The organism is Stenotrophomonas sp. YJH_SMC_130 (assembly GCF_059369035.1).
In genome coordinates this window covers 1-114041 of the sequence record NZ_JCAFSH010000006.1, presented here as the reverse complement: position 1 = coordinate 114041, position 114041 = coordinate 1, and the positions used below count along the sequence as shown (strand labels likewise).

The window sequence follows — 114041 nt, the reverse complement described above, 5'->3', positions numbered from 1 at the left end:
AGCCATGTGCCCGATTGCGCGATGCGCTCCTTGCTCCAGCCGTCGTTGGCGCCACCGGGCGCACCGCGCTCGGCATGGCCATCGCCGTCCTGGCCTGGCACGCGCACGCTGCCATCGGCATTGAACAGGCCATTGCCCTTGCCGGCACTGCTGGCCTGGCGGGCGCCACTGCTGGCACCGTCACGGTTACGGCTGGAGGAACCCCAGTCGTCGCCCTTGGCAGGCGTGGCCCAGTTGCCTGGATTGGGCGCCGGGCGCGCTCCGGCGTTTGCCGGTGTGCTGCCGGAGGCCGACGGACGCGTGCTGCTGCTCGTCTGCGCCGCGCTGCCTTGCGCCGCAGCCGCAGGCGTCACGGAGGCACTGCCACTGGAGGATGCCGGTGCCGCCGCCGGTGCCGGGGCCACTTCACGCTCCCGCACCTGTACATCACGACCGGTGGGCGCGCGTACGGCGGGCTCACGCCCGGCCACCGCCGCCATCCGCACCTGCGGATCGGCCACGGCCTGCACTTCACGTTCACGCACCTGCACGTCCTGCTGTGGCACGCGCACCTGCATTTCAGGGCTGCGCAGCGGTTTGGGCGCGACGGGCGCTTCGACGATGCTGACTTCGCGTTCGCGCACCTGGATGTCACGCACCTGCGGCGTGCGCACGGCCAGTTCCGGGCTGCGCATCTGGCTTGGCGTCGGCGGCGCCTGCACCGGCTGCACGCTGCGCTCGCGCACAGCGGGCGTGCTGTCACGTGGTACGACGCTGACTTCGGTTCGCGGCACGCTGACCGGCGGCACCACGAAATCCGTGCTGGCCTGCGCCACCTCGGTGGCCTGGACCGGTGAAGGCGGCGGCGCGGCAACCGGCGCCGGCTCGGCTTCGGCTGGCGGAGGAGGAGGAACACTGGCGGTCGGCGCGGATGCAGGGGAAGATGCGGCGGCTTCGGCAGCCGCCGGACGCGGGGCAGGAGCTGTGGCGGCGTCCGCCTGCTGCCCCGTCGCAACCCGACCTGCCGCAGCGGCCGCAGCGACTTCGGCGCCGGGCTGATCACCCCCGCCTTCCTGGGTCGCGCGGCCGACGAACTCCACCTGCACGCGCTCGCCCTCGGCGCCCTCTTCGTCTGGCGCAGTGGTGCGGATCACCGCCACCCACAGCAGGAGCATGAAGAACAGCAGGTGCAGCAGTGCGCTGATCAGCGCCGAGGTCCAGCGCATCCAGCGCTGGTCGCGCGGCGCAGCGTCCCAGTCCTGCCAGAACAGACGGCGCAACGCCTGACACGGTGACAACTGCGGCGATTGGCCTGGCCGGCCGGGCAGCGGACGCGGCAGCAATACCGCAATCACTTCGCTGGCATGCAACGGCCGCGGCAGCGGCCCCAGCGAGCGCAGCCACAACGCCCAGCCATAAGGCAGGCGCGTGGTCTTCTCAAGGACGGCGCGGGGCTGCTGGCGCGCCAGCAGCAGATCGATGAGTTGCTCGGCCCGGGTCAGAGGCACGCGTCAGCGATCAGGCGACGTTGTCGCGCGGGATGTACGGCGCGTGGCCGCTGTCGTGGTCGGTCGCGTCGCGCACGGCGGTCACGCCCGGCACGCGGCCCATCAGGGTCTTTTCGATGCCCTGCTTGAGCGTCACGTCGGCCATGCCGCAGCCCTGGCAGCCACCACCGAAGCGCAGCAGCACCACGCCGTCGGCCGAGACTTCCTGCACGGCCACCTTGCCGCCATGCGAGGCCAGCTGCGGATTGACTTCGTTCTCCACCACCCAGTGCACGCGCTCGACCAGCGAGGCCGCATCACCGGGCGCTTCACCCTTGATGCGCGGCGCCTTGATGGTCAGCTGCTGGGCACCGGCGGTGCCGGCGACGATGTCGATCTCGGCACCGTCGAGCCAGCCAACGCTGCCGGCATCGACATAGAGGGTGAAGCCATCGCAGTCCACCGCCCACTCGTCGCCCAGCAGGTCGGCGGGTTCGGCGAATTCCAGCCGGGCGTCGGCGCGCGGGGTACCGGGGTCGACCGCGCTCAGGCGCACGCCCATGCCAGGCACGCCCTCGCGTTCGATCAGCTTGCGGAAATGGGTCTGGGCAGTGTCGGAGATCTGGATCATCAGGCTATTCTAGCCAAGTAAGCGTCAGCCGCTCATTCGGTTTATACACCGTCCGGCGCATTGTTCAGTCAACACGAGGTGGAGATTCCCATGGCCGACCTGATTCCACTGGCCCAGGCCCGTTGCGTGCCACGCAAAGGCAGCGACCACAAGCTCGGCGAAGCCCGCCTGGCCGAACTGCTGCCGCAGGTTCCCGGCTGGGAACTGAGCGAGGGCGGGCAGGCCCTGACGCGCACCTTCCGCTTCAAGGATTACTACGCCACCATGGCCTTCGTGAACGCGCTGGCCTGGATTGCCCATCGCGAGGACCACCATCCGGACCTGGGCGTGCACTACGACCGCGCGGTCGTGCGCTTTTCTACCCACGACGTGGGCGGTCTGAGCGAGAACGACTTCATCTGCGCGGCAAAGACTTCGGCCCTGACGGAGCAACTGCCATGAACGTACGCTTGCTGAGCCTGTCCCTGATCGCTGCGACCGGCCTGGCCGGCTGCGGCTCGTCCGAACCGCCGGCACCACCGCCGCCACCGCCGACCGAAGTCGCAGCGGTGAAGACGCCGCCGCCGCAGTACCCGCTTGAACTGGCCTGCATGGGCGTGGGCGGCACCAGTACGTTCAAGGTGACCATCGGCACCGACGGCAAGCCGAGCGAGGTCGCCCTGCTGACTGGCGCGGGCAACCCGCAGCTGGACGAACTGGCCAAAACCGCCGTGCAGGGCTGGCAGTTCAAGGCCGCGACACGCAATGGCCAGCCGGTGCCGGCCACCATCCAGGTGCCGGTCAGCTTCAACCCGCCGCAGCCGAAGCCGGACCAATGCTTCGCCATTGAAGAGCGCCTGCGTCGCGGCGGCTGATCGCACGCACCCGACGAGGCCAGCCGGCGCCCGCCTCGCCCTCGCCGCCCCGGCCCTGTCCGGGGCGGTTGTCTGTTGACCAGGACTGCGTCGGTAGATGCTGCAGATTCCCCCCGAAAACATCTGGATTGCGCTGGCGGTCACCCTCGCGGCCGGCCTCGCCACTGCGATCGGCAGCCTGCTGGTGCTGTTCTCGCGCCGCCCCAGCCCGCGCCTGCTGGCGTTCGGCCTGGCCTTCGCCGGCGGCGCGATGGTCTATGTGTCGCTGTCGGAAATCCTCAACAAGTCCATTGCTTCGTTCGCACTGGCCCATGGCGAGCGCACCGGCTTCACCTACGGCACCCTGGCGTTCCTGCTGGGCGTGATCGTGATCGTGCTGATCGACCACTTCATTCCCAACCCGCATGACAGCCTGGACAAGCAGGATCCCGCGTTCCGCGAAAACAGCCGCGAGTACCTGAAGCGGGTCGCGCTGCTGACCTCGGTCGCGATCACCGCGCACAATTTCCCGGAAGGGCTGGCGACCTTCTTCGCCACGCTGGAAAGCCCGTCGGTGGGCATGCCACTGGCCTTTGCGATTGCCATCCACAACATCCCCGAGGGCATCGCGATCGCGGTGCCGGTGTACTTCGCCACCCAGAACAAGGCCTATGCGTTCAGCGCCAGCCTGCTGTCGGGCCTGGCCGAGCCGGTGGGCGCCGCGCTCGGCTACTGGTTGCTGTCCGGGTCGCTGTCGCACGCCACCTTCGGCTGGGTGTTCGGGCTGATTGCCGGCGTGATGGTGTTCCTGGCGCTGGATGAGCTGCTGCCGGCCGCCAAGCGCTATGCCAAGGGTCACGAGACCGTTTATGGGCTGGTGGCGGGCATGGGCACGCTGGCGATCAGCCTGGTGCTGTTCAAATGGTGAGGGGTTTGCGGCCGACGGGCTGAGCCCCCTCGCGGCTGGTACGTCCCACAGTATCGAGAGGTCACGGGCGGGTATGGGCCTACGCTGCGGATGTCCGGGTCCGCCTTGTAGCGAGCCGAGCACCGCAGGTCCGGCGAGGGCGAAGAGGCGCGGGTGTCTGAGCGCAGCGCGTTCCGCGCCGTCCCTCGGCGGACCGAGGAGCGCAGGGCACCGGCGCGCGGCGCCTGCTCGCGGATGGCGGCGTGTTTCTTTGGTTACTTTCTTTGCACGAGCAAAGAAAGTGACAAGCCCACTCTCCGTAGGGAAGCGACGGCGCCGACCGAGCACCCGGCGGCGCCGAACCGCCGTCAGCGCAGGCGGTCCAGCGCCTCGACCAGCTCATCCGCCAGCGGCGCGTTCAGCACATACGGGCTCTTGCCGTCGTCCAGTGCAAACTCCAGCGAGGCCGCGTGCAGGAACAGGCGCTTCAGCCCGATCTGCTCACGAAGCCGCTTGTTGACCGCAGGATCGCCGTATTTGTCGTCACCGGCCACCGGATGGCCCAGATGCTGGGCATGCACGCGGATCTGATGGGTGCGGCCGGTTTCGATGCGCACCTCGCAGTACGACTGGCCGCCGCGGCGCTCCAGCACCCGGAAGTGACTGATCGATTCCTTGCCGATGGCATTGACCTGTACATGGCGCTCGCCGCCCTGGCGCAGGCCCACGTGCAGCGGCGCGTCGACGGTCATCACGCCGTCCGGCATGCGGCCGGCCAGCAGGGTCAGGTAGCGCTTGCGGATGCCGGCGCCGTGGTCTTCACGCAACAGCGCCTGCAGTTCGCTCAGCGCCGAACGCTTCTTGGCCACGATCAGCAGGCCCGAGGTGTCGCGATCCAGCCGATGGACCAACTCCAGTGTCTGTCCCGGGCGCAACGCGCGCAGGGTCTCGATGGCACCGAAGCTGATGCCGCTGCCGCCATGGCTGGCCACGCCGGAGGGCTTGTTCAGGGCCAGCAGCCGGGCGTCCTCGAAGACGATGGCCTGCTCCAGGCGCCGCATGAACGCCTCTGGCGGGGCGGCCTTGTCTCCTTCCTCGCTGAGACGGACCGGCGGCACACGCACCTCATCGCCCGCCTCCAGCTTGCGCTCGGCCTTGGCGCGGCCGCCGTTCACCCGAACCTGCCCGCTGCGCACCAGCTTGTACACCAGGCTGCGCGGGGCTCCCTTCAGCTGGCCGAGCAGGAAGTTGTCCAGGCGCTGGCCGGCGCGGTCGGCGGGAACGGTGATCATGCGCACGGAAGGCTTGTCGCCAGCGGGTTTGGTCGGGTCTTGGGCGGTCATCAGGCTGTTTATTCTGTTACACTCGGGGGGCGAGATAAGGGATTGATTTCGTTGGAAGTTACTCAGGGCCAGAAGCCCAGCTTCCGACGAATCCGGCACAGTGCGCGACCACCGCCCGCGGGGCGGCCATGTTAGCGGCTCACCGGCCTTCCCGGCCATCGCCGGATGCCTGACACGCAACCGTGCTGAACATGTCCCGCGTGGCGCTCCAGCCTGGCTGACAGCTGCCTGCGGCCCTGCAACACCCAAAACCCATAAGAGTGAAGCGCTCCCGCGGCCTGCCGTGGTGTCGTAGCGCTGGAAACCCAAGCCGCCCTCCCCGCGCTTGCGCGAATGGGCGGCGAGCCGTGTCCAGAGGCGAAACCCCATGGCGTTCCGCGCGGTAGCCGCTTGCGAGGAACGCAACAATGAAGCGAATGCTGATCAACGCCACGCAGGCTGAAGAGCTGCGTGTTGCCATCGTGGATGGCCAGTCGTTGTATGACATCGACATCGAACAGCCGTCGAAGGAACAGAAGAAGTCCAACATCTACAAGGGCCGGATCTTCCGCATCGAGCCCTCGCTGGAAGCCGCCTTCGTCGAGTACGGCGGTGGCCGCCATGGCTTCCTGCCGCTGAAGGAAATCTCCCGCGACTACTTCCAGGCCGGTGTCGACCACAACAAGGCCGGCATCCGCGAGCTGCTGAAGGAAGGCCAGGAGATCGTTGTCCAGGTCGACAAGGAAGAGCGTGGCAACAAGGGCGCCGCCCTGACCACGTTCATCTCGCTGGCCGGCCGCTACATGGTGCTGATGCCGAACTCGCCCAGCGCCGGCGGCGTGTCCCGCCGCATCGAGGGCGAAGACCGTGCCGCGCTGAAGGAGGCCCTGGACAAGCTGAACATTCCCGACGACATGGGAGTGATCATCCGTACTGCCGGCGTCGGTCGCGATGCGGAAGAGCTGCAGTGGGACCTGGACTACCTGCTCAACGTCTGGCGCGCCATCGCCGAAGCCGCACTGAGCAAGCCGGCACCGTTCCTGATCTACCAGGAATCGCGCCTGATCGTGCGCGCCCTGCGTGACTACCTGCGCGCCGACATCGGCGAGATCCTGGTGGACACCGAGGAGATGTACGAGCACGCCCGCGAGTTCATGCAGCAGGTGATGCCGCAGACCCTGCGCAAGCTCAAGCACTACAAGGACGACATCCCGCTGTTCAACCGCTTCCAGATCGAGTCGCAGATCGAAGGTGCCTACGAGCGCAACGTGCGCCTGCCGTCGGGTGGCTCGATCGTGGTCGACCAGACCGAAGCACTGACCGCAGTCGACGTGAACTCCTCGCGCGCCACCAAGGGCAGCGACATCGAGGACACCGCGTTCCAGACCAACCTGGAAGCGGCCGAGGAAGTGGCCCGCCAGCTGCGCCTGCGCGACCTGGGCGGCCTGGTGGTGATCGACTTCATCGACATGGCCTCCAACAAGCACCAGCGCGAGGTCGAGAATCGCCTGGCCAACGCGCTGAAGTACGACCGTGCCCGCGTGCAGGTCGGCCGCATCTCGCGCTTCGGCCTGCTGGAAATGAGCCGCCAGCGCCTGCGCCCGAGCCTGGGCGAATCCAGCCAGATCGTCTGCCCGCGTTGCGACGGCCACGGCCGCATGCGCAGCGTCGAGTCGCTGTCGCTGTCGATCATCCGCGTCGCCGAAGAGCACGCGATGAAGGAGAACACCGGGCAGGTGCTGGTCCAGGCGCCGGTGGAGATCGCCAACTACCTGTTGAACGAGAAGCGCAGCGCCCTGCGCGAGATCGAGCAGCGCCACGAAGCGCCGATCGTGATCGTCGCCGACGAGCAGCTGCACACCCCGCACTATGCGGTCACCCGCCTGCGTGAGAACGAGCTCGGTGAAGAGAGCAGCAAGCCCAGCTACCAGCGCGGCACCCCGCGCAAGCTGCCGGTGCACGCCCTGACCAAGGGCCAGCTGAACATCCCGCCGCCGGCAGTGACCCAGGTCAAGCACACCTCTCCCGCCCCGGTGCGCGAGGAAGCGGCTCCGGCTGCAGCCGCTCCGGCTCCGGTCGTGGCAGCGCCCGTGGCGCCGGCTTCGAGCGGCGGCGTGATCGGTTGGCTCAAGCGCGTGTTCGGTGGCGAGCCGGCACCGGCGCCGGCTCCGGCCGCCCCGGCTCCGCGCCAGCAGCAGGACGGTGGTCGCAAGGACCGCAACAAGGATCGCAACAAGGATCGCAAGGACCGTCGCGACGAAAACCGTGGCAACGGTGGCAACGGCAACGCGCAGCAGCAGAAGGATGGCGGCAACCGCAAGGACCGTTCTGAGCAGCGCAACAAGGACGGCCGCAACGGCAACAACGGCAATGCCCAGCAGCAGCCGCAGCAGGGCAGGCAGAAAGAGCCGCAGCAGAAGGATGGCCAGCAGCAGCAGAACAAGCCGCGCAACGAGCAGCAGGGCCAGGGCCAGAACCAGCCGAAGCTGAAGCAGCCCAAGCAGCCGCGCCAGCAGCAGGATGGTGACAAGCCGGCCGAGAAGCCGCAGCGCAACGTCGCCGAAGCCCCGGTTGAAGGTGTGACCGCGGCAGCAGCTGTGGCCGCCAACGCCGTCGCCGCCAACGTGGTGACCGCGCAGGAAGCCACTGCACCGGTCGCCCCGGTTGCCCCGGTGGCCGCCGCTCCGGTGGACGCAGTACCGGTCGAGACCGCTGCCGGCGAGGCCGAGGTGGTTGCGGTTGCCGGTGAAGAGACTGCAGCCGACGCCCATGGCGAGCAGGCTGGCGAAGGTGCAACCCGCCGCCGTCGCGGCCGTCGTGGCGGCCGTCGTCGTCGTCGCGGTGGCGCCGAGAACGCTGCCGGTGGTGACGGCCTGGGCGATGACCAGGACGAGGGTGACGAGGGTGATGACGCCGAGGGCGTCGAGCCGAACGTCGACAGTGCCGCCCCGGCCACTCCGGTCGCCGCCGCACAGCCGACCCGTGCGCAGCCGGAATTCGATTTCGATGACGAAGCCGAACCGGTTGCTGTCGAAGCCGAGAAGCCGGTCCGTACTGCCGCCGCTGCTGTCGCCGCACCGGTGGCGGTGGTGAGCAGCGCCGTGGTCGAGACTGCCGCACCGATCACCGCCGAAGTGCCGGCGGCGGTTGAAGCCGCAGCCAAGGCAGAGCCGGTGTCCTCGCCGGTGCAGACCAGCATGCTCGATGCCATCGACGCAGCAACCCCGGCGCAACCGGTGGCTGTTGCCGCACCGGCGGTCGAAGCAAAGCCGGTCGCGGTGGAAGCAGCCCCGGTGGCTGAAGTCGCTCAGGCGATCGAAGCGAAGCCGGCGGCAGTCGAGGCTGCACCGGTGGCTGAAGCCAAGCCGGCCGCTACCGAAACCGCTCCGGTGGTAGAAGCCAAGCCGGAGATCGTTGACGCTGCTCCGGTGGTTGAAGCCAAGCCGGTCGTCGAGACCGCGCCGGTGGCCGAACAGCCGGTCGCTCCGGTGGCAGTTGAAGCTGCACCGGTGGAAGCCGCTGCCCCGGTCGCCGATGCAGTGGTGACACCGTCGATCGATCCGGTCGCCGATGGCCACGCCGATGCGGCAGCCCAGGCGGCCGAAGCCAAGGCCGACGAAGAAGACGAAGAAGGCGCCAAGCGCACGCCGCCGGCGAACTGATCGCGCTTTGATCGCGTGAAAAAACGGCGGGGATCGATGATCCCCGCCGTTTCTGTTTTTGCGCCGGGCGCGTGCAGCGCTCTGGTAGAGGCCAACCCTGGTCGGCGCCGTTGTTGGAGCGAACGCGGACACGTCCGTGCCAACCAAGGGTGGCACCTACCAGGACATCAGTGCGCCGGAGCGAATTGCAGGCGGGTCCACACGCCATAATGGTCCGAGGCCCAGCGACCGCTGTCATCGGGCTGGTCGAACAGGAGCTTGGCCTCACGTGCGACCATCGCGTCCTGCTGGAAGAAGATGTGGTCGATCCGCGAGGCCACCGGGTAGTAGCGCCTGTTCAGCGTACTGACCCCGGCCAGGTCGGTGTTGACGTGCACGCTGCCGTAGCTGTCACCGTAATGGCTGCGCAGCTCGCTCAGGTCACTGGCATCGACCAGCGCGTTGAAGTCGCCCGCGATCACCACCGGTGCGCCGGCCGAGGTGCTGGCGATGAAGCGCTGCAGGTCCTCGACCTGGGTGCGACGGATGCGCTGGCCATTTTCGTCGCTGCGCTCGTTGAAGTGGGTGGCATAGACGTTGACCGCCTTGCCGTCCACATCGATGCGCAGATGGGCGACCGTCCGGTAGTCGTCCAGCGGCTGTAGCAGGTGCTCACCCTGGGCGAGGATCGGCCGCCGGGTCAGCAGCGCATTGCCGTAACGTTTCGGCGCACCCACCGGATCGGTGGACACGAATACGTACTTGTAGCCGAGTTGGCTGGCCAGCCACTGCGCCTGGTTGCGCACGTTGCGGCGCTGGATCACCTCCTGCAGGGCAACCGCATCCGGCTGCAGGCGCTTGAGCTCGGCCAGGATGGTGCGGCGGCGGCTCGGCCAGTCCTCGCGGTCGTGATGCAGGTTGAAGGTCACCATGCTCATGCCTGGTGCGCTGGCGATGTCAGCCGCTGCCGCGGCGGTTGGCACGGCTGCCATCACGGCACCCGGCAATGCCAATGCAATGGCCAGTCCCAAGGCACGCACGGCCGTGCGCACCCTTCCCCCCTGCTGCTTCATCGTTACTGCCCCTTGCGTTCGGCGCGGCGCACCGCGCCCGGTACATCGATCTCGACCCGCGCCGGCAGCTGGTGCACGTGCAGTTCCCTGTCGGTCCATTCGGCCGCTTCGCCGTTGATGGTCGCCTCGCCCGGATCACCGGCGTACGGCCACGGCAAGACCACGCCACCGACCGGTGGCACCAGACCCGGCTGCACCTCCAGCACCAGCTGCTTGTCGCTGCGCTGCAGGCGGTAGTTGAGCTGGCCCTGCGGCGTGCGCAGGCCCTGCACAGCGATGCCCTCGCCCTGCAGCCAGGCGGTCGGAATGCCGGCGGCCAACACCAGCGCATCGTCCATGTCACGGCTGTAGGCGAACATGTCCAGGGCCGAGCGCACGAAGTCCGAGGCGACCCAGGCATGCGGCAGGTCACCGACGAAGAACGGCTTGCGCGGCGTGCGCGAGACCACTTCGGCCCACTGGTTCCAGGCCTGCGGCGCACGGTCCTTGAAGAAGAACTCAGTCGCCTGCCAGGCGCGATCGCGCCAGCCAAGGCGGACGAAGGCGGCCACGTTGCGCCACTCGTAGGGCGTGTAGTCCTTCCACTCGCGCTTGCCGTCCCGACGGGCCACGAATTCCTTCCAGTAGCGCTCGAAAGTGGCATCGAGCGCCTGCTGCGGAAGGCGCCCCTGTTCACCGCCCGGAGCCAGCGCAATGGTGGTCGAGGTCGCATCGAAATCGCCCAGCTCGGCCGAGCCCGGCAGGTAATCGATGTTGTGCTGCTGCATCGCCGACAGCAGCGAGGCCTGCAGGTCATCACGGAACTGGTCACGCGATTCGGCAATCTGCATGGCTTCGACCTTGCCCAGCTGGGCCGCCAGCGATGCCGCATCCTTGTAGCCGCGCAACGCCCAGAAATTGTCCCAATACGAATGCATCGGCTTGGCCGAATAGCCTTCGTGGCTGATCGAGGCCGGCATCATCCCGTAGAAGGCCGGGTTGCGCGCACGGTTCTCTTCGGTACGCTCGCTGGCACGCAGCTGCTCCATGTAGCTGTAAGCGCCCTGCACGTGCGGCCACATCAGCTCGGCAAAGGTGCTGTCGCCGGTGTAACGCCCGTACTCGGCGATGCTGTAGATCAGTTCGCCGTGGCTGTCATTCTCCGGCACCGGGTCGCTGCCGCGCGCATCGACACAGCACGGCACCTTGCCGTTCTCGAACTGGAACGGCGCATACCAGTTGATGTAGTCACGTACCGCGTCGCTGCGGCCCATGCGCAGCAGGCCTTCGGAAATCATCGCGCCATCGCGGATCCAGCTGCGTGCGTACGAGCGCGTGCCCGGCTGCAGGCGCGGGCCGACCCGCGAGATCAGCATGTGCGCCACGGCGGTGCGCAGGGTATCGACCAGTGCCTGGCCCGCAGCCGGTACCTGCAACGAGACCACCCCCAGCTTCTGCCGCCACTGCTCTGCGACCTGTGCCTGCGCCTTGGCCACATCCAGCGCCTGCGGCGCCCAGCCTCCGGTCTGTGGCAACACCACCGCCACTTCTCGGCTCTGGCCAGGCTCCAGCTTGATCGTATACAGCAGCGCACCGGACGCCATGCCGGTGCTGTCCTTCACCGCCGTGCTGGCCGGGTATTTCCCGGAGGCCAGATGCATCGCGTCGAGCTTGCCATCGAACGTGCTGGCGAAGCGCGCATCCGGCACCTGCAACGGATAGATGCGCGGCTCACCGTTGATGCGCACCAGCTGTTCGCCCACATCCAGCGCATCGATGCGACTGAAGCCGCCGACGGTATTGAGGAACTGGGTCGGCGGGTTCACCTGCCACGGCCGGATCGCCAGCGCCAGGGTGTACTCGTGCGCCACCTTGTCCGGATTGCTCAACCGGTAGCGGCCGATCAGCTGCGCGCGCTCCGGCGTGCCCTGCACGAAGCTGGTTACCGCCAGGCCGGCCTTCTCATGCACCCAGTCGACATTGGCGATGGGCAGGTAGCGATCCTGCAGCGACTGGGTGATGGCCACCGTCGACCAGTCCAGCAACTTGCCGTCCACGCGGATGAACGGCTCGATGCTGAAACTGCCCTTGGCCGGTTCCAGCGCACCGTCCTCGCTGATCAGTGCCTGCTCCTGGCCGCCATCGAGGCCGAGCAGCGTCCAGTACGGCTGTTCGCCCACATATGCACGCGGCAGCAAGCCGCGCGGCAGGTCGGCCGCCACCGAGGACAGGAATGCGTTCGGCGTGGCCGCGAACGCCAGCGGCTTGAGCGTGATGTCACGGATGCCATAGCGCCAGTTCGGGCCATCGTGCAGATCGAAGCGCACGTAGCGCGCGTCGGTATCCGGCAGCGCCAGCCAGTCGCGGCCGCCCGCACCGCCGGTCACCTCGCGCACGGTGCGCCAGTCCCGGCCATCCTCGGACGTACGCACGGTGTAGCGATTGGCTTCCAGGTTCGGCAGCCAGTCAATCACCGCACCGCCGATCTCGCGGCTCTTGTGCAGGTCCAGGCTGATGGTCTGCTGCTTGACCCCGCCACTGATCCAGAACGTATCGCTCTTTCCGTCAATCATCCGGTCCTGCAGCGCGGTGGCGGTGTCGGCGATCACCGATGGCACCAGCGCCGAATCATCCTGCGGCGGCAGGCCCTGCAGGGTCAGCTTGTCGAAGCACACCGTGCCGCGGCCGCCGACCTTGCTGTAGATCGTGAACTCGACCGCAGCGCTGCGCGCCATCTCCTTCTCCGGCGATGGCCCCCATGCCTTGTCGATCTGGCGACGGCGGTATTCGACCGGCGTCCACGCCTTGGGGAAGCTGTAGCCCGGACGGTTGACCCACCAGACATTATCGCCGCTGGCATCGATCAGCTTGAACTGCAGGTCGTTGCCCGGCGAATCTCCCCGCAGCTGGAAGCCGAAGCGGTAGTTGGCCGGGTACTCGATACCCAGCGCGCGGCGGATGCCGACGTAGCCCGACACCTTGTGGAAATCGTAGTCCAGGCACAGCGCGCGGCCGCCACCGGCACCGCTCACCGGCCGCAGCGAACCGCTGATCTGGTCTGACAGCACCAGCTTCCAGGCGCCGATGTCGTCGAAATCGTCCAGTACCTTCGGCGCCGGCAGTGCCGGTGGTGCGGCGATCGCCAGGGAAGTCCACAACAGGCCCAGTCCAACGGCGATCGCTCGCTTCATCCCTTGACGCTCCCCAGCAACAGACCTTGGATGTAGTACCGCTGCAGCACCAGGAACAGTGCCAGCACCGGAACCACGGTGACCACCGCGCCAGCCATCATCATTTCCACGTCCATGATGTGCTCGCGCGAGAGGGTGGCCAGCGCCACCGGCAAAGTGTAGTGCTCCTGGTCGGTCAACACGATCAGCGGCCACATGAAATCGTTCCATGCACCCATGAAGGTGAAGATCGCCAGGGTCACCAGTACCGGCTTGAGCATCGGCAGCACGATCTGGAAGAAGATGCGCAGCTCACCCGCGCCGTCTATGCGGGCCGCTTCAAGCAGCTCGTCCGGGATCGAACGCGCGTACTGGCGCACCAGGAAGATGCCGAACACGCTGGCCAGCGCTGGCACGATCACGCCGCCAAAGCTGTTGACCAGGCCCAGCTGCTTCATCAGCAGGAACAGCGGCAGCATCGCCACCTGCGCCGGGATCACCAGCGCTGCCATCAGCACCTGGAACAGGCGCTCGCGGCCAACGAAGTTGAGCTTGGCGAAGGCGTAGCCGGCCATGGTGTTGAGCAGCAGCGAACCCAGCGTGATAGCCAGCGACACCAGCAGGCTGTTGGCGAAGTTGCCGCCCATGCCGGTGCGCGCGAACAGCTCGTGGTAGTTGTGCGTGGTGATGCTCGAAGGCAGCAGTGGCGGCGGGAAATGACTGGCCTCGCCCTGCGGCATGAACGAGACCGAGAGCATCCACAGCAGCGGTGCAAGGCTGACCAGGGCCAGCACCAGCAACGCACCATTGATCATCCACGGATACCAGCGCGACTGGCCGATTTCACGACTCATACCAACTGCCTCTTGCGGCCGAAACGCAGCATCACGGTGGTCACCGCCAGGATGATCAGGAACAGCAGGAACGCCACCGCGGAGGCGCGCCCCAGGTTCCACCACTTGAAGCCTTCCTCGAACATGAAATACAGCACGCTGACGGTGCTCTGCAGCGGATCGCCGCGGGTCATGACATACGGCTCGGCGAACAGCTGGAAATAGCCGGACACGGTGATCACGCCGACCACCAGCAGTACCGGGCCGAGCATCGGCAGGGTGATGTGCAGGAACTGCTTCCAGCGCGAAGCGCCGTCGATGCGCGCGGCTTCGTACAGGTCATGCGGGATCGCCTGCAGGCCGGCGAGGAAGATCACCATGTTGTAGCCGAAGTTCTTCCACACCGCGAACAGCATGATGGTCGGCATCGCCCAGTTGGGATCACCCAGCCAGTCGATCGGACTGATGCCCAGGTGGCCCAGCCCGTAGTTCACCAGTCCATAGCTGGTATGGAACAGGTAGCGCCAGATCACCGCCACCGCCACCAGCGTGGTCACCACCGGCGCGAACAGTGCCGTACGGAACAGGGCCTTGAAGCGGGCGGCCGGTGCGTTGAGCAGCATGGCCGCGCCCAGCGACACACCGATCGACAACGGTACGCCGATCAGCACGAAGTAGGTGGTATTCCACAGCGACTTCCAGAACATCGGCGTCTGCAGCAGGTCGATGTAGTTGCCCAGGCCGACGAAGCGCAGGTTGCTGCTGTCGGCCAGTGCATAGAGGTCGAAGTCGGTCACGCTCAGCGCCAGCGCCGAGGCGACCGGCAGGCCGAAGAACACGCCCAGCACGATCAGCGAGGGGCCGGCGAAGATCCAGCCGGCCAGCGAAGTACGTTTCATTGCGCGCTCCCGGCGGCCACTGCGCTGCTCGATTGCGGCGACGGCGCGCGCTCCTGCAGGCGTTGTTGTTCATGCATCCAGCGGCGCTTGGCCAGCACCTTGTCCACGCGCTGGTCCAGTTCGGCCACGGCCTTGTCCTGCGGCAGGCCACCGCGCACCACCTTCTCGGTGACAATGCGCATTTCCTGCACGATGCGCTCCCATTCGAGCACCTTCGGCGTCGGCTTGACCCGCTCCAGCTGATCGCGGAACGCGGCGGCCAGCGGGTCGTTGGCCAGCGACGGCGCGTTCCAGGCGCTGCGGCGTGGCGGCAGGTCGCCGATGATCGAATGGAAGCGTGCCTGGATCTGCGGGCGCGACAGGAATTCGATCAGCTTCCAGGACGCCTCCTTCTGCTGCGACTTGCGGAAGATCACCAGGCTGGTGCCACCGGCGATGCCCGCGCCCGGACCGTCGGGCCCCGGCAGCGCAGCGGTGCCCCACTGTCCTTCCAGTTCCTTCGGCTGCAGTTTCTTGAACTCGCGGATGTTCCAGGGGCCGGAGATGTAGAACACGTTGAAGCCGCGGAAGAATTCATCCCAGACGTTGGAGATCTGCGTCTCGGACATCTTCGGCGCCCAGCCCTGCTCGAACATGTTGGCGTAGAAGGACAGCGTGCGGCGGAATCCCGGGCTGGCGAAATTGCCACGGGTATCGTCGTCGCGCAGCAGCGGGTCGGGCTGCTGCAGGGCCAGCGACAGCTGCTGCTCGAACTCGTTGATCGGCATCAGCACCGCGTAGCGGTTCGGACCCTGCATGCGCTTGATCGCCGCCATCTGCTCGTCCCACTCGGCCCAGGTACGCGGCGGGTGGTCGTAGCCGGCCTTGGCCAGCAGGTCCTTGCGGTAGTAGATCAGGCGCGTATCGACGTACCACGGCACGCCGACCAGCTCACCGTGGATCACGTTGGTATCCCAGATGCCCTGGAAGTAATCTTTCGGATCGACCACAGTGGAGCGCTGCACGAACGGCTGCAGCGGGGTCAATGCATCGAGTTCGGCGAACTCCGGCACCCAGGTGTTGCCGAGCTGGCACACGTCCGGCAGGCCATCGGCGGCGAACGCGGTCAGCAGCTTTTCGTGCGCGGCGGTCCACGGGATGTTCTGCACATCCACCTTGATGCCGGGATTCTCGGCCTCGAACTCGTGGATCAGCTCGCTGACCACCTCGGCTTCGCGGCCCATCGCCCAGAAGCGCACGGTGGTGGTGCCCGGTTCGGTGCGGGCGCAGCCGGCCACGGCCAGGGCGGCCAGGGCAGGCAGCGCCCAGCGGCGCAGGCGGTCGATCCAGTTCGGCATCGGGTTACTTGCCCTGGCCTGTGGTGCGGTTGGCATTGTTCTTCTGTTCCTGCGCGGCAGCCGCGCGTGATTCGGCGATACCCACCGCGCGTGCTGCCGCGGCCTTTTCGTCCTTCTGCAGTTCCAGCGGCTGGAACGACCCTTCCGGCGCCAGCCAGCCACCGCTGAATCCGGCCCGCTCCAGGCCCTTGCGGATGTACGGATTCTTCTTCATCACTTCCCAGACGAAGTCGTTGCGGTAGTTGGCGATCATGGTCAGGATCGGCCCCTGGTCGATGGCGATGTAGTCGCTGGCGACCCAGCCGCGATCCGGCACCAGGCGACCGGTCTTGATCGGGATGTCGTAGTTGAAGCTGGGATTGAACGAATCCAGGAAGCCGTAGCTGGAATAGATGTAGTCGCCGTAGCGTTTGTGCATTTCCAGCGTGGCCGGGATCACCTGCTCGGGCGCGAACACCACCGAGGCGATTGCCGCAGTCGGGGCAATGGTGCCGTCATCGAAGTTCTCGCGCAGGCCGGCGCCGCGCGAGGAGTAGTGGCGGAACTGGCGCTGTTCGCCGCGGTACTCCTGCGTGGTGTTCTGCGGGCCATCGCTGGCGGTCAGGCCCCACACGTTCTCGCCATAGTCCTTCCACTGCATCGGGTTGGCGATGGCGTACTCGCGCTGGGCCAGCGCGGCCGAGCGGCTGTTGAGGAAATAGGTGCTGCCGCGCTCGCGCATGTACGCGTCCTGGATATCGCGGAAATCGATCCAGACGTGGCTGTACTGGTGGCCGAACAGCGGGCCGAAGGACAGGTATTCCTGGCCCTGGTAGACACCCCAGTCGTTGTCATAGGTGCGCGTCCACACCGTCCACGCGTCCGGGCTGACCGGGTGCGTGGGCGAGCCCAGGGCGAGGATGTAGACCATCATCGCCTCGTTGTAGCCCATCCAGTCGTGGTCGATGAAGCCGCTCTCCGGGAACCAGCCCATCGAGATCAGCGGTGCACGCTGCTGCAGCCACGGCCAGTCGACCTTCTTGTACAAGGTATCGGCGATCTGGCGGATTTCCTTTTCGCGCGGATCGTCACCGTCGTAGTACGACTGCGCGAACAGCACGCCCATCATCAGCAGTGCGGTATCCACCGAGGACAGTTCGACCCAGCTGTCGTAGCGACGGCCTTCCTGCATGTCCAGGAAGTGATAGTAGAAACCCTTGTAGCCCGCCTTGCCGGTGCGCTGCTGGCCCATCGGCACGTCGCGGAAGAACTTCAGCGTGGTCAGGGTCCGGTCGATCGCCTGGTTGCGGCTGACCCAACCGTTCTCGATGCCGATCGGATACGCGGTCAGCGCGAAACCCACCGACGCGATGCTGGCGAATGGCCGCGACGGATAGCGATCCGGGGTCAGACCATTGATCTCGTTGGTGGTGTCCCAGAAGAACTGGAAGGTGCGGCGCTCGATGTCATCGAACAGCGGCGGCAACTCCGGCTTCATCGGCCGCGGCGGTGCATCGGCCTCGATCAGGATCACCGGCGGGCGCGGCTTGGCAGGTTCCTGCTGGGCCGGCTGGCAGGCGGCCACCGCCAAGCACAGCATTGCGGCGGACAACAGATGGCGTGCCTGCATGGCGCGGTTCCTCCGGTGGTCTGATCGATGGGAAAGCATACCGTCCAATGATCTGAAATCGTTTACAAGATGCGCTCTTAAAAAACCACGAAAAACGTGGTTTGACACCGCGATCATTGCCCACGCCGCTGCCCCCCCCCTGCCCGGCAGCGGCGTGGGCAATGGACCGGCACGGGGCCGGCCATTGCCGTTCTCACACAATCGATGCCGCCGGCGGACCGGCGGCATCGGATACAGCAGCAGGCGGCGCCGCTTAGAAGCGGAAGCCCACCTCGGCCTTCACCTGGCGCGGAGTGCCGATGATGTCGCCGGTCTCGTTGTAGCTGGCCTGCAGCTTGCCGTTGGTCTTGACGTAGTTGTAGGTGGAGAAGTTGTCGAAGTTGAACACGTTGATGATGTCCAGACGGGCGTACAGCTCGGTGTTGCCCGCCAGCTTGAACGTCTTCGTCGCCTGCAGGTCGACCGAACGGTAGCCGAAGATCTTGCCACCCACCAGGAACTTGCCGGTTGCGTTGGGCACGGCCGCCTGCGGGGTCGGCAGGGTGTAGCCGCTGGCCTGCATCACCGGGTACCAGTCGTTGACGGCGGTCGGGGTGGCCAGGGTGATCTTGCCGCCGAAGGTGATGCCCCAGAAGCCCGCGTACGAACCGGTCACCACCAGGCGGTGGCGCGGTGCGCCGTTGGAGCGGATGGTCGGGTAGTCACCGATCAGGCCGCGATCGAACGCATACTTCTCGTTGATGTCGCGGTTGTGGCGCGCGGTGGTCCAGGTGTAGGCGATCGAGGTGCCCCAGCCGCTTTCCTTGGTGAACGGCTTCTGTGCCGACAACAGGACCTGGGTGGCACGGGTCTTGATGCCCTGCTGGCCGATGATCAGGCTGCCGAAGCCCGGCACGTTGCAGCTCCAGGCCTGGCTCAGGCCCGGGGAGGTGCCACCACACAGGCGCGGATCATCGAAGAACTGGCCGGTCGGGTAGCGGTTGCCCAGGGTGAAGGCGAAGCCGTCGTAGCTCAGGGTGCGAGCAATGGTGGCGTCGGTCAGCCAGTCGCCGATCTGGTTGCTCATGCCCAGGCTGAACTGATCCGAGTACGGCGCCTTCAGCTTGTTGTTCAGCAGGTCCACTTCCAGGCCGGCATTGCTGGTCGCGCCGACCAGGGCCTGCAGGTTGCCGATCCCGTTGAGCAGGTTCGGGTTCCAGTCATAGCAGGCGGCCTGGCCGTTGATGCAGGCGCCGGTGGCCGGATTGCGGAAGTAGATGGTCGGCTGCGGCAGGGCCAGCTTGGTGGTTTCCAGCTGCAGGTTGTCGAACAGGTCACGGTCGTAGGAACGGCCGGCACCACCGTGGATCACGTGCTGCTCGTCGGCGTTGATGTCATACGAGAAGCCCAGGCGCGGCTGCCAGGCGTCCTTGAACGCCTTGCGGTTGTGGCCGTTGCTGATGTAGTCGCTGATGTCCAGGCCGCCCAGTGCCAGCGAATCGGCATAGGTCTGGCCAGCGGGGGCGCGCGGATCCTGCGAATAGATGGCGTCGACCACCTGCTGCGGGGTCACGAAGTCCAGATAGGACGGGGTCTTTTCGTAGTCCCAGCGCAGGCCGATGTTCAGCTGCAGGTGATCGTTGACCTGCCAGTCGTCCTGGATGAACACGCCGTACTGCTTGGACTTCGAACGCACTTCACCGGACACGCCGGTCACGCCGGTCACCGGCTTGACGAACTGCGCCTTGTACGGAATGGAATCGGGGAAGTCCGGATCGCCCAGCGAGTAGGTGAAGGTCGGATTGATCTGCGCCGCATCGGATGCGTACAGATCGATCGCCTTGTACTTCACGCCCATCTTGATGGTGTGGTCACCGGCCCACTGGATGCCATCCAGGGTCAGGTTGTCTTCGATCGACCAGCCCTTCTGGCCCTTCACCTGCGAATCCAGTGCCGAGGCGCCACCGATCTTCACGATCGTGCGGTCTTCGGGGCCGTCCGGTGCGGTGTAGGTGATGCCGTTGGCCAGCGTCAGCGGGGTCGGGTTGTTGAACGAGTCTTCGTGGGTGACCATCAACTCGTTGTAGTAGCGCTCACCACTGTGGTTCCAGCGCAGGGCATAACGACGGTCGGTGTTGACCACTTCACGGCCGGCTTCCGGCGAGGTCTGGCCACTGAACTGCGACTGGGTTTCGTCGCGGTCCTGGAAGGTCAGCTCGATGCGGTCGTTGTCGGTCGGCTCGAAGTCGATCTTGCCGAAGATCAGATCCTGCTGGAACGGCTGGCTGGCCGGGCCGAGGCCGGCGGCACCGGCCGGCGGCAGCAGGCCGGCAGCGCCGGTGACCGCGCCATCCGGCGCGATGGTGACCGGCAGGTCGAAGCGCTTGGCTTCGTAGGTCACGAAGAAGTGCGCCTTGTCCTGGATGATCGGGCCGCCCAGGGCGAAGCCGTATTCCTTCTCGGCCGAGACCATCTTCTCCTTGCCGCCCTGGCGCTCGGCCGGGGTCTTGGCACGCATGTCTTCATCGGTGTAGCGGTAGAACGCCTCACCCTTGAACTCATTGGTACCGGACTTGGTCGCAGCCGTCACTGCGGCGCTCGACACCTGGCCATACTCTGCCTTGTAATTGCCGCTGATGACCTTGTATTCGCCGATGGCCAGCTGCGGGAACGGGTTACCGGCGCTGCCGGACTGGCCGGCCACGCCGCCACCCTTGACGTAGCTCTTCTGGCCCACGCCGTCGATGTAGACGTTGGTGCCATCTGCATTGGTGGCGCCGCCGCGCAGCGAGGTGTTGCCCTTGGCATCGCGGGTGAAGATCAGGCCCGGCACCGCGTCAGCGAACTCCAGGGAGTTGCGCGACACCTGCGGGGTGGTCTGGATCTGCTGCAGGCTGACGGTCTTGCCAACTTCGGAGGTGCGCACTTCCTGCAGCAGGGTCGGCGCAACAACGTTGACGGTGTCCAGGTTGGTGGCCGCGGTCGAGCCCGGGGTGCTGCTGGCTGCGCCAGCGAAGTTCAGCGTCGCGGTCGAAGCCACGGTGACGGTGACCTTCTGGGTCTGGCCGTTGGCGACCACGTTGTACGTGCCCGGATCAAGGCCCATCAGCGAGTAGCTGCCGTCGGCGCGGATGGTGCCACGGCGGACGGTACCGGTGGCCACGTTGGTGGCGGTCACTTCGGTGCCGGCCTGGGCACCGGCAACCTGGCCGCGCAGGCTGGCGTTGGCCGACTGCGCCATGGCGTTCGGGGCGGCAGCCAGCATCAGGCAGCTGACCAGAGCGGTGCTCAGCAGCCGGCGCGCCGGCATGCGGAAGGTGGTATGCATCATCAACTCAATCTCCGGGTGGCGGTAACCGCTTGCGCGGTCCCTGCGATCAGTCAAAAAAAAGAAGAAACGCCTCTGGCTTCAACGGCCGGATGGCGGAGTGGTGGAATCGCGAACAATCAAGCGGGGAACCAGGGTCTGCTTGTCCCCTGCCCCATCCGTGGAGGTGCCGTCCATCAACTGCATCAGGCGCGTCATGGCCCGGTCGCCGAGCTCGGCGATGCTGACCTGCATGGTGGTCAGCGACGGGTGGACGAAACGCGCCAGTGGAATGTCATCGAAACCCGCCAGGGCCACATCGGCCGGCACACGGACCCCTGCCTGCGTGAACGCATACAGGCAGCCCAGGGCCATCATGTCGTTGGCGGCGAATACGGCATCGGGCAGCGCTCCGGCTGCCAGCAACTCCTGACCGGCACGATGGCCGGAAGCTTCGTCGAAATCACCGGGCAACTCGATGCCTTCGGCGCCACCGCCAGAAGCCGCCAGCGCGTCACGGAAGCCGCGCAGGCGCTCGCGCGCGTCGAAGTTGAGGTCCGGACCAGAAATGAAGGCAATGCGGCGGTGGCCGGCATCCAGCAGGTGGCGGGTCATCGCCATCGCGCCGGCGTGGTCGTCGATGCTCAGCACCGGGTGGTCCTGCCCGGGCAGATAGGTGTTGATCAACACCGTCGGCAACGACTGCGGCAGGTTGTCGGTCAGGAAGCCCGGACTCTCGGCATAGGGCGAAAGCACCAGCAGGCCGTCGACGCGGCCGCGCATGGCACGCAGGGCGGCGCCCTGCTGTTCCTGGTCACCGTGGTAGCTGGACACCAGCAGGTGCTGGCGGCGGTTGCGGGCCACCCCGTCAATGCCGCGCATCAGCTCGGAGAAGAACTCGCCGTACAGGTCAGGCAGCACCACGCCCACCGTATTGGTGCGGCGGCTGCTCAGGCTGCGGGCGGCGGCGTGCGGGGTGTAACGCAGCCGTGCGGCCACCTCCAGCACAAGCTGGCGGACCGGTTCGGCGACATTTTCATGCCCGTTGAGCGCGCGGGAAACCGTGGCCACGGAGACCCGGGCTTCGCGTGCGACGTCTTTGATTGTGATAGCTGCCTTGTTCACGAAGCCGCCCTCCACGGCTTGGACCTACCAGCATTGGCGCGGAATGTAAGCGTTTCCATCCAGGCTTGTAAACAGTCCGTTAGGCGAATGTCCCGAAATGGACATGAAAATCTGTCCGTGGCCAGGCCCGCAGGGACCGGCCAGGACAGTGCGGGACAAGGACTCAGCCCTGTTCTGACGGGGTCTGTGCGCGGATGGACAGCGCGTGGATATCGGTCTCCATCATCGACCCCAGCGCGGCATAGACCGCGCGATGTCGGGCCAATGGAGCCAGCCCTGCGAAGCGCTCACTGACCACATGCACGTTGAAATGGCCGCGCCCGTCGCGCGCACCGGCATGGCCGGCGTGACGATGGCTGTCGTCCTCGATCTCCAGCACGCTCGGCGCCAGCGCCTGCTGCAGCGCATCACGGATCCGCTCGATCCGTTCCGCGTTCACGGCAGCACCTTGCGGAACGGGCGGACCTGCACGCGGGTGTAGACGCCTGCAGCCACGTACGGGTCGGCATCGGCCCAGGCCTGGGCCTGCGGCAGCGACTCGAACTGCGCGATCACCACCGAACCGCTGAAACCGGCCGGGCCCGGGTCTTCACTGTCCACCGCCGGGCACGGCCCGGCCAGCAGCAAGCGTCCCGCGTCGCGCAGCGCATGCAGCCGCGCCAGATGCTCCGGCCGCGCCTGCAGCCGCTGCGCCAGCACATCCTGGCCGTCATACCCTTCGATCACATACCACACCGGCATTTCCTCGCTTGCGTTGTCGGGTCCGCCGATTCTAGCCAATGCAGCCCCTGCCCCGGTCCGGCTGGACACTGGCGCAGCAAAGGCTTACCCTAGACTCCATTGCACGTGGCTGGATGCAGCAGCCCGTCGGATTCTGCGGCCACGCAGCCCCCGGCGACAGATCCGCTGCTTCAAACCGGACCACCTGGCCGGGCCACGTAGACGACCTCCCCGTAGTTCTGTCGCTGCCGTTTACTGCGGCGCGTCCTGCTGTTTGATATGTGTGGAATCGCGCCGATCCCGGCGTGTCTGGTGCCCTGGGGCTCCGTGGCGTTGGCCCGGCGAACCCGGTGCCGCGACTGGTCCGTTGCAATCCTGATGTCCATTAGATGACTTCCGAACTCGCGCTCGACGCGAACCCGCCAACCCGGCCGCCCGCCCCCCAGCAGCAGGAAATGCCGCTGGCCGTGGTGCATGGGCAACCGGTCCTGCAGATCCCGCAGGACCTGTACATCCCGCCGGACGCGCTGGAAGTCATCCTGGACGCCTTCGAAGGCCCGCTGGACCTGCTGCTGTACCTGATCCGCCGCCAGAACCTGGATGTGCTGGACATTCCCGTGGCCGAAATCACCCGGCAGTACGTGGAATACATCACCGTGATGCGCGAGCTGCGCTTCGAGCTGGCGGCCGAGTACCTGGTGATGGCCGCGATCCTGGCCGAGGTGAAGTCGCGGATGCTGCTGCCGCGCCCGGTCAGCGAGGAAGGCGATGAGGCCGACCCGCGCGCCGAGCTGGTGCGCCGGCTGCAGGAGTACGAACGTTTCAAGCAGGCCGCCGAGGACATCGACGCCCTGCCCCGCCAGGACCGCGACACCACGGTGGCGCATGCCTTCATGCCCGAACGCGCCACGGTGAAGCTGCCGCCGCCGGTGGACCTGAAGGAAATGCTGCTGGCCCTGCACGACGTGCTCAAGCGCGCCGAGCTGTTCAGCGGCCACGCCATCAAGCGCGAAGCACTGAGCGTGCGGCAACGCATGGGCGAAGTACTGGGACGCCTGGAAGACGGCAAGTTCTATCGCTTTGAAGGGCTGTTCACCGCCGAAGAAGGCAAGCTGGGCGTGCTGGTCACGTTCCTGGCGGTGCTGGAACTGGCCAAGGAACAGTTGCTGGACATCGTCCAGGAAGAACCGCTGGCGCCGATCTACGTGAAGTCGCTGGCCGCTGGAAACACCAACGCGCCGCTGCAGTTCAGCAGCGAGTTCGACGACAACGACGCCGCCAATGCCAACGAGTGAGCGCTGACTGCCGATGGATCAATCGCTGATCGACCGCATTGTCGAGGGTGCCCTGCTGGCCTCCAGCCAGCCACTCACCCTGGCCCAGCTGAAGGACCTGTTCCCGGAAGAGGAACCGGCACCGCCGGGCAGCATCGAACGTGCGCTGGAGCGCCTGCGCGAGGCCTGCGAAGGTCGTGGCGTGGAACTGGTCGAGGTCGCCTCCGGCTTCCGCTACCAGGTCACCAGCGAAGTACATGGCTGGATCAGCCGGCTGTGGACCGAACGCAAGACCCGCTACACCCGTGCCACCCTGGAAACCCTGGCGCTGATCGCCTACCGGCAGCCGATCACCCGCGGCGAGATCGAGCAGGTGCGCGGCGTGGCGGTCAGCAGCAATATCATCCAGGCGCTGGAAGAACGCGAATGGATCCGCGTGGTCGGCCACCGCGACGTGCCCGGCAAGCCAGCGCTGTTCGGCACCACCAAGGGCTTCCTGGACTACTTCGGGCTGAAGCGGCTGGACGAACTGCCGCCGCTGTCGGAACTGAAGGACCTGGGTGAGCTGGAACCGCAGCTGGCCCTGGACCGTGATGCACCGGCCGTGGCCGGTGCCGAGGGCCCGGACATCTCGGCCGGCGCCGATGGCGTTGCCGCGAACGATGACGCCGGCCTGGCCGGCGGTGATACCCCCGATTCCGCCAATGCAGCCCCTGCATCGGCCTCCGATGAGCAAGCACCTTCGCCCCTCGATGATGGGCACCCCGATTCCGCGCCGGGCGAGCGCGCGGTGCCAGTGAACGAACGCGAAGACAACGCCGTCGCGATGACGACCGTGGCTGTTGACCAAGCCGATTCCGAACCAGAGGCCGACCTCGAAACCGTCGGCCGGAGCAAAACTGATGAGTGACACCCCCCGTAACAAGCTCTCGCTGAAGCGCGAAGCCACCTCCGAACAGTTCAAGCTGGAAGAGCGCCTGCACAAGGTGCTGGCCCAGGCCGGCCTCGGCTCGCGCCGCGCGCTGGAACAGCGCATCGCCGAAGGCCTGGTCAAGGTCAACGGTGAAGTCGCGCAGACCGGCATGTCGGTCAAGAGCGGCGACAGGATCGAACTGGATGGCCGTGGCTTCGTCGCCACTGCCCTGGCCGAGCCGTCGCGCGTGCTGGTCTACAACAAGCCGGAAGGCCAGGTGACCACCCGCGAAGATCCCGAAGGCCGCCCGACCGTGTTCGAGTCGCTGCCGCCGCTGAAGGGCGCGCGCTGGATCGCAATCGGCCGCCTGGACATCAACACCACCGGCCTGCTGCTGGCCACCACCGACGGTGAGCTGGCCAACGCCATGATGCACCCGTCGTTCGAGGTCGAGCGCGAGTACGTGGTGCGCGTGCGTGCACCGGAAGGCGAGGAAAAGGTCTCCGACGCCATCGTCGACCGCCTCAGCCGTGGCGTCGCACTGGAAGACGGTCCGGCCAAGTTTGATGAGATCGAACGCATCGGCGGCACCGATTCCCACGACTGGTTCCGCGTCGTGGTGAAGGAAGGCCGCAACCGCGAAGTGCGCCGCCTGTGGGAATCGCAGGGCTGCCAGGTCAGCCGCCTGAAGCGCACCCGCTATGGCAAGGTGAGCCTGCCGCGCGAACTGGCCCGTGGCCATTCGGTGGAACTGGGCACCGCTCAGGTGGAAGCGCTGCGCGCCCAGCTGAAGCTGGAAGAAGGCGCACCGTCGGCACTGACGCTGCAGCCGGTGATCGGCCAGCGCCGCGCCGCCAAGACCACCGTGCGCGTGCGCGAAGGTGGCCGTGGCAACGCCTACGTCAACGGCCACAACACCGCCGACGAAGGCCGCGAGCTGCGCCGTTTCGACAACGTCCGCGAAGACCGCGGCCGTGGTCGCGGCGGCAAGGGTGGCGGCTTCAAGGGCGGCCTGACGGTCAGCGGTGAAGCGGCGGCCAAGCAGTCGCAGAAGCCGTTCAAGCAGCGCCCGCCGAAGAATGATCGCTCGCTGCCGGAAGGCAACCCGGCCGCGTTCCGTACCTGGTACGTGCCGGACGGCGTGAGCACCGGCCCGAGCGGCCATCGCAACGCCGGTCCGGGCGCACGCCCGGGTGCCCGTGGTCCGGGTGCAGGCGGCCAGGGCCGTCCGTACGGCAAGCCGAAGGGCCCGGGCGCCGCCGGCGGCCAGGGCCGTGGCGGTTTCGGTGGTGAAGGCCGTGGCGGCGCAGGCGGCCAGGGTCGTCCGGCCGGTGCCGGCAACCGCTCGCAGGGCCAGGGCAACAAGCACCCGTACGGTCATCCGGGCAACGCCCCGAGCTTCCCGTCCGACCATGCAACCCCGGGTTTCAACCCGTATGGCAGCCCGAAGCCGGCACAGGGCGCCCGTCCGGGCGGTCGCGGCCCGGGCGGTGGCAACCGTGGGCCGGGTGGCAATCGCGGCCCCGGCGGTCCGGGTGGCAACCGTGGTCCCGGCGGCAACCGCGGCCCGGGCGGCCCGCGCCGTAGCGGCCCACGCGGCGGCTGATCACAGGCCACGCTGAAATGAGAAACCCCGGCCCAGGCCGGGGTTTTTCTTTAAAAAGGGGACGGAGGGGATTAAGTCGTTTTCGCCACGCCATGTCTCGAAGGGGCGAAAACGACTTAATCCCCTCCGTCCCCTTTTGCGTGGCGCCGGAAAGCGGCGGGCGTGGTGCCGGCCATGCTGCGGAAGAAGGCGATGAACGGGCTCTCGGCGGAGAAGCCAGTGTCCTGCGCCACATGCGCGACGCGATGCCCGAGCAGCAGCAGCTCCATGGCCCGCATCAGGCGCCATTGTTGGCGCCAGGCCTGATAGCCCATGCCGGTATCACGTTGCATCAGCCGGCCAATGGTGCGCACGCTCAGACCCGCGCGCTCGGCCAACTCGCCCAGTTCGGGCGGCAGCTGTTCGGCCAGCGGCAGGCAACGTGCAATGCGTGGATCACGCGGCAAAGGCAGGTCCATCGGCGCCACCGGTGCAGCGGCGATTTCCAGCACGCACAACGCCAGTTGATGGTGTGCGCGCGGCAATTGCCAGTCATGGTCGAATGGTGCCTGCGCGATCGGCTCCAGCAAGGCCTGCAGCAGCGGACCTACGCCGATGATCGCCGGTTGCCGGGGCAGCTGGGCCGACAGGGTGGCGTCGAAGTACAACGAACGGTAGTCGACCGCCTGGCGCATCTGCGCGCGATGGCGCAGCCCGCCCGGAATCCACGCCGCGCGCGCAGGCGGCAGCAGGCTGATGCGATCACCGTAGGTCAGGCGCGTACAGCCCTGCCGGGTGTAGAGCAGCTGCGCACGTGCATGCTGGTGCCAACCCGAATCGTGATCCGCCAGTGACGCCGCGATCCCCAGCACCGGAGCGCTCCAGGCATCAGCGTCGAAGGGCGTGTCCGGCTGCAACCAGGCCATGTCCGATTTCATATATCCAATGACAGGATGGAGAGAGTGCGCCATTGCAGGCGCGACCACAATGCGCGGCCCTGTTCGTGGAGCGCCCGCATGTCGCGTCGCCTGTTGTTGCTCACCATCGCGCTGCTGATGTTTCCCCAGCTGGCGCAGACCCTGTACAGCCCGGCCCTGGCCGATCTGGCCAAACGCTTCGCCCTGCCGCCGGGTACCGCCAGCCAGGCCATGAGCCTGTATCTGTTCGGCTTCGCTGCAGGCGTGCTGCTGTGGGGGCGCCTGGCTGATCGTATCGGTCGTCTCCCAGCCCTTCTCTGTGGCCTCGGCGTCTTTGCCGCGGCTGCACTGGGCGGCCTGCTGGCTGGCAGCTTCGGCCCGGTGTTGCTGGCCCAAGCGCTGGCCGCGGTCGGCGCCGCCGCCGCTTCGGTGGTCACCCAGACCGTGCTGCGCGACCATCTGCAGGGGCCGGCGTTGGCGCAGGCATTCTCCTGGATCGGCATGGCCCTGGCCCTGAGTCCGGCCATCGGCCTTGCACTGGGCACGCTGCTGGTCGCCGCCCATGGCTACGTCGGCGTACAGTCCGGCCTGCTGCTGATCGCTGCCCTGCTGGCAGTCGCATGCCTGGCGGGCCTGCGTGAAAGCCGCCCTGCACATATCCCGCACACACCCATGCTGCCGCTGCTGCGGCAACTGCTGCGCGATCGCTGGATCTGGTCACAGGCGCTGCTGGTGACGGCGTTCAACGTGGCGATGAACAGCTGGTATGTACTCGGCCCCTTCGTGTTTGCGCGTCTGCACTGGCCAGCCGTCTGGTTCGGCGCCAGCGGCGCAGTGCTGGCACTGGGCTCGGCACTGGGCGCATGGGGCAATGGCCGCCTGCTGCGTGCAGGCGTTGCCACAACCACGCGCATCCGCATCGCCGCACGACTGGTCCTGACGGGAGGCTTGCTGGCGGCACTGCTGCATGATCACCCTGCCCTGGTCGTGGCGATGGTGCCGGTAGTGACGGGTTTTGGCCTGGCCATTCCCAATGTGCTCGGCCAGGCCCTGCGCAGCTATCCACACTGTCTCGGCAGCGCAGGCGCGCTGTTCGGCCTGCTCTACTACCTGTTGATCGGTGCGGCAATGGCGCTGGTCGGTGCAGTGCAGATGCTGGCACCGACCGTTATCGTGTGTGGCCTGCTGGCCTTGTGGCTGCAACGGCGGCGTCCCGCTGCGACCTAGGAATTGCTGCAAATGGAGCGCACTGTGCGCGGCTTCCGGGAACGGCTTTGATTCGCTGGCTATCGTGCGCGCTGTCCTAACCAAGGCAGATGCCCATGATCACCATCACCGCCGAACAGGCCCGCGCCAATGCTGACGCCGCCAAGCGCCCGATCGAACTGTTCTACCGCGACCTCGACAACGCCATCCAGGCCGGCTCGGAAAATGGCCGTCGCTACATTGTGTTCGGCTTCAGCCATGTAATGGCCAGCAAGCAGCTCGTCGAAGACGCGGTCGCACAATTGCTGAAAAATGGTTTCGATGTCGAACGGCTGTTGAGCGACTCCGAACAGCACTACATCCGCATCAGCTGGGGAACTGCCGAGCCGGCGCGCCTCAGCGCCGGCTGATGGTGAAGGCGGCGCCGTCCACGCCCAGGTCCCAGCCCTTGCCGGTACCGGACAGGGCCAGCGAGATGTCACCCTTGGTCATCACCTGCGCGTTGCTGGACTTCACGGCACCCGCATGCGCGCCAACTGAGGCGTAGGTGCCCAGCAGTTCGTTGACACTGACGGCGCCAGTGAAGCTGCCACGACCATTGGTGATCTTCGACTTGCCCACGGTCAGGCCGCCGCCCTTCACTTCGATACGTACCGGCATGCTGGCGCCATTGCTGCAGGTGACGGTGCCGTTGCCGGAGGCGGTCTTGTAGATCAGCGACCAGCCGGACAGGTTGTAGCGCAGCTGGCAATCGAGATTGCCGGCAGCGTGCGCAGCCGGGGCCAGCGTTGCAGCAGACAGGGCCAGCAGCACGGCGAAAGGCTTGTTCATGGCAGGACTTCCAGTTCGGTCGGACTGACGGCGAATCTAGCAGCGCGCGCGTGCACGTTGGATGCAGGCGCGCGCGCTGGTGCGGCGTTGTTCAGGCCGTGGCTCAGGCCTGTTCGTCCAGGTGGAAAGCATCGGCATCGAGCATCGCCGGGAAGCGCGCGCGATGTGCGGCCAGGGCATCGGCCGAGATGGTGGTGGTCACCACCTGTTCGCGTTCGCGGATCTCCACCTGCGGCTGGCCGAGGAAGTCGATCACCGCGCTGTCGCCGGCGTAGTGCAGCTGGTTGCCGTCCACGCCGACGCGGTTTACCGCCGCCACGAAACACAGGTTCTCGATCGCGCGCGCGCGCAGCAGGGTCTTCCACGCATAGGCGCGCGCCGACGGCCAGTTGGCCACGAAGATCTGCAGATCGAAGTCCAGCTGCTGCGGACGCTCGACGTTGTAGCGGTTGCGGCAGAACACCGGGAAGCGCAGGTCGTAGCAGACCTGCGGATTGATCCGCCAGCCCTTCCATTCCACGCTCAGGCGCTCACGGCCGGCGGCATAACGCTCGTGCTCGCCGCCGTAACGGAACAGGTGGCGCTTGTCGTAGTACTCCAGCGTGCCATCGGGCGTGGCGAACAGCAGGCGGTTGTAGACGCCTTCGCCATCACGCAGCTGCACGCTGCCGATCACCGCCGCGTTCAAGGCCCTGGCCTGCTCGCGCACCCAGGCCACGGTCGGGCCGTCCATGCCTTCGGCCTGGGCAATGGCCTCGTTGGAGAAGCCACTGGTGAAGGTCTCCGGCAGGATCACCAGGTCGGTGGTGCCGGCCAGCGGTGCCAGCAGCGCGCCGTAGTACTCACGGTTGCCCGCCGGGTCATGCCAGCGGGTGTCGCCCTGGACGAGGGAAATGCGCAGGTCCTGCATGTCCATGCCTCCGCTCACAGCAGGCGCAGGCGTTCGATCGCCGCGTCCATGGTCGCTTCGTTCTTGGCGAAGCACAGGCGCACCAGGCGCTGGCCGGCCGGCGGAGTCTCATAGAACGGCGACAGCGGGATGGCGGTCACGCCCTTCTCGATGGTCAGCCACTTCACGAACTCATGGTCCGGCAGGTCACTGATGGCCGAGTAGTCGACCAGCTGGAAGTAGCCGCCCGGTACCGGCAGCGCCTTCAGGCGGGTGCTGGCCAGCTGCTCGCGGAAGCGGTCGCGCTTGGCCTGGTAGAACGCGCCCAGTTCCAGGTGGTGTTCCGGCTCATCGCGGATCATCGCGGCGAAACCGTACTGCGCCGGGCCGAAGCTGGTGAAGGTGTTGTACTGGTGCACCTTGCGGAACTCGGCGGTCAGCGCCGGCGGGGCGATCGCATAGCCGATCTTCCAGCCGGTGCAGTGGTAGGTCTTGCCGAAGCTGGAGATCACGAACGCGCGCTCGCGCAGTTCCGGGTAGCGCAGCGCTGACTCATGGCGACGGCCGTCGTAGATGATGTGCTCATACACTTCATCGGAAATCAGGTAGATCTGCGTGCCGCGCAGCAGTTCGGCCAGCGCCTGCATGTCCTGCGCCGACAGCATCGCGCCGGACGGATTGTGCGGGGTGTTGACGATCAACATGCGGGTGCGCGGGGAGATCGCTGCACGCACGCGATCCCAATCCACGGCGAAAGTCTGCGGATCGAGCGACACATGCACCGCCTTGGCGCCGGCCAGGTCGATCGCCGGCTCGTAGCAGTCGTAGGCCGGGTCGAGCACGATCACTTCCTCGCCCGCACGCACCACGGCGTGGATGGCGTTGAAGATGGCCTCGGTGCCGCCGCTGGTGACGGTGATCTCGCTGTCCGCATCCACCTGCGCGCCGTAGCAGTCCAGCGCCTTCTGGGCGATGGCCTGGCGCAGCGGGGCTACGCCGGTCATCGGCGGGTACTGGTTCAGCCCGGCGGCCATCGCCCTGGCCGTCTCATCGATCAGGCGCTGCGGCGCTGAAAAGTCCGGGAAACCCTGGCCCAGGTTGACCGCGCCGTGTTCGGCGGCGAGCTGGGACATCACGGTGAAGATCGTGGTACCGACCTTGGGCAGCTTGGTGTTGGGTTGCATCGGCCTGGACTGTGGGGAACAAGACCCAGAAGTGTACGAAATCCGCGCTGCGACTGTGGGTTCAGCCGGTAGCGCCGGGCCATGCCCGGCGGCTCTTTGCATATGCCTTGCGGCCGCCGGGCATGGCCCGGCGCTACCGGGACAGCATTCACCGCTACAATTGCGACCGCACTCCGGCATGAAGACCCCTGCCCCTTGAACACCCCTGCATTGCTGGCCGCCAGCGGCCTGAGCTTCTCCCGCAATGACGAGCCGGTGTTCGGCCCGCTGGACTTCCATGTGGACGCCGGCGAAGCCCTGCTGGTGCAGGGTGGCAACGGCGCCGGCAAGACCACCCTGCTGCGCGTTCTGGCCGGCCTGGCCCGGCCCGGCGCCGGCCAGGTGCGGATCGATGGCAAGCCCGCCAGCAACGCCGAGCGTGCGCGCTATGTCGCTTATCTCAGCCACCTGCCGGCGCTGAAGCCGGACCTCGGCACGCTGGAGAACCTGCACTTCCTGTGCGGCCTGCACGGCCGTCGTGCGCGGCAGATGCCCGGCAACGCGCTGGCCATCGTCGGCCTGGCCGGTTACGAGGACACTCTGGTACGCCACCTGTCGGCCGGGCAGAAGCGGCGGCTGGCACTGGCGCGCATCTGGCTGTCGCCGGCGCCACTGTGGCTGCTCGACGAACCCTACGCCAACCTCGACCTGGAGGGAATCACCCTGGTCAACCGGATGATTTCGGCGCACCTGCGCGCCGGCGGCGCTGCGCTGGTCACCACCCATGGCGCCTATGCCGCACCGCCGGTGCGCACCCGCCAGCTCGACCTCGGCGGTGCCGCATGATCGCGCCGGGTACCGAACCAGGCCTGTGGCAGACCGCAGGCGCCCTGCTCAAGCGCGACCTGCGCCTGCTCTGGCGCCGCCGCGGCGACGCGCTGCAACCGCTGCTGTTCGCGGTGCTGGTGGTGGTGCTGTTCGCGCTGGCCCAGGGTCGTGAGCCACAACTGCTGGCCGCTACCGCCGGCGCGGTGCTGTGGCTGGCCGTGCTGCTGGCGGGACAGCTGTCGCTGGATTCGCTGTTCCGTTCCGACGCCGAAGATGGCTCGCTGGAACAGTGGCTGCTGGCGCCGGTGCCGCTGGCCTGGCTGGTACTGGTGCGCGTACTGCTGCACTGGGCCACCACGGCACTGCCGTTGATCGTGGTCAGCCCGCTGCTGGCCGAAATGCTGCATCTGCCGCATGACCAGCTGCCGATGTTGCTGGCATCTTTGCTGCTGGGAACGCCGTTGCTGAGCCTGATCGGTGGCGTGGTCGCTGCACTGACCGTCGGCATCCGGCGCTCTGGTATTCTCGTGGCGTTGCTGTCGTTGCCGCTGTACGTGCCGGTGCTGGTGTTCGGTGCAGGCGGCCTGGCGGCAGCCGGACGCGGGCAGGATCCGGTCGGTGCGCTGCTGATGCTGGGCGCCGGCCTGCTGGTCGCGCTGGTGCTGGCGCCGCTGGCCACCGCCGCTGCAATACGTATTTCTCTGAGTTGACCGAGCTGAGAGCCAATCCACCCCTGCTGGATAGCCGCCACGCATGAATCCGATTGTCCGCTGGTTCCACCAACTCGGTTCGCCTCCCACGTTCGACCGTTTCGCTGCCCGCTGGTCGCGGGTGTTCTACCTTGCGGCAGTGCCGGTGCTGCTGGTCGGCATGTGGCAGGCGCTGCTGGTGGTGCCGCCGGAAGCCAAGCAGCTGGACAGCTTCCGCATTCTCTACATCCACGTGCCCAGTGCCTGGATGAGCCTGTTCGTGTTCGCGCTGATGGCGCTGTATGCCGCGATCGCGCTGATCTGGCGGATCAAGGTCTGCGAGATCCTGGCCATGGCCTGCGCGCCGATGGGCGCCGGCTTCACCCTCATCACCCTGCTGACCGGCAGCATCTGGGGCAAGGGCACCTGGGGCACCTGGTGGGACTGGGACCCGCGCATGACCAGCGAACTGGTACTGCTGTTCCTGTACCTGGGCGTGATCGGCCTGTACCACGCCATCGAGGACCGCCGCAGCGCTGCGCGCGCCGCTGGCCTGCTGGCCATTGTAGGTGTCAGCCTGCTGCCGGTGATCCGCTATTCGGTGGACTGGTGGGGTGGCCTGCACCAGCGCCAGTCGATCAACGTGTTCGGTGAATCGGCGATCAGCAGCGCGATGATCGCGCCGCTGTGGTGGATGGTGATCGGCACCAAGTTCTGGTTCGCCGGTTCGGTGCTGGCCAAGGCCCGCGCCGACAATCTCGACCGCGAGACCGGCAAGGCCTGGGTCGGCGGCCGTGTCCATGCCGCGCGCGCCTCACGGGAAGCCCAGCCATGACCCACCTGCCCTATGTGATTGGCGCCTACGCCGTATTCGTGCTGGTGCTCGGCGCCGATGCCCTCGGTTCGTGGCTGCGCCTGCGCGTGGCGCGCCGGCTGGCACTGGCCCGCCAGCAACGGCAGCAGACCCGCGCTGGCAGGCAGGACGCGGCGACGCCGCTGTCGACGGAGCTGGAACGATGACCCCGGTGCAACGTCGCCGCCTGGTGTGGGTGCTGCTGGCCCTGCTCGCCTCCGGCCTGGCCACCGCGCTGGTGGCGATGGCGCTGGAGCGCAACATCGCCTACCTGTACACCCCTTCGGAAGTGCTGCGCGGCGATGTCGGTGCACAGTCGCGTTTCCGCTTGGGCGGCATGGTGGTGAAGGGCTCCTTCAACCGCCCGGTCGGCTCGCTGGAGGCGCGCTTCGACGTGACCGACGGCGATGCACAGCTGGCGGTGACCACCTCGCGGATCCTGCCGGACATGTTCGCCGAAGGCACCGCGGTTGTCGCCAGTGGCCGCCTGCAGGACGGTGTCTTCGTCGCCGACGAAGTGCTGGCCAAGCACGATGAGAAGTACGTGCCGAAGGAAGTGGCCGACAAGATGGGCGATGCCCATCGCAAGCACGACGTGCCGGTGACGGCCCCCGAGGTACGCTGAGTGCTGCCCGAACTGGGTCAGATCCTGCTGTTGTGTGCGTTGCTGGCCTCGCTGCTGCAGGCCGGCCTGCCGCTGGCCGGTGCGCATCGCAACAACGCGGCATGGATGGCGGTGGCGCGGCCTGCCGCCTTCGCGCAGCTGCTGCTGTTGGCCGGCGCCTTCGCGGTGCTGACCGCCGCGTTCGTGCAGCAGGATTTCTCGGTGCGCTACGTGGCCGAGAACTCCAATTCGCTGCTGCCGCTGATCTACCGCTATTCGGCGGTGTGGGGCGCGCATGAGGGCTCGCTGCTGATGTGGGCGCTGGTGCTGGCATTGTGGACCGGCGCGGTGGCGCTGTTCTCGCGGCACCTGCCGGCACCGGTGCAGGCCCGCGTGCTGGCAGTGATGGGCGTGGTCAGCGTCGGCTTTCTCGCCTTCCTGATCTTCACCTCCAATCCGTTCCTGCGCCTGAACCCGGCGCCGCTGGAAGGCCGCGACCTCAACCCGCTGCTGCAGGATCCGGGGCTGATCATCCACCCGCCGATGCTGTACATCGGTTACGTGGGCTTTGCGGTGCCGTTCGCGTTCGCGGTGGCGGCATTGCTGGAAGGTCGCGTGGATGCGCGCTGGCTGCGCTGGACGCGGCCGTGGACCAACGTTGCCTGGGGCTTTTTGACCCTGGGCATCGCACTGGGCAGCTGGTGGGCCTACTACGAGCTGGGCTGGGGCGGCTGGTGGTTCTGGGACCCGGTGGAAAATGCCAGCTTCATGCCGTGGCTGGTCGGTGCGGCACTGATCCATTCACAGGCCGTCACCGAAAAGCGCGGCACCTTCGGCAGCTGGACCCTGCTGCTGGCGATCGCCGCCTTCGCGCTGTCGCTGCTGGGCACCTTCCTGGTGCGCTCGGGCGTGCTGACCAGCGTGCATTCATTCGCCGCCGATCCTTCGCGCGGCCTGTTCATCCTGGTGTTCCTGTCAGTGCTGGTCGGTGGCAGCCTGCTGCTGTACGCGCTGCGCGCCAGCCAGCTGAGCGTGGATGCCGATGATCCGCGCCGTGGCTTCACCGCCACCTCGCGCGAGACCCTGCTGCTGGCCAACAACCTGCTGCTGGCCACCGCCTGCGCAATGGTGCTGCTCGGCACGCTGTACCCGCTGCTGGCCGATGCGCTGTCGCTGGGCAAGATCTCGGTCGGTCCGCCCTACTTCGGCAGCCTGTTCCTGCTGCTGATGGCACCGATGATCCTGTTGCTGCCGTTCGGCCCACTGGTGAAATGGCAGCGTGACCAGCCCTCGCGCGCCTTCGCGCTGCTGGCACCCTGGCTGGGCCTGGCAGTATTGCTGGGCGCGCTGGCCTGGTGGCAGGCACCGCAGAATGGCTGGAAGGCCGGTATCGGCGTCGCCGCTGCGGCCTGGGTCGCACTCGGCACCGCACGCTTCGTCTGGCAGCGCCTGCGCGGCAATGGCCGCTTCACCGCCGAGATGCTCGGCATGATCGTCGCCCACGCCGGCATCGCCGTGTTCCTGGCCGGCGCGCTGCTGGTGGAGGCGCTGAACGTGCAGCGCGAAGTGGCGCTGGCGCCGGGCCAGCAGCTGGTGGTCGGTCGCTACGAAGTCCGCTTCGAAGGCGTGGACCATCGCGAAGGGCCGAATTTCATCGCTGATCGAGGCCACCTGCGGGTGTTCCGCAACGGCCGCGAGCAGGCCCTGCTGCATCCCGAGAAACGCCAGTACGCCAGTGGCGGCCAGGTGATGACCGAGGCCGGCATCGATGCACGCTTCGACGGTGATGTCTACGTGGCATTGGGCGAGCCGCTGGGCAACAATGCATGGGCGGTCCGGGTGCACATCAAGCCGTTCGTGCGCTGGATCTGGCTCGGCGCGCTGCTGATGGCCCTGGGCGGATTCATCACCGCCGCCGACCGCCGTTTCCGTCGTCCGTAGGAGTTCCCATGTCCGAGTCCCCCGCCCCGCGCCCCTCCCGCCCGCTGCCGCCGGTAGCCATCGTGATCGGCGTGCTGTTCTTCTTCGGCCTGCTCGGGCTGATAATCTATGGGGTGATGAAATCGGGCGACCCGCAGCGCGACGTACTGCCGTCGGCACTGATCGACAAGCCGGCGCCGGCGTTCGCGCTGCCGGTGCTGCATGACCCGGAAATGATCGTACACAGCGACGAGCTGCGCGGCGCGCCCTATCTGCTGAACGTCTGGGGCAGCTGGTGCGCGGCCTGCCGCGAAGAACACCCGGTGTTGACCCGCTTTGCCGAGAGCAAGCGCGTGCGCGTGATCGGCTACAACTGGAAGGATGATCCGACCGACGCGCTGCACTGGCTGGAACAGCTGGGCAACCCGTTCATGGTGGTGCTCAGTGACGTCGAGGGCCGCACCGCGATCGACTGGGGCGTGACCGCCGCACCGGAGACGTTCCTGGTCGATGGCAGTGGCATCGTGCGCTGGAAGTACAGTGGCGCGATGACCCAGCGCGTGGTCGACGAGAAGCTGATCCCGGCACTGGAGAAGATCGAGAAGGCCCAGGGCAGTGCCGGCAACACCCTGCATACGGCGCCCTGAGCCGATGCGCTGGCTGCTGGCGCTGCTGCTCCTGATGGTGCCGCTGGCGGCGCTGGCCCAGCAGCCGCTGCACGATCCGCAGCCGCTGCAGTTCCGCGATGACGCCGAGGAACGCCGCTTCCATGACCTGGCCGCGCAGCTGCGCTGCGTGCAGTGCCAGAACCAGTCGCTGGCCGATTCGAACGCGCAGATCGCCCAGGACCTGCGCCGCGAGGTGCTGCAGCTGATGCAGCAGGGCCACGACGACGCGCAGATCAAGCAGTTCCTGGTCGCCCGCTACGGTGAGTTCGTGCTCTATCAACCACCGTTGCAGCCGGGTACCTGGCTGCTGTGGGGTGGCCCCCTGCTGGTGCTCGGCGCCGGTGCACTGGTGGTGCTGGGCATCGTCCGCCGGCGGGGACGCACCGTCGGCGCGGCGCCGGCCGGCAAGGCCGATGAAGGAGACGAATGGTGAACCATTGGCTGCCGGTGCTGGCCGGCCTGGTTGCTGCGCTGATGGCAGCGCTGGTGCTGTCGCCGTTGCGCCACCACGGTCGTCGCGGTTTCGTGGTCGGCGTGTTCGCACTGGGCGTGGCCGGTGCCTGCCTGTACCTGCTGGTCGGTGATCCGCGTGCAGCACAGGTACAGCCGACGCCGTCGGTAGCCACCCTGCGCGATGGCGTGCAGGCCCTGCAGGATGCACTGAAGCGCGACCCTCAGCGTGCCGATGGCTGGGCATTGCTCGGGCGTTCGCAGGCCGAACTGGGCAATGCCTCAGCTGCGGCAGACGCCTTCGCGAAGGCCGCCGAATTGGCACCGGATGATCCTGGCGTGCTGGTGGAAGCCGCGCAGGCACGTGCGCAGGCCGATGCCGGCAAGCAGTTCGATGACACCGCGATGGCCTGGTTGCAACAAGCGCGTGCACAGGCACCCGATGCCGAGCGCGCCAGCTGGCTGCTGGGCATCGCCCTGCGCCAGCGCGGAAGGAATGCCGAGGCCGCGGATGTGTGGAGCGGCCTGCTGCCACGGCTTGAGCCCGGCGCCGCGCAGGCGCTGCAGGCGCAGATCGCCATTGCCCGCGAGGCCGCCGGCCAGGCGCCCGATGCTGGCGCTGCGGCGCCACCGGCGCAGCTGCAGGTGCGCGTGCAGCTGCCGGCACTGAACAACGCCGAGTGGCCCGCCAGCACCCAGGTGTTCGTGCTGGCCCGTGCCGTCGGTGGCCCGCCGATGCCGGTGGCCGCTCGCAAGCTGCCGCTGAGCGGATTCCCGGACACGGTCGGGCTGGGCGACGGTGACAGTCCGATGCCAACCGCACCGCTGTCAGCCCATCGCGAAGTGGAAGTACTGGCACGCATCTCACGCACCGGCAGCGCCAACCGCAGCGAGGGCGACCTGCAGAGCGTTCCGGTGAAGGTAAGCCTGCCGCATGAAGGCGTGGTGGAACTGCGGTTTCCCTGACTTGTAGAGCCGAGCCCACGCTCGGCTGCGATTGGGTTGCCGGCGCCCGCCAGCCGAGCATCGGCTCGGCTCTACAGCAGATCCACGCCATGCGTGGATACGACGGTCCGGTCCGCGTCCACCCGCTGCTGGAAACCAGCGTGTCGCCAGCTCCACATGCCGCCCCGCTAGAATGCGTGCATGACCGAATTCATCCCGCCCGGCACCCGCTTCCACGCCCTGCCTTCGCCGTTCCCGTTCAAGCGCGGTGGCGCCCTGCACGGCGCGCGCGTGGCCTACGAGACCTGGGGAACGCTGGCGGCCGATGCCAGCAATGCGATCCTGATCGTGACCGGCCTGTCCCCAGACGCGCATGCAGCGGCCAACGAGGCCAACCCGGCACCGGGCTGGTGGGAAGCGATGGTTGGCCCCGGCAAACCCATCGATACCAACCGCTGGTTCGTGGTGTGCGTGAATTCGCTGGGCAGCTGCAAGGGCTCGACCGGCCCCGCTTCGCTCAACCCGGCCAACGGTCAGCCCTACCGCCTGGACTTCCCCGAGCTGTCGATCGAAGACGGTGCCCGCGCCGCCGTCGACGTCGTGCGTGCACTAGGTATCGAGCGGCTGGCCTGCGTGGTCGGCAACTCGATGGGCGGCATGACGGCCCTTGCCATCCTGATGCTGCATCCGGGCATCGCGCGCAGCCACGTCAACATTTCCGGCAGCGCGCAGGCGTTGCCGTTCTCGATCGCGATCCGCTCGCTGCAGCGCGAGGCGATCCGCCTTGACCCGCGCTGGAATGGCGGCCACTACGACGATGCCGAGTACCCCGAGTCCGGCATGCGCATGGCGCGCAAACTGGGCGTGATCACCTACCGCTCCGCGCTGGAGTGGGATGGCCGCTTCGGCCGCGTGCGGCTGGATTCGGACCAGACCGACGACGATCCGTTCGGCCTGGAATTCCAGGTGGAAAGCTATCTGGAAGGCCACGCACGGCGCTTCGTGCGTTTCTTCGATCCCAACTGCTACCTGTACCTGAGCCGCTCGATGGACTGGTTCGACCTGGCCGAGTATGCCGACGGCGACGTGCTGGCCGGGCTCGCGAAGATCCGCGTAGAGAAGGCGCTGGCGATCGGCGCCAACACCGATATCCTGTTCCCCGTGCAGCAGCAGCAACAGGTTGCCGATGGCCTGCGCGCCGGCGGTGCCGATGCGCACTTCATCGGCCTGGAATCGCCGCAGGGCCACGACGCCTTCCTCGTCGATTTCGAGCGTTTCGGCCCGGCCGTGCGCGGCTTCCTCGACGCGCTGTAAGTGGCGTGGCGGCGTAATCTCGCGCTGGCTGCCTTCGGCGCGTTGATCGCGCTGATGATCAGCGGCGTGCTGCCGCTGTGGCTGGGCGGCTGGTGCGTGCTGGCCAGCGCAGTGTCGTTCGGCCTCTATGGCCATGACAAGCGCGCGGCGCAGCGAAAGCAGTGGCGGATTCCCGAGCGCACCCTGCAGCTGCTGGCCTTTGCCGGTGGTTGGCCCGGCGCGCTGCTGGGCCAGGCGATGTTCCGCCACAAGCACCGCAAGGCCGCGTTCCAATGGGTGTTCTGGCTATGCGTGCTGGCCAACGTGGCCTCGATCGCGGTACTGCTGCGCGAGTTCTCGCGATAGCCAACCTGTAGATCGGCTGCCTCTGCTCTACAGTAGATCCACGCCACGCGTGGACATGCCTCGATCAGAGTTCGCGGATCAACACCCCATCACGCAACCGGTACTGCGCATCGACCACGCCTTCGGGCAGGTCGTCGTGGGTGATCATCAACAGGCTGCGCCCGTCCAGCAACCCGGAGAGATCGTGCAGCAGCGCACGTGCGGTATCCACGTCCAACCCTTCGGTTGGTTCGTCCAGCAGCAGGATCGGCGCGTTGCGCAGCAGCGCCCGCGCCAGCGCCAGCCGTCGCGCCTGGCCGGCCGACATCGTCGCGCCGTTCTCGCCCACCCAGGCCTGCAGGCCCCCGTTGCGCTCGGCCCAGTCGCCCAGGCGCACGCGACGGAGGACCGCCCACAAGGCGGCGTCGCTGGCATCGGGATCGCCCAACCGCAGGTTTTCTGCCACGCTGCCGGCAAACACCGGTGCGTTCTGTGGCAGCCACGCCAGTTGCTGGTGCCACTCAGCCTGGGCGACGTCGCGCAGATCGCGGCCACCATAGGTGATTCGCCCCTGCTGCGGATCCCACAGCCGCAGCAGCAGGCTGGACAGCGTGGTCTTGCCACTGCCGCTGTCGCCGCGGATGGCAATGCGTTCGCCTGGCGCCAGGGTCAGCTGGAGACCGGACAGCACCTGCCGCGCCGCGCCCGGCCACTGGAAATGCACATCGTCCCAATGCACGCGCGCGGCTTGCGGCACCGGCTGTGGCACTTGCGGATCGTCCACCGTCGGCGGTTGCTCGACGATCGCCTGCAGGCGATCTGCGGCAATGCGCCCGGACTGCAGCGACTGCCAGGCCAGGCCCATGCCGGCCCACAGTTCGATCAACGCCACGGTCAGGAACACGAGGCCTGCCGCCATCTCCGGGGCGATGCGCTGCCGTTCGGCGGCGTGCAGGGCCAACGCCAGCATCGCCACCAGGCCCAGCCCGGCCACCAGGCCGTGCAGGGTCGAGGCCGCGATCAGGCGCCAGCGACGGCGGCGGTCGCGCGAGACCAGCTGCTTGGCTGCCACGCGTACCTTCAGCTGCCACGCGGCATCGGCATGCAGCGCGGCCAGATCTCCCGCCCCTTCCAACCCTTCAAAGGCCGCGGTGCGCAATGCGGCGCGATGCGCGGCGCGGTCGGCTTCTTCATCATCGTGGCCACGCACGCCCAGCCACGGCACACCGAAGGCGATCAGCAGCGCCAGCACCGCCAGCAGCACTGCCGCCGACGGCAGGATCAGCGCCGCCGATGCAACCGCCACCACCGACAGCGCACCCAGCGCCACCAGCGGCCCGATCGCCCGTACCAGCAGGCCATCCACTTCGCCGATGTCGCCCAGCAGTCGCGCCAGCAACTCGCCGGTACGCGTAGCCCCCAGCCGTGCCGGCGCCAGTGGCAGCGCGCGGCGGAAGAACCAGACGCGCAGATCGCGGGCGATGCGCAGGGTGGCATCGTGGCCCACCAGCTTTTCGAAGTAGCGCGACACGATGCGCGCCATGGTCAAGCCACGGATACCCGCAGACGGCGAGAAGAAATTGAATCCCTGCCCCAGGCCTGCGGCACCGGCCAGCGCGGCCGCAGTGAGGAAACCACCGGACAGGCCCAGCAATGCAGTGCCGGCCAGCATCGTGGTCCACAACAACAGGATCGTCAGCAACAGGCGCGGACGATGACGCAGGAACACCGCGCGCAGCGAATCAGGCGAACGGCTCATGCGCGCACCGCCTGTGCCGGTTCCACCAGGCGGCCTTCCGGCAACAGCAGGCAACGATCGGCCCAGGCGATCACCGCCGGGCTGTGGGTGGCGACCACCACGCTGCGGCCACGTGCATATGCGGCCAGGCTGCGCAGCAATGCCGCTTCGGTATCGGCATCCAGGAACGCGGTGGGTTCGTCCAGCAGCAGCACCTGCGGATCACGCAGCAGAAGGCGGGCCAGGCCGATGCGACGCGCCTCACCACCGGACAGGCCGAAGCCACGTTCGCCGATCACCGTATCCAGCCCCTGCGGCAGGCGCTGCGCAAACTGCAGTACCTGCGAAGCCTCGGCCACCGCGCGCAGGCGCGCATCGCTGGCGCCGGGATCGGCCAGGCGCAGGTTGTCGGCGATGCTGCCGTGGAACAGGTACGGACGCTGGCTGGCATAGGCCACCTGCACGCCGGGACGCACCTGCAGCTTGCCGGCACGCGGCGGCAGCCAACCGGCCAGCGCCTCCAGCAACGTACTCTTGCCGGACCCGCTGGGACCGACCAGGGCCAGGCGCTGGCCCGGCTCCAGCAGCACGTCCAGATCCTGCAGCACATCGTGCGGCGCGCCCAGCGGACGCAGCACCAGACCCTGTGCCCGCAGCGGCGGCAGCGCGGCCTCGGCCGGCTCCACCGCCAGCGGCGCAGCTTCGTTCTCGATCAGGCCCTGCTCATCGGGCAGCGACTGCAGCAGGCGCTCCACCTCGGCAGCGGCAGCCAGCGCATTGGCACGGTCGTGGTAGTGGGCGGCCAGCCGTCGCAGCGGCGCATAGAATTCCGGCGCCAGCAGCAGGCAGAACAGGCCCGCCCCCAGCGTCGGTACCGTTGCATGCAGCGACATCATGCCCAGATAGCTCAGCCCGAGGTACAGGGCGACCATCGCCACGCTGACCGAGGCGAAGAACTCCAGCACCGTGGACGAGAGGAAAGCGATGCGCAGAACCTTCAGGGTACGCACGCGCACGCCTTCGGCAGCCGCCTCGATCCCCTCCAGCTCAGCCTCGCCGCGGCCATACAGGCGCAGCAGGCCCAGGCCCTTGATGCGGTCGGCGAAATGGCCGCTCATCCGCGCCAGCTCACCCAGCTGCGCGCGGCCGGCCGCTTCGGCCCCCCAGCCCACCAGCATCATGAAGAACGGTACCAACGGTGCAGTGAACAGCAGGATCAGCGCCACCACCCAGTCGACCCAGGCTACGGCGGCCAGGATCAGCAGCGGCACCACCACCACTTCGGTGCGTACCGGCAGGAAACCGCTGTAATAGCTCTCGATCGCATCAGCGTGATGCAGCATCAGTTCGCCCAGTTCGCCGGTGCGGCGCTGGCGCAGCCACAGCGGCCCATGGCCAAGCAGGCGTCCGAACACGCGTTCACGCAGGGCCAACCGCGCGGCATCGGCCACATCACCGGCGGCGGCCTGGGTGGCGCTGCCCAGCAGCGTGCGCGCCACCAGGATCGCCGCCAGACCGCCCAGCACCGGCAACCCCGAGGCCAGCGGCGCGCGCTCCACCAGCACCTGCTGCACCAGCCAGGCGATGGCGGCCGCCTGGCCGATCAACAGGGCACCGGACAGGCTGATGCACAGTGCCGCCAGCTGCTGGCGGCCTCGGGCGGAATGGGCCAGATCGGCCAGCCACGCCGCGCGGACACGACGCTGGCGGGCAGTTTCGGCCTCCGGGGACAGGGCGTCGGGGGTGGTTTCGGCGGCGCTCAAGGGGTCTTCACGGGCAACGGGGGAGACACGGCATTGTAGGCGCAGGCAATGGCCGACCTCTGCGGCCAGCGGTCGCAGTCTTCATCGGGTTGGCATACGATCAACCGGGGCATCTGTTCATACATTGATCTGGATCAAGGCTGTTTGAAGTAGTCGGTCACATCATTCACGTCGTAGACCACCCTTCCCGCCACCTGCAACGGCACTATCCCACGAGGTAGCCAGGCCATGATTGATCAGACAGTCGTAGAACTGTCGCGGCTGCAATTCGCGCTGACCGCGATGTACCACTTCCTATTCGTACCGCTCACCCTCGGCCTGTCCTTCATGGTGGCCATCATGGAGAGCGTGTACGTGATGACCGGCAAGGAGATCTGGCGCAGGATGACCCTGTTCTGGGGCGTTCTGTTCGGCATCAACTTCGCCATGGGCGTCGCCACTGGCATTGTCATGGAGTTCCAGTTCGGCATGAACTGGTCCTACTACAGCCACTACGTGGGTGACATCTTCGGTGCGCCGCTGGCGATCGAAGGCCTGATGGCCTTCTTCCTGGAAGCCACCTTCGTCGGCCTGTTCTTCTTCGGCTGGAATCGCCTGAGCAAGGTCAAGCACCTGATGGTGACCTGGCTGATGGCGTTGGGCACCAACCTGTCGGCGATCTGGATCCTGGTGGCCAATGGCTGGATGCAGAACCCGACCGGTGCGGTGTTCAACCCGGAAACCATGCGCATGGAAGTGGTCGACTTCATGGCGGTGGTGTTCAACCCGGTGGCGCAGGCCAAGTTCGTGCACACCGTCAGCGCCGGCTACGTGACCGGTGCGGTATTCGTGATGGCGATCAGTGCCCTGTTCCTGCTGCGCAACAAGCACAAGGACCTGGCCCGTCGTTCGTTCGCGGTGGCCGCAGCGTTCGGCCTGCTGTCATCGCTGTCGGTGGTGGTGCTGGGTGACGAGAGCGGTTACGCCGCCAGTGAACACCAGAAGATGAAGCTGGCCGCGATCGAAGCGATGTGGGAGACCGAGCGTGCGCCGGCCGACTTCACCGCCTTCGGCATCCCGAACCAGGACACCCACCAGAACGACTATGCGGTGAAGATCCCCTACCTGATGGGCCTGATCGCCACCCGTTCGTTGAACCAGCCGATTCCAGGCATCCTGGAACTGGTCGAGCGCGCCGAACACCGCGTGCGCGGCGGCCAGCTCGCCTACGGCGCGCTGGAACGCCTGCGTGCGAACAAGAACGACGTGGAAGCACGCGAGATGTTCGACCGCCACTGGCAGGACCTGGGCCACGGCCTGCTGCTCAAGCGCTACCGCGATGACATCCTCAACGCCACCCCGCAGGAAATCTCGCAGGCGGCGATGGACACGGTGCCGCGCGTGATGCCGCTGTTCTGGACCTTCCGCGTGATGGCCGGCCTGGGCTTCTACCTGATCGCCTTCTTCGCGCTGGCCTTCTACTACTCGTGCCGCAACAACTTCCAGGACAAGCGCTGGTTCCTCAAGCTGGCCCTGTGGACGCTGCCGGCACCGTGGATCGCGATCGAGTGCGGCTGGTTCGTGGCCGAGTATGGTCGCCAGCCGTGGGCGGTCGATGGCGTGCTGCCAACCTTCTATGCGGCATCGGGCCTGGCCCTGCATGAAATCGTGCTGACCCTGGCCGGCTTCACCGCGATCTACACCGCGCTGATCGTGGTCGAGATCAAGCTGATGCTCAAGGCGATCCGCAAGGGTCCGGACGAACTGCTGCCTTCGCTGCAGTCGCCCCAGCCGCATGCTTCCCACAATGCCTCGGCGCCCGCCGCCGGCCAGGCCTGAGGCAGGAGAACCAAGATGGACTTCATTCTTCTGGACTACACCACGCTGCGCGTGATCTGGTGGCTGCTGCTCGGCATCCTGCTGATCGGTTTCGCCGTGATGGATGGTTTCGACCTGGGCGTGGGCACCCTGCTGCCCTTCGTCGCCCGCACTGACGCCGAACGCCGCCGGGTGATCAACACCATCGGCCCGGTCTGGGAAGGCAACCAGGTGTGGCTGATCCTGGGTGGCGGCGCGATCTTCGCCGCCTGGCCGCCACTGTATGCGGTCAGCTTCTCTGGCTTCTACCTGGCGATGTTCGTGATCCTGTTCGCCCTGATCCTGCGTCCGGTCGGCTTCAAGTTCCGCAGCAAGATGCCCAGCGAACGCTGGCGCAACACCTGGGACTGGGCGCTGTTCATCGGTGGCTTCATTCCCGCACTGATCATGGGCGTGGCCGTGGGCAACGTGCTGTTGGGCGTTCCGTTCCATTTCGATGACAGCATGCGCATCTTCTACACCGGCTCGTTCTTCGGCCTGCTGATGCCCTTCGCGCTGCTGGCCGGCCTGCTCAGCGTGTCGATGCTGGTCGCCCACGGTGCGGCCATGCTGGTGATCAAGACCGACGGCCCGGTGGCCGAGCGTGCGGCCCGCTTCGGCAGCATCGCGGCAATCATCGCCTTCGTGCTGTTCGCAGTGGGTGGCGCCTGGGTGGCCTTCGGCCTGCCGGGTTACCAGATCACCTCGCAGGTGGTTACCGATGGCGCCACCAATCCGCTGCTGAAGACCGCCGAACTCGGCGCCGCCGGTGGCTGGATGCGCAACTACAGCGCGATGCCGGCCACGATCCTGGCCCCGCTGCTCGGCCTGGCGGGCCTGCTGGCCAGTGCGGTGCTGCTGCGTGCCCGTCGTGGCGGCCTGGCCTTCATCGCCTCCGGTGCGGCCATCGCCGGCATCATCCTGACCGTCGGCTTCGCCATCTTCCCGTTCCTGCTGCCGTCCTCGAGCCAGCCCACCTCCAGCCTGACCGTGTGGGATGCCTCGTCCAGCCACCTGACCCTGTGGATCATGCTGCTGGCCACGGGGGTGTTCCTGCCGATCATCCTCGCCTACACCACCTGGGTGTACCGCGTGCTGAAGGGCAAGACCACCACCGAAGAGATGGGCAACAACCCGAACGCCTACTGATTGCCGGTGTGCCGGCCGACGGTCGGCACACCCTTGAACAAAGGAGATTGACCATGTGGTACTTCGCCTGGATTCTCGGTGCCGGCCTCGCCTCGACGGTGGCCATCCTCAACGGCATGTGGTTCGAAGCCCGCGAGCAGAACCGCATCGAGAACGAAAATCGTCGCTGAGCTGTAAAAAACCTTGCCGCCTTGGCCTTCACACGGTATCTTAGGCGGCTCCTTCGGGGTGTAGCTCAGTCTGGTAGAGCGCTACGTTCGGGACGTAGAGGTCGCAGGTTCGAATCCTGTCTCCCCGACCACTCACGTGGTCGCATTGAAGCCTGGTGAAGTCATCCAGGCTTTTTTGTTCCCTGAGGTGGCACTGCTTCGGCGGTGTGAAGAAAACAGCATTCACCCCTTGCCGCCATCGGGGTGAATCGCTAGAATAGGCGGCTCCCTTCGGGGTGTAGCTCAGTCTGGTAGAGCGCTACGTTCGGGACGTAGAGGTCGCAGGTTCGAATCCTGTCTCCCCGACCACTTCGGTGGTCACCAAGAAGCCTGGAAGACATCACTGTCCTCCGGGTTTTTTTGTACCCCGCGCCAGGCCGCCCGCATGACGGGACCTTGCCGGGGCGCACACGTACAATGGCCGCGCTGCCGGCCCACCTGCAGCCCCCTCCCCCACCTGCCGCTTCGGCGTAGACCGATGCCGGCGCTGCATGCCGTTGCTGCGGCGTGCGACACCTGCAAGGACCACCGATGAGTTCCTCCACTTCCGATTCGCCGTCGCTGCTGCACGGTCGCGTCCTCGCGTTTGCCGCGATCCTGCTGGCAGCAGTCAACCTGCGCACTGCGGTCACCTCGATCACCCCGCTGCTGGACGTGCTCGGCCAGCAGTTCGGCTTCGGCACCACCATGACCGGCGTGCTGGGCATGCTGCCGACCGCCTCGTTCGCGCTGTTCGGCGTGGCCACGCCGGCACTGGCGCGGCGCCTGGGCCTGGAACGCACCACACTGCTGGCGATGGCGATGGCGATGGCCGGCCTGCTGCTGCGCTCCAGCGCCGGCAACGTCGGCACGCTGCTGCTGGGCTCGGTAATCGCGCTGGCCGGCATGGGCATCGGCAACGTGGTGGTGCCGCCGCTGGTGAAGCGTTACTTCGCCAACAAGGTCGGCACCATGAGCACGCTCTACATCAGCGTGCTGCAGCTGGGCACGATGCTGCCGGCGCTACTGGCAGTACCGGTGGCCAACGCTGCAGGCTGGCGCGTGTCGCTGGGCATGTGGGCGCTGCTTGCACTGGCCGCCGCGCTGCCGTGGCTGGTGCTGGCCAGGCGCGCACCGAAGCCGCTGGCCGACGCCGCCGATCCCACCGCGCAGCCGCACGGAAAGGTCTGGCGTACGTCGCTGGGCTGGAGCATGACGCTGATGTTCGGCATGACCTCGCTGATGACCTATTCGATGTTCACCTGGCTGCCGCGCATCGTGGTCGAGGCCGGTGGCACGCCCGCGTTCGGCGGCGTGATGGTGGCCGTGTTCTCGGCACTGGGCCTGCTGCCGTCACTGGTCATTCCGTCGATGGCGGTACGCATGCAGAACCCGTTCCCGCTGGTGCTGATCGGCTTCTTCTCGTTCGTGATCGCCTTCACCGGGCTGCTGCTGGCGCCGATGAAGGCGCCCCTGCTGTGGGCCTGCCTGCTCGGCGTCGGCCCGTCCACCTTCCCGCTGGCGCTGACCCTGATCAACCTGCGCACCCGCACCCCGGCCGGCTCGGCCGCGCTGTCGGGCTTCATGCAGGGCGTGGGCTACAGCTTCAGCTGCCTGGGCCCGTTCCTGGTCGGCTGGCTGCATACCGTCAGCAATAGCTGGACGCTCCCGTTCAGCTTCCTGTTCGGCTGCGCCACCTTGATGCTGTGCGCCTCGTGGGTCGCCTGCAAGCCCCGCAAGCTGGAAGATCTCTGGTAGCCCGGCCGGGGCCGCCAGACGGCCCCGCCTACCGCTCGTCAGACACCGGGCAATCTTGACGCCGAACTGACAATTCCGGGCGGATAGTGCCCACGAATGCCCTTCCTTGCCGCGTGCCGGCATCGGGCATGGGGGCGGCAGCGCCGCCCAGGCCACCACTCGGTGTGCGGGGGACTCTCGTTTCAGACAAGACATTGCAGGTCGCTGTCCGGGTTGTATCCGTCTTCAATGGGCGGGAACGCACGAAGGGAGTGACGCGGGCCACGGCCACGCCAAATACTGGCATGTGATTTGCGTCACATTTTCACGGGTTGTCTGGTTCGGAAGCCAAGGGGGTCCCCAATGGTCGTCCACCGCCGGCTGGCGCTCTGCGTCGGCCTCGCATGCACCGCTCTGGCCTGGGCCAGCGGCGCCGCTCCGACCGACCGCGACGCGGCCCTGGCCGAGATCGGTCGCTACCGCGACCAGGCCCGCTGGCTGGATGCGCTCGGCGCAATCGAGCGCGCCAGCCAGCAGCAGCCCAACGACGATCTGCTGTTCAAGCTGCGCGTGCTGACCCTGGGCGACATCGGCAATGCCTGGCGCGCCTGGGAGCTGTACCAGCAGCGGCCGCAGCTGTTCGACGACGCCCAGAAGCAGCGCCTGGAAGGCGACTACCTGGCCAAACTCGTGGTCTGGAGCCTGGCCTACAGCAGCAGCGAGGACAGCCGCCTGGAAGAAGCCGAGTCGACCCTGGCGCGCATGCAGCGCTACGTCGGCGGCGAAGGCACCCCACCCTCGCAGGCCCCACTGCGCATCCGCATGGACCGGCTGATCCTGCTCAACCGGCTGGGCCGCCATGTACAGGTGCGTGAGGAAGCACGAGCCCTGCAGGCCGAAGGCCACACCCTGCCCGACTACGTGCTGCCTGCCGTGGGCGATTCGTTGATGGGCACCCTGCACCCGGAAGAAGCCATTCCGGTACTGCAGGCGGCCGTCGCTGGCGATCCGGCGCGCGACGCCTCGCATTCGGAACTGGCCTACGCCTACCTGGAAAGCGAGCAGCAGGAAAAGGCGATCGACCTGCTGCAGGCATGGCGCGACAAGGAGCCGGCGTGGCGCTGGAGCAATGGCAAATCACCGTACGCGAACTGGTCACGCTACGAGGCAGATCTCAACCTGGCAATGGTGCGCGCTTACAGCGGCGACCTGGTCACTGCGCAGCACGATCTGGAGTCGATGGTGGACATCGCGCCCGGCAACGGAGGCCTGCAGAGTGCGCTGGGCAGCGTCTACATGATGCGCGGCTGGCCACGCAGGGCACTGCAGCGACAGCAGATGGCACACGCGCTGGACCCGCGTGACATCGAACCGCGGCTGGGCATGGAAGAGGCCTACGTCGCCCTGCAGCGCGACGACCTGGCGCGGCCGCTGCACGATGACCTGGTCGCACGCTATCCCACCCAACCGGCTGTCGAACGCATGGACCAGGCCTGGCGTGCGCATCGCGGCTGGCAGCTGAAGGCATGGACCGACATCGGCCGCAGCTCCGGTGGCGGTGGCACCTCGCCACTGGGCAACAACGATCGCCACTACGGTGTGGAAGTGGAGACACCGATCCTTGATGACCGCTGGCGGTTGTTCGCCCTGGCCGACCGGCGCTCGACCGATTTCCAGGACCAGCGCATCGATCCCCTGTGGCTGGGTGCGGGCGTGCGCTACCGCTTCGGGCAGCTGGATGCGGAAGCGGCCGTCCTGCGCGCCAACGACCACATCGGCGATACCGGCCTGCGGACCGCCGTCGGCTGGCAGTTCAACGATTACTGGCACGCCGGCCTGGTGGCCGCGCGCAATGATCCGGAAGCCTCGATGCAGGCGCGCGCGGCCGGCATCACCGCCGACAGCGTGAGCGCACAGGTGGACTACCGGCGCAGCGAGCTCACCCACTGGACGTTCGGCGCCAGCCGCTTCCGCTATGACGATGGCAACCACCGCGAACTGTTCAGCACCCGCCTTGAACAGCGCCTGCTGACCCGCCCGCGCTGGCTGATCGATGGCCTCGCCAGTGCCTACACCAGTCGTGGCAGCCGCGACGATGCGCCCTACTTCAACCCGAAGCGCGACCGCATGATCGAGATCGGGCTGCGCATCGACCAGCAGCTGTGGCGGCACTACGAACGCCACTTCCGCCACCGGCTGACGGTCTCGCTGGGCGACTACTGGCAGGACGGCTTCGGCAGTGCGCTGGTGCCGTCGGTGTCGTACATGCACGAATGGCAGCTGGGCCCGGGCCGCGTGTTCGAGTACGGCGTGCGCTGGTCGCGGCCGGTCTACGACGGCCACCGCGAGCGACATATCGGCTTCGAAGCCGCACTGCGCTGGGGAGACTGACATGGCCTGCTTCCTGCGACTGATCGTGCTCCTGCTGCTGGCCATCACGCCACCGGCCTTGGCGCAGCAGGCCGCGCATCTCGATGCGATCGACAATGGCCTGCTGATCCTCAGCTACCACGACATCCGCGACCAGGTTGCGGCCAAGGGCGATGCCGATACCTATGCGGTGAGCACGCAGAACTTTGCCGCACACCTGGACTGGCTGGGCGCGCATGGCTATCACCCGGTCTCGCTGTCGCAGGTGATCGATGCCTCGCAGGGCCGGGCCACGCTGCCGCCCAAGCCTGTGCTGCTGACCTTCGATGACGGCCTGCGCAGCGTCTACGACAAGGCCTTCCCATTGCTGCAGGCCTACCGCTACCCGGCGCTGGTGGCGGTGATCACCGACTACGTGGACATGGCTCCGGGCCGCACCATCGACTACGGCTACCGTCCGTTCGGCCGCGATGACTTCGTCACCTGGGCGCAGCTGAAGCAGATGCACGACAGCGGCCTGATCGAAGTGGCCAGCCACACCGACGACCTGCACCACGGCGTGCTGGCCAATCCACAGGGCAATTCAACGCCCGCCGTGGTCACCCGCATCTACAGCCCGGCCACGCACAGGTACGAGACTGAAACGCAGTATGAGCAGCGCCTGCGCGCCGATCTCTCGCGCAGCGTGCAGCGCATCGAGCAGCACCTGGGCGTGCGCCCGCGCGCCATCGTCTGGCCATACGCCGCCTACAACCAGTTGAGCAACGACATCGCCGAACAGCTGGGCATGCCGGTGTCCTTCGATCTGGAGGGCCGCAGCACGCCGGTGGCCAGCGACCTGCATGGCCTGGCGCGCTTCCTGGTCAGCGACAATCCGACCGTGGAAGGGCTGGCCTACGAGCTGCGCCGCGATGTCGCGCTCGATGGCATCCGTGCCCTGCAGATCGACCTGGATGATGTCTACGACGCTGACCCGACGCAGCAGGCACGCAACCTCGATGCGCTGGTCGAACGGGTCAAGCGCATCGCGCCGACGCACGTCTACCTGCAGGCGTTCGCCGATCCGGACGGCAACAACACTGCCGATGCGCTGTACTTCCCCAACCGGCACATGCCGATGCGTGCGGACCTGTTCAGCCGCGTTGCCTGGCAGCTGAAATCCCGCGCCGGCGTGAAGGTCTACGCATGGCTGCCGGTGCTTGGCTTCGAGCTGCCCGACCCGGTGCAGCGCAAGGCGCTGGCGATCCGCAACGGCGATCCCGATGGCATGTACCGGTTGGACTTCACCAACCCGAAGGCCCGCCAGATCATGCTCGACATCTACGAGGACCTGGCGGTCAATTCCTACTTTGAAGGCCTGCTGTTCCATGACGACGGCTACCTGCGCGACACCGAGCTGCCGGCACTGGCAGCCGGCGGCGATGGCAGCGCGCGCACGCAGGCGCTGATCAGCTTCACCCTGGCGCTGCGCGACAGCGCGCAACGCTGGCGCCCGAAACTGGCCACCGTGCGCAACCTGTACGCTGAGCCGGTGCTCCGCCCGCAGAGCGAGGCCTGGTTCGCGCAGCGCCTGGACCTGTTCAACAAGGCCTATGACCAGACCGCGCTGATGGCGATGCCGTGGATGGAAGGCAGCCAGCACCCCGAGCGCTGGCTGGACCAGCTGCTGGCCGCAGTACGCGCACACGACCCGCAGCTGCAGCACACCCTGTTCGAGCTGCAGACCGTCGATTGGCGCAACGGGCAACCGATTCCCGCCGAGCGCCTGCGCGCACAGATCCGCCAGTTGCAGGCGCAGGGCGTGCACCACTTCGCCTGGTACCCGGACGATTTCATCGCCGACCAGCCCTCCACCCGCGATGCCCGCGCGGCGATGTCCGCCGGCACCTTCCCGTACCCGGAGAAGTGACATGGACATGCATCCGCTGCTGCAGGTCCTGTTCCAGTTCGCCTTCTACTACCCGATGGTGATGGCGTTCTTCTGGATGTCCGGCGGCCTCTACTACTACTACCGGCGCGAACGCCACTCGCGGCCACGCAACGATCCTCCATTGATGGTCGATCCCCCCTTCGCGAGCCTGCTGGTGCCTTGCCACAACGAGGCAGAGAACCTGGATGACACGCTCACTGCGGCGCTGGCCCAGCGTTACCCCGCCGACTACGAAGTGATCGCCATCGATGATGGCAGCAGCGATGACACCGGCGCGCGGCTGGATGTGCTGGCGGCAAGGCACCCACGGCTGCGCGTATTGCACCTGGACCGTAACCTGGGCAAGGCCAATGCGCTGCGCATGGGTGCACTGGCCGCTCGCTCGGAGTACCTGGTGTGCATCGACGGCGATGCAATGCTGGAGGAACATGCGCTGCACTGGATGGTCTGGCACCTGGTCAGCGGCAACCGGGTCGGTGCGGTCACCGGCAACCCGCGCATCCGCAACCGCTCCACCCTGCTCGGACGCCTGCAGGTGGCCGAGTTTTCCTCGATCATCGGCATGATCAAGCGCGCGCAGCGCGTATACGGGCGCATCTTCACCATCTCCGGGGTGATCGCCGGCTTCCGCCGTACCGCCCTGCACCAGGTGGGCTGGTGGTCGGATGACATGGTGACCGAGGACATCGACATCAGCTGGCGCCTGCAGCGCGCGCACTGGGACATCCGCTACGAACCCAATGCGCTGTGCTTCATCCTGATGCCGGAGACCCTCAAGGGCCTGTGGCGGCAGCGCCTGCGCTGGGCCCAGGGCGGCGTGGAGGTGATGCTGCGTCACGCGCGCTCGCTGCTGCACTGGAAAGAGCGGCGCATGTGGGGCGTGCTGCTGGAGTACGTGCTGAGCGTGATCTGGGCCTACACCATGTTGTTCATCGTGCTGCTGTGGGCACTGGGCAAGTTCATCGAGCTGCCGCCGCAGCTGCATATCGCCAGCCTGCTGCCGCAGTGGCATGGCGTGATCCTGGCGCTGGTCTGCCTGCTGCAGTTCGCCAGCAGCCTGATCATCGACCGGCGTTACGAAACACAGATTGGACGCAACTATTTCTGGGTCATCTGGTACCCGATGGCGTACTGGCTGATCAGCCTTTCCACCACCCTGGTGGCGCTGCCGAAGACACTGCTGCGCCGTCGCAGCAAGCGCGCCACCTGGACCAGCCCTGACCGGGGGATCCGATGAACGCGCAACGCCCGTCCAACCGCTTCGACTCACGGATGATCCGCAAGCCACACCGCCAGCCGCGCTTTCAGCGCACCGCCTGGGGATTCGTCACCCTGGCGTTCTGGGGCTTCTACTTCTACCTGTGGGCGCCCCTGGTGACCCTGTTCTCGTGGTTGGTTGGCGGCCAGCTGGCCTGGCAGCAGCTGTACGAACGGCAAAGCCAGTTCGATCCCTACGTGCTGGTGGCATTGCCGCTGATGCTGTTGTGCGCCAGCGTGCTGCTGATCGGTTGGGCCGAGTACAACCGTGCCCGCTTCCGTGGCCGCGAGCGTCGCCTGCCGCGGCCACTGGCCAGCCTCAACGAAGTGGCCGCCGATCTGGGTGCCAGCACCGGCCTGGCCGAACGCCTGATGGGCTGCAAGGCCGCCACGCTGCATATGGATGATCACGCACGCCCGGTCGGCATCCGCCGCGAGGTGGTGTAGCCCGACAACCCGGTGGGGTGCCGACCCTGGTCGGCGCTTGTGCCTGGTGGGTGCCGGCCTTGGTCGGCACCGGGGTCTGCCGCGAAGAACATCCACGCATGGCGTGGTTCCACTTATGTGCGCGTCTGCCCTTCGCCACGCACCACGAAGCGTTCGACGGTGAGCGCTTCCAGACCCATCGGGCCATAGGCATGCAGGCGCGTGGTGGAAATGCCGATTTCGCTGCCCAGGCCCAGCTGGCCACCATCGGAGAAGCGCGATGAGGCATTGACCATCACCACCGCCGAGCGCAGCGCAGTGACGAAGCGCTCGGCATGGCCGGCGTCTGCGGTCGCGATCACTTCGGTGTGATCGGAGGTATAGCGGCGGATGTGCGCGATGGCCGCATCGAGGTCGTCCACCACGCGCACGGCCAGCACAAGGTCGAGGAACTCGGCAGCGTAGTCCTCCTCGGTCGCCGCCGTGCTGCCCGGCAGCAGCGGCTGCGCCTGCGCATCGGCGCGCAGCTGCACGCCGCGCTCGCCGAGCGCCTGCGCCACGCGCGGCAGGAACGAATCGGCTACGTCACGGTGTACCAGCAGTGTCTCCAGCGAATTGCAGGCGGCTGGCCGGCTGCACTTGCCATCCACCAGCAGGTCGATGGCCTTGCCCAGGTCGGCGCTGGCATCCACGAACAGATGACAGACGCCCTTGTAGTGCTTGATCACCGGTACCCGCGCATGCTCGGCAACGAAACGGATCAGGCCTTCGCCACCGCGCGGAATCGCCAGGTCGATCAGCTCATGCAGCTGCAGCAGTTCCAGCATCGCCTCGCGGCGCAGGTCGGTGAGCACGGTCACGGCGGCCGGCGGTACGCCGTTGGCCTTCAACGCACCGGCGAGTGCCTGCGCGATCGCGGTGTTGGAGTGAATTGCCTCGGAACCACCACGCAGGATCACGCCGTTCCCCGCCTTCAGGCACAGCGCCGCGGCTTCGGCGGTCACGTTCGGGCGCGCCTCGTAGATCATCGCGATCACGCCCAGCGGCACGCGCACCTTCTGCACGCGGATGCCGTTCGGGCGCACGTCATCGCGGGTGACCTCGCCGACAGGATCTGGCAATCCGGCCACTTCGCGCACGGCTTCGGCCATCGCGAACAGGCGCGGCGGGTCCAGTGCCAGACGATCGAGCATGGCGCTGCCCACGCCCTTCTCGCGCGCGGCGGCGAGGTCACGTGCATTGCCGGCCAGGATCAGTCCGGCATTCACCTCCAGTGCCTGCGCCATCGCCAGCAGCAGCGTGCGTCGTGCCGCACTGTCCAGGCCGGCAACGATCTGCGCCGCATCACGGCAGGCACGCGCCTGCGCTTCGATCTCGCTCATCGGTGTGTCCTTCAATCCGGTCATGGCAGCACCAGGTCGTCGCGATGGACGACGCTGCCGCCGTAGTTGTAGCCGAGCACGGCCTGGATGTCGCGCGAATGGTGGCCGGCAATCCGGCGTACGTCGTCGGCAGCATACTGGCTGACGCCACGGGCCACGCAGACACGGCCCTGCGGCGCGTTCCAGCACACCTGTACCATATCGCCGCGGCGGAACACGCCCTCTGCACCGGTGATGCCACCGGGCAGCAGCGAGGCCCCCTTCTCGCGCATCGCCTGTGCCGCACCGGCATCGATGACGATCACGCCCTCGGCCAGCGGTGCATGCCGCAGCCAGTGCTTGCGGGCGGCCTCGCGGCTGCGTGCGGCATGGATGCGGGTGCCGAACAGGCGATCCTGCGCCAGCGCGCGCACCACGTCACCGCTGCGGCCATTGAACAGATAGGTTTCGATGCCCAGGCGCCCGGCCTTCGCCGCCGCCTCCAGCTTGGTGCGCATGCCGCCGGTACCGGCGCGCGAGCCGGCGCCGCCCGCCATCGCCAGCACCTCGTCACCCAGCTCCGGCACGTCGTGCAACGGCTGCGCATCGGCCACGGTGCGCGGGTCGGCGCTGTACAGGCCATCGATATCGGTAGCGATGAACAGCGCATCGGCGTCGACCAGCGCCGCCACGGTGGCAGCCAGGTTGTCGTTGTCGCCGAGCTTGAGCTCATCCACCGACACGGTGTCGTTCTCGTTGACCACCGGCAATGCGCCCAGGCGCAACAGTTCACTCAACGTGGCGCGTGCATTGAGGTAGCGGCGGCGGTTGCGCAGGTCGTCGTGGGTCAGCAGCACCTGCGCCACCGGGCGCTCGAAGAAGCGCTGCCAGAGCCCGATCAGCTGGGCCTGGCCGAGCGCGGCCAGGGCCTGCCTCGCCGCCATCGCCGCGCCAGGCTCATCGGCCCGAGGCAGGATTGCGCGCCCGGCAGCGACCGCGCCGGAAGACACGATCACCACCTCGCGCCCGGCCAGGACATTGGCCGAGACGAACTGCGCCAGGCCCAGCGCGTGGCGTGGCGACAGGCCGCCGCCATCGGCTGCCAGCAGACTGCTGCCAACCTTGAGCACCGCACGCCGCCACGGCGGCAGCGCTTGTTCGGGGAACGGCGAGGCGACATGGGCAGCGTGCTGGATCATCGGTCAGACTCTCAGCGGGTGTTCCATTCGTGCACGGTCAGGTCGGAGGCCTGCATCGTCACCAGCGGATCGGTGGCGACGATGGCCTGCGCCTGCGCCAGGCTGTCCACGTTGCACAGCACGTAGGCGCCACCGCTGCCATCGGCGAAGCCACCGGTCAGCTGCAGCTTGCCCTGCGCCTGCAACGCATCGAGGAAATCGCGATGCGGCTGCACCGCTGCATCGTTGAAGTCCGGCCGGCGCATCGCCAGAACCAGGTAGACAGTGCCCGCCATCAGGACAGCGCCTGCCAGCGCGCGCGCAGTTCGTCCAGGCGCAGGTCGGCGGCCGAGCCCGGCGATACACGCGCGGCCAGGCTGCCTTCCGGCGTGCGTCCCTGCCCTGCGCTGTCGGCACCGGCCGCAGCCGCCTTGTAGGCCTCGCGGAACGGCACACCGGCCACGGCCGCTTCCACCGCCACGTCGGTGGCATACATGCCCGAATCGATCGCTGCGCGCAGCCTGTCGTCGCGCCATTCCAGGTTGGCCAGCAATGCCGGCAGCAGCTCCAGCGCGGCCAGGCCACGGCCGAAGCCGTGGAAGATGGCACCCTTGGACGACTGCAGGTCGCGGTGATAACCCGAAGGCAGCGACAGCAGCTGCTCGATCTCGGTGCGCGCAGCGGCGACGCTGGCGTGGGTGGCGCGCATCAGCTCGATCACATCCGGATTGCGCTTGTTGGGCATGATCGAACTGCCGGTGGTGTACTGCGCCGGCAGCGCGACGAAGCCGAACTCGGCGCTGGTGAACAGTGACAGGTCCCACGCAATGCGGCGCAGGTCCAGCGTGGCGCCACCGAGCGCTTCCAGTGCAGCCAGCTCGAACTTGCCACGCGACAGCTGCGCGTAGATCGGCGAGACCTGCATGCGCGCGAAACCGAGCGCGGCGGTGGTGTGCTCGCGGTCCAGCGGCAGGTTCACGCCGTAGCCGGCGGCGGTGCCGAGCGGATTGGCATCAACCAGCGCATGGGTGTCACGGGCGCGGATGGCGTTGTCGATGAAGGCCTCGGCCCAGCCCGCCCACCACATGCCGGCCGAGGACACCACGGCACGCTGGATGTGGGTGTAGCCGGGAATCGGCAGGTCCTTCTCTGCCTGCGCGCGGTCCAGCGCGACCTTTGCCACTTCGGTGCTGAGCTGGGCAACGCGCTGCAGCTTCTCCTTCAGCCACAGGCGGGTGGCGACGAGGATCTGGTCGTTGCGGCTGCGGCCGGTGTGGATCTTGCGACCCGCATCACCAAGGCGTTCGGTCAGGCGCGCTTCGATCGCCGAGTGGCCATCCTCGTACTGCGTATCCAGCACGAAGCGGCCTTCGCGGAAGTCCTGCGCCAGGATCTCCAGTTCGCGCAGAAGTCCGGCAAGCTCGTCGGCGCTGAGGATGCCGATGTGCTGCAGGCCCTGCGCATGCGCGGCGCTGGCAGCGATGTCATGCAGGAAGAACTCGCGGTCGAGGATCACGTCGTCGCCGGCGAGGAAGGTCTGGATCTGGGCGTCGACGGCGACGCCGGGCTTCTGCCAAAGAAGGTCTGCCATGGGGGCTCCGGAATGCGTGTTCAGTGCGGGATCGACGTCAGTTCGTCGATGCCCAGCGCGAGGTTGAGGTTCTGCATGGCCTGGGTGGCCGCGCCCTTCAGCAGGTTGTCCAGCGTCGCCACCACCACCACGCGCTTGCCGCCCGGCGCGAGCGTGAAGCCACCGACCTGGGCACCGTGGCGGCCGGCGATGCGGCTGACCCACGGCGCTTCATCCACCACCTCGATCAGCGGTTCGCCCGCATAGGCCTGCTGGAAGCGCTCGACGATCTGCTCACGGGTCTGCACGCGGTTCAGCCACAGGTTGGCGGTCAGCGTGATGCCCCGGAAGTGCGGCGCGACGTGCGGCATGAATTCCACGGCCACGCCCAGCTGCACCGACACCTCGCGCTCGTGCACGTGGTTGGTCAGCGCGTACGGCATCAGGTTGTCGGCCAGCAGTTCGACGTTGTTCTTGTCCGACGGCGTGGTACCGGCACCGGAGTAGCCGGAGACACCGAAGCACTGCGGTGGGCCGGCCAGCAGGTCCAGCAGCGGATGCACCGCCAGCTGCATCGCCGTGGCATAGCAGCCCGGGTTGCTGATGTGCTTCTGGCCGTTGTAGCGGCCGCGGGTCAGCTCCGGCAGGCCGTAGTACCAGCTGTTGTCGAAACGGTAGTCGGCCGAGAGATCGACGATGACGGTGTCCGCCTTCGCCGCTTCCAATGCGGCCACGAACGGCGCGGCCAGGCCGTTGGGCAGGGCCAGGATCACCGCGTCCACGCCCTTGGCCGCCACCGCATCGGCGTCCAGGTTTTCGTACTGCAGCTCGCCCTGGAATTCCGGGTGGTGGTCGGACAGGCGCTGCCCGGCGCGCTCGCGCGAAGAGACGAAAGCCAGCTTCAGCCGCGGGTGGGTGGCCACCAGCTTGATCAGCTCGGCGCCGGTATGGCCGCGGGCACCGACGATGCCCAGGGTAAAAGTCGAATCGTTCATGCGTGACTGTCCAGGCGGTACTGCAGGTGGCGCTTCACGCCCTGCCATTCCGCATCGATGATGGAGAAGATGACGGTGTCGCGCGGCGTGCCGTCGGCGTGCCGCCTGTGGTTGCGCAGCACGCCATCCTGCTTGGCGCCGAGGCGGGCGATGGCGGTGCGCGAGGTGACGTTGAACCAGCTGGTTTCCAGCACCACGCTGATGCAGCCCATGGACTCGAAGGCGTGCTGCAGCAGCAACAGCTTGGCCTCGGTGTTGGCGCCGGTGCGCTGCACGCGCGGCGTGTACCAGGTGTAGCCGAGGCTGAGCTTGGGCACGCTGGCATCCATGTCGTAGAAGCGCGTGCTGCCGATGATGTCACCGGCGGCGTCGCGGATCACGAACGGCAGCACCTTGCCTTCGGCATGCGCCTGCAGCGCGGCCTGCACATAGTGCTCGACCTGCTGCGGTGACGGCACCTGGGTGTACCAGAGCTGGTCCAGGCCGCTGCCTTCGAGGGCAGCGCGCAGGCCGGGGACATGCCCAAGCTGCAGCGGCTGCAGCGCCACGTGCTGGCCGCGCAGGGTAGGCACCGTGTTCCACACGTCAGGAGGACTCATCGCTCACCCCAGCAGGCTCGGCGCGCGCTGGGCGCAGTGGTCGACGTAGGTCTTGATCCGGTCGATGCCATCGGCGCCGAACCAGAACACTTTCCAATGGTCCTGCTTGTAGCAGCCATCGGACTCGGCGTAGTAGAAGTGGTTGATCGGGTTGCCGTGGCGCGAGCGCCAGAACAGCTGCGGGGTCTCCTCCAGCATCACGTTCCAGACCGCGCGGCCCAGGCCTTCGCCCTGCGCGTCGTCGAGCACGGCGAACTTGTCCAGGTACACGCCTTCGGCCTCGTCGGTGAGGATCACCGCAGTGCGGTAGTTCTCGCTGACATAGGCACGCAGCAGCCTGGTCTTTTCGAAGTAGTCCGGCACCAGGGTGCGGCCGAAACTGGATTCGATCAGACCCTTCAGCCGTGGCAGGTCGAGCTCGCTCCAGGCGGTGGCGCGCAGCACTTTCTCACCCTTGCGCACCAGCGTGCCCGAGCCCTTGTGGGTGAACAGTTCCTTGGCCAGGTCGGCCGGACGCGTGATCGACACCGACGACTCCAGCGGCAGGCGGTCGAGCAGGTCCTTGATCTGTTCGATCTTCACCTTCATGCCGCCGTGGATCCACGGCTGCGCGATGAGGTGGTCGTACTCGGTGGACAGGTTGATCGAATCGATCACGTTGCCCGCCTCGTCCAGCAGGCCACCGGTGCCGGTCAGGAAGATGATCTTGTACGGCTGCAGCTCCTGCACCAGCTCGTTGGCGGCGAAGTCGGCGTTGACGTTGAGGATCTGGCCACCGGCAGTTTCACCCAGGCTGGTGATGACCGGGATCGAGCCAGCACGCAGGCTGGCCTCGATCGGTGCCAGGTTGACCTTCTTCACTTCGCCGACCAGGCCGTAGGTGTCCACGTCCAGGTACTCGGCCTCGAACACGCCACCGGTGATCGAGGTGGCGCGTGCGCCGTTCTGCTGCAGCGCCTCGACCAGGCGCAGGTTGGACTGCTGGAACACCCGGCGCACGATCGCCAGTGCTTCCGGCGAAGTCACGCGCAGGCCGTTCACGGTCTGCTTCTCGATGCCGGCCGCCGACAGCTCGGCATCCAGCTGCGGGCCGGCGCCGTGCAGCACGATCGGGGTCAGCCCGACTTCCTGCAGGAACGACAGCGAAGAGGTCAGCGCGTCGAGATCGTCGCGCAGCACCGCGCCGCCGACCTTGACCACGGCGAAGCGCTTGGCGTCCAGCTGCGAGAAACGCTTGAGGTACTGGCTGATCTCCTTCGCGCTGGCCATGCTGGAAAGCAGGCGCACGATGGTCTGGCGGGTCTGGCGGTGGGGCTGGAGGGCAGGAGACATTTCGGTTTCGTCACAGGCGGCGGTCGCCGCGTTGCAGTTCCGCCACGCCCGGGGCATGGCGGCGTTGTGGGGTCGATCAGGCGCCGGCGGCGATGATCCGGTGCACGGCGTGGGTATAGCGCTGCAACTGGTCCAGCGTCACGAACTCATCCGCGGTGTGGGCCTGGGCGATGTCACCCGGGCCGAATACCAGTGTGGTGTAGCCAGCGGCCGAGAACAGCGACGCCTCGGTCCAGAAATCCACGGCATTGCCGATCGGCAGCTCCAGCGCATCGGCCACGTCGCGCGCCAGCAGGCGGCGGTTCTCGGCCTCGGCGATGTCACCGGCGGGCAGGCTGGGACCGCGGAACGTCTCGGTGAACACGGCGGCTTCCGGCTCGGCGAAACCGGCGAAGGTCGCCAGCAGGCCATCGATGTCCATCGACGGCAGCGGGCGGAACCCGAAGCGCACCTCGGCAGCCGGTGCGATCATGTTGGCCTTGATACCGCCTTCGACGCGACCGATGTTGAAGCGCAGACCGGTCAGTCCACCGAAGCGCGCCGAGGCCAGCGATTCCACATGATCCAGCGCGCGATTGCCCCAGCGCATGGCCTGGTGCAATGCGCTGGCAGCCGCATCCTGCTTGCCCGACGCATGGCCGGCACGGCCGGCGAACTGCATCAGCACCGAGCTGATGCCACGATGCGCCAGCACCGCTTCGCTCATGGTCGGTTCGGCCACGAGTACGGCTTCATACGGCAGGCCACGGGCCAGGAACGCGGCGATGCAGCGCGGGTCGTTGGCTTCTTCGTCGCTGGAGAACAGGAACGCGGCATCGCCATCGCTGGCGTTGGCCGCCGCCACCAGCGCAGCGGCGGCGCCCTTGATGTCACACACGCCCAGGCCGACCACGCGGTCGTCCAGGCGGCGCATCACATGCGGATCGGCACTCCAGTGCGGCGAGTCCGGTACGGTATCCAAGTGCACGTTGAACAGGTACTTCGGCGTCCCACGCACGGCGTACAGGCTGACCGCACCGGCGCCATGGTCGATCACCTCGACGTTGAAGCCGGGCAGGTTCGCGCGCAGGTAATCGAAGATGCCACCGGTGGTGATCGCACGCGGCGGGTTGCGGGTGTCGAAGGACACCAGGGCCTGCAGGTGATCGAGCGTCTGTTCAAGCATGAAACAAAGATCCTGTGGAATTCCGCCGGGCATGGCCCGGCGCTACCGTGATGCGTCTGGTGGAGAGCCCCCTTCTTGTTGAAGGGGGCGCGCCAACGGCGCAGGGTTAAGGTGGAATGCGCGGGAGACGCGCGCGCAATTCAATCGCTCAGCGATTGACTTGCGCGTAAAGCGTCGAACTCATGCCGAACAGCTTGATGAAGCCTTCAGCCTCTTCCACGCCCCAGTCGGCCGACTGTGCGTAGGTGGCGCCCTTGGTGTTGAGCAGGTGCGGCGACTTCACCGCCACCGCGTCGACGCGGCCACCGCGGGTTTCCAGCACCACTTCGCCGTTGACCTTGGCCTGCGAGGACTTCAGGAAGGCTTCGATGTCGGTCTTCAGCGGGTCGTGGTAGAAGCCTTCGTACACCAGCTCCACCCACTTGCGTGCCACGTCCGGCTTGAAGCGGTTCTGCTGCTTGGTCAGCACGGCATCTTCCAGCGCGCGGTGCGCGGCCAGCAGCGAAACCAGGCCCGGGGCCTCGAACACGATGCGGCCCTTCAGGCCGATCACGGTGTCGCCGGTGTAGACGCCGCGGCCAACGCCGTACGGGGCAAACAGCTTGTTGAGCTGGGCCAGGATCTGGTCGCCCGGCAGCGCCTTGCCGTTCAGTTCGACGGCTTCGCCTTCAACGAACTTCAGGGTCACGGTCAGCGCCTGTTCCGGCCACTCGCTGCGCGGCGAGCACCAGCCACGCGCACCTTCGCCCGGGGCTTCCCAACGGTCGATCTCGCCGCCGGACATGGTCACGCCCAGCAGGTTCTCGTTGATGGTGTAGGCCTGCTGCTTGGCGCGCACGCCGAAGCCGCGCTCTTCCAGGTACTTCTGCTCGTAGGCGCGGGTCTGGGTGTGTTCCTTCTGGATCTCGCGGATCGGCGCGATGATCTGGTAGTCGCCCAGTGCCTTCACGGCCAGGTCGAAGCGGACCTGGTCGTTGCCCATGCCGGTGCAGCCGTGGGCGATGATGTTGGTACCCAGCTCGGCAGCACGCTTCAGCGCGGCATCGACGATCAGGTAGCGGTCCGAGACCAGCAGCGGGTACTGGCCCTGGTAGCCTTCGCCGGCCCACACGAACGGCTTGACGAAGCCTTCCCAGATGGCCGGGCCACCATTGACGGTGACATGGCTGGTCACGCCCAGCTCGGCGGCACGCTTCTCGATGAAATCGCGCTCTTCATCATCCACGCCGCCGGTGTCGGCGAACACGGTGTGCACGTTGTAGCCACGCTCCTGCAGGTAGGGCACGCAGAAGCTGGTATCCAGGCCGCCGGAGAAGGCGAGAACGACGTCTTTGTTGCTCATGGGGAGGGTATGTCCTGGTAGCGCCGGGCCGTGCCCGGCAGAAATGATTGAATCGGAAAAAATCAGCGCCCGGCAACGGCGGCCATGATCGCCTTCTGCACGTGCAGGCGGTTCTCGGCTTCGTTGATGGCGATGCACTGCGGCGAATCCATCACCGCATCGGTGGCTTTCACGTTGCGGCGCAGCGGCAGGCAGTGGCTGAACACCCCGTTATTGGTCAGCGCCATCTTCCGCTCGTCCACGATGAAGTGCTTGAACTGGTCGCGGATCGGCTTTTCCGGTTCCCAGTTGCCGAAGAACGGCAGCGCACCCCAGCTCTTGGCGTAGACCACGTCGGCGCCGGCGTAGGCGCTGTCGATGTCATGGCTGATCTTCAGCGAACCGCCGCTCTCGGCCACGTTCTGCTCGGCCCAGCCCATGTAGCGCTCGTCGAGGACGTAGTCGGCGGTCGGGCACAGCAGGGTCACGTCCATGCCCATGCGGGTGGCGATGGTCAGCGCCGAGTTGGCCACGGCGGTGTTCAGCGGCTTGGGGTGGTAGGTCCAGGTCAGCACGTACTTCTTGCCGCGCAGGTCCTGGGTGCCGAAGTGCTCCTGCAGCGCCATGATGTGGGCCAGCTCCTGGCACGGATGGGTGATGGTCTCCATGTTGATGACCGGCACCGGCGAGTACTTGGCGAAGCTGTTGAGGACGATGTCCTGGCGGTCGTAGGCCCAGTCGATGAACTTGGGGAACGCGCGCACGGCGATGATGTCGCAGTAACGGCCCAGCACCTTGGCCACCTCAGCGATGTGCTCTTCGGTATCGCCGTCCATCACCGTGCCGAGGTTGAACTCGATCGGCCACGCATCCTTGCCCGGCTGCAGCACCACCGCGTGGGCACCGAGCTGGAATGCGCCCAGTTCGAAGCTGGTGCGGGTACGCATGGACGGGTTGAAGAACACCAGCGCGATCGACTTGCCCTTGAGCTGGTCGCCGAGCTTGTTGCGCTTGAACAGCGCGGCCTGGGTCAGCAGCGCGTCGAGATCGCTGCGGCTCCAGTCCTGGGTGTTCAGGAAGTGCTTGGGGGACATCATCTTTCCTTGCGTGGCGGCGCCGGGTTCGACGCGGTGGAAGGGAAAACAGGAAGCAAAGGTGAAACGAAAAGGTTGCAGTTGCAGCTTTCAGAACGCGGAAACGAAAAAACCCAGCCGGCGGGCTGGGTTTTTTTCGGACGAACAGCAAAAAGCTCCGGTTACCCAGCGAGAATGTGGGGTTCCGGTCGACGCGCACGCGAGGTCATGCCCGACGCCTGTCGGGCTGCGCTGCTGTCGTGCTGGAAGTCGGTGAGCTTCATGGCCGAATATCTTTGCATGCGGCCGTGACCGGCGCAAGGGGCCGGGGTCGCAGAATCAGGGATTGCCGGCGGCGCCCTGCTCCGGACCCACCCAGGGGGTGATCGACACCCGGATCTTGAGCCGGTTGCCCGGGTCTTCCGGCAGCCGCGACCGATACTTGGTGCCCTTGTAGACGTAATCCACGTCGTAGGCGATGGGCCGGCGGAATTCACGCCCCACCGGAACGATGCGGCAGTCGCGGGTCAGCATCGGACCGGTGTTGGCAGGCGCCGGGGCCGGCGTTTCGGGGCCGGCCTCTTCGGAGGGCTCCTCGTCGCTGCGCTTGAACATCGAGCGCACCGAATCCCAGAAGCGGCTGATCCGGCCCTTGTCCTCGACCGGCTCCTCGCCGGTCACGTTCACCGGGGCCAGCGTCCGTGTCGACACCGGCTCGCAGTGCTCCTCGGTGCGGGTCGCGCGCAGGGTCTGGAACACCGGCTCGACGTTCAGCACCTGGGCGTAGTCGAACTTCACGTTCTCCACGATCACCACCCGGTTGCGGGGCTCGGCCTCCTGGGCCAGCACCACGGCGGGCAGCGCCGACAGGCAGGCCAGGGTCAGCAACGCGGTGGATTTCATTGGCGACGGGAGCAAGGACACGGCAATAGTGTAGGCAGTGGCGAGCGCAAGGGGCTGAACATTACCCGTCCACGCCGCTCCTGCCCACCCCACCCTGGACGGACCCGGCGTCCACCGGTGGCAGCCAGTGCCCCCAAAGGGGGCCGACACGTTCTAAAATCACAGGCTTGTCCCCCAGCCACAGCCCCATGACCCTGCGCCTGCACAACAACCTGACTCGCCAGCTCGAACCGTTCACTCCGCTCGACCCGGCCTGTCCGACCCTGTATGTGTGCGGCCCCACGGTCTACAACTACGTGCACATCGGCAACGCCCGTGGCCCGGTGGTGTTCGGGGTGCTGGCCGATCTGCTGCGGCGCCGTTTCGGCGCGCTGCGCTACGCCCGCAACATCACCGACGTGGACGACAAGATCAACACCGCCGCGCGCGAGCAGGGCGTGCCGATCAGCACCATCACCGGCAAGTTCGCCGCCGCCTACCGTGAAGACATGGCCGCGCTGGGCGTGGTGCCGCCGGACATCGAGCCGGAGGTGACCGCGCACATGCCGCAGATCATCACCATGATCGAGCAGCTGATCGCCAATGGTCATGCCTACGCCGCCGAGGGTCACGTACTGTTCGCGGTGGCCAGCTTCGACGGCTACGGCAAGCTCTCGCGCCGTGACCCGGAAGAAATGCTGGCCGGTGCCCGTGTCGACGTGGCCCCGTACAAGCGCGACCCGGGTGATTTCGTGCTGTGGAAGCCGTCCAGCGACGACCTGCCCGGCTGGGAATCGCCGTGGGGCCGGGGTCGTCCGGGCTGGCATATCGAATGCTCGGCGATGGCCGCAGCCCACCTGGGCGAGACCATCGACATCCACGCCGGCGGCGTCGACCTGCAGTTCCCGCACCACGAGAACGAGATCGCGCAGAGCGAATGCGCCCACGGCGGCAAGATCTTCGCCCGCTTCTGGCTGCACAACGGCATGCTCAACTTCGGCGGCGCCAAGATGAGCAAGTCGCTGGGCAACATCGAGCGCGTACACGACCTGGTCCGCCAGCATCCGCCGGAGGCGCTGCGCCTGGCCCTGCTGTCGGCCCACTACCGGCAGCCGCTGGACTGGTCTGATGCGCTGATCGAACAATCGGTGCGCACCCTGGACCGCCTATACGGCACCCTGCGCGAGCTGGCGTCGATCGAGGCCACGGCAGTGATCCCCGCCAGCGTCGAAGCGACCCTGGACGACGATCTCAACACACCCCAGGCGCTGGCCGAAGTGGCCCGCATCGCCGCCGACGCGCGTCGTGCCACCGACCCGGCCGAACAGGCGCGCCTGAAGGGCGAACTGCTCGGTGCGGGCCTGGTGCTGGGCCTGCTGCAGGCCGACCCGGCGCAGTGGTTCGGCACCGCAGCGGGCGACGAGGACGACGATGCCCGCGTCCAGGGCCTGATCGACGAGCGCGCCGCGGCCAAGAAGGCACGCGACTTCGCCCGTGCCGACGCCATCCGCGACCAGCTGGCCGCCGAAGGCATCGTGCTGGATGACACCCCGCAGGGCGTTCGCTGGTCGCGCAAGCGCAGCTGACCTGCCCTGCCCCGTGGCCGGTCCGCCGGCCACGCCCCACCGTAGAGACTGTTGTGACCGACTCCCCGTTCCCGCTTGAACCCACCGCCGCCGAGGCCCAGGCCGCCATCGCCGAGGAATTCGGCTTCTTCGGCGACTGGTCCGAGCGCTACCAGTACCTGATCGACCTCGGCCGCAAGCTGCCGCCCTTCCCGGAAGAATGGAAGACCGAAGAGCATCGCCTGCTCGGCTGCCAGTCGATGGTCTGGATCGTGCCCGAGGGCAACGCGCAGTCGCTGTGCTTCCATGCCATCAGCGATTCGGCGATTGTCTCCGGCCTGATCTTCCTGGCGCTGCGCGTGTACTCCGGGCGCTCGGCGCAGGAGATCCTGGACACCGAGCCGAGCTACATCCAGGACATCGGCCTGGCCCGCCACCTCTCGCCCACCCGCAGCAATGGGGTGGCGGCGATGCTGGCCTTCATCCGTGAGACGGCGCAGGCGCAGCTGCAGCGCGACCCGCCGTGAGCGAACCCGCCACAGCCGAAGACAGTGCACTGGGCCTGCTGTCCCGCCCCGGTTTCGCCAGGCTGCTGGCCTACCGCATCTTCGCGATGCTGTCCTACCAGGTGGTCGCGGTCACTGTCGGCTGGCACATCTACGAAGTCACCCGCAATCCGTTCTCGCTGGGCCTGATCGGCCTGGCCGAGGTCGTGCCGTTCTTCTGCGTGGCTCCGTTCGCCGGTTACCTGGTGGATCACCTGCCTCGCCGTCGGCTGGGCATGGTCGCCTGTTGCGGGCTGATCGCCACTGCACTGGTGTTGACCAGCGTAGCCATGGGCTGGCTGCCGATTGACGGCGTGTGGCCGATCTATGCGGCCATCGCGCTGACCGGCATGGTCCGCGCCTTCCTGTCGCCGATCTACAACGCCTTGTTCGCCCGCGTGCTGGCCCGTGACCAGTTTGCCCGTGGCGCCGGCCTGGGCGCGGTGGTGTTCCAGGCCGGCATGATCGCCGGCCCGGCACTGGGTGGCGTGCTGGTCGGCTTCGGTGGCAAGGGTCTGTCCTACGCGGTGGCTACGGCCTTTGCGCTGGTGGCGATGGCCTGCCTGGCCACATTGAAGGTGGAAGAACCGGTGCATACCGGTCCGGCCGCACCGATCTTCAAGAGCATCGCCGAAGGCGCGCGCTTCGTGGTCGGCAACCGGATCATGGTCGGCGCGATGGCGCTGGACATGTTCTCGGTGCTGCTGGGCGGCGTGGTAGCGATGCTGCCGGCGTTCCTGCACGAGATCCTGCACCACGGCCCGGAAGGCCTGGGCATCCTGCGCGCGATGCCGGCGCTGGGCTCGGTGTGCGTGGGCCTGTGGCTGGCGCGCCACCCGCTGCAGCGCAATGCCGGCCGCGTCCTGCTGTTCGCGGTGGCCGGCTTCGGCCTGTGCGTGATCAGCTTCGGGTTGTCGCAGCATTTCTGGCTGTCGGCGCTGATCCTGCTGTTCTACGGCGCGTTCGATGGCGTCTCGGTGGTGATCCGCTCGACCATCCTGCAGTTGGCTACGCCGGAAGAAATGCGCGGTCGCGTATCGTCGATCAACGGCATCTTCATCAGTTCGTCCAACGAGCTGGGCGCGTTCTATGCCGGCACGATGGCGAAGCTGCTCGGCCTGGTGCCGGCGGTGGTGCTGGGCGGATTCGCGGTGCTGAGCGTGGCCGGGATCACCGCGTGGAAGAACCCGACATTGCGGAAATTGAATCTTCGCGACCTGCAGTGAACCTGTAGAGCCGAGCCCATGCTCGGCTGCGTATTTCCGTGCGCCCACGCAGCGGTTGCGCCGGGCCGCGCCCGGCGGGCTTCTTCCGCGACCGCGGCGGGGTGTACCTTTCTTTGCTCGTGCAAAGAAAGTAACCAAAGAAACGCTCCGCCATCCGCGAGCCGGCGCTGCGCGCCGGTGCCCTGTGCTCCTCGGTGAATCAGGGGACGGCGCCGAACTCGCTGCGCTCAAACAGCGGCGCCTCTTCGCCCCTGACTCCCCTGCGGTGCTCGGCTCGCTACAAGGCGGACCCAACAGCCGCGAGCGCACGCATGACCGCTCCTGTCGGCCTGAGCCGAGCGTGGGCTCGGCTCTACATCGGCCGCGCACGCAGGAAACCGTCGAGAGCCTGCGGGTGGGTCCGGGCAGGACCGTCCGCGGCATGGATGCCGCGGCCGAGCTTACAGGGATGTACTTGCAGCGTGTCCTGCCCGGACCCACCCGCAGGCTCACGCCGATACCCGCAAGGCGCCGCTCTACGCAACCAACACGAACCCAACAAAAAACCCGGCCGAAGCCGGGTTTTTCGCATGACCAGACAACGAACTGGAATCAGTCGCCCTGCTGCTTCTGCAGGTGCTCCCAACGCTCCTGGGCGTCGATGGTGCGCTCTGCGGTGAGGCGCGCTTCCAGGCGCTCCAGGCCGATTTCTTCGCCGGTGTCGACGCAGTAGCCGTAGTCGCCTGCTTCCAGGCGCTTCAGGGTGCTGTCGATCTTGCCGATCAGCTTGCGGTAGCGGTCGCGGGTACGCAGTTCCAGCGAGTTCTCGGTCTCGCGGGTCGCACGCTCGGCTTCGTCGCCGATGTCACGCACTTCCTCGCGCAGGTTCTCGATGGTCTGCTTGGACTCTTCCACCAGGTCCGCGCGCCAGTTCTGCAGGCGCTGGCGGAAATACTCCTGCTGCAGCGGGCTCATGTATTCCTCTTCCGAGGACGGCTTGTAGCCAGCCGGTAGGATCGGGCGGCCAGTGGCCTCGTCGGTCTTGTACTCGACCACCTTGTACTTGCTGCGCGGGGCCGGTGCTGCCGAGCGGGCGGCGACGGCCACGGCAACCTTGCCGACAGGGCGCGACGCGGTCTTCGGGGCGGAATCGGATTTCACGGCGGTTTTGGCAGGCGATTTCGAAACGGGCACGGGATTCTTGGATTGCGGGGCCTTCGAAGCGACAGGAGCGGCGGCCGGGGCCGGCGTTGAGGCCGGTTGGGCTGCCGCCACTGCCACGGTCTTGGCCGGGACAGGCTTGGCCGGAGCCGGCTTGGCAGCAGGCTTCGGTGCGGACTTCACTACTGGGGCCGGGGTCGGCTTTACGGCCGGCGCGGCAACGTTCTTGGCAACCTTCTTTACAGCGGCAGGCGTGGCGGCCGGTTTAGCCGCAGCGACCTTCTTTGCTACGGGCTTGGCGACCGGCTTGGCTGCAGCCTTCTTCACCACCGCCTTCGGCGCCGGTTTGGCGGCTGCCTTCTTGACCACCGGCTTGGCGGCGGCCTTCTTCACCGGCGCGACCTTGCTGACGGTCTTCTTCACCGGCGCCTTCTTGCTGGCGGCGGCTGGCTTGGCCTTGGCGGGCGCAGCGGCCTTCTTCGCCACCGGCTTGGTTGCCTTGACCGGCGTTTTCTTTGCGGTGGCCTTCCTGGCCGCCGGTTGCGAGGACGCTGCCTTGGTCGCCGGCTTGCTGGCCGGCTTCTTGGCAACGGGCTTTGCCGCCAACTTCTTCACAACAGGCTTGGCGGTTTTCTTGGCGGCCGTTGCGGCCTTCTTTGCAGTTTTTTTAGCAGCCACGAAACGCTCTTCCTTGGATTTCCCGGGGCCCGGGAAAGCGGGCCTTTATAGCCTACCCGACCCGCAGCAGCAACCTTGGCACCCTGCTCCATTCAGTCCTGGAGCCAAGGCGCCCTGGAGGGCAGTCCGACGAACACGGACCGCCTTGCGCGGTACGGAACCTGGCCAGCACCCGACGGTGCTGGTACCGGTCGCAGGCCATCGGCGACATGCGACCAACGCCCCATCCTGCACAAATGCGTCCTTCATGCCAACTGGCATAAGATGACTGGGTGATCTCGCGCCTGCTCATTGCCCTGCTGCGCTTCTACAAGCGCTTCATCAGCCCCCTGCTGGGGCCGCGCTGCCGTTTCGTGCCGAGCTGTTCTGAATACGCGATGGACGCCATCTCGCGGCACGGCCCGCTGCGCGGCAGCTGGTTGGCTGCGCGCCGGCTGGGCCGCTGCCACCCGTTCCATCCCGGCGGCTTCGATCCCGTGCCCGAGTCCCCCAACGCCCCCTCTTGCCGTTGCACAGGAAAACACTGACATGTCCTCCACCCTCATCACCAACGCCCGCATGGTCAACGAAGGCCGCACCTTCGATGGTGACCTGCGCATCGAGAACGGCCGCATCGCGCAGATCGGCAGTGGGCTGGCGCCGCGCGACGGCGAGCAGGTGGTGGACGCGGCCGGGCGCTGGCTGCTGCCCGGCATGATCGATGACCAGGTGCACTTCCGCGAACCGGGCCTGACCCACAAGGGCGACATCGCCAGCGAATCGGCGGCCGCCGTGGCCGGTGGCCTGACCAGCTTCATGGACATGCCCAACACCAACCCGCCGACGCTGGATTCAACCATCCTGGAAGCCAAGTACGAGCTCGCGCGCGGCCGCGCCTGGGCCAACTACGGTTTCTACCACGGTGCCAGCAATGACAACCTGGACGCGATCCGTGCCCTGGACCCGAAGAAGGCCCCGGGCGTGAAGGTGTTCATGGGTGCTTCGACCGGCAACATGCTGGTCGACAACCCGGAAACGCTGGACGCGATCTTCCGCGAATGCCCGACCCCGATCATCACGCACTGCGAAGACACGCCGATGATCGATGCCAACCTCAAGGCCTTCCAGGAAAAGTACGGCGATGCGCTGACCCCGGACATGCACCCGGACATCCGTTCGCGCGAAGCCTGCATCAAGTCGACCCGCCTGGCAATGTCGCTGGCACGCAAGCACGGCACCCGCCTGCACGTACTGCACATCTCCACCGCCGATGAGCTGGCGCTGTTCGAGAAGGGCCCGCTGATCCGCGCCGATGGCAGCCGCAAGCAGATCACCGCCGAAACCTGCGTGCACTTCCTGCACTTCGCGCGCCCGGACTACGCGACCAAGGGCAACCTGATCAAGTGCAACCCGGCGATCAAGGAAGTGTCCGACCGCGAGGCAATCACCGCTGCCTTGGCCGATGACGTGCTGGACGTGCTGGCCACCGACCACGCGCCGCACACCTGGGAAGAGAAGCAGAAGCCCTACGCGCAGGCGCCGTCGGGCCTGCCGCTGGTGCAGTACGCGCTGGTGGCCGCGCTGGAGCGGGTGCACGAAGGCAAGCTGACCCGCGAGCAGGTGGTGCAGAAATTCGCACATGCGCCGGCGCAGCTGTTCGACGTGGAAGAACGCGGCTTCCTGCGCGAAGGCTACTTTGCCGACCTGGTGCTGGTGGAGGACGTGCCGTTCACCGTCAAGCGCGAGGACGTGCTGTCCAAGTGCGGCTGGTCGCCGTTCGAAGGCACCACTTTCCGCTCGCGCATCGCCTCCACCTGGGTCAACGGCCAGCTGGTGTGGGACGGCAGCAAGCTGGTGGGTGAGCCCGCCGGCCAGCGCATGACCTACGACCGCTGATGCGTTCGGCACTGATGATCGGGGCGCTGCTGCTGGCCGCGCCCCTGTTTTCCTCTTCCCCTGCGCAGGCGCAGGATGGCATCGGCAGCCTGATCGACAGCCGCGTGGTGTTCCCGGCCAGTGCCTCGCAGGGCGCGCTGGTGATCGGCAAGGTGCCCGCAGGCAGTCGTGTGCAGTACGCCGGCCGCCAGCTGCGGGTGAGCGGCTACGGCAGCGTGGTGTTCGGCATCGGCCGCGACGAGAAGGGTCCGCTGCGCGTACAGGTGCAGCGCCCCGATGGTAGCAGCGAGACAGCCACCATTGCGGTAACGCCGCGCGACTGGCCCACCGAGCGGGTGAACGGCGTGCCGCCGAAGACGGTCAACCCGCCGCCGGCGATTGCCGAGCGGATCAAGCGCGAACAGGCGCAGGTGACCGCCGCACGTGCCCGCGATGACGACCGCACCGACTTCACCCAGACCTTCATCTGGCCGGTACAGGGCCGCATCAGCGGCCGCTTCGGCAATGCGCGCGTCTACAACGGGCAGCCGGGGGCCGGCCATTCCGGCATGGACATCGCGGTGCCGACCGGCACCCCGGTGAAGGCGCCGGCGGCCGGCATCGTGACCTTCGCTGGGCCGGACCTGTACCTGACCGGTGGCACGCTGCTGCTCGACCACGGCTTCGGGGTCAGTTCCAATTTCCTGCACCTTTCGCGCATCGACGTAAAAGTTGGCGACCGTGTGGAGCAGGGCCAGGTGATCGCTGCCGTCGGCGCCACCGGCCGTGCCACCGGCCCGCACCTGCACTGGGGCATGAACTGGTTCGACACCCGCATCGATCCGTTGCTGGTGCTGGAGCGGAAGTAACGCCCATCGCCCGGTGCGGTGGTGAGCCGCTGTTGTAGAGCCGAGCCCACGCTCGGCTGTCGCGCAGAGATGAGCCGAGCATGGGCTCGGCTGTACAGACAGCATTCAATCAACCGCGCGAGGTAGCGCCGGGCCATGCCCGGCGGAGCGCGGGATCAACCGCGCGCTGCCCACCACACGCGCAGCAACGTGCGCACCGGGGTGGCTTCGATTGGCTTGCCTGCGGCCTGCGCGGCAACGCGGGCGCGCGCCAGGCTCGACCACACGCGCCGCGGGCGCGGGCCCGGCACGCGGCTGCCCCATCCTTTCAGCAGGTACTGGGCCCAGCGCTGCGCGGCCGTGCTGGAATCCTCATCCAACAGGCTGCGCGGCACACCGGCTACGCCGGCATCCTGCAGGCGCTGGGCCAGCGTCTGCAGCTGCACCGCACGACCGGCGCCGGTGCGCGGCTTGTCGGCAAACAAGGCCGCTTCCACTGCGGCCACGGCCTCGGCGTAATTGGCCAGCGCACGCTCGGCACCGGCTGCATCCAACGCAACGGTACGCGCTTCAACGAGGTCCGGCAGCGCTTCGGCCAGTTGCACCCACGGCGCACGCACCGGCTCCAGCAGACGGCCCAGTGGATGGCGCGAACGATGCCCTGCCCAGCTGCGCAGTTCCTCTCCCCACCACGCCAGCTTGGCATCGGCCGGCAGCGGATCGCCGCTGGTGTTGAGCATGTCGTCAAACTCCTGCAGCAGTGCAAACCACGCCACTGCGAGCTCGCGTTGCGGTTCGGCCACGAACGGAGCGGCCACCGACCATTCCGGCCAACGGCTGCGCCACTTGTCGAGGAAACTGTCCAGCGCGGTACTGCTCACTACGGGATTCCTTACGGCTGGGCCGGGGCTGCCGGCCGGGTCGGCCAGAGACTGGCCAGTTGCAGAAGTTCAGCGTTCTCGACCAGCACATCGGCCTGCCAGGCCAGCGGATCGTCGCTGTGCAGGCGGTAGCCCCACAGCGCCGCCACCGACGGCATCGCGGCAGCACGTGCAGCGATGATGTCGCGCTCGTCATCACCCACGTACACGCAGTCTTCGGCGGCCATGCCAATGGCCTGCGCAGCGTGCAGCAATGGAAGCGGGTGCGGCTTGCGCTCGGCCAGGCTGTCACCGCCGACCAGCACCGCGCAGCGCTGCTGCCAACCATGCTGCGGCAGGATCAGGCGCGCCAGGTACTCCGGCTTGTTGGTGACGATGCCCCATACCGTACCGGCCTCATCCAGCGCGGCGAGCATGCCGGCCACGCCGTCGAACAGCACCGCGTGCTGGCCGATCAGCGCTTCGTAGCGCTGCAGGAATTCCGGGATCAATGCATCGCGCGCAGCGGCATCCAGGTCCGGGAAAGCGGTCCCGACCATCGCGCGCGAGCCCTTGGAGACCACCGGCCGCAGCTGCGCCGGATCGATCGCTGCCCGGCCCCGCTCGGCCAGCATCGCATTGCAGGTGGCGACGAAGTCCGGCGCGCTGTCCAGCAACGTGCCATCCAGGTCGAACAGCACCGCACGCGGGAAGCGGGCGGAGGTCATGCCGGCTTGACCGCGTAGGCCAGGTAGTTGATGTCGGTGCGGCTGCTCAGGCGGGCATGGTTGCGCCACGGCTCGTAGGCCATGCCGCTGACATCCACCAGCTGCAGGTCGGCCTCGCGCAGCCAGCGCGCCAGCTCGGCCGGCTTGATGAATTCCTGGTAGTGGTGGGTACCCCTGGGCAGCAGCCGCGCCACGTACTCGGCGCCGACAATCGCCACCGCGAAGGCGGCCGCGGTGCGGTTGATCGTCGACAGGAACAGGTGGCCGCCCGGCTTCAGCAGGCGCTTGCAGGCGTCGATGATCGCGCCCGGGTCTGGCACGTGCTCCAGCATTTCCATGCAGGTGACCACATCGAAACTGCCCGGCTGCTCGGCGGCCAGATCCTCGGCGGCCTGCACGCGGTAGTCGACCTTGGCGCCGCTTTCCAGCGCATGCAGGCGCGCGACCTTCACCAGTTCCGGGGCCAGGTCGATGGCGGTGACGTCGGCGCCGGCCTGCGCCAGTGCTTCGCTCAGCAGCCCGCCACCGCAGCCGATGTCGAGCACGCGCGCGCCACGCAACGGCACGCGGTCGGTCACGTACTTCAGGCGCACCGGGTTCAGCGCATGCAGCGGCTTCTGCGGGCCGTCAGCGTCCCACCAGCGGTTGGCCAGCGCGGCGAACTTGTCCAGCTCGGCCTGATCGAAATTGGAGGAAGCGTGAGGGGCAGTCATGAGGGGTCCTTGCGGCGCCAGGGATCAGGCGCGGATATGACGGATGCGCTCGCGCCACTGGCGCGCGTTGGCGATGATGCCCGGCAGGTCCATGCCGACCAGCTCGCGCTGCACCAGCTTCGGCTTGCCGGCGATCCAGACGTCGCTGACCTGCTGGCGGCCGGTGGCATACACCAGCTGCGACAGCACGTTGTGCAGCGGCTGGGTTTCCAGCGCCGACAGGTCGACACAGACCAGGTCGGCCTGCTTGCCGATTTCGATCGAACCGATACGGTCACCGAAGCCCAGCGCGCGTGCGCCGCCCAGCGTGGACGCGCGCAGCGTGGTCGCAGCGTCGAGCGCGGTGGCATCATCGGCCACGGCCTTGGCCAGGATCGCTGCGGTACGGTTCTCGCTGAACATGTCCAGGTCGTTGTTGCTGGCGCAGCCATCGGTGCCGATCGCCAGGTTCACGCCGGCGCGCTGCAGGGCGCAGGCCGGGCAGAAACCGGAGGCCAGCTTCAGGTTCGATTCCGGGCAGTGCACCACGCTGACGCCGCGTTCGGCGCACAGGTGGATTTCCGCATCGGTCAGCTGGGTCATGTGCACCGCGATCAGGCGGTCGTTGACCAGGCCGAGCCGATCCAGCCGCGCCAGCGGGCGCTGGCCGTGCAGCTTGATCGAATCGTTGATCTCCTGCGCGGTCTCGTGGGTATGCAGGTGCACCTGCATGTCGAGCTGGTCGGACAGCATCCGCACCCGCTCGAAGTTGGCATCGTTGACCGTGTACGGCGCATGCGGCGCGAACGCGGTCCCGATCAGCGGATCGGTGCGCCACTGGTCGTGCAGTTCACCAGCCTTGGCGAAGTATTCGTCGTCGGTCCTGGCCCAGGCGGTGGGGAAATCGATGATGACCGCGCCAACCAGTGCGCGGAAACCGTGCTTCTTGTAGACCGCAGCCTGCACGTCGCCGAAGAAGTAGTTCTCGTTGGCGCAGGTGGTGCCGCCGCGCAGCATCTCGGCGATGGCCAGGGTGGTGCCGTCGGCGACGAACTCAGGACCAATCACCGCCGCTTCCACCGGCCAGATGTGCTGCTGCAGCCAGGTCATCAGCGGCAGGTCGTCGGCGACGCCGCGCAGCAGGGTCATCGGGTTGTGCGTGTGCGCGTTGACCAGGCCCGGCATCAGCGCCGACTCGGGGCGGCTGACCACCTGCGCGGCACGGAAGCGTGCGCGCGCCTCGGCACGCGGCAGGATGGCCACGATCTCGCTGCCACGCACGGCAACGGCATGGTCTTCCAGCACCACCGCATGCGGCTCGATCGGAACGACATGACCGGCTTCGATGAGCAGGTCGCAGGCTTCGGGGAGGTGCGGGCTATCGCTCATGCGGGCTCACTGGCTATTGGAGAAGGGCCTGGCGGGAGGCGGTAGCGCCGGGCCATGCCCGGCGGCTGTCCGCTGCGGCGCCATGGGCGCCAGCAACGGGTCCGGGCGGTGCCCGGAAAGCCGAGCGCGGGCTCGGCTCTACAGTGAGGTCGGCCAACCGCCGGAACCTTATTTGACGCGTGCGGAGTATTCGCCCGAACGGGTGTCGACACGGATCACTTCGTCCTGGTTGACGAACAGCGGCACGCGGACCACGGCACCGGTTTCCAGGGTGGCCGGCTTGCCGCCGCCGCCCGAGGTGTCGCCACGGACGCCCGGATCGGTTTCGGTGATCTTCAGTTCGACGAAGTTCGGCGGCTGAACGAAGATCGGCTCGCCATTCCACAGGGTGACCACGCAGGACTCTTCGCCCTTCAGCCACTTCTCGGCGCCGCCCATGCCGGCCTTGGTGGCCTGGACCTGCTCGAAGGACTCCGGATCCATGAAGTGCCAGTATTCGCCGTCGCTGTACATGAAGTTCATGTCGGTATCGACGACGTCGGCTGCATCCAGAGAGTCGGTCGACTTCATGGTCACTTCCTGGGTACGCCCGTCCTTGATCAGGCGGTACTTCACGCGGGTGAAGGCCTGGCCCTTGCCCGGCTTGACGTATTCGGTGTCGATGATGACGGCCGGTTGGTTGTTGACCAGGATCTTCATCCCGTTCTTGACGTCGTTCATGCCGTAGCTGGCCATGCGTAAACTCCTGAGTGGCAGAAACGCCGCGGGTGCGGCGAGCCGTTAGAATGGAAAGCCCACCGGATGCCGGTGGGCGACTGTTTTTCTGCCCCCATGATAACCGCAGGCCCCCTCTCCATGCAGCTTTCCGCCTTCCCCCGGCCCCAGTCGCCAGGCGCGCCCGCGCGCTGGCAGCAGCTCTGGCGCCAGGCGCTGCGCGACCCGCACGCCCTGCTGGCCCGGCTGCAGCTGGACCCGGCGGCGCTGGGTGTCTCGGAGGCGGCCATGAACCAGTTCGCATTGCGCGTGCCCGAGGGCTTCGTGGCCCGCATGCGCGTGGGCGATGCGGCCGACCCGCTGCTGCGCCAGGTGCTGCCGATCGGCGAGGAAATGCGCCCGGCGCCCGGGTTCAGCTTCGACGCGGTGGGCGATGGTGCCGCCAGGAAGGCTACCGGGGTGATCCAGAAGTACCGTGGCCGTGCTCTGCTGGTCGCCACCGGCAGCTGCGCGATCAACTGCCGCTACTGCTTCCGCCGCCACTTCGACTATGCCGCGGAAAACGCTGCCAAGGGCGGCTGGCAGGAGGCCGTAGCCGCCATCGCGGCCGACCCGGACATCGACGAGGTGATCCTGTCCGGCGGTGACCCGTTGTCACTGGCCACGCACAAGCTGGTCGAGCTGACCGACGCCCTGCGCGCGATTCCGCATATCCGCCGCCTGCGCATCCATACCCGGCTGCCGATCGTGCTGCCGGAACGCGTGGACGATGAACTGGTGTGCTGGCTGGGCAGCCTGCCATGGCCGCTGGCGATCGTGGTCCACGCCAATCACGCCAATGAATTCGACGCCAGCGTGGACGCGGCGATGGCCCGCCTGCGCGGCGTCGGCGCCCAGCTGCTGAACCAGGCGGTACTGCTGCGCGGGGTCAACGACAGCGTGCAGGCCCTTCAGGACCTGAGCGAGCGCAGCTTCGCCGCCGGCGTGCTGCCCTACTACCTGCACCAGCTGGACCGGGTCGAAGGCGTGGCCCACTTCGAAGTGGACGATGCCCAGGCCAAGGCGCTGATTGCCGGCCTGACCGCACGCCTGTCCGGTTATCTGATTCCCAAGCTGGTGCGCGAGCTGCCGGGCGACCCGAGCAAGCGCCCGCTGTAATCCGGGGGCGGGGTCAGATCCCTTTTCCTGCGGAAAAGGGATCTGACCCCAGGACAACGGCAGCAGGTCAGAGGCCCGATTCGATCATCCGCACCACTTCGGTGGCGGTCACCGGGTGGCTCAGCCAGTAGCCCTGGCCAAGATCGCAGCCGCGCTGCACCAGCAGTTCGAACTGCGCCTGCTGCTCGATGCCCTCGGCCACCACCGTGATGCCCAGTGCGTGGGCCATGGCGATGATCGCCGTGGTCAGCGCCAGATCGTCGGGATCGCGCTGCATGTCGGCCACGAAGCTCTTGTCGATCTTCACGCCGTCCACCGGTACCTGGCGAAGGTGGCTGAGCCCGGAGAAGCCGGTGCCGAAATCGTCCAGCCAGACCTTCACGCCGGTGCGGTGCAGCTTGTCCAGCAGCTGCGCGGCAACCATTTCGTCGCCGATCACCGCGGTTTCGGTCAACTCCAGGTGCAGGCGCGACGCCGGCAGCCCGGACTCGTGCAGGCACTGCGCGACCAATGCCGGCAGTTCACCGCCGCGCAGCTGCCGCGGCGACACATTCACCGACACGAACAGATCATCGCCGCCCGCCCCGCGTGGCCACTGCGAGGCTTCCATGCAGGCCGCACGCAGCACCTTCGGGCCGATGAGCTCGATCAGCCCGCTCTGCTCGGCCACTTCGATGAACACCGACGGCGGAATCGTGCCCAGGGTCGGATGCTGCCAGCGCAGCAGCACTTCCACGCCGACCATGCGCCGGTCGCGCATGCGGAAGATCGGCTGGTAGGCCAGGCGCAGCTCGCCGCGCTCCCAGGCCCCGCGCAGCTCCTGCTCCATGTGCACGCGGCGCTCGACCGCGTGGTCCATCGCACGGCTGTAATAGCGGTAGCAGTTCTTGCCGGCCATCTTGGCCTGGTACATGGCGATGTCGCCGTTCTTCAGCAGCGTGGTCGCATCAGCGGCATCGTCCGGGAACAGGGTCACGCCGATCGAAGTGCCCAGGAACAGTTCCCGGCCCTGCACCACCAGCGGCTTGCCCAGCTCGCGCACCAGCACTTCGGCCAGCAGCCGTGCGTTGGCCGCCACGTCGCCATCACCGACCAGGATCACGAACTCGTCGCCGCCAAAGCGGGCCAGCAGGGCTTCATCGCCACCGGCCTCGGCAACCGCACTGCCGATGCGCTGCGCGAACTGCAACAGCGCTTCGTCACCGGCCTCATGGCCCAGGGTGTCGTTGACGCGCTTGAAATCATCGATGTCGGCAAACAGCAGGCCCAGCCGATGATTGGATGCGCGCGCGGCCATCAGGCGATGGTCCAGCGCTTCCCGGAATGCCAGCCGGTTGGTCAGCCCGGTCAGCGCATCGGTATAGGCCATGCGCCGCACCTCGCGGTCATGCCGGGCGATGGCATCGCGCATTCGGGCGAAGCCGCGCACCAGCTCGCCGACCTCGTCGTCGCGGGTGTTCTCGGCCAGCGGCGCCTGGTAGTCGCCAGCTTCGATGCGGCGCGCCGCAGCGGCCAGGTCCCGGATCGGCGCCACCAGGGTGCGCTGCACGTACAGGATCACCACCACGCCGATCACCACCAGCAGGCCCAGCATCAGCAGCAGCCAGCCCAGGTGGCGGCTGCCGACCTGCTGCAGGCGCTCGCCAAGCGTGGCATTGGCGGCCTGTTCGCGCTGCTGCACCTCGTCCAGCGCCATGCCGACGCGGACCCCGCCGATGCGCTGGTTGCCGACCATGATCGGCATGGTGTTGTCGAGCACCTTGGGCGATTCCTGCACCACCAGTGCCTGCGCCACCGCGGCCTTGGGGGCCAGCGGGTCGGTCATCGGCTGGCCGAAGCCGGACACCTCGATCGAGCCGTCATGCACCAGCCGGCCGCGTTCGTCGAACACCAGCACATAGCGCACGACCGGTTGCCGTGCGGTGTTGCGCACCAGCGCACCGACCTGATCCAGGTCGCGGTAGTACAACGGGTTGGCCAGCGCGTCGGACAGCTCGCGCGCCATTGCTTCGCCGCGGCTGCGCACGCTGCGGTCGAACAGTTCATGGATGACGCCACCACTGAGGTTGCGCACCTCGCCCTGCATCGCCGCCTGCCGCCCCAGCAACACCGCCAGGATCGCCACCACCACGACCATCGCCCCGCCCATCGCCAGCAGGAACCGGGCCTGCATTCCCGAGCCGAGCCACTTCATTCCACTTCCATCCGCACGCGCGTCAATCCTTGTTTCAATTCATCCAGCCGCTGCTGCGCATGCGCATCGACGCGGTGGAAACCGGAAGTGCCGAAAAACCGATGCAGCGCCCCCTGTGCCTGCGGGTCGCTGGCCGCCTGCAGCAGGACGTCCTGCAGCCGGTCACGCACCCGCGGGTCAAGGTCGGCGCGAACCATTTCCACCGCCCGCGGGTAGGGTTCGGTGCGCAGCAGTTCGCGGAAGTCGCGCCGGAATGCCGCAGGCATCCGTCGCTCGTCATTCCAGTCCACGCTGCTCACCGCCCCCACTTCGACCATGCCCTTGTGCACGAACGTGGCGATGTTCAACTCGCTACGTGCGAACACGTACCCCACGCTGTCCCGGCCCGGCACGTCCCACACACCGGCCAGGATCTGCGGCGCCAGCCCTTCCTGCAGCAGCGTCATCACCGGCACCAGGTAGGCACTGGTGGACGCCGTGTTCTGCAGCGCCAGGCGATGCCCGCGCAGGTCCTGGATCCGCTGGATCGGACTGTCGCGACGCACGAAGAACACGGTCTGGTACTCACGCACGCCGTTGCGCTCGGTCAGCAGCAGCGGCCGCGCGCCACTGCGCTGGCCCAGTGCCACCGCCGTACCCGACGTTTCCGTGACCCAGTCGACCCGCCCCCGCCGCAGATAGCTGGCCATCTGCTGCGGGTCGCGTGCCATCAGGATCCGCCCTTCGGTGATGCCGACGTCGTGCATGCGTGCCACTACATAGTCCAGCAACGGTTGCAGCTGCTCGTAATGGGCCTTGGGATCATCGCTGATCCGGCCCAGCACCAGCACCGGGTCCGGTGCTGCATGCACCGTCCCGGCCAGCAGGATCATGACCAGGCTCAGCAGTCCCCTCTGCACTGCCCTTCGCAGACCCGACACAGGCTTCATCCCCCCTGGGTATCCGGACAGACTACCCGAAAAAATGAGAACGTCGTCAGCTGTCCTTGTTGCCCGCCTGTGCCAGCCGCGCCATCCGCTGGGTGTCGGCAAGGATGCCGCGCAGCAGGCGCACTTCCTGCTCGCTCGGCTCGCTGCGCAGGAACAGCCGGCGCAGCTTGCGCATCGCCGATTCCGGGGCGCGGCCCTTGTGGAAATCGATCTCGTCCAGCGTGTCACCGAGCTGGGCGAAGAAGCTCTCCATCTGTTCATGGCTTGCTGCCTGTTCGCGGAAGCCGGGCTCGGCATTGGGGGCCGGCTGCGCGCCCAGCAGCTGCATGCGCGTTTCATAGGCCAGCACCTGTACGGCGGCCGCCAGGTTGAGCGAACTGAACGCCGGGTCTGACGGGATGTGCACTGCGGCGTGGCAGAGCTGCAGCTCCTCGTTGGTCAGGCCAGTGCGCTCACGGCCGAACACCAGCGCCACCTCGGCGCCCTCTCCCGCCTTGGCCACCGCACGAGCGGCGGCATCGGCCGGCAGGTACTCCTCCAGCTGCACGCGGCGGGCACGCGCGGTGCAGCCCAGCACCAGGCGGCAATCGGCCACGGCCTCGGCCAGGGTGGCCACCACCGGGGCGTCCCCCAGCACATCTTCGGCACCGGCCGAGCGGCGGAAGGCCTCCTCGTCCAGCGGTTTCTCGGGGGCGACCAGCACCAGGCGGGCCAGGCCCATGGTCTTCAGGGCACGGGCGGCGGCCCCCATGTTGCCGGGGTGCTGGGTACCGACCAGGACGAATCGGAGGCGGGTGGCGGCGGGAAACTGGGACATGAACAGGGAAAAGGTCGAGCTGGACGATGACCAATGGTAAACTGTGCGGCCGGCCACTGCGCCGGACCCGCTCTTTTCCCCCGCCAGTCCATCTCTTCTGCCTTTCCGGGAGCCCACGCCATGCAGAAACCCGCCGTCACCGTCATGGTCAAGGCCGCCCGCCTCGCCGGCAACGTCCTGTTGCGCAACATCAACAAGCTCGAGGCACTGAACGTGGTGCAGAAGGGCCGGATGGACTACGCCAGCGAAGTGGATGCGGACGCGGAAAAGGTCATCGTCAAGGAACTCAAGCGCGCTTACCCGGACTACGGCATCTTCGGCGAAGAAGGTGGCGTGCAGGGCGAGCGCCGCCAGATGTGGGTCATCGACCCGCTGGACGGCACCAGCAACTACCTGCGTGGCGTGCCGCACTACTGCGTGTCGATCGCGCTGGTCGAGAACGGCGAGCCGACCGACGCGGTCATCTTCGACCCGCTGCGCAATGAACTGTTCACCGCCAGCCGGGGTGCCGGCGCCGTGCTGAACGACCGCCGCATCCGCGTGGCCGACCGCAAGGACCTGGAAGGCACGATGATCCACACCGGTTTCGCCCCGCGCGAGCGCAGCCGCGCCAGCGCCCAGCTGAAGGCGGTCGACGCCCTGCTGGTGCACGGCGAGGACATCCGCCGCACCGGTTCGGCGGCACTGGACCTGGCCTACGTGGCCTGCGGCCGTGCCGATGCCTACTTCGAAGCCGGCGTGAAGGCGTGGGACATCGCTGCCGGCCTGCTGCTGGTCCGCGAGGCGGGCGGCAAGGTCTGTGACTTCAAGGGCGCGACCCTGGGCCGCATGGACAACCGTGGCCCGGAGACCCACCAGATCGTGGCCGGCAACCTGAAGGTGGCCGAGTCGCTGCAGAAGGTGCTGGTGAACACCGGTTACGCGGCGGAGTTTGACGCGAAGTTCTGAGATTCCGTGTAAAAGCGATTCATGGAGACGGCACCTGCGAAGGTGCCGTTCCCGTATCCGCGGTGATCGTGCTTGTCACTTTCTTTGCGCGCAAAGAAAGTAACCAAAGAAACGCTCCGCCGGCCGCGAGCCGACGCGCTGCGCACGCCGGTGCCCTGCGCTCCTCGGCCCGCCGAGGGACGGTGCGGGAACTCGCTGCGCTCAGACACCCGCACCTCTTCGCCCTCGCCGGACCTGCGGTGCTCGGCTCGCTCAAGGCGGACCCAAGGTCAAATGCCACAGCTGCACCCAGTACATCTTCGCGACGGGTGGATGCTGTTGTTCTTGATCTTGATCTTCCAGTCCGCCTTGAGCGAGCCGAGCATCGCAGGCGAATCAGGGGCGAAGAGGCGCCGGTGTCTGAGCGCAGCGAGTTCGGCGCCGTCCCCTGATTCGCCGAGAAGCGCAGGGTACCGGCGCGTAGCGACGGCTCGCGCCCCGGCGGCGTGTTTCTTTGGTTACTTTCTTTGCACGAGCAAAGAAAGTGACACCCCTCCGCGGTCGCGGAAACGACTCTCGCCAGGTCGTACCCGGCGCCACCAATGCATCGGCGCGCAAACAAAAACGCCCGGCGCGAGGCCAGGCGTTCCTGCACTATCTTGAAAGCAGAAGCTTACGCCACCGTCGACGCCCGCAGCGCGGCAATGCGCTCTTCCAGCGGCGGATGGCTCATGAACAGCTTCTTCGCCGTCGAACCGGCAATACCGAACGCGGCAATCTGGGTCGGCAGCGTGCTCTGGCCGTGGTTGAGCTGCAGGCGCTCCAGCGCGGCGATCATCTTCTGGCGACCGGCCAGCGCGGCACCGCCGGCATCGGCGCGGAACTCGCGGTGGCGCGAGAACCACATCGAGATCATCGTGGCGAACAGGCCAAACACCATCTCCAGCACGAACACGATGATGTAGTAGGCAAAGCCACGGCCGCCGCCTTCGCGGTTGCCCGACAGCGCGCTGTCGATGATACCGCCGACCACGCGGGCCAGCACGATCACGAAGGTGTTCAGCACGCCCTGCAGCAGCGCCATGGTGATCATGTCACCGTTGGCGACGTGGGCGATCTCGTGGCCCAGCACCGCTTCGGCCTCGTCCTCGCTCATGTTGTGCAGCAGGCCGGTGGACACGGCCACCAGCGCGTTGTTGCGGTTGGCACCGGTGGCGAAGGCATTGATCTCCGGGCCGTCATAGACCGCCACTTCCGGCATGCCGATGCCGGCGGCCTTGGCCTGGCGCTCGACCGTGGCCAGCAGCCAGCGCTCGGTCTGGTTGCGCGGCTCGGTGATCACCACCGCACCGGTGGAGCGCTTGGCCATCCACTTGGACAGCAGCAGCGAGATGAAGGAGCCACCGAAACCGAAGATGCCGGCCATCACCAGCAGGCCGCTCATCGAACGCGCGTCCACGCCCAGGATCGACATGACGATGCCGGCCAGGATCAGGACCGCGAGGTTGGTCGCCAGGAACAGGGCAATACGGGTGAACATGGGAAAATCCGGCTCGGAAGGGGTCGATATCCGTCAATTTGCGGTGCGCTCAGCTTGAATTCAAGCGCCAACCTGACCGACGATTCAGCCTGCATGACCGCCATTGTTCCCTGCGGCCGCTTCGCGCCCTCGCCGACCGGCCTGCTCCACCCCGGATCCCTGCTTGCCGCCTTCGGCAGCTGGCTGCTGGCCCGCCACCACGGCGGCCTGTGGCGGCTGCGCATCGAAGACGTTGACCCGCCGCGTACCGTGCCCGGCGCCGCGCAGTCACAGCTGCAGGCACTGGCTGCGTTCGGCCTGGTCCACGACGGCCCGGTCCTGTGGCAGAGCGCTCGAGGCGAGGCCTACCAGGCCGCGCTGGACGTGCTGCTGGCCAGCGACCAGGCCTTCATCTGCCACTGCAGCCGCAGCGAACTGGCTGCCAGCGGCGGCATCCACCACCGCTGCGTTGCGCGGCAACCGCGACCGGACCCCGCCGTCCGCTTCCGCGTGCCACCGGGCAGCGTCGTGCACTTCGACGATGGCCTGCGTGGCCCGCAGCAGCAGGACGTGCATGCCGAAGTCGGCGACTTCGTGCTGCGCCGTGCCGACGGCTGCTGGGCCTACCAGCTGGCGGTGGTGGTCGATGACGCCGCGCAGGGGGTGACCGAAGTGGTGCGCGGCGCCGATCTGCTCGATTCCACCGCGCGGCAGATCCTGCTGCAGCAGGCGCTGGGCCTGGCCGTGCCGCGCTACTGGCACCTGCCGCTGCTGCTCGACGCCCCCGGCCACAAACTGTCCAAGTCGCTGGCGTCGCTGCCGGTGGACAGTACAAGGCCGGTGCCGGTAATGCGCGCGCTCTGGCAGCTGCTGGGCCAGGCCCCTGCCGCACTGGACGGCGCCGATGACCGGGATGCGCTGCTGCACGCTGCGCAACGGGCATTCGACCCGGTTCGACTGCCGCGGACCGACATCCTGTTGCCGGCCGGCGCACTTTCCGCGCCGATGTTGCAGAATCCCCCTTCCCCCATCTGATTCCCGGACAGCACTCCATGACATCTCGCGTCGCACTGGTCACCGGCGGAACCGGCGGCATCGGTACCGCCATCTGCCAACGCCTGGCCGACCAGGGCCACCGGGTCGCCACCAATTACCGCGACGAGGACAAGGCCCGCGCATGGCAGCAGGCGATGACCGAGCGCGGCTACAACGTGTCGATCTTCCCGGGCGATGTCTCCGATCCAGGCAGCGCCGAGGCGCTGGTGCGTGCGGTCGAGGCCGAGCTGGGCCCGGTCGAGATCCTGGTCAACAACGCCGGCATCACCCGCGACACAACGTTCCACCGCATGCGCGCGGACCAGTGGCACGATGTGATCAACACCAACCTCAATTCGGTGTTCAACGTCACCCGTCCGGTCATCGAAGGCATGCGGCGCCGCGGATGGGGCCGGGTCATCCAGATCAGCTCGATCAACGGCCTGAAGGGCCAGTACGGCCAGGCCAACTACGCCGCGGCCAAGGCCGGCATGCACGGCTTCACCATTTCGCTGGCCCGCGAGAACGCCGGCTTCGGCATCACCGTGAACACCATTTCGCCCGGCTACGTCGCCACCGACATGGTGATGGCGGTTCCGGAGGACGTGCGCGCCAAGATCATCGCCGATATCCCCACCGGGCGCCTCGGCAAGCCGGAGGAAATCGCCTATGGCGTGTCCTTCCTGGTGGCCGAGGAAGCCTCATGGATCACCGGCAGCAACCTGGACATCAACGGCGGCCACCACATGGGCTGGTAAGCCGCGCAGGGGCCGCTGCGGCGTGCGCTGACGGCCCCTGCCGATGGTCATGCTGCGCAGCACGCAAACCCTTGCTGCGCAACATGATCGCTGCTGAAAGCCAAGCCTGGCGGGGGCTGGGGCGGTTGCAACCGCTGCTGCACTGCGCCATGCTGCGCGTCTACTGTGACGAGTACCGCTTCATGGCTGCGACCCGCATCATCAAGAAGTATCCGAACCGCCGTCTCTACGACACCGAGATCTCCAGCTACATCACCATCGAGGACGTGCGCCAGCTGATCCTGGACGGTGAAGACTTCGAAGTCCGCGACGCCAAGAGCGGCGACGACCTCACCCGTTCGGTCCTGCTGCAGATCATCGCCGACCAGGAACAGGACGGCGAACCGATGCTGTCCACCCAGCTGCTGAGCCAGCTGATCCGCTTCTACGGCGATTCCCTGCAGGGCTTCATGGGCAACTACCTGGAGCGCAGCATGCAGGTCTTCCTCGACCAGCAGCAGCAGTTCCGCCAGCAGATGGGCAACCTGCTGGGCCAGACCCCGTGGGCGATGATGAACCAGCTGACCGAGCGCAATCTGGAGCTGTGGCAGGAATTCCAGCGCAGCATGGGCAGCGGCTTCGGTGGCCCGCGCCCGGGCGGCACCGGAACGGGAACCGGCAACAAGCCCGGCGAACCCGGCACCGGTACCGGCACCGGCGGCAAGACCCGCCGCTGAGCTGCAGCAACGGCTGAGACGAAAACGGCGCGCCCCTGGCGCGCCGTCTTGTTTGGCATCGCGCCAACCGTGCGTCAGCGTTTGGCCTTGCACCCCGTGCACACGCGCTCGACCTTGTAGCCCTTCGCCCTCAGCTTCTCGACCACGCCATCACTGCCCAGCAGGTGCAGCGTGCCGACCACCACCAGCGTACCGCCCTGCCCGGCCTGCAGGTACGGCTGCAGCTTCGGCACCCAGGCATCGTTGCGACCGGTGTTGATGCGCTGGTACAGCTGCGGATACTGCTGGCGCATCTCTGCCGCCATCTTGGTCCACAGCAGGCGCTCGTCGCCGCGACGCCATGCATCATGCAGCAGCCGCGCCTGCTCATCGGCCTTGCCGGCCTGGTCCAGTGCTTCGGCCAGCATCTGCCGCTGTTCCTGCACCGTCATCCCGTCCAGCATGCCGATCTGGGTATCGATATCTTCCAGTCCCGCGGTCTTGCGGCCGGTCTTCTGCGCGCGCTCCATGAAGTGGCGGTCCAGGCCCAGCGCCGGGTCCAGGCCCAGCTTCTGCATCTGCCCGATCGAAATGCTCAGGCCGACGAACCAGGGCTTCATGCCCTGCATCTGCGCCAGCGGCAACTGGTTCTGGGCAGCAAAGGCCTGCAGCTTCTGCCAGGTGGCCGCATCCAGATCACGCTTCAGCTCGCTGCCATCGGTGCGGGTCGCGGCCTGCACCATGCGGCTGGCCAGCTGGGGCGATTGCATGTCTTCCGGCGACAGTTCGAACACCACCCGCTGCGAGGCTTCGAACGCCTGCTCGACATCGGGCGACAGCGGGTAGTCCTGTGGCTTCAGCAGATGGAACGATCCCAGCAGGTACACGCGTGCATCGCCCGGGCCGGTGACTTTCCACAACAGGGGTACCGGCGGCTTGGCCGCCGTTGCGGTTGCGGCCGCGGCCGCGGCAGGGCTGGCCTGGCCATCGCGGGCCGTGGCCAGTGGCGCCACTGCGCAGGCCGCCAGCAGCAGCGCGGCACGGAACAGGTGTTTGATCGGCATGGTCAGCCTTCTCCTTCAGGCAGGTGGTAGGCCTTCTCGCCCGCTTCCACGCGCAGGTCCAACCGGTTTTCCGGCGGCGCCAGCGGGCAGGTCGCGTAGGCGGTGAACGCGCACGGTGGGTTGTAGGCATGGTTGAAATCGATGCGCACCGTGCCGTCTGCAGCGGGGGCCTCGGTATCCAGATAGCGCCCGGCCGGATAGCTGCCGCGGCCGCTGGTGCGGTCGGCGAAGATCAGGAACAGTGGCTGCCCGGCCGCACCGATGGCCTCCAGGCGCCAGCTGCGGCCATCACGTTCGAACTCCACCGCACCGGCATTGGGCATCTCGGTGGTCAGGCCAGTGATGTCGACGATCGGCAAGGTCTTCCCCGGCGGATGCGCGATGAAGCGCGCCTGCACCTGCCAGTCCGCGCCGCCAGGCCAGTACTGCAGGCCGGCGAAATCACGCCGCGCCGGTGCCTCGGCATGCTTGACCCGCAGCGCGTCCCGTGGCCCCCGGCGGATGATGCTGAGCTGGCCCTTGCCGCCATCGAAGGCCAGCAGCGTCGGCTGCGCGTCCTTGTCGGTGTCGACGCGGATGCGGCCACGCACCGGCTGGCCGTCGTGGCTGACATCGACACCGGCTTCAGGCGTGAACCACCACTGCGTCCCGTCGCGGCGCAGCAGGCCCAGCCTGTCCGGGCCAACCGTCAGGCGGATGCCGTTGGTGGCGCCGCTGCCAACGAAATGGGATTTGTTCTGCAGCCAGTGCAGGCCGACCAGGGCCGTCCAGCCATCGGGCCGGGTCAGGTCCTGGTAGCGCGCTACACGCCATTGCTGCTGCGCGGCCGCGTAGGCCGGATCTTCAGCGACCGTCGGCGCCGGCGGAGCTGCCGGGCTGCAGGCGGCCAACACCACGGCGGCCAGCAGGCCCGCCACTCCCCGATAACGCATCGATGCTCCCCTCAACGTCCGCGCAGGAACCAGCGGTCGATCTCCGCCAGCGAAAAACGGGCCCAGGTCGGTCGGCCGTGGTTGCACTGGCCGGACCGTTCGGTGATTTCCATGTCGCGCAGCAGCGCGTTCATTTCCGGCACGGTCAGGCGCCGGTTGGCACGCACCGCGCCATGGCAGGCCATGGTCGACAGCAGCTCGTCGCGTGCACTGGCCACGCGGCGGCTCTGGCCATGCTCGCGCAGGTCGGTCAGCACGTCGCGCAGCAGTCCTTCCGGTTCGGCATGCGCCAGCAGTGCCGGAATGCTGCGCACGTGCAGCGACCCGGGGCCGGCCCGGGTCACCTCGAAGCCGAGCGCCGCCAGTGTGTCGGCTTCGCTTTCGGCGGTGTCGGCCTCGCGCTCGCCCACCGCCAGCGTGATCGGCACCAGCAACGGCTGCGACTGCAGGCCGATGCCATCGTGCGCATTCTTCAGGCGCTCGTAGCCGATGCGTTCGTGGGCCGCATGCATGTCGACCACGATCAGGCCTTCAGCGTTCTCGGCCAGGATGTAGATGCCATGCAGCTGCGCGATCGCGTAGCCCAGCGGCGGTACACCCGCGTCGGCACTGGTCACCGGCAACCCGTTCTCGCTCGGCATCGGCGGCAACGCCGCTGCGCGTTCGGCACCGGCCGGCGTGGCATACAGCGCGGCGTAGGCGGCCGGTGCATCGGCCACCTGCAGGCCCAGCGGCTGCTGCGGACGCCAGCCTGAAAATCCGCCACCACCACCTCCCGAGCCGGGCGCAGCCCCACGCACCAGCCCGAACCCCGACGCGCCGGCGCTCGATGCCGTCGGGACGGCGGCGGCGTCCGCCGGATGTGCGGGGCCGGCACCGATCTCCTGCGCCGACATGCCTGCACGGGTATCGGCCAGCGCATCCTTCAACGTGCGATAGACGAAATCGTGGACCAGCCGCGAATCGCGGAAGCGCACCTCGTGCTTGGCCGGATGCACGTTGACGTCGACGCGGGTCGGATCCAGTTCGAGGAACAGCACATAGGCCGGCTGGCGGCCGTGATACAGCACGTCGCCGTAGGCCATCTTCACTGCGTGGGCGACGCTGCGGTCACGCACTGAGCGACCGTTGACGTACAGGTACTGCTGGTCGGCGCTCGCGCGCGAATAATGCGGCTGCGCAATCCAGCCATGCAGGCGCAGGCCGGCGCCACTGTGGTCCACGCGCACGGCCTGGTTGGCGAAATCCTCGCCCAGCGTTTCGGCAAGGCGTGCATCGGAATACAGATCGCCCGGCTTGTAGCGCCGCGAGGCCTTGCCGTTGTGCGACACGCGCAGCTCGACATCCGGCCGCGCCAGCGCCAGCGAACGCAGCCACTCTTCGATATGGCCCAGTTCGGTACGCTCGGCGCGCAGGAACTTGCGCCGCGCCGGCACGTTGTAGAACAACTCACGCACTTCCACCGTGGTGCCCGGCGCATGCGCGCGCGGGGTCACCTCGCCGATCTTGCCGCCTTCGATCTGCAGTGCCGAACCGTGCTCGTCGTGCGCGCGGCGCGAGCACAGGGTGAAGCGGCTGACCGATGCGATCGACGGCAGCGCTTCTCCCCGGAAACCGAGCGTGGCCACCGATTCGAGATCGTCAAGATCGGCGATCTTGCTGGTGGCATGGCGCGACACTGCCAGTGGCAACTGCTCGGGCGCGATGCCACTGCCGTTGTCGCGGATGCGGATCAGGCGCACGCCGCCCTCTTCAAGATCGATATCAACTCGGCTGGCGCCGGCGTCGATCGCGTTCTCGACCAGCTCCTTGACCACCGACGCGGGTCGTTCGACCACTTCGCCGGCGGCGATCTGGTTGATCAGGATCTCCGGCAACGGCCGGATCGGGCGCGGATGGGTAGCAGACGTCATGCGGGGATGATAACGGAGCGGCCGAGGGTAGAGTCGAGCCATGCTCGACTGACGGGCTACCGGCAAGGCCCAGTCGAGCGCGGCTCGACTCTGCAGAAAGCAGAAACCCGCCTTCGGCGGGTTATTTGCTGCCGCCGGCCATGGTGGCTGCGGCGTCGATCTCGGCCTGCGCGCGGGCAGCATACAACGTGCCCGGCGGCGGTTGGCGGCTGAAGAAGGTGTGCACGCCATCCAGCACAGCGCCAGCGACCTTGCGCTGGTAAGCCGGGTCCGTCAGGCGGCGCTCTTCATCCGGATTGGAGATGAACGCCGTTTCCACCAGCATCGCTGGCATGTCCGACGTGCGCAGCACCGCGAAGTTGGCGCGCTCGATGTTCGGCTTGTGGTTGTTGCCGATCCGCTTCAGTCCGCCCAGCACGTGGCCGGCGGCGTCTTCGGACGCCTTCATGTAGCCGCTCTGCGCCAGGTCCAACAGCACATTGGCAAGCGTGCCCTCGGTCTGCTGCAGGCGAACGCCACCGACCAGATCGGCCGCGTTTTCCTTGTCTGCCAGCCAGCGGGCGCGCTGCGAAGAGGCACCCTTGGTCGACAGCACGTACACCGACGAACCCGTGGCCGAGCGGTTCTCGGCCGCGTCGGCATGGATCGAAATGAAGATGTCCGCCTTGTTCGCACGCGCCTTCTGCGCACGCATCGGCAGCGGGATGAACACGTCGCTGTCGCGCGTCAGGTAGGCCTTCAGGCCCGGCGTGGCGTTGACCTGGCGGGCCAGCTCACGCGCCACGGCCAGGGTGACATCCTTCTCACGCTTGCCGGTCGGGCCGATCGCACCCGGGTCCTGGCCACCATGACCGGGATCGATCGCCACCACAAGATGGCGCATGCCGGGCTGCATGCGGATGCGCGATGCATCGCTGGGCATGGCCGGACGCGGCGGCTCGGCCGGCGTCGGTGCCGGTGTAGGGGCCGTTGCCGGCGGCGTGGTCACCACCGCAGCAGTGCGCTGGCCGGCGAGGATTGCAGCCGGCGAGGATGAAGGCGTGCTGCTGGCCGCGACGCCTGCCGCAGCAACCTGGGCCGGCGCGCTGGTCGGTGCGGGGGTCGGCGTGGCGGGTGCGGCGGCGCTGGCGCTGGCCTGCTGCTGCACCTGTGCGGTCAGCAGGGCGGTGGCCCGCGCAGCATCGGTGCGTGACTGCGCGTTCTCGGCCGGCGTGGGCGCGACTGAGCCCCCCACAGCGGCCGCCTGCGGCTGCACCGCCGGTGGCGTCGCCGGGCGGCTGGTGGCCATGGCAGGGCCATCACCCGGCCATTCGATCACCAGCTTGGATTCATTGCCCTCGCGCTGCATCTGCGGGCGGAACGGCGCCACCGATTCGGCAAGGTCGAACACGACACGGAAAGTGCCCGGGACCGGCTGTCCGGTACGCACCGCCGTGACCACGCCCTGCGCGGCCGGCATCTTCAGGTTGCGTACGGCGCTGGAGTCGGGGAAATCGACCACCAGGCGGTTCGGGCCGGCCAGCGACAGGGTCTTGTAGCCGCCACTGCCGACCAGTGAGATCTCGGCACGGGTGCCGGTCGCGCCGGTGTTCAGCAGCACCTGGCGGACTTCACCCGCCCACGCACTGACGCTCGCCAGACCCAGTCCGACGGCGGCACAGATGGCGATGAGACGGTTCCCCGGGCGCATGGCTCAGGATTCAATCACCGCGCTGAACGGAATGCAACACCTTTTTCCTTAATAATCCGTAACCTGCCGATCTTTGTTCTCGTCAGCCGACAGAAATGGCCTGCAAGTCGCCCCCTTGGGGCAGCCGTTTCAGCCATTCATGTCCAACGTCGCTGCCCGCAGTGAGACTGGCGCGGCGCCCATGTCCTTCGATCTCCAGTGCCACCACCAGGTCGGTCGGCGGCAGCGCGCCGGCGCCCCGTTCCGGCCATTCGACCAGCCACAGCACCGCGCTGCCTTCGTCCAGGCCGAGGAAATCCAGCTCACCGGCCTGGCCGATGCGGTACAGGTCCAGGTGCCACGCCTCACCGCCACTGGCCAGCGGATAGCGCTCGACCAGGGTGTAGGTGGGGCTGCGGATCGCGCCCTGCACGCCCAGCGCCCGCAGCAGCGCGCGGGCCGTGGTCGACTTGCCGGCGCCCAGGTCGCCGCGCAGTTCGATCAGCGCCTGCGGGGGCCGGGTGGCCGCCAGCCACTGCCCGAGCAGTTCGGTGGCGTCGCTGTCGGCAAGGAAGAAATCGGTCATGGGAAGCGTTCCGGGTTGGCCAGTCGCCGCAGCGGCGCCAGCAGATCAGTAGGAAGCAGGCCGCGTGCGCCGTCAGCGGCAGCCGCGTCGCCGGCCAGCGCATGCAGCAACGCGCCCGCCGCGGCGGCATCGAAGGCGGCCAGGCCCTGCGCACGCAGGCCGGCGATGATGCCGGTGAGCAGGTCGCCCATGCCCCCCACGGCCATGCCGGGATTGCCGGCGGCGATCAACCGGGGCGTTTGCCCGGGCGCCGCCACGATGCTGCCGGCGCCCTTCAACACCACCACCGCATGGAAACGCTCGGCGAGCGTCTGCGCACAGGCGTAGCGATCGGCCTGGATGTCGCTGGTGCTGCAGCCGAGCAGGCGTGCGGCCTCGCCCGGGTGCGGTGTGAGGACGGCGCCGGGCAAGGCACGCGGATCCTGCGTCAGCAGGTTCAGCGCGTCGGCATCGACCACCAGTGGTTTGGCGCTGGCCAGCACCCGCGCAAACAGTGCGCGTGCCCATTCGTCCTGGCCCAGACCGGGCCCGATCGCCACCACCTTGGCCCTGTCAAGCAAGGCCGGCAGCGCTTCGCCGTCTTCCAACGCGTGGGTCATCGCCTCGGGCAGCCGAGCCAGCAGTGGACCGACGTGGTCGCGGCGGGTGCCCAGGCTCAACAGCCCCGCCCCTGCGCGCAAGGCGGCCTCGGCTGCCATGGCGATGGCACCGCCGCTGCCGTGGTTGCCGCCGACGCACAGCACGTGGCCGGATTCACCCTTGTGGGTATTGGCGCGGCGCGGCGGCAACAGGGCCGGCAACCGTGCCTGCGTCCAGTACTCCACGGCAGGCGACACGCTTTGCCATGCGGCCGCGGGCAACTGCAGGGGTGCCAGGGCCTTGTGCCCGCAATGATCCAGCGCGTCGCCGGTGTACAGCCCGCGATGGGCCACGATGAACTGCAGGGTCCGCGCAGCGCGTACTGCCGCGCCGGGTACCGCACCGCGGTCGGCATCGACGCCACTGGGCACATCCAGGGCCAGCACAGGTGCCGCCTGCGCATTGATCGCAACGATCAGCGCCTGCGCCGCGCCCTCCGGCGCGCGTTCGAAACCCAGCCCGAACAGGGCATCGACCCAGAGGTCGGCCTCGGGCAGCGCGCCGTCGAACTCGGTGATGGCGCCGCCGTCGGACCTGAACTCCGATGTTGCACGCTGCGCCAGCGCGGTCGATGGCGCCCGGCCCGGCAGGGCGATCACCCTCACCTCGCGCCCGGCCTGCAACGCGTGGCGAGCCAGCACGAGGCCGTCGCCGCCATTGTTGCCCGCACCGACCACCACGCCGATGCGCTGCGCCTGCGGCCAATGCTGCAGCAGGCACTGCCAGGCGGCCTGGCCGGCCTGCGCCATCAGTCCCCAGCCAGCATCCCCCGCCAGGGTGGACGCCTGGGCATCCAGCGCACGCGCGGCAGCGGAATCGAACAGATCGGCGAGGTTGGCCATGCAGGGATTTTATACTGGTGCGCATGTCCCTCGCCCCCTCCCCCGTCGATCCAGCCCAGGCCGTGCAGCGCATCCGCGAACTGGCCCGCGCGCATGGCTTCCAGCGCTGCGGCATCGCCGGTATCGAGCTCGGCGAGGACGAGGCGCACCTGGCCGACTGGCTGGGCCAGGGCCTGTACGGCACGATGGACTGGATGGCGCGCCACGGCACCCTGCGCGCACGACCGGCCGAGCTGTTGCCCGGCACTGTGCGCGTGATCTCGGTGGGCATGGACTACAGCCACAAGGATGACACCGAAGCGTGGGCGACGCTGGCCGACCCGGGCCGCGCCTACGTGGCGCGCTATGCGCTGGGCCGCGACTACCACAAGCTGATGCGCAACCGCCTGCAGAAGCTGGCCACGCAGATCAACGACGAAGTCGCGCCACTGGGCTACCGCGTGTTCGTCGATTCCGCCCCCGTCCTGGAGCGCGCACTGGCCCGCAACGCCGGGCTCGGCTGGATCGGCAAGCACACCTGCCTGATCGACCGCCATGGCGGTTCCTGGTTCTTCATCGGCGAGATCTACATCGACATCCCACTGCCGATCGATACGCCGGCCACGGCGCACTGCGGCACCTGCACGCGCTGCATCGATGTCTGCCCGACCCAGGCCATCACCGGCCCGCAGCGGCTGGACGCGCGGCGCTGCATTTCCTACCTGACCATCGAACACGACGGCGCCATTCCCGAACAGATGCGCCCGCTGATCGGCAACCGCATCTATGGCTGCGACGACTGCCAGCTGGTCTGCCCCTGGAACAAGTTCGCCAAGCGCACCGACGAAGCCGATTTCCGTGCGCGCAACAACCTCGATACCGCGCGCCTGGACCAGCTGTTCGCCTGGGACGAAGCCGAGTTCCTGCGCCGCACTGAAGGCAGCCCGATCAGGCGCAGCGGCCATGAGCGCTGGCTACGCAACATCGCCGTGGCGCTGGGCAATGCGCCGTCCTCGGCCGAAGCGCTGGCTGCGCTGCAGACCCGCATCGACGATCCCTCGCCGCTGGTGCGTGAACACGTGCAGTGGGCACTGGGCCAGCACACAGCGCGCTGACGTGCGATCCTGAGCCCCCGTTCCGCCCGCAGCACGCCGTTTCCATGCAGCCACGCAACAACGACATCCTCACCCCCAGCCAGCTCAACACCCTGGCCCGCGACCTGCTGGAAGGCAGCTTCCCGGCGATCTGGGTCGAGGCCGAACTGGGCAGCGTGGCGCGTCCTGCCTCCGGACACCTCTACTTCCCCCTGAAGGACGCGCGCGCGCAGCTGCGTGCGGCGATGTTCCGGATGAAGGCGCAGTACCTGAAGTTCGTGCCGCGCGAAGGCATGCGCGTGCTGGTGCGCGGCAAGGTGACCCTGTACGACGCCCGTGGCGAGTACCAGATGGTGCTGGACCACATGGAGGAAGCCGGCGAAGGCGCGCTGCGCCGCGCCTTCGAGGAGCTGAAGGCACGGCTGGAGGCCGAGGGCCTGTTCGACCCGGCACGCAAGCGGCCGCTGCCGGCGCACGTGCAGCGCCTGGCCGTGATCACCTCGCCCACCGGCGCCGCCGTGCGCGACGTGCTGAGCGTGCTCGGCCGGCGCTTCCCGCTGCTGGAAGTGGACCTGCTGCCAACCCTGGTACAGGGCAGCAGTGCCGCCGCGCAGATCACCCGGCTGCTGCAGGCCGCCGATGCCAGTGGCCGCTACGACGTGATCCTGCTGACCCGCGGTGGTGGTTCGCTGGAAGACCTGTGGGCCTTCAACGATGAAACACTGGCCCGTGCGATCGCCGCCAGCCGCACGCCGGTGGTCTCGGCGGTGGGCCACGAAACCGACTTCAGCCTGAGCGACTTCGCCGCCGACCTGCGTGCACCAACGCCCTCGGTGGCGGCCGAGCTGCTGGTACCCGACCAGCGCGAACTGGCCCTGCGCCTGCGCCGCACGGCCGCCCGCATGGTGCAGCTGCAACGGCATGCGATGCAGCAGGCGATGCAGCGCGCCGACCGCGCCCTGTTGCGCCTGAACGCCCAGAGCCCGCAGGCACGACTGGACCTGCTGCGTCGACGCCAGCTCGATCTGGGCCGGCGCCTGCATGCCGCGTTCAACCAGCAGCAGGAGCGCCGTGCCGCGCGGCTTCGCCATGCAGCGGCGGTCCTGCGCGGGCACCATCCACAGCGCCAGCTCGACACGATGCAACGCCGCCTGGCCACCCTGCGCGGACGACCGCAGGCAGCGATGCAGCGTCTGCTGGAGCGCGATGCACTGCGACTGCGCGGGCTGGCACGTTCACTTGAAGCAGTCAGCCCGCTGGCGACCGTGGCGCGTGGCTACAGCATCCTGACCCGCAGCGATGATGGCACCCTGGTGCGGAAGGTTGATCAGGTACAGCCCGGTGACGCCCTGCGGGCCCGCGTCGGCGACGGCGTGATCGACGTGCAGGTCAAGTAAAGGGGTTCGGCAGGGCTGCGCCCTGCACCTGCCGGAGCTTCAATCAAAGGTCGAAGCAACAGCAAAAGCCGGCTATCCGTGGATGGCGGGGCGATGTCGGAGTGCGGGGACGCCGCAAGTACATCCCTGTAGGCTTGGCAGCCGCTTGCTTGTGTGCGCTTTCCTGCGCACACGGCAAGACCAGGGTTGGGCGTCCTGCCCAACCCGCCCGAGGCATGCCTCGGGCCCATGCGGCTGACACCCCGCACTCCGACACCGCCCCACCTCTGACAGTTTTCCGCGATCGTGTAGATCCACGCCATGCTGGATGACTCTCCATCGGAATCGAATATTTCAAATCGAGATCGAAAAGCATCCACGCATCGCATGGATCTACCGTGTCGACCAAGGTCGACACCTACCAACAGCAGCAGAAATCTGTCGAAGGCGGGGTGGGTCCGGTTGCGGGGGCGTGAGCCGCATGGATGCGGCGACCGAGCTTACATGGGTGAGGGCGCTTTGCTTGCGAAGCACTGCTTCGCAAGCGCCCGAACGCACAGCCGCCCGCGGCTGGGCCGGGCCCCGGAGGGGGACTTGCAGCGGCCCCCGCAACCGGACCCACCCCGCCACCCCACGGAATGCACGCTGTTGCTGTTGCTGTTGCTGTTGCTGTTGCTGTTGCTGTTGCTGTTGCTGTTGCTGTTGCTGTTGCTGTTGCTGTTGCTGTTGCTGTTGCTGTTGCTGTTGCTCTGGCTTCGGCAGGTGCAGGGCGCAGCCCTGACGAACAACCCCCTACTTTGCCTGCTCGCAGAACTTCTGCCGGTACTCGAGCGCCTTCGGCATCAGTGCCTGCAGGTTCTGGATGCGGGTGCCCGGATTCGGGTGGGTGGAGGCGAACTCCGGCGGCGCCTGGCCGCCACTGGCCTGGCCCATGCGCTGCCACAATGGCACTGCCTCGCGGGGATCGAAGCACGCCGCTGCGGCCAGCATCAGCCCCACTTCGTCGGCCTGCGTCTCGTGGCTGCGCGCATAGGGCAGCAGATAGCCGTAGCCCATCGCCGACATCATCATCTGTTGCTGCTGCGCATCCATGCCGCTGGCGGCACCGGCCATCTGCCCGATCTGGGTCAGCTTCTGCTGCGCCATCCGCTGCGCACCATGGCGCAGCAGCGCGTGGGCGATCTCATGGCCCATCACCACCGCCATCGCATCACGCGTACGCGCCACCGGCACCAGGCCGGTGTAGACCGCCATCTTGCCGCCCGGCAGGCAGAACGCATTGGCCTGCTCGGACGGGATCACATTCACTTCCCACTGGAAATCCCGCGCGAAATGCGCCGGCTGCACGCCGTGCTCCTTTGCCAGCGCGGTCTCCACCACATCCACCTTGGCGATCAGGCGCTGCGCGATGTCGCGCACATCGCGCGCGATCGGCGCATTCGGATCCATCGGCCGTTCCTGCGAGAGGATCTGCTGGTAGGCCTGCAGACCGAGCGCGGTCTCCTGGCGCGCATCCAGGCTGCTGTCGATCATCACCTTCTCGCCGGTGTAGGGATCGACGGTGCGATTGGAGAACCAGTAGAACCCCGCATAGCCCGCCGCCAGCAGCAGCACCCACCAGCGGATGTTGCCGAACAGGCCGCGTCGCTGCGGGCCTTGGGGCGAGCGGGAAAAGGGATCGTTGCGCATCGGTGGTCTTCCAGCAGACCCCGCCGGCTGGCGGGCACGGCGCAATCTTAGTGCGCGGACGCCAGCAGCGGGTGAAGCCCGATGCCGCTCAGATGCCGCGCACCAGACGGAAGCCGATGCGCGCATTGGTGGTGTCCGAATCCTGCGATTGCCGCCAGGCCGCACGGGTCTGCTCGGGCGCATTGGCCCAATTGCCGCCCCGGATCACCCGTGACCGGCAGCCCGGGTTGAACCAGGCGACACCGTCGGACGGCGCACGCCGGTAGCTGGCGTGCCAGCAGTCGGCCACCCATTCGCTCAGATTCCCGGCCATGTCGTGCAGGCCGAAAGCATTGGCCTGGAAACTGGCCACCGGCGCCGGTCCCCACCAGCCATCGCCATAGCCGATGAAAGCGTTGTGCCAGTGCCGACCCGAAGGCGAGACGTCCTTGCTGCCGGTGAAATTGCCGCTGCCCGGCGGCGGCGTACCCGCGTCTCCCCAGGGGTAGCGGCCACTGCTCCCGGCGCGCAGCGCATATTCGAATTCGGCCTCGCTCGGCAGCCGGTAGCTGCGTCCGGTCTGCTCGGACAGCCATGCCGCGTAGTTCTCGGCATCCCGCACGCTGACATGCATCACCGGCGAGTTGCCCAGTGCGCGCGCGCCATCGTAATCCGAACGCCAGTCGACGCCGCTACGGCGGATGAAATTGCCGCTGCGCTCGTCATAGACCACCGAGTGGCCGCGCCGGGTCGCACGTGGTCGTGCATTGGTCGACTTCACATAGCGCTCGAAATCGCCGACGGTAACCTCGGTGATCGCCATCGCGAAGCCGCGGTCAAAGCGAACGTAATGGGAGGGGCGCTCGGCGTCGGTGGAGCCGGGCTCGGCATCACCCGCGCCCATCTGGAAGCCGCCATGCGGCACAACCACCATCTGCGGACCGCGCCCACCATCACGCATCGCGTCGCTGAACACCTGACCCGGGCGGAAGCTGCCGTAATGGGTGGCCAGATCGATGCGTTCGCGCAGCTGGGCCACCACCGCATCCCCCGGCAAGGCGATGCGCAGGGCCTCGGCCAGCTTTTCGCGCGCCGGCTTCAGCCCCTGCGGCGTCGCCAGCTCGCGCAGGCCCTCATCACGCAGCTGCAGCAGCGCGGCGGCGCGGATCTGCTCGATGCGCTCGAAGGCATCGGCAATGGTCGGTGACGAGTCACGGACCTTGCTGGCTTCGGCCAGCCAGGTGCCCGCACTGGCAAAGTCGCGCACGCGCGCGGCGTCCTCGGCCCGGCGGATCAGGCCACTTTCGGCCGCCGCCAGGCCCTGCCGCGCCCGGCTGTTGTGTTCGTCCAGAGCCAGCGCTTCACGGAAGTTGCCGATCGCACCGTCACCGTCCTCACCGATCCGCCCCGACCGCAGGTCTTCCTCGCCAGCACGGTTATAGGCCACCACGCGCTGGGCGAGCTCCACCCGGCCCTGCAGCGCGCGCACCTTCTCATCCTTCGGCGCCAGGGTCAGCAGCACCAGCGCCTGGCGACTCGCCTCGGCCAGCGCCTCGCGCTGCCGCAGTGGCCGAACCAGCAGGGCATCGGCCTGCTGCTGCAGGCGCTGGCGAGCACGCTGCAGGCCGCTGCGGGCGAGGCGGTCATCCGGGTCTTCCTCCTGCACCGCCAGCCACAGCGGAACCGCCGCGTCGGCGTCTTCGTACAGGTGCCCTTCGCTGAACGCCTTCTCGGCTGCGCGGCGCAGCTGGGCGACGCTGCGGCCCTGCCGGTCGACCCGTGGCGGTGTCCACCGCTGCACGTCCTCGGTGGCATCCTCACCGGCAATGGTGACGCTGCCCTGCCCGGCCCCCGGTGTCGGCTCCGCCAGTGAGCCTTCCTGCGGCCGCGCGTCTTCGCCAGCAGCCGGCCCCGGCTCCGGTGTCGCCGAGGGCGACGGTGTGCAACCGGCCAGGGCCACGGCCAGAGCGGTGCACAGCACGGACGACAGCGGAAAACGCAAGCAGGATCTCCTTCGGCACGGACGCGGACCGACGTTAGGCTATTCTCCCCTGCCTGAGCAAACCCGAGTAGTAGGCCCTGACCCGTGGCAACCTGGATCACCACCCCCGCCGAGCTGGATGCGTACTTCCAGCAGCGTCCGGCCCGCATCGGCCTGGACACCGAATTCATCCGTGAACGCACGTTCTGGCCGCAGTTGGCTCTGGTGCAGATGGCGGTCGGGCAGGACATCCTGCTGATCGATCCGCTGATTCCCGGCATGACCGAAGCATTGGCGCCCTGGCTGGCCGATGAATCGATCATCAAGGTGATGCACAGCGCCAGCGAAGATCTGGTCGCCTTCAAGTGGGCCTGCGGCGTGTTGCCGCGACCGCTGTTCGACACCCAGATCGGTGCCTCGCTGGCCGGTATCGGTGGCGGCATGGGTTACCAGAAGCTGGTTGCGGAGATCACCGGCGTGGCGCTGGCCAAGGGCGAAACCCGTTCGGACTGGATGCGCCGTCCGCTCTCGGAATCGCAGCTGCAGTACGCCGCCGACGACGTTGAGCACCTGTTCGCGCTGCATGACGCCATCGATGCCAAGTTGCAGGCGCTGGGCCGCCAGCAGTGGCTGCACGACGACGGCGAGCGCCTGCTGGCCAGCGTCGCCAATGACGAGGACCGCTGGCCGCATCTGGCGATGCGCTCAGCGCAGTTTCTCGATGCTCCCGCGCAGCGCCGCCTGCTGCGCCTGCTGCGCTGGCGTGATGTGCAGGCACGCAGCAGCGACCGCCCGCGCAGCTGGATCCTGGACAACGAACTGGCCGCCACGCTGGCACGCACGCCACCGGCCGATGCCGCCGCGCTGGCCACGCTGTTTGAACAGTTCCCGAAGGCACCGCGCAAACTCGCTGGCGCGGTGTGGCAGGCGCTGGACACGCCGCTGGCCGATGAGGCCGAGGCACCGCTGGCATTGCCCGCCAACGACACCAACAAGCAGGCACTGAAGAGGCTGCAGGACGCCGTTGCCGAGCGCAGCCGCGAGCTGGGCCTGCCGGATGGCGTGCTGGCCTCGCGCAAGCATCTGGAAAGCTACCTGGAGCGCCGCCAATGGCCGGCCGCACTGGCGGGCTGGCGCCAGCAGGAGCTGGAGTCGCGGCTGCAGGCGCTGCTGCCGGCACGTTGAAGCGCCGAGCACGGCGCCGGATTGCGATCCGGCTACCGTCGAAGGCCATGAAAAAGGGCGACCCGGATCACCGGGCCGCCCTTTGCATTCCAGCAGTGCGATGGCGTGAAGACCCGCCACCGTGGCAACGCCTTACCAGTTCATGTTCAGCGAGACACCGACGGTGCGCGGTTCGTTGTAGACCGCAGCCATATAGTTCTCGATCACACCCTTGAGGTTCTTCTCGTTGGTGATGTTGCGCGCGAACAGCGCCACTTCGTAGGCACCGTAGTTGCCCGAGTAGCCGATCTTCAGGCCGCCTTCGAAATCACCCTTGGAGTTGAACTCCTTGCTGTCGTACAGCACGAAGCTGGTGTAGCCCTGCTTGTTCCAGTCGGTGGAGACGAACATGGTGCCCGCGTCGCTGACCGGGAAGTCGTAGCGGGCGGCCAGGTTGACGTTGTACTTCGGCGCGTTCGGCAGCGGGTTGCCGTCGATCTGCGCGAAGGTGTTGGCACCGACCTTGATGGTTGGGTCATTCACCGTGCACACCACCTGGCCGTTGAGGCCGCAGACCTGCGCGTAGACGCGCTTGTCCTTGATCTCGCTGTGCAGCAGGCTCAGGCCGGCGCTAAGGGTCAGGTTCGGGATCGGGCGCAGCTCCATGTCCGCTTCGAAACCATAGGCCTTGGCCTTGTCGGCGTTGAACAGCACGCCGTTGCCGTCCGAATCGTTGCCGTTGAGCTGGATGTCGTTGACGGTGTAGGTGAACGCGGTGGCGTTCAAGCGCAGGCGGTTGTCCCACAGGCTGCTCTTCACGCCCGCTTCCCAGGACAGGATGGTCTCGGAATCGGCGGTGGTGAAGTCGGCATTGAACACGGCCGAGCGGCCCTGGATGGTCGGGCCGCGGAAGCCGCGGGCGACCTTGGCATAGACGCTCACGTCCGGCGTGATCTGATACATCGCGCTCAGATCCCAGCTCGGGGTGGTGTCGGACATCTTGACGTCGGTGCGGCCCTTGTAGGTGACCACGCCAGCGGCAGTGTCAGCCGTCTTCAGCAGGCGGGTGTGCTTCTCGTCCCGGGTCTGGCGCAGGCCGGCCGTGACGGTGAACTTGTCGGTGAAGGCATAGCTCAGCTGGCCGAAGCCGGCCCACGAGGTGTTCTTGTTGCGCAGGCGCACCCAGTTGTTCGGGTTGCGGGCCGCGCCCTGCAGGAACCAGGCGCGCTGGTAGAAGTCGGTGGTGTCGCTGCCGTTGAAGTAGAAGGCACCGGCCTGCCACTGCAACGCGCTGTCGTCATGGCTGGCCAGGCGGAATTCCTGGGTCCACTGGTCCAGGTCACGGATGCGGCCCATCGACTGGCCGTAGCCGTTCGGCACGCCGTTCACCGGGAAGTTCACCGCGGCGCCACCGTCGGTGTCGCCACGGCTGTAACCGGAGGTGGTCTCGTAGGCGGTGATCGAGGTGAAGTCGATCGCGCCGAAGTCGTAACGCGCCTTCACCGAGCCGCCGTAGGTCTTGTAGGCCTGCGGGTTGTTGTCGGCTTCGTCGTAGGCGACCTGGTCGCGCGGCACGTCGGTCTTGTTCGAACCCTTGGTCAGCGCACCGCGCAGGAACAAGGTCGAGGTGCCTTCGTAGTCACGGGCGTGGGCCGAGGCCAGGATCGAGAACTGGTCGCTCGGGGTCAGCAGCAGCTGCGCGCGTACGTTGCGGTCATCGAAGCCGCCCATCGCGTTCTTCTTCGGGCTGACCGTGCCGTCGGCACTCGGGCCCTTGTAGGTGTTGTCGACGTAGTCATCGCGGTGCTGGTACAGCGCCGACACGCGGAACGAAGCGATGTCGTTGATCGGGCCGCCGAAGCCGCCGTCGATCGACACGCTGTTGTAGGTCGCGTAGCTGGCGCTGACCCGGCCGGTGTAGTCCTGGGTCGGCTTCAGGGTGTCGAACTTGACGATGCCGGCGGTGGTGTTGCGGCCGAACAGCGAGCCCTGCGGGCCACGCAGCACTTCCACCTGGTCCACGTCATAGACCGGGTTGGACTTCAGCACCACGTGCTCCAGCACCACATCGTCCTGTATGATCGACACCGGCTGCGAGGCACCCAGGTAGAAGTCGATATTGCCCAGGCCACGGATATAGAAGCGCGGGAAGATGCGGCCGGTGGTGGTTTCCGCATACAGGCTCGGCACGCGGCCGGACAGTGCCAGCAGGGTGTCGTCGCCGCCGGCGGTGAAGTCGCGCATGCGCTCGCCCTGCACCACGCCCACCGAAACCGGCACTTCCTGCAGGTTCTGCTCACGGTGTTCGGCGGTCACGGTGATCGTGTCCAGGCCGGTCGGGGTCGGCGCGCTGTCCTGCGCGGCGGCACCGAAGCTGCCGACCAGGGCCAGGCCGGCACAGGCCAGGGCCAGCGGATGGCGGCGGAAGGAAGCGAAGGAAGACGACAGACCCGACAGGCGGCGGGAATCGGAATGGGAGGGCATGGAATGCTCTGAGGAGGCGTCCGTGCGGCCTGCGCGAGCCGGGCGGCAAAAAGGGGGAAAACTGCGCAAGCGGCCATTATCCCCCAAATTGTTACGATTTCGTTGCGCGGCACCCGAACCCGGCGAAACAAGCGGTTTCGGCACAGTCCGCCGGCACCACCTTGGGGTCAGCTCCGTTCTCCCAAGGAAAACGGATCTGACCCCGAAGCTCCTGGCAGCCGGGTCAGCGCGACATCGACCCTCGCAAGTCGCCCGCATGCGCGCTGCGAAACCAGCTCTCGCCTTTACTTCTACGGCGCCACGGCTTCGCGGAACGACTGCTCATTGCTGCCGCCCCCGGCATTGCCTTGCGCAACGCCTGGTCTCTGTCGAATTCGCCCTGCTGCGCCAAGCACTGGCCCGAATCCGGCCTGCACGGCGGTGGATCCAGGCCTTGCGTCGTCCCTGCCCGGTGCTTGGCAAGCCCGGCAGGCAGCGCTACACTGCAGCCTTGCCGTGGGGCCATAGCTCAGCTGGGAGAGCGCGTCGTTCGCAATGACGAGGTCAGGAGTTCGATCCTCCTTGGCTCCACCACTAATCAGAAGAACCCGTAGATCCTGGCGATCTACGGGTTTTTTCTTGTCTGGAATCCGCCTAGCCGGGTTCCTGGCCGCCATCCTTGCGGCGCGGGCTGCGCGAATGCGCATCACGCACCTGTTGGTCGCACTGGCCCAGCCGCTGCTTCGCCACGTTGTCCTGCTTCCGGTCCTGGCGGCTTTCCTGGATGCCCTGCTTCGGGTCCTGATCCTTGTCTGGCTCGTTCATCTGATTGCTCCCTCATCGGCATCAGGCCGACGTTCTGCCCCACGCTAGAGGCCGGCGGGTAATCCACAGGTCAGTCCCGCGCCAACAGCGTGTGCACGAACCCACTTGCTGCGACGGTGAACGCACGCCCAGAATCCGATGCAGCACGAATTCCGCGGACACCCATGCCCCCGCCCGCCCAGCACGCGGCGCCCACCGTGCCGATGAACTTCAATCCAACCGACGGCAGCATCCAGCTCGGCACGCTGCCGAACCTGATCTGTCCCAGCCTCTCACTGCAGGAGGCGCGCATCGCCTTCGCCACGCTGACGCATGGCGAGCGCGATGTCGGCACCGGCTACGTCTGGCTGAGCCTGCACCGGCTCAGCCTGGGCGGTGCACCCGCTGGCATCAGCCTGTGCTTCCACGGGCAACAGCTCGACAGGGTGACGATGGGTGTCGATCTGCCTGATGCGACACTGGAAGAAGGCTGGCCGACCCAGGCCGCGATCGATGCCGAAGTGGCTTTCATGCGGCGCACCTTGGCCACGGCACTGGGGCGCAAACTGGCAGGCGGCCACGCCCGCTTCAGCTGGGGCGAGGCCTGGGCCCGGTTCGACCCGAAGGGATTCATGGCCAGCAGCGGCATCCGCTACTCGCCTCGCACGTGACGGCGCTCAGGTTCGGGTGATCGACACGCCGCCTTCAACGCGCATTGCGGTACCGGTAACGAAGCTGCTTTCATCGCTGGCCAGGAACAACGCCGCATTGGCGATCTCTTCCGGCTCGGCCATGCGCTTGAGTGCATGCAGCGAGCGCACGAAGTCGCGGGCATCGCCGGTCGGTGCGGCCTGCCGGCCCATTTCGGTATCGGTGCCACCGGGCAGCAGCACGTTGCTGCGCACGCCGCGCACGCCGTATTCGGCCGCGATCACCTGGCTCAGGCCGATCAGCCCCGCCTTGCTCGACGCATAGGCCGCCATGCCCGGGAAGCCGACGGTGTGGCCGACGAAGGTGCCGACAAACACCAGCGAGCCACCGCCGCGTGCCAGCAACGCCGGCAACTGGGCGCGTGCGGCGTGGAAGGCGGCATCGAGATTGGTGGCCATCACCTCGCGCCACGCATCCACCGGGAACTCTGCTGCCGGTGCACCGGGCCCGAGCATGCCGGCATTGTTGAGCGCGATGTCCAACCCACCGAATGACTGCTGGGCCAGTTCCACCAGCGCCGGTGCCGTGGCCGGATCAGCCACGTCCGCGGCATGCACCACCACCTCGCCACCGGCGGCGCGGATCTGCTCGGCCAGCACCTGCAGCGGCTGTGGGCGTCGTGCATTGAGCACCAGCTTTGCCCCTTCGGCAGCAAAGCGCAGCGCGCTGGCGCGACCGATGCCAGCACTGGCACCGGTGATGAGGGCGATCTTGTTGTTCAGGCGCATGAGGGTGGTACCGGTTGTGGAGTGGCCACCACGATGCCGCGCCTCTCGCCTGCCGACACTCCGTTTCCGGGCCTCCCGACCCGGTGCAGGAAACGGAGTTTCCGTAGAACCGGCACGTGCCAGAATCCATCCATGGACAGCACCGCCACCACCGCTCCCGATGCCCGCGTCGAACGGGTCTGCCGCCATCTGCAGGCCAGCCTCGACGAGCCCTCGCTGCAGGCGTTGGCCGCCATCGCCGGCTGCAGCCCGACCCGGCTGCATCGCCTGTTCAAGCAGGCGACCGGGTTGACCCCGAAGCAGTACGCTGCAGCGCTGCGCGCCGATCGCCTGCGCAGCGAACTTCAGCAGAAGGAACGCATCACCGACGCCTTCCACGATGCCGGCTTCGGCTCCAGCGGACGCTTCTACGAGAACGCGCCGAAGCTGCTGGGCATGACGCCGAAGCAATGGCGTGCCGGTGGTCGCGGCGAAGTCATCCACTTCGCGCTTGCCGAAAGTTCGTTGGGCAGCGTGCTGGTGGCCAGCAGTGCCACCGGCGTGGTCGCGATCCTGCTCGGCGACGATCCGGAAGCGCTGCTGCAGTCACTGCAGCAGCGCTTCCGCCAGGCCGAACTGGTCGGGGCCGACAGCGGCTATGAGCAACTGGTGGCACAGGTGGTGGGCCTGGTCGAGGATCCCTCGCGAGGCGCCACGCTGCCGCTGGACATCCGCGGCACGGCGTTCCAGCAACGTGTATGGCAGGCGCTGCAGCAGATTCCGCGCGGACAGACGGCCTCATATGCCGAAATCGCCGCGCGTATCGGCGCGCCGCGATCAAGCCGCGCGGTGGCACGCGCCTGCGCAAGCAATCCGCTGGCCGTGGCGGTGCCCTGCCACCGGGTGGTGCGCCGCGACGGCGACCTGTCCGGCTATGCCTGGGGCGTGGCACGCAAGCGCGAACTGCTGCGCCGGGAAAAGGTCGCCAATGGCTGACGCGACCCGCAAGCCGCCGACCTTGTCCGGCACCGGCCAAGCCCTCAGTCCAGCTTCACCACCAGCTTGCCGAAGTTGTGCCCCTGCAGCAGCCCGAAGAACGCCTCCGGTGCATTTTCCAGCCCTTCCACCACATCCTCGCGGTACTGGATGCGGCCCTCGCGCAGCCACTGCTGCATCTCGCGCTCGAAATCCGGCCACAGGTGCTTGAAGTCGTGCACGATGAAACCGCGCACGATCAGGCGCTGGCGCAGGATCTGGCTGAACAGCGCCGGCAGGCGGTCCGGGCCAGGCTGCGCGACACCACGATCGTTGTAGGTGGCGATGGTGCCGCACACCGGAATGCGGGCGAAGTCGTTGAGCAACGGCAGCACCGCGTCCAGTACATGGCCCCCGACGTTCTCGAAGTACACGTCGATACCCGCAGGTACCGCCGCGCGCAGCTGCTCGGCAAAATCAGCCGCGCGATGATCCAGCGCCACGTCCACGCCCAGCGTCTGCAGATAGGCACGCTTGGCCTCGCCACCGGCGATAGCCACTACGCGCGCGCCCTGCAGCTTGGCCAACTGCGCCACGGTCGCGCCGACCGGCCCTGTTGCGGCGGCCACCACCAGCGTCTCTCCCGGCTGCAGGCGGGCGATTTCATGAAGGCTGGAGTAGGCGGTGAAGCCCGGCATGCCATGCACCCCCAGCGCCGTACTCAACGGCAGCCCGGCCGGGTCCAGGCGGCGGCCCAGCGCCTTGGCCGGCAGCACGGCGTGGGTCTGCCACCCGCCCGGCGCCAGCACCCGTTCGCCCACTGCGACCCCCTCGGCCCTGGATTGCACCACCTCGGCCACGGTCTGGCCTTCCATCACAGCCCCCACTGCCACCGGCGCGGCATACGACGGTCCCTCATCCATGCGTCCACGCATGTACGGGTCCAGTGAGAGGTAGCGATTGCGCAGCAGCACCTCGCCGTCGCCCAAGGGCGGCAGCGCGGCCTGCTCCAGGCGGAAATTGGCTGCGGTGGGCGCCCCCTGCGGACGCGACGCCAGCACGATGCGGGCGGTGGTCGATGAGTCGGACATGACGACGGTCTCTGCTGTTGCCAGCATCAGGAAAGGAACGCGGACACTACGCTGCAGCGTTCCCCCATGGCGGTCACGAAAACAGCGTTCCATGTCCGGTATCGGTGCCGTCCACGCGCAGGCCGCGCCACGCCGCGTTTGTCGATCACCGTGGCCCGCTGAATTCCGCCGCACGCGATGATCACCGCGCCGCCGCGCCCGGTTGAATCGGCATCCAGCGCGCCCCCGCTCCGCGACGGCGGATCAAGTACTTGCGCCTGCGCAGACGGCAATGTGAAGGTTTTTTGCCAAAATGCTTGCCGTAGGCGGCTGACCTCCGTAATATGCGCGTCCTTGGCAGCGACCTCGCTGCAATGAACTACGTGGCCGAGTAGCTCAGTTGGTAGAGCAGGGGATTGAAAATCCCCGTGTCGGCGGTTCGATTCCGTCCTCGGCCACCACGTTCGACAGCCTGCAGAAATGCAGGTCTTTTTTTCGGCAATCACGGTTGATCGTGGTTGCCACACAGTTTGGCCGAGTAGCTCAGTTGGTAGAGCAGGGGATTGAAAATCCCCGTGTCGGCGGTTCGATTCCGTCTTCGGCCACCATCTTTCGAGACCTGCAGAGATGCAGGTCTTTTTTTGTCCGTGCTTCGCGCACTGCACGAGTGGCGGATGCGGCGCCTGCGCACACGCCCGATTGACGAAACATTTACACCGGCATGCGCGGCGGCACCTACGCTCCAGACTCCTGCCTGGAGCCTGACGATGCCTCTGCGCCCCGCCCTGTTCGCCTGCCTGCTGCTGGCCGCTTTCCCGGTGATCGCCACTGAACCTGTGCGCGCGGTCGAGCGCCTGGACATCGATCGCTACGCCGGCCAGTGGCACGAGATTGCGCATCTTCCGGTCTCGTTCCAGAAGCAGTGCGTGGGCGAGATCACCGCCAACTACGGACTGCGCAGCGATGGCCGCATCAGTGTCACCAACGCCTGCCGCAACGGCGACGGTGAGCGCGTGGTCGCCGAAGGCGTGGCTCGCGCGGTGGCCGGCCATCCCGGCCAGTTGCAGGTGCGCTTCGCGCCGGACTGGCTGAGCTGGGTCCCGCTGGTCTGGGCCGACTACTGGGTGCTGGCGCTGGATCCGGACTATCAGTGGGCGCTGGTCGGTGAACCGGACCGGAAGTACCTGTGGATCCTCTCGCGCCTGCCGGAAATGGATCGCGCACGCTTCGAAGCGCTGAAAGAAAAGGCCGAGGCCATGGGCTACGACCTGCGCCCGCTGCGCCTGATGGCCCCGCTTCGCGATACGCCCGCCGATTGAACCGCGTTGCAACCGCGGCGCCGCGCACGCCCGGCCACCATCTTCACGCGCTACCCTCTGCGACGGGTCGCCACAGGCGATCCAAACGACCATACGCCATAGTATGCTTATTCAAACGCACCCCTCCAGAGGACTTGCGCCCATGCTCCACCGTTTCCGTATCGCCTTGATTGTCCTGTGCACCCTCGCCCTTGTTGCCTGCAACAACGGCATCGTCAAGCGTGTTTCGGAACCGGCGGCCAGCCTGCAGCAGCTCACCGTGCGTGCCGACGGCAACTGGACCGTGGCCCTGCGCCTGCAGAACTTCAGCTCGATGCCGATGACCTTCGATGACGTCTCGCTGGCGCTGACCGTCGGCGACAACGAAGCCGGCACCCTGCAGGCCAAGCCCGGCATCTCCATCGGCGGCACCTCCGCCGACGTCATCAATGTCGACCTCGTGCCCAGCTCGGCCGCGCGCCTGGTGGTGGCCGATGCGCTGGCCAGCAACCGCACCCTGGCCTATGGCCTGAAGGGAACGGTGGCGGCCACGCCGCAGGAGAAGAAGCAGCGCAGCTTTGACATCAGCAGCCGCAGCACCCTCAACCAGGCCCCCGGCCTGCCCGGCGTGCTGCGCTGAACCCGCCTTTCGTGGCGGCGCCCGGCGCCGCTCTCCCCTGCCCTGATCAAATCGAGACGTACCGATGAGCAGCTACACCGCCCCGCTTTCCGACCTCCGTTTCGCCCTGCACGACGTGCTCAAGGTCGAACCCCTGTTCGCCCGCCTGGGCTTCACCGACGCCACCGCCGACGTGGTCGATGCCGTGCTGGAGGAAGCCGGCCGCTTCAGCGCCACCGTGCTGGCCCCGCTCAACAGCGTCGGCGACGAGATCGGCTGCGTGCTCGACCAGGCCACCGGTGAAGTGACCACCCCGCCCGGCTTCAAGCAGGCCTACGACCAGTTCGTCGATGGCGGCTGGACCGGCCTGACCGCCTCGCCGGAGCTGGGCGGCCAGGGCCTGCCGCACACCCTGGGCGTGCCGCTGAACGAAATGATCAACGCCGCCAACCTGGCGTGGGGCAACTTCCCGCTGCTCTCGCACGGCGCGATCGAAGCGTTGAAGCAGCACGGCGAGGCCTGGCAGCACGAGGCTTTCCTCAAGCCGCTGATCGAGGGCCGCTGGACCGGCACCATGTGCCTGACCGAACCGCACTGCGGTACCGACCTCGGCCTGCTCAAGACCAAGGCCGAGCCGAACGCCGATGGGAGCTATTCGATCACCGGCACCAAGATCTTCATCACCGCCGGCGAGCATGACCTGACCGGGAACATCGTGCACCTGGTGCTGGCCAAGCTGCCCGACGCTCCTCCGGGTGCCAAGGGCATCTCGCTGTTCGTCACCCCGAAGTTCAAGGTCGACCGCGACGGCAACGTCGGCGAGCGCAACGCACTGCGCTGCGGCTCGATCGAGCACAAGATGGGCATCAAGGGGTCGGTCACCTGCGTGATGAACTTCGATGGCGCGCAGGGCTACCTGGTCGGCCAGCCGCACAAAGGCCTGCAGGCGATGTTCACCATGATGAACACCGCGCGCCTGGGGGTCGGCCTGCAGGGCATCGGCCTGTCCGAGCGCGCCTACCAGAACGCGCTGAAGTACAGCCGTGAGCGCCTGCAGTCGCGCGCCCTGAGTGGTGCCAGGTTCCCGGACAAGCCGGCCGACCCGATCCTGGTCCACCCGGATGTGCGCCGCATGCTGCTGACGGTGAAGTCGCTGGTCGAAGGCAGCCGCCTGCTGGCGCTGCACGCCGCCACCCTCATCGACGTTGCCCACCATGCCGAGGATGCCGCTGAGCGCGAGCGCGCCGACACCCTGGTGAGCTTCCTGACCCCGATCTCGAAGGCCTGCCAGACCGAATGGGGCATCGAGAACACCTACAACGCCCTGCAGTGCTTCGGTGGCCACGGCTACATCCGCGAACACGGCATGGAACAGCTGGCCCGCGATGCCCGAATCACCACGCTGTATGAAGGCACCACCGGCATCCAGGCGCTGGACCTGATCGGCCGCAAGACCGCGTCCAGCCAGGGCGCCGGCCTGAAGCTGATGCTGGCCGAGATCGAAGCCTTCGCCAAGGAACACGAGGGCAACGAAGCGCTGGCCGAGTTCATTGGCCCGCTGCGCGCCAAGGCCGCCGAATGGGGCAAGCTGACGATGGACGTGCTCCAGCGCGCGGCCGCCAGTCCGGACGAACTGGGCGCGGCCAGCTACGACTACCTGTTCTATTCGGGTTACGTGGTGCTGGCCTACTGGTGGGCCCGCAGCGTGGCCGCCGCCGATGCCAGCGCGCACGGCGCCGCCTTCGCCCAGGGCAAGCGCGAGACCGCGCGGTTCTACTTCGCCCGCGTGCTGCCGCGCACCCTCAGCCACGCCGCCGCGATCCAGTCCGGCGCCGCCCCGCTGATGGCGATGGACGACGAGCGATTCGGCGTCTGAGCCGGGCTGCCGCCCGGCACCCGCGGTAGTGCCGGCCGCTGGCCGGCAACCGCAACAGCAACAGCTGCATCCCGGTGGATGGCGGGGCGGTGTGGCCTGGCAGGACACACCGTAAACCCATCCATGGGGCTCGATGGCGCCATCCATGGCGCCAACGGTCCTGCCAGCCCACACCGCCCCGCCTTTGACAGTTTCCCGGTGACGGTTGGATGGGTCCTGGAATTGCGTGGGGTCATGGAGTCAGATCCGTTTTCCAACGGAAAACG

General features: G+C 67.4%; 99 protein-coding genes and 5 tRNA genes (1 of these 104 running past the window's edge). 52 read left to right on the top strand and 52 right to left on the bottom strand.

Going from position 1 to position 114041, the window contains the following annotated elements:
• A protein-coding gene (locus tag AC5P5V_RS10660; RefSeq protein ID WP_231352203.1) for a dermokine domain-containing protein crosses the window boundary here: on the bottom strand, positions 1-1487 show its 5' portion. Its footprint begins 277 nt before the window's first position; 1487 of the gene's 1764 nt are visible here — the first part of the coding sequence; it begins with the start codon at positions 1485-1487; its stop codon lies beyond the left edge, outside the window.
• A gap of 10 nt (positions 1488-1497) precedes the next feature.
• Complete coding sequence (locus tag AC5P5V_RS10655; RefSeq protein WP_061478003.1) at positions 1498-2097, bottom strand: NfuA family Fe-S biogenesis protein; 600 nt, start codon at positions 2095-2097, stop codon at positions 1498-1500.
• Positions 2098-2187: 90 nt separating this feature from the next.
• On the opposite strand from AC5P5V_RS10655, the gene AC5P5V_RS10650 reads away from it, so the two are divergent.
• The 3 genes from AC5P5V_RS10650 (at position 2188) to zupT (ending at position 3858) form a co-directional block, all read left to right on the top strand.
• Positions 2188-2538, top strand: coding sequence for a 4a-hydroxytetrahydrobiopterin dehydratase (locus AC5P5V_RS10650; protein WP_021203009.1), 351 nt, complete (start codon positions 2188-2190; stop codon positions 2536-2538).
• The gene (locus AC5P5V_RS10645) at positions 2535-2951 is read left to right on the top strand and encodes an energy transducer TonB (protein ID WP_005417613.1); all 417 of its coding nucleotides are present in this window, start codon (positions 2535-2537) and stop codon (positions 2949-2951) included. The genes AC5P5V_RS10650 and AC5P5V_RS10645 overlap by 4 nt, the downstream gene beginning before the upstream one ends.
• A gap of 97 nt (positions 2952-3048) precedes the next feature.
• Positions 3049-3858 (top strand): zinc transporter ZupT, encoded by an 810-nt coding sequence (gene zupT / locus AC5P5V_RS10640; protein ID WP_049417245.1) that lies wholly within the window; start codon positions 3049-3051, stop codon positions 3856-3858.
• A gap of 347 nt (positions 3859-4205) precedes the next feature.
• Here zupT and AC5P5V_RS10635 read toward each other — a convergent pair whose 3' ends face one another.
• Positions 4206-5180 (bottom strand): RluA family pseudouridine synthase, encoded by a 975-nt coding sequence (locus tag AC5P5V_RS10635; RefSeq protein WP_061478005.1) that lies wholly within the window; start codon positions 5178-5180, stop codon positions 4206-4208.
• Between the two features lie 407 nt (positions 5181-5587).
• Between AC5P5V_RS10635 and AC5P5V_RS10630 the strand changes: the two genes are divergently transcribed.
• The gene (locus AC5P5V_RS10630) at positions 5588-8821 is read left to right on the top strand and encodes an Rne/Rng family ribonuclease (protein ID WP_231352204.1); all 3234 of its coding nucleotides are present in this window, start codon (positions 5588-5590) and stop codon (positions 8819-8821) included.
• A 167-nt stretch (positions 8822-8988) separates the two neighbouring features.
• On the opposite strand, the gene AC5P5V_RS10625 is transcribed toward AC5P5V_RS10630, so the two are convergent.
• From AC5P5V_RS10625 to AC5P5V_RS10580, 10 genes are all read right to left on the bottom strand, one after another.
• The gene (locus AC5P5V_RS10625; protein ID WP_134968722.1) at positions 8989-9873 is read right to left on the bottom strand and encodes an endonuclease/exonuclease/phosphatase family protein; all 885 of its coding nucleotides are present in this window, start codon (positions 9871-9873) and stop codon (positions 8989-8991) included.
• Between the two features lie 2 nt (positions 9874-9875).
• Complete coding sequence (locus AC5P5V_RS10620; protein WP_134968723.1) at positions 9876-13043, bottom strand: discoidin domain-containing protein; 3168 nt, start codon at positions 13041-13043, stop codon at positions 9876-9878.
• Positions 13040-13876 carry a carbohydrate ABC transporter permease gene (locus tag AC5P5V_RS10615; RefSeq protein ID WP_005417620.1) on the bottom strand — a complete coding sequence of 279 codons (837 nt, stop codon included), beginning with the start codon at positions 13874-13876 and terminating at the stop codon, positions 13040-13042. Before AC5P5V_RS10615 ends, AC5P5V_RS10620 begins: the two co-directional genes overlap by 4 nt.
• Positions 13873-14754, bottom strand: a complete 882-nt coding sequence (locus AC5P5V_RS10610) for a carbohydrate ABC transporter permease (RefSeq protein WP_005410323.1) — start codon at positions 14752-14754, stop codon at positions 13873-13875. The genes AC5P5V_RS10615 and AC5P5V_RS10610 overlap by 4 nt, the downstream gene beginning before the upstream one ends.
• Entirely contained in the window at positions 14751-16091 is a 1341-nt protein-coding gene (locus AC5P5V_RS10605; RefSeq protein WP_061478009.1) for a sugar ABC transporter substrate-binding protein, read from the bottom strand. Before AC5P5V_RS10605 ends, AC5P5V_RS10610 begins: the two co-directional genes overlap by 4 nt.
• Before the next feature lie 4 nt (positions 16092-16095).
• Positions 16096-17700, bottom strand: coding sequence for a glucoamylase family protein (locus AC5P5V_RS10600; protein WP_231352205.1), 1605 nt, complete (start codon positions 17698-17700; stop codon positions 16096-16098).
• Positions 17701-17953: 253 nt separating this feature from the next.
• Positions 17954-21010, bottom strand: coding sequence for a TonB-dependent receptor (locus AC5P5V_RS10595; protein WP_495215876.1), 3057 nt, complete (start codon positions 21008-21010; stop codon positions 17954-17956).
• 78 nt (positions 21011-21088) lie between these two features.
• Positions 21089-22126, bottom strand: a complete 1038-nt coding sequence (locus AC5P5V_RS10590) for a LacI family DNA-binding transcriptional regulator (protein ID WP_005417630.1) — start codon at positions 22124-22126, stop codon at positions 21089-21091.
• A gap of 148 nt (positions 22127-22274) precedes the next feature.
• Positions 22275-22550 carry a BolA family protein gene (locus tag AC5P5V_RS10585; RefSeq protein ID WP_134968725.1) on the bottom strand — a complete coding sequence of 92 codons (276 nt, stop codon included), beginning with the start codon at positions 22548-22550 and terminating at the stop codon, positions 22275-22277.
• Positions 22547-22846, bottom strand: coding sequence for a YciI family protein (locus AC5P5V_RS10580; RefSeq protein WP_005417634.1), 300 nt, complete (start codon positions 22844-22846; stop codon positions 22547-22549). Before AC5P5V_RS10580 ends, AC5P5V_RS10585 begins: the two co-directional genes overlap by 4 nt.
• 374 nt (positions 22847-23220) lie before the next feature.
• On the opposite strand from AC5P5V_RS10580, the gene AC5P5V_RS10575 reads away from it, so the two are divergent.
• Genes AC5P5V_RS10575 through AC5P5V_RS10565 form a run of 3 tightly spaced genes read left to right on the top strand, consistent with a single transcriptional unit; the run spans position 23221 to position 26624 of the window.
• Complete coding sequence (locus AC5P5V_RS10575) at positions 23221-24126, top strand: segregation and condensation protein A (RefSeq protein WP_005417635.1); 906 nt, start codon at positions 23221-23223, stop codon at positions 24124-24126.
• 13 nt (positions 24127-24139) lie between these two features.
• Positions 24140-25015, top strand: a complete 876-nt coding sequence (scpB, locus tag AC5P5V_RS10570) for an SMC-Scp complex subunit ScpB (RefSeq protein ID WP_134968726.1) — start codon at positions 24140-24142, stop codon at positions 25013-25015.
• The gene (locus AC5P5V_RS10565; protein ID WP_231352206.1) at positions 25008-26624 is read left to right on the top strand and encodes a pseudouridine synthase; all 1617 of its coding nucleotides are present in this window, start codon (positions 25008-25010) and stop codon (positions 26622-26624) included. Before scpB ends, AC5P5V_RS10565 begins: the two co-directional genes overlap by 8 nt.
• Before the next feature lie 116 nt (positions 26625-26740).
• Here AC5P5V_RS10565 and AC5P5V_RS10560 read toward each other — a convergent pair whose 3' ends face one another.
• A complete protein-coding gene (locus AC5P5V_RS10560; protein WP_134968453.1) occupies positions 26741-27529 on the bottom strand; it encodes an AraC family transcriptional regulator in 789 nt (262 codons plus the stop codon).
• Between the two features lie 90 nt (positions 27530-27619).
• Here AC5P5V_RS10560 and AC5P5V_RS10555 point away from each other — a divergent pair, with 90 nt between their 5' ends.
• Together AC5P5V_RS10555 and AC5P5V_RS10550 are read left to right on the top strand one after the other, a co-directional pair.
• Entirely contained in the window at positions 27620-28747 is a 1128-nt protein-coding gene (locus AC5P5V_RS10555) for an MFS transporter (RefSeq protein WP_495215874.1), read from the top strand.
• Positions 28748-28842: 95 nt separating this feature from the next.
• Positions 28843-29136 carry a hypothetical protein gene (locus tag AC5P5V_RS10550; protein ID WP_134968451.1) on the top strand — a complete coding sequence of 98 codons (294 nt, stop codon included), beginning with the start codon at positions 28843-28845 and terminating at the stop codon, positions 29134-29136.
• On the opposite strand, the gene AC5P5V_RS10545 is transcribed toward AC5P5V_RS10550, so the two are convergent.
• From AC5P5V_RS10545 to AC5P5V_RS10535, 3 genes are all read right to left on the bottom strand, one after another.
• Positions 29123-29557 (bottom strand): hypothetical protein, encoded by a 435-nt coding sequence (locus AC5P5V_RS10545; RefSeq protein ID WP_061478014.1) that lies wholly within the window; start codon positions 29555-29557, stop codon positions 29123-29125. The two genes, AC5P5V_RS10550 and AC5P5V_RS10545, sit on opposite strands and share 14 nt — an antisense overlap.
• 103 nt (positions 29558-29660) lie before the next feature.
• Positions 29661-30467, bottom strand: a complete 807-nt coding sequence (locus AC5P5V_RS10540; protein WP_231352207.1) for an amidohydrolase — start codon at positions 30465-30467, stop codon at positions 29661-29663.
• Between the two features lie 14 nt (positions 30468-30481).
• Entirely contained in the window at positions 30482-31630 is a 1149-nt protein-coding gene (locus tag AC5P5V_RS10535) for a pyridoxal phosphate-dependent aminotransferase (protein WP_134969235.1), read from the bottom strand.
• Positions 31631-31711: 81 nt separating this feature from the next.
• Between AC5P5V_RS10535 and ccmA the strand changes: the two genes are divergently transcribed.
• The 11 genes from ccmA to AC5P5V_RS10480 all read left to right on the top strand — a co-directional run bounded on the left by ccmA (position 31712) and on the right by AC5P5V_RS10480 (position 40225).
• Positions 31712-32455, top strand: coding sequence for a heme ABC exporter ATP-binding protein CcmA (gene ccmA, locus AC5P5V_RS10530; RefSeq protein ID WP_429000913.1), 744 nt, complete (start codon positions 31712-31714; stop codon positions 32453-32455).
• The gene (ccmB, locus tag AC5P5V_RS10525; protein ID WP_134969234.1) at positions 32452-33147 is read left to right on the top strand and encodes a heme exporter protein CcmB; all 696 of its coding nucleotides are present in this window, start codon (positions 32452-32454) and stop codon (positions 33145-33147) included. The genes ccmA and ccmB overlap by 4 nt, the downstream gene beginning before the upstream one ends.
• 43 nt (positions 33148-33190) lie before the next feature.
• Positions 33191-33961 carry a heme ABC transporter permease CcmC gene (gene ccmC / locus AC5P5V_RS10520; RefSeq protein WP_134969233.1) on the top strand — a complete coding sequence of 257 codons (771 nt, stop codon included), beginning with the start codon at positions 33191-33193 and terminating at the stop codon, positions 33959-33961.
• Complete coding sequence (locus tag AC5P5V_RS10515) at positions 33958-34146, top strand: heme exporter protein CcmD (RefSeq protein WP_134969232.1); 189 nt, start codon at positions 33958-33960, stop codon at positions 34144-34146. The genes ccmC and AC5P5V_RS10515 overlap by 4 nt, the downstream gene beginning before the upstream one ends.
• Positions 34143-34604 (top strand): cytochrome c maturation protein CcmE, encoded by a 462-nt coding sequence (gene ccmE, locus AC5P5V_RS10510; RefSeq protein ID WP_134969231.1) that lies wholly within the window; start codon positions 34143-34145, stop codon positions 34602-34604. The genes AC5P5V_RS10515 and ccmE overlap by 4 nt, the downstream gene beginning before the upstream one ends.
• Positions 34605-36524 carry a heme lyase CcmF/NrfE family subunit gene (locus AC5P5V_RS10505; RefSeq protein ID WP_134969230.1) on the top strand — a complete coding sequence of 640 codons (1920 nt, stop codon included), beginning with the start codon at positions 34605-34607 and terminating at the stop codon, positions 36522-36524. It begins immediately after the preceding gene.
• 8 nt (positions 36525-36532) lie between these two features.
• Complete coding sequence (locus tag AC5P5V_RS10500) at positions 36533-37150, top strand: DsbE family thiol:disulfide interchange protein (RefSeq protein ID WP_495215872.1); 618 nt, start codon at positions 36533-36535, stop codon at positions 37148-37150.
• 4 nt (positions 37151-37154) lie between these two features.
• Positions 37155-37604: a cytochrome c-type biogenesis protein gene (locus AC5P5V_RS10495; RefSeq protein ID WP_065178270.1), complete on the top strand. Its 450-nt coding sequence runs from the start codon at positions 37155-37157 to the stop codon at positions 37602-37604.
• Positions 37598-38587: a tetratricopeptide repeat protein gene (locus tag AC5P5V_RS10490; RefSeq protein WP_231352208.1), complete on the top strand. Its 990-nt coding sequence runs from the start codon at positions 37598-37600 to the stop codon at positions 38585-38587. Before AC5P5V_RS10495 ends, AC5P5V_RS10490 begins: the two co-directional genes overlap by 7 nt.
• Positions 38588-38767: 180 nt before the next feature.
• A complete protein-coding gene (metX, locus tag AC5P5V_RS10485) occupies positions 38768-39880 on the top strand; it encodes a homoserine O-acetyltransferase MetX (protein WP_231352209.1) in 1113 nt (370 codons plus the stop codon).
• Complete coding sequence (locus AC5P5V_RS10480; protein ID WP_061478025.1) at positions 39881-40225, top strand: DUF1294 domain-containing protein; 345 nt, start codon at positions 39881-39883, stop codon at positions 40223-40225.
• Between the two features lie 64 nt (positions 40226-40289).
• Here the strand turns inward: AC5P5V_RS10480 and cydC are convergent, their stop codons facing one another.
• Positions 40290-41963 (bottom strand): thiol reductant ABC exporter subunit CydC, encoded by a 1674-nt coding sequence (gene cydC, locus AC5P5V_RS10475; protein ID WP_231352210.1) that lies wholly within the window; start codon positions 41961-41963, stop codon positions 40290-40292.
• Positions 41960-43705, bottom strand: a complete 1746-nt coding sequence (gene cydD / locus AC5P5V_RS10470) for a thiol reductant ABC exporter subunit CydD (RefSeq protein WP_061478027.1) — start codon at positions 43703-43705, stop codon at positions 41960-41962. Before cydD ends, cydC begins: the two co-directional genes overlap by 4 nt.
• A 228-nt stretch (positions 43706-43933) precedes the next feature.
• Here cydD and AC5P5V_RS10465 point away from each other — a divergent pair, with 228 nt between their 5' ends.
• From AC5P5V_RS10465 to pgaD, 10 genes are all read left to right on the top strand, one after another.
• Positions 43934-45523: a cytochrome ubiquinol oxidase subunit I gene (locus tag AC5P5V_RS10465; RefSeq protein ID WP_134968853.1), complete on the top strand. Its 1590-nt coding sequence runs from the start codon at positions 43934-43936 to the stop codon at positions 45521-45523.
• Positions 45524-45538: 15 nt separating this feature from the next.
• Positions 45539-46690 carry a cytochrome d ubiquinol oxidase subunit II gene (cydB, locus tag AC5P5V_RS10460; RefSeq protein ID WP_134968852.1) on the top strand — a complete coding sequence of 384 codons (1152 nt, stop codon included), beginning with the start codon at positions 45539-45541 and terminating at the stop codon, positions 46688-46690.
• Between the two features lie 53 nt (positions 46691-46743).
• Positions 46744-46860 carry a cytochrome bd-I oxidase subunit CydX gene (gene cydX / locus AC5P5V_RS10455; protein ID WP_021204639.1) on the top strand — a complete coding sequence of 39 codons (117 nt, stop codon included), beginning with the start codon at positions 46744-46746 and terminating at the stop codon, positions 46858-46860.
• 54 nt (positions 46861-46914) lie between these two features.
• Positions 46915-46991 (top strand) — tRNA-Pro (locus AC5P5V_RS10450).
• 140 nt (positions 46992-47131) lie between these two features.
• Positions 47132-47208 (top strand) — tRNA-Pro (locus AC5P5V_RS10445).
• 222 nt (positions 47209-47430) lie between these two features.
• Positions 47431-48636 carry a CynX/NimT family MFS transporter gene (locus AC5P5V_RS10440; protein ID WP_231352211.1) on the top strand — a complete coding sequence of 402 codons (1206 nt, stop codon included), beginning with the start codon at positions 47431-47433 and terminating at the stop codon, positions 48634-48636.
• A gap of 342 nt (positions 48637-48978) precedes the next feature.
• On the top strand, positions 48979-51006 hold the full coding sequence (gene pgaA / locus AC5P5V_RS10435; RefSeq protein WP_134968850.1) for a poly-beta-1,6 N-acetyl-D-glucosamine export porin PgaA: 2028 nt from the start codon (positions 48979-48981) through the stop codon (positions 51004-51006).
• A 1-nt stretch (position 51007) separates the two neighbouring features.
• Positions 51008-52894, top strand: a complete 1887-nt coding sequence (pgaB, locus tag AC5P5V_RS10430; RefSeq protein ID WP_134968849.1) for a poly-beta-1,6-N-acetyl-D-glucosamine N-deacetylase PgaB — start codon at positions 51008-51010, stop codon at positions 52892-52894.
• Position 52895: 1 nt separating this feature from the next.
• Positions 52896-54152, top strand: coding sequence for a poly-beta-1,6-N-acetyl-D-glucosamine synthase (gene pgaC, locus AC5P5V_RS10425; protein WP_061478032.1), 1257 nt, complete (start codon positions 52896-52898; stop codon positions 54150-54152).
• Positions 54149-54619, top strand: coding sequence for a poly-beta-1,6-N-acetyl-D-glucosamine biosynthesis protein PgaD (pgaD, locus tag AC5P5V_RS10420; RefSeq protein ID WP_005417686.1), 471 nt, complete (start codon positions 54149-54151; stop codon positions 54617-54619). Before pgaC ends, pgaD begins: the two co-directional genes overlap by 4 nt.
• Before the next feature lie 113 nt (positions 54620-54732).
• On the opposite strand, the gene AC5P5V_RS10415 is transcribed toward pgaD, so the two are convergent.
• The 11 genes from AC5P5V_RS10415 to AC5P5V_RS10365 all read right to left on the bottom strand — a co-directional run bounded on the left by AC5P5V_RS10415 (position 54733) and on the right by AC5P5V_RS10365 (position 66095).
• Positions 54733-56004 carry a glutamate-5-semialdehyde dehydrogenase gene (locus AC5P5V_RS10415; RefSeq protein WP_095378133.1) on the bottom strand — a complete coding sequence of 424 codons (1272 nt, stop codon included), beginning with the start codon at positions 56002-56004 and terminating at the stop codon, positions 54733-54735.
• A complete protein-coding gene (proB, locus tag AC5P5V_RS10410) occupies positions 56001-57158 on the bottom strand; it encodes a glutamate 5-kinase (protein WP_231352212.1) in 1158 nt (385 codons plus the stop codon). Before proB ends, AC5P5V_RS10415 begins: the two co-directional genes overlap by 4 nt.
• Positions 57159-57169: 11 nt before the next feature.
• On the bottom strand, positions 57170-57433 hold the full coding sequence (locus tag AC5P5V_RS10405; protein ID WP_061478035.1) for a YciI family protein: 264 nt from the start codon (positions 57431-57433) through the stop codon (positions 57170-57172).
• Entirely contained in the window at positions 57433-58728 is a 1296-nt protein-coding gene (gene argH, locus AC5P5V_RS10400; protein ID WP_134969079.1) for an argininosuccinate lyase, read from the bottom strand. Before argH ends, AC5P5V_RS10405 begins: the two co-directional genes overlap by 1 nt.
• Before the next feature lie 20 nt (positions 58729-58748).
• Positions 58749-59702: an N-acetyl-gamma-glutamyl-phosphate reductase gene (argC, locus tag AC5P5V_RS10395; RefSeq protein WP_061478037.1), complete on the bottom strand. Its 954-nt coding sequence runs from the start codon at positions 59700-59702 to the stop codon at positions 58749-58751.
• Positions 59699-60301 (bottom strand): GNAT family N-acetyltransferase, encoded by a 603-nt coding sequence (locus AC5P5V_RS10390; protein WP_134969078.1) that lies wholly within the window; start codon positions 60299-60301, stop codon positions 59699-59701. Before AC5P5V_RS10390 ends, argC begins: the two co-directional genes overlap by 4 nt.
• A 3-nt stretch (positions 60302-60304) precedes the next feature.
• Positions 60305-61633, bottom strand: coding sequence for an acetylglutamate kinase (locus tag AC5P5V_RS10385; RefSeq protein ID WP_061478039.1), 1329 nt, complete (start codon positions 61631-61633; stop codon positions 60305-60307).
• A 76-nt stretch (positions 61634-61709) separates the two neighbouring features.
• Positions 61710-62798 (bottom strand): acetylornithine deacetylase, encoded by a 1089-nt coding sequence (locus AC5P5V_RS10380; RefSeq protein WP_049412643.1) that lies wholly within the window; start codon positions 62796-62798, stop codon positions 61710-61712.
• A gap of 148 nt (positions 62799-62946) precedes the next feature.
• Complete coding sequence (locus tag AC5P5V_RS10375; protein ID WP_108750132.1) at positions 62947-64140, bottom strand: argininosuccinate synthase; 1194 nt, start codon at positions 64138-64140, stop codon at positions 62947-62949.
• A 62-nt stretch (positions 64141-64202) separates the two neighbouring features.
• The gene (locus AC5P5V_RS10370) at positions 64203-65213 is read right to left on the bottom strand and encodes an N-acetylornithine carbamoyltransferase (RefSeq protein ID WP_134969077.1); all 1011 of its coding nucleotides are present in this window, start codon (positions 65211-65213) and stop codon (positions 64203-64205) included.
• A 318-nt stretch (positions 65214-65531) separates the two neighbouring features.
• Entirely contained in the window at positions 65532-66095 is a 564-nt protein-coding gene (locus tag AC5P5V_RS10365) for a glycine zipper 2TM domain-containing protein (protein ID WP_134969080.1), read from the bottom strand.
• A gap of 188 nt (positions 66096-66283) precedes the next feature.
• Between AC5P5V_RS10365 and cysS the strand changes: the two genes are divergently transcribed.
• Genes cysS through AC5P5V_RS10350 form a run of 3 tightly spaced genes read left to right on the top strand, consistent with a single transcriptional unit; the run spans position 66284 to position 69410 of the window.
• The gene (gene cysS, locus AC5P5V_RS10360) at positions 66284-67660 is read left to right on the top strand and encodes a cysteine--tRNA ligase (RefSeq protein ID WP_061478044.1); all 1377 of its coding nucleotides are present in this window, start codon (positions 66284-66286) and stop codon (positions 67658-67660) included.
• Positions 67661-67713: 53 nt separating this feature from the next.
• Entirely contained in the window at positions 67714-68166 is a 453-nt protein-coding gene (locus tag AC5P5V_RS10355; RefSeq protein ID WP_134969301.1) for a SufE family protein, read from the top strand.
• Positions 68163-69410 carry an MFS transporter gene (locus tag AC5P5V_RS10350; protein WP_072168398.1) on the top strand — a complete coding sequence of 416 codons (1248 nt, stop codon included), beginning with the start codon at positions 68163-68165 and terminating at the stop codon, positions 69408-69410. The genes AC5P5V_RS10355 and AC5P5V_RS10350 overlap by 4 nt, the downstream gene beginning before the upstream one ends.
• 591 nt (positions 69411-70001) lie before the next feature.
• Here AC5P5V_RS10350 and dksA read toward each other — a convergent pair.
• Positions 70002-71228: an RNA polymerase-binding protein DksA gene (dksA, locus tag AC5P5V_RS10345; protein WP_134969302.1), complete on the bottom strand. Its 1227-nt coding sequence runs from the start codon at positions 71226-71228 to the stop codon at positions 70002-70004.
• Positions 71229-71500: 272 nt separating this feature from the next.
• Here dksA and yidD point away from each other — a divergent pair, with 272 nt between their 5' ends.
• From yidD to AC5P5V_RS10330, 3 genes are read left to right on the top strand one after another with little or no spacing between them, the layout of a single operon-like run.
• The gene (gene yidD / locus AC5P5V_RS10340) at positions 71501-71755 is read left to right on the top strand and encodes a membrane protein insertion efficiency factor YidD (RefSeq protein WP_014037867.1); all 255 of its coding nucleotides are present in this window, start codon (positions 71501-71503) and stop codon (positions 71753-71755) included.
• Between the two features lies 1 nt (position 71756).
• Positions 71757-73103, top strand: coding sequence for a dihydroorotase (locus AC5P5V_RS10335; protein WP_061478048.1), 1347 nt, complete (start codon positions 71757-71759; stop codon positions 73101-73103).
• The gene (locus tag AC5P5V_RS10330; RefSeq protein ID WP_069139799.1) at positions 73103-73951 is read left to right on the top strand and encodes a M23 family metallopeptidase; all 849 of its coding nucleotides are present in this window, start codon (positions 73103-73105) and stop codon (positions 73949-73951) included. Before AC5P5V_RS10335 ends, AC5P5V_RS10330 begins: the two co-directional genes overlap by 1 nt.
• Before the next feature lie 155 nt (positions 73952-74106).
• Here AC5P5V_RS10330 and AC5P5V_RS10325 read toward each other — a convergent pair whose 3' ends face one another.
• The 5 genes from AC5P5V_RS10325 to efp form a co-directional block, all read right to left on the bottom strand.
• On the bottom strand, positions 74107-74811 hold the full coding sequence (locus tag AC5P5V_RS10325) for a squalene/phytoene synthase family protein (RefSeq protein ID WP_061478050.1): 705 nt from the start codon (positions 74809-74811) through the stop codon (positions 74107-74109).
• Between the two features lie 11 nt (positions 74812-74822).
• Positions 74823-75518 carry a phosphoglycolate phosphatase gene (locus AC5P5V_RS10320; RefSeq protein WP_061478051.1) on the bottom strand — a complete coding sequence of 232 codons (696 nt, stop codon included), beginning with the start codon at positions 75516-75518 and terminating at the stop codon, positions 74823-74825.
• Positions 75515-76231: a bifunctional 2-polyprenyl-6-hydroxyphenol methylase/3-demethylubiquinol 3-O-methyltransferase UbiG gene (gene ubiG / locus AC5P5V_RS10315; RefSeq protein ID WP_061478052.1), complete on the bottom strand. Its 717-nt coding sequence runs from the start codon at positions 76229-76231 to the stop codon at positions 75515-75517. Before ubiG ends, AC5P5V_RS10320 begins: the two co-directional genes overlap by 4 nt.
• A gap of 24 nt (positions 76232-76255) precedes the next feature.
• Positions 76256-77599 carry a TRZ/ATZ family hydrolase gene (locus AC5P5V_RS10310; protein WP_099487291.1) on the bottom strand — a complete coding sequence of 448 codons (1344 nt, stop codon included), beginning with the start codon at positions 77597-77599 and terminating at the stop codon, positions 76256-76258.
• Positions 77600-77767: 168 nt separating this feature from the next.
• Entirely contained in the window at positions 77768-78334 is a 567-nt protein-coding gene (efp, locus tag AC5P5V_RS10305) for an elongation factor P (protein ID WP_005410381.1), read from the bottom strand.
• A gap of 120 nt (positions 78335-78454) precedes the next feature.
• On the opposite strand from efp, the gene epmB reads away from it, so the two are divergent.
• On the top strand, positions 78455-79471 hold the full coding sequence (gene epmB, locus AC5P5V_RS10300; RefSeq protein ID WP_231352213.1) for an EF-P beta-lysylation protein EpmB: 1017 nt from the start codon (positions 78455-78457) through the stop codon (positions 79469-79471).
• A gap of 67 nt (positions 79472-79538) precedes the next feature.
• Here the strand turns inward: epmB and AC5P5V_RS10295 are convergent, their stop codons facing one another.
• The 3 genes from AC5P5V_RS10295 to AC5P5V_RS10285 all read right to left on the bottom strand — a co-directional run bounded on the left by AC5P5V_RS10295 (position 79539) and on the right by AC5P5V_RS10285 (position 83411).
• Positions 79539-81665, bottom strand: a complete 2127-nt coding sequence (locus AC5P5V_RS10295) for a putative bifunctional diguanylate cyclase/phosphodiesterase (RefSeq protein ID WP_134969067.1) — start codon at positions 81663-81665, stop codon at positions 79539-79541.
• Entirely contained in the window at positions 81662-82537 is an 876-nt protein-coding gene (locus AC5P5V_RS10290) for a phosphate/phosphite/phosphonate ABC transporter substrate-binding protein (RefSeq protein ID WP_229298570.1), read from the bottom strand. The genes AC5P5V_RS10295 and AC5P5V_RS10290 overlap by 4 nt, the downstream gene beginning before the upstream one ends.
• A 103-nt stretch (positions 82538-82640) precedes the next feature.
• Positions 82641-83411 carry an RNA methyltransferase gene (locus AC5P5V_RS10285; RefSeq protein WP_061478056.1) on the bottom strand — a complete coding sequence of 257 codons (771 nt, stop codon included), beginning with the start codon at positions 83409-83411 and terminating at the stop codon, positions 82641-82643.
• 120 nt (positions 83412-83531) lie between these two features.
• Between AC5P5V_RS10285 and AC5P5V_RS10280 the strand changes: the two genes are divergently transcribed.
• Positions 83532-84359, top strand: a complete 828-nt coding sequence (locus AC5P5V_RS10280) for an inositol monophosphatase family protein (protein WP_005417749.1) — start codon at positions 83532-83534, stop codon at positions 84357-84359.
• A 652-nt stretch (positions 84360-85011) separates the two neighbouring features.
• Here AC5P5V_RS10280 and htpX read toward each other — a convergent pair.
• A complete protein-coding gene (gene htpX, locus AC5P5V_RS10275; RefSeq protein ID WP_061478057.1) occupies positions 85012-85878 on the bottom strand; it encodes a protease HtpX in 867 nt (288 codons plus the stop codon).
• Positions 85879-85971: 93 nt separating this feature from the next.
• Between htpX and gluQRS the strand changes: the two genes are divergently transcribed.
• From gluQRS to phaR, 3 genes are all read left to right on the top strand, one after another.
• Positions 85972-86892, top strand: a complete 921-nt coding sequence (gluQRS, locus tag AC5P5V_RS10270; RefSeq protein ID WP_134969068.1) for a tRNA glutamyl-Q(34) synthetase GluQRS — start codon at positions 85972-85974, stop codon at positions 86890-86892.
• 17 nt (positions 86893-86909) lie between these two features.
• Positions 86910-87650, top strand: a complete 741-nt coding sequence (gene phbB, locus AC5P5V_RS10265) for an acetoacetyl-CoA reductase (protein ID WP_111200717.1) — start codon at positions 86910-86912, stop codon at positions 87648-87650.
• A gap of 182 nt (positions 87651-87832) precedes the next feature.
• The gene (phaR, locus tag AC5P5V_RS10260; protein WP_005417756.1) at positions 87833-88366 is read left to right on the top strand and encodes a polyhydroxyalkanoate synthesis repressor PhaR; all 534 of its coding nucleotides are present in this window, start codon (positions 87833-87835) and stop codon (positions 88364-88366) included.
• A gap of 74 nt (positions 88367-88440) precedes the next feature.
• Here phaR and AC5P5V_RS10255 read toward each other — a convergent pair whose 3' ends face one another.
• The 6 genes from AC5P5V_RS10255 to AC5P5V_RS10230 all read right to left on the bottom strand — a co-directional run bounded on the left by AC5P5V_RS10255 (position 88441) and on the right by AC5P5V_RS10230 (position 95990).
• Entirely contained in the window at positions 88441-89409 is a 969-nt protein-coding gene (locus tag AC5P5V_RS10255) for a TraB/GumN family protein (protein ID WP_231352215.1), read from the bottom strand.
• 2 nt (positions 89410-89411) lie between these two features.
• Positions 89412-90341 carry a DUF1684 domain-containing protein gene (locus tag AC5P5V_RS10250; RefSeq protein WP_134969527.1) on the bottom strand — a complete coding sequence of 310 codons (930 nt, stop codon included), beginning with the start codon at positions 90339-90341 and terminating at the stop codon, positions 89412-89414.
• Between the two features lie 11 nt (positions 90342-90352).
• On the bottom strand, positions 90353-92254 hold the full coding sequence (gene mutL / locus AC5P5V_RS10245; protein ID WP_061478061.1) for a DNA mismatch repair endonuclease MutL: 1902 nt from the start codon (positions 92252-92254) through the stop codon (positions 90353-90355).
• Positions 92255-92375: 121 nt separating this feature from the next.
• A complete protein-coding gene (locus tag AC5P5V_RS10240; protein ID WP_154351146.1) occupies positions 92376-93944 on the bottom strand; it encodes an N-acetylmuramoyl-L-alanine amidase in 1569 nt (522 codons plus the stop codon).
• Between the two features lie 82 nt (positions 93945-94026).
• Complete coding sequence (gene tsaE, locus AC5P5V_RS10235) at positions 94027-94509, bottom strand: tRNA (adenosine(37)-N6)-threonylcarbamoyltransferase complex ATPase subunit type 1 TsaE (protein ID WP_180868293.1); 483 nt, start codon at positions 94507-94509, stop codon at positions 94027-94029.
• Positions 94506-95990 carry an NAD(P)H-hydrate dehydratase gene (locus AC5P5V_RS10230; RefSeq protein ID WP_231352216.1) on the bottom strand — a complete coding sequence of 495 codons (1485 nt, stop codon included), beginning with the start codon at positions 95988-95990 and terminating at the stop codon, positions 94506-94508. Before AC5P5V_RS10230 ends, tsaE begins: the two co-directional genes overlap by 4 nt.
• A gap of 23 nt (positions 95991-96013) precedes the next feature.
• Here AC5P5V_RS10230 and queG point away from each other — a divergent pair, with 23 nt between their 5' ends.
• Complete coding sequence (gene queG, locus AC5P5V_RS10225; RefSeq protein ID WP_061478065.1) at positions 96014-97084, top strand: tRNA epoxyqueuosine(34) reductase QueG; 1071 nt, start codon at positions 96014-96016, stop codon at positions 97082-97084.
• A 44-nt stretch (positions 97085-97128) separates the two neighbouring features.
• Positions 97129-98460 carry an exodeoxyribonuclease VII large subunit gene (gene xseA, locus AC5P5V_RS10220; RefSeq protein ID WP_495215870.1) on the top strand — a complete coding sequence of 444 codons (1332 nt, stop codon included), beginning with the start codon at positions 97129-97131 and terminating at the stop codon, positions 98458-98460.
• A gap of 771 nt (positions 98461-99231) precedes the next feature.
• Here the strand turns inward: xseA and AC5P5V_RS10215 are convergent.
• Both AC5P5V_RS10215 and AC5P5V_RS10210 read right to left on the bottom strand, forming a co-directional pair.
• On the bottom strand, positions 99232-100128 hold the full coding sequence (locus AC5P5V_RS10215) for a M48 family metallopeptidase (RefSeq protein WP_231352217.1): 897 nt from the start codon (positions 100126-100128) through the stop codon (positions 99232-99234).
• 88 nt (positions 100129-100216) lie between these two features.
• The gene (locus tag AC5P5V_RS10210) at positions 100217-102109 is read right to left on the bottom strand and encodes a formylglycine-generating enzyme family protein (RefSeq protein ID WP_005417788.1); all 1893 of its coding nucleotides are present in this window, start codon (positions 102107-102109) and stop codon (positions 100217-100219) included.
• Positions 102110-102193: 84 nt separating this feature from the next.
• Here AC5P5V_RS10210 and rnd point away from each other — a divergent pair, with 84 nt between their 5' ends.
• Positions 102194-103273, top strand: a complete 1080-nt coding sequence (gene rnd, locus AC5P5V_RS10205) for a ribonuclease D (protein WP_231352218.1) — start codon at positions 102194-102196, stop codon at positions 103271-103273.
• A gap of 132 nt (positions 103274-103405) precedes the next feature.
• Here the strand turns inward: rnd and AC5P5V_RS10200 are convergent, their stop codons facing one another.
• Positions 103406-105736, bottom strand: coding sequence for a TonB-dependent receptor (locus AC5P5V_RS10200; protein ID WP_061478069.1), 2331 nt, complete (start codon positions 105734-105736; stop codon positions 103406-103408).
• Between the two features lie 497 nt (positions 105737-106233).
• On the opposite strand from AC5P5V_RS10200, the gene AC5P5V_RS10195 reads away from it, so the two are divergent.
• Positions 106234-106309 (top strand) — tRNA-Ala (locus AC5P5V_RS10195).
• Positions 106310-106369: 60 nt separating this feature from the next.
• On the opposite strand, the gene AC5P5V_RS10190 is transcribed toward AC5P5V_RS10195, so the two are convergent.
• A complete protein-coding gene (locus AC5P5V_RS10190) occupies positions 106370-106540 on the bottom strand; it encodes a hypothetical protein (protein ID WP_181357906.1) in 171 nt (56 codons plus the stop codon).
• A gap of 164 nt (positions 106541-106704) precedes the next feature.
• Here AC5P5V_RS10190 and AC5P5V_RS10185 point away from each other — a divergent pair, with 164 nt between their 5' ends.
• Positions 106705-107190 (top strand): hypothetical protein, encoded by a 486-nt coding sequence (locus AC5P5V_RS10185; protein WP_134969001.1) that lies wholly within the window; start codon positions 106705-106707, stop codon positions 107188-107190.
• Positions 107191-107196: 6 nt separating this feature from the next.
• On the opposite strand, the gene AC5P5V_RS10180 is transcribed toward AC5P5V_RS10185, so the two are convergent.
• Positions 107197-107958: an SDR family oxidoreductase gene (locus AC5P5V_RS10180; RefSeq protein ID WP_134969002.1), complete on the bottom strand. Its 762-nt coding sequence runs from the start codon at positions 107956-107958 to the stop codon at positions 107197-107199.
• A 132-nt stretch (positions 107959-108090) separates the two neighbouring features.
• Between AC5P5V_RS10180 and AC5P5V_RS10175 the strand changes: the two genes are divergently transcribed.
• Entirely contained in the window at positions 108091-108933 is an 843-nt protein-coding gene (locus AC5P5V_RS10175) for a bifunctional transcriptional activator/DNA repair enzyme AdaA (protein ID WP_061478072.1), read from the top strand.
• Between the two features lie 44 nt (positions 108934-108977).
• On the opposite strand, the gene curA is transcribed toward AC5P5V_RS10175, so the two are convergent.
• Entirely contained in the window at positions 108978-110003 is a 1026-nt protein-coding gene (gene curA, locus AC5P5V_RS10170) for an NADPH-dependent curcumin/dihydrocurcumin reductase (protein WP_134969004.1), read from the bottom strand.
• A gap of 364 nt (positions 110004-110367) precedes the next feature.
• Here curA and AC5P5V_RS10165 point away from each other — a divergent pair.
• The 5 genes from AC5P5V_RS10165 to AC5P5V_RS10145 all read left to right on the top strand — a co-directional run bounded on the left by AC5P5V_RS10165 (position 110368) and on the right by AC5P5V_RS10145 (position 113775).
• Positions 110368-110443: transfer RNA gene (locus tag AC5P5V_RS10165), tRNA-Phe, on the top strand.
• 71 nt (positions 110444-110514) lie between these two features.
• A tRNA-Phe gene (locus AC5P5V_RS10160) sits at positions 110515-110590 on the top strand.
• A 159-nt stretch (positions 110591-110749) separates the two neighbouring features.
• Positions 110750-111301, top strand: coding sequence for a lipocalin family protein (locus AC5P5V_RS10155; protein WP_005417806.1), 552 nt, complete (start codon positions 110750-110752; stop codon positions 111299-111301).
• A 142-nt stretch (positions 111302-111443) separates the two neighbouring features.
• On the top strand, positions 111444-111920 hold the full coding sequence (locus AC5P5V_RS10150; protein ID WP_072169136.1) for an LEA/WHy family protein: 477 nt from the start codon (positions 111444-111446) through the stop codon (positions 111918-111920).
• Positions 111921-111984: 64 nt separating this feature from the next.
• The gene (locus tag AC5P5V_RS10145) at positions 111985-113775 is read left to right on the top strand and encodes an acyl-CoA dehydrogenase C-terminal domain-containing protein (RefSeq protein ID WP_231352219.1); all 1791 of its coding nucleotides are present in this window, start codon (positions 111985-111987) and stop codon (positions 113773-113775) included.
• Positions 113776-114041: the final 266 nt, after the last annotated feature.

Coding starts and splice junctions, on each gene's coding strand:
- AC5P5V_RS10655 (WP_061478003.1), bottom strand. CDS start 2,097: ATGATCCAGATCTCCGACACTGCCCAGACCCATTTCCGCAAGCTGATC.
- AC5P5V_RS10650 (WP_021203009.1), top strand. CDS start 2,188: ATGGCCGACCTGATTCCACTGGCCCAGGCCCGTTGCGTGCCACGCAAA.
- AC5P5V_RS10645 (WP_005417613.1), top strand. CDS start 2,535: ATGAACGTACGCTTGCTGAGCCTGTCCCTGATCGCTGCGACCGGCCTG.
- zupT (WP_049417245.1), top strand. CDS start 3,049: ATGCTGCAGATTCCCCCCGAAAACATCTGGATTGCGCTGGCGGTCACC.
- AC5P5V_RS10635 (WP_061478005.1), bottom strand. CDS start 5,180: ATGACCGCCCAAGACCCGACCAAACCCGCTGGCGACAAGCCTTCCGTG.
- AC5P5V_RS10630 (WP_231352204.1), top strand. CDS start 5,588: ATGAAGCGAATGCTGATCAACGCCACGCAGGCTGAAGAGCTGCGTGTT.
- AC5P5V_RS10625 (WP_134968722.1), bottom strand. CDS start 9,873: ATGAAGCAGCAGGGGGGAAGGGTGCGCACGGCCGTGCGTGCCTTGGGA.
- AC5P5V_RS10620 (WP_134968723.1), bottom strand. CDS start 13,043: ATGAAGCGAGCGATCGCCGTTGGACTGGGCCTGTTGTGGACTTCCCTG.
- AC5P5V_RS10615 (WP_005417620.1), bottom strand. CDS start 13,876: ATGAGTCGTGAAATCGGCCAGTCGCGCTGGTATCCGTGGATGATCAAT.
- AC5P5V_RS10610 (WP_005410323.1), bottom strand. CDS start 14,754: ATGAAACGTACTTCGCTGGCCGGCTGGATCTTCGCCGGCCCCTCGCTG.
- AC5P5V_RS10605 (WP_061478009.1), bottom strand. CDS start 16,091: ATGCCGAACTGGATCGACCGCCTGCGCCGCTGGGCGCTGCCTGCCCTG.
- AC5P5V_RS10600 (WP_231352205.1), bottom strand. CDS start 17,700: ATGCAGGCACGCCATCTGTTGTCCGCCGCAATGCTGTGCTTGGCGGTG.
- AC5P5V_RS10595 (WP_495215876.1), bottom strand. CDS start 21,010: ATGATGCATACCACCTTCCGCATGCCGGCGCGCCGGCTGCTGAGCACC.
- AC5P5V_RS10575 (WP_005417635.1), top strand. CDS start 23,221: ATGACTTCCGAACTCGCGCTCGACGCGAACCCGCCAACCCGGCCGCCC.
- scpB (WP_134968726.1), top strand. CDS start 24,140: ATGGATCAATCGCTGATCGACCGCATTGTCGAGGGTGCCCTGCTGGCC.
- AC5P5V_RS10565 (WP_231352206.1), top strand. CDS start 25,008: ATGAGTGACACCCCCCGTAACAAGCTCTCGCTGAAGCGCGAAGCCACC.
- AC5P5V_RS10560 (WP_134968453.1), bottom strand. CDS start 27,529: ATGGCCTGGTTGCAGCCGGACACGCCCTTCGACGCTGATGCCTGGAGC.
- AC5P5V_RS10555 (WP_495215874.1), top strand. CDS start 27,620: ATGTCGCGTCGCCTGTTGTTGCTCACCATCGCGCTGCTGATGTTTCCC.
- AC5P5V_RS10550 (WP_134968451.1), top strand. CDS start 28,843: ATGATCACCATCACCGCCGAACAGGCCCGCGCCAATGCTGACGCCGCC.
- AC5P5V_RS10545 (WP_061478014.1), bottom strand. CDS start 29,557: ATGAACAAGCCTTTCGCCGTGCTGCTGGCCCTGTCTGCTGCAACGCTG.
- AC5P5V_RS10540 (WP_231352207.1), bottom strand. CDS start 30,467: ATGCAGGACCTGCGCATTTCCCTCGTCCAGGGCGACACCCGCTGGCAT.
- AC5P5V_RS10535 (WP_134969235.1), bottom strand. CDS start 31,630: ATGCAACCCAACACCAAGCTGCCCAAGGTCGGTACCACGATCTTCACC.
- ccmA (WP_429000913.1), top strand. CDS start 31,712: ATGCCCGGCGGCTCTTTGCATATGCCTTGCGGCCGCCGGGCATGGCCC.
- ccmB (WP_134969234.1), top strand. CDS start 32,452: ATGATCGCGCCGGGTACCGAACCAGGCCTGTGGCAGACCGCAGGCGCC.
- ccmC (WP_134969233.1), top strand. CDS start 33,191: ATGAATCCGATTGTCCGCTGGTTCCACCAACTCGGTTCGCCTCCCACG.
- AC5P5V_RS10515 (WP_134969232.1), top strand. CDS start 33,958: ATGACCCACCTGCCCTATGTGATTGGCGCCTACGCCGTATTCGTGCTG.
- ccmE (WP_134969231.1), top strand. CDS start 34,143: ATGACCCCGGTGCAACGTCGCCGCCTGGTGTGGGTGCTGCTGGCCCTG.
- AC5P5V_RS10500 (WP_495215872.1), top strand. CDS start 36,533: ATGTCCGAGTCCCCCGCCCCGCGCCCCTCCCGCCCGCTGCCGCCGGTA.
- AC5P5V_RS10495 (WP_065178270.1), top strand. CDS start 37,155: ATGCGCTGGCTGCTGGCGCTGCTGCTCCTGATGGTGCCGCTGGCGGCG.
- AC5P5V_RS10490 (WP_231352208.1), top strand. CDS start 37,598: ATGGTGAACCATTGGCTGCCGGTGCTGGCCGGCCTGGTTGCTGCGCTG.
- metX (WP_231352209.1), top strand. CDS start 38,768: ATGACCGAATTCATCCCGCCCGGCACCCGCTTCCACGCCCTGCCTTCG.
- cydC (WP_231352210.1), bottom strand. CDS start 41,963: ATGAGCCGTTCGCCTGATTCGCTGCGCGCGGTGTTCCTGCGTCATCGT.
- AC5P5V_RS10465 (WP_134968853.1), top strand. CDS start 43,934: ATGATTGATCAGACAGTCGTAGAACTGTCGCGGCTGCAATTCGCGCTG.
- cydB (WP_134968852.1), top strand. CDS start 45,539: ATGGACTTCATTCTTCTGGACTACACCACGCTGCGCGTGATCTGGTGG.
- cydX (WP_021204639.1), top strand. CDS start 46,744: ATGTGGTACTTCGCCTGGATTCTCGGTGCCGGCCTCGCCTCGACGGTG.
- AC5P5V_RS10440 (WP_231352211.1), top strand. CDS start 47,431: ATGAGTTCCTCCACTTCCGATTCGCCGTCGCTGCTGCACGGTCGCGTC.
- pgaA (WP_134968850.1), top strand. CDS start 48,979: ATGGTCGTCCACCGCCGGCTGGCGCTCTGCGTCGGCCTCGCATGCACC.
- pgaB (WP_134968849.1), top strand. CDS start 51,008: ATGGCCTGCTTCCTGCGACTGATCGTGCTCCTGCTGCTGGCCATCACG.
- pgaC (WP_061478032.1), top strand. CDS start 52,896: ATGGACATGCATCCGCTGCTGCAGGTCCTGTTCCAGTTCGCCTTCTAC.
- pgaD (WP_005417686.1), top strand. CDS start 54,149: ATGAACGCGCAACGCCCGTCCAACCGCTTCGACTCACGGATGATCCGC.
- AC5P5V_RS10415 (WP_095378133.1), bottom strand. CDS start 56,004: ATGACCGGATTGAAGGACACACCGATGAGCGAGATCGAAGCGCAGGCG.
- proB (WP_231352212.1), bottom strand. CDS start 57,158: ATGATCCAGCACGCTGCCCATGTCGCCTCGCCGTTCCCCGAACAAGCG.
- AC5P5V_RS10405 (WP_061478035.1), bottom strand. CDS start 57,433: ATGGCGGGCACTGTCTACCTGGTTCTGGCGATGCGCCGGCCGGACTTC.
- argH (WP_134969079.1), bottom strand. CDS start 58,728: ATGGCAGACCTTCTTTGGCAGAAGCCCGGCGTCGCCGTCGACGCCCAG.
- argC (WP_061478037.1), bottom strand. CDS start 59,702: ATGAACGATTCGACTTTTACCCTGGGCATCGTCGGTGCCCGCGGCCAT.
- AC5P5V_RS10390 (WP_134969078.1), bottom strand. CDS start 60,301: ATGAGTCCTCCTGACGTGTGGAACACGGTGCCTACCCTGCGCGGCCAG.
- AC5P5V_RS10385 (WP_061478039.1), bottom strand. CDS start 61,633: ATGTCTCCTGCCCTCCAGCCCCACCGCCAGACCCGCCAGACCATCGTG.
- AC5P5V_RS10380 (WP_049412643.1), bottom strand. CDS start 62,798: ATGCTTGAACAGACGCTCGATCACCTGCAGGCCCTGGTGTCCTTCGAC.
- AC5P5V_RS10375 (WP_108750132.1), bottom strand. CDS start 64,140: ATGAGCAACAAAGACGTCGTTCTCGCCTTCTCCGGCGGCCTGGATACC.
- AC5P5V_RS10370 (WP_134969077.1), bottom strand. CDS start 65,213: ATGTCCCCCAAGCACTTCCTGAACACCCAGGACTGGAGCCGCAGCGAT.
- AC5P5V_RS10365 (WP_134969080.1), bottom strand. CDS start 66,095: ATGAAATCCACCGCGTTGCTGACCCTGGCCTGCCTGTCGGCGCTGCCC.
- cysS (WP_061478044.1), top strand. CDS start 66,284: ATGACCCTGCGCCTGCACAACAACCTGACTCGCCAGCTCGAACCGTTC.
- AC5P5V_RS10335 (WP_061478048.1), top strand. CDS start 71,757: ATGTCCTCCACCCTCATCACCAACGCCCGCATGGTCAACGAAGGCCGC.
- AC5P5V_RS10330 (WP_069139799.1), top strand. CDS start 73,103: ATGCGTTCGGCACTGATGATCGGGGCGCTGCTGCTGGCCGCGCCCCTG.
- AC5P5V_RS10320 (WP_061478051.1), bottom strand. CDS start 75,518: ATGACCTCCGCCCGCTTCCCGCGTGCGGTGCTGTTCGACCTGGATGGC.
- ubiG (WP_061478052.1), bottom strand. CDS start 76,231: ATGACTGCCCCTCACGCTTCCTCCAATTTCGATCAGGCCGAGCTGGAC.
- AC5P5V_RS10310 (WP_099487291.1), bottom strand. CDS start 77,599: ATGAGCGATAGCCCGCACCTCCCCGAAGCCTGCGACCTGCTCATCGAA.
- efp (WP_005410381.1), bottom strand. CDS start 78,334: ATGGCCAGCTACGGCATGAACGACGTCAAGAACGGGATGAAGATCCTG.
- epmB (WP_231352213.1), top strand. CDS start 78,455: ATGCAGCTTTCCGCCTTCCCCCGGCCCCAGTCGCCAGGCGCGCCCGCG.
- AC5P5V_RS10295 (WP_134969067.1), bottom strand. CDS start 81,665: ATGAAGTGGCTCGGCTCGGGAATGCAGGCCCGGTTCCTGCTGGCGATG.
- AC5P5V_RS10290 (WP_229298570.1), bottom strand. CDS start 82,537: ATGATCCTGCTGGCCGGGACGGTGCATGCAGCACCGGACCCGGTGCTG.
- AC5P5V_RS10285 (WP_061478056.1), bottom strand. CDS start 83,411: ATGTCCCAGTTTCCCGCCGCCACCCGCCTCCGATTCGTCCTGGTCGGT.
- AC5P5V_RS10280 (WP_005417749.1), top strand. CDS start 83,532: ATGCAGAAACCCGCCGTCACCGTCATGGTCAAGGCCGCCCGCCTCGCC.
- htpX (WP_061478057.1), bottom strand. CDS start 85,878: ATGTTCACCCGTATTGCCCTGTTCCTGGCGACCAACCTCGCGGTCCTG.
- gluQRS (WP_134969068.1), top strand. CDS start 85,972: ATGACCGCCATTGTTCCCTGCGGCCGCTTCGCGCCCTCGCCGACCGGC.
- phbB (WP_111200717.1), top strand. CDS start 86,910: ATGACATCTCGCGTCGCACTGGTCACCGGCGGAACCGGCGGCATCGGT.
- phaR (WP_005417756.1), top strand. CDS start 87,833: ATGGCTGCGACCCGCATCATCAAGAAGTATCCGAACCGCCGTCTCTAC.
- AC5P5V_RS10255 (WP_231352215.1), bottom strand. CDS start 89,409: ATGCCGATCAAACACCTGTTCCGTGCCGCGCTGCTGCTGGCGGCCTGC.
- AC5P5V_RS10250 (WP_134969527.1), bottom strand. CDS start 90,341: ATGCGTTATCGGGGAGTGGCGGGCCTGCTGGCCGCCGTGGTGTTGGCC.
- mutL (WP_061478061.1), bottom strand. CDS start 92,254: ATGACGTCTGCTACCCATCCGCGCCCGATCCGGCCGTTGCCGGAGATC.
- AC5P5V_RS10240 (WP_154351146.1), bottom strand. CDS start 93,944: ATGCGCCCGGGGAACCGTCTCATCGCCATCTGTGCCGCCGTCGGACTG.
- tsaE (WP_180868293.1), bottom strand. CDS start 94,509: ATGACCGATTTCTTCCTTGCCGACAGCGACGCCACCGAACTGCTCGGG.
- AC5P5V_RS10230 (WP_231352216.1), bottom strand. CDS start 95,990: ATGGCCAACCTCGCCGATCTGTTCGATTCCGCTGCCGCGCGTGCGCTG.
- queG (WP_061478065.1), top strand. CDS start 96,014: ATGTCCCTCGCCCCCTCCCCCGTCGATCCAGCCCAGGCCGTGCAGCGC.
- xseA (WP_495215870.1), top strand. CDS start 97,129: ATGCAGCCACGCAACAACGACATCCTCACCCCCAGCCAGCTCAACACC.
- AC5P5V_RS10215 (WP_231352217.1), bottom strand. CDS start 100,128: ATGCGCAACGATCCCTTTTCCCGCTCGCCCCAAGGCCCGCAGCGACGC.
- AC5P5V_RS10200 (WP_061478069.1), bottom strand. CDS start 105,736: ATGCCCTCCCATTCCGATTCCCGCCGCCTGTCGGGTCTGTCGTCTTCC.
- AC5P5V_RS10190 (WP_181357906.1), bottom strand. CDS start 106,540: ATGAACGAGCCAGACAAGGATCAGGACCCGAAGCAGGGCATCCAGGAA.
- AC5P5V_RS10185 (WP_134969001.1), top strand. CDS start 106,705: ATGCCCCCGCCCGCCCAGCACGCGGCGCCCACCGTGCCGATGAACTTC.
- AC5P5V_RS10180 (WP_134969002.1), bottom strand. CDS start 107,958: ATGCGCCTGAACAACAAGATCGCCCTCATCACCGGTGCCAGTGCTGGC.
- AC5P5V_RS10175 (WP_061478072.1), top strand. CDS start 108,091: ATGGACAGCACCGCCACCACCGCTCCCGATGCCCGCGTCGAACGGGTC.
- curA (WP_134969004.1), bottom strand. CDS start 110,003: ATGTCCGACTCATCGACCACCGCCCGCATCGTGCTGGCGTCGCGTCCG.
- AC5P5V_RS10155 (WP_005417806.1), top strand. CDS start 110,750: ATGCCTCTGCGCCCCGCCCTGTTCGCCTGCCTGCTGCTGGCCGCTTTC.
- AC5P5V_RS10150 (WP_072169136.1), top strand. CDS start 111,444: ATGCTCCACCGTTTCCGTATCGCCTTGATTGTCCTGTGCACCCTCGCC.
- AC5P5V_RS10145 (WP_231352219.1), top strand. CDS start 111,985: ATGAGCAGCTACACCGCCCCGCTTTCCGACCTCCGTTTCGCCCTGCAC.